Below are 110,109 nucleotides of genomic sequence, written 5' to 3'. Positions count from 1 at the left end.
CCAGACGAACGCCACTCCGTACGTGCTGCAGGCCAGCGCGCCGAACGCCGCCGGGATCACCGCGGCGGGGACCGGGACCGGGCGGCCGCCGAGGTACGGGATCCAGCGGGGCCAGACCTCGCCCCAGGGGCGTACCAGTCCGAGGGTGAGCCAGGCCAGGCTCTCTTGGGCCAGGGACATCAGGGGCAGGATCAGCAGGCCCCAGCCGGGCAGGAGCATCGCGTTGTACTCGGACGGTGCCAATCCGAGCGGAACGCCGAGCACCACAGCGAGGCGCCATAACGCCGATGGCAGGGACACCCAGACGGCCGCTGCCGCGGCGCGGTGTGCCCAGAGCGGGACGCGTAAGTGAGCGCCATGAACGGTGGAGACGGGAACAGTCGTGGGCATGCGGCACGCTCCTCGATCATCGATGTGTCATGCGATGTCGTTCGTCGTCGCTCGATGCCCTTGATGTTTCCGCGGGCGCCGCCACCCGGCGTCGGGCCAGGGAACTGAACGGCCTCAGCTCCCGGGCGTATCCCCGTATCACCGCATCAGCCCCCAGGCGTACGCGCGGTCGGATTGCCCGGGGTGACCGTCTCGCCGGCACGTCGCCTTCGCGCGTGGTTGCGGGCCTTCATTCGGTTGCCGCATGCGGCCATGGAGCACCAGCGTGCCGTACCGGGGCGGCTGTGGTCGACGAGGAACAGGTTGCATTCCTCGTTCGCGCAGGGCCGCAGTCGTCCCGGTAGTTCTTCGCAGGCCGTCGACCATGCGAGGACGACGCGGACGGCCAGCTCCTGATCACTCGCGGCTTCGAGCTGCCACTGAAGGCCCTCGCTCGTGGCTGTGGGACACAGGCGGGCATCCCGAAGGACGGCGTTGAGGGCATCCAGATCGGTGGAGTCCCCGCGGATCAGCCGGTGCAGAGCCTCGCGCACGCCCCGCACCGCTTCGCGCTCGGCTGTCGTTCCACACCCTCCCAGCGAGCGGAGCCAGCGCGACCCTTCCTCTGCCGGTTCCAGTGCGTCCGTGGGCTTGCCGTCGATCACCGGAGCACTGTTGAGCACCGCGAGCAGCAGCTCCTCACCCTCGACCATCCCCTGCTCCTCCTTGACAAGCGCATCCGGGGCACGCAGACTCACTCTAACCTAACCAGTTAAATCAATTTAAGGGGTTACCGTCATGGTTGCTGTTCATCACCGCACCGTCGAGGTCGACGGGCTGACGGTCTTCTACCGCGAGGCCGGCCCGGCGGACGCTCCCGTGCTGTTGCTGCTGCACGGGTACCCGACCAGCTCGCACATGTTTCGCCACCTCATCCCGGCCCTGGCCGGCCCGTACCGGGTGATCGCGCCCGACCACATCGGTTTCGGAAGGTCGTCGGCGCCGAGCGTCGACGAGTTCCCCTACACCTTCGACGCGCTCGCCGAGGTCACCCGCCACTTTCTGGCCGTGATCGACGTCGACCGGTACACGATCTACGTCCAGGACTACGGGGCGCCCGTCGGCTGGCGGCTCGCCCTGGCGGATCCGGATGCCGTGGTCGCCGTCGTCTCGCAGAACGGCAACGCCTACGAGGAGGGCTTCGTCCCTGACTTCTGGGCGCCGATCTGGGCCTACGGAGCCGATCGCAGCGCCGAGCACGAGGCGCAGCTGCGGCCCGCGCTCGGGCGCGAGGCCGTCGAGTGGCAGTACACCCACGGGGTGGCCGACCCCACCCTGGTCGACCCCGACGCCTGGGAGCACGACCTGGCCCTTCTGGCCCGTCCGGGAGTGGACCGCGCGCAGCTCGCCCTGTTCGGCGACTACGCCACCAACCGCGACCTGTACCCGGCCGTGCACGAGTGGCTACGCTCCCGCGGCGTTCCGGTTCTCGCGATCTGGGGCCGCAACGACGAGATCTTCGGGCCCGCAGGCGCGGAGGCCTTCCGCCGCGATGCGCCCGATGCCGAGATCCTTCTCCTCGACGGCGGGCATTTCCTCCTGGAAACGCATCTCGACGAGGTCGCACAGGCGATCCTCGCCTTCCACAAGCGGGTGTACGGCGAGCACGCGCCCCTCGGTTGAACCGGCGGCCCGGTACCCGGGTCCGTGGCGGATCCGACGGTTGGAGGAGAGCGGCACCATCTCCTACTCCGGCCCTCTTCCGAACCGCTCGGTGACGACGGTCGTGTCCCGGGTACGGTCCGGCGGATCCGGGGGCCGACCCGCCGGCGCTTCGCGCAGGGGCGCGATGGCCGCCGGGATCTCGGTGTCGCCGATGTTCCCGTAGCCGAGGACGAGCGCGCGCTCCGCCGCGTCCTCCACGCGGTAGTCGTCCAGATCCGCCACGCGCAGCCCGGCGGCCGCAGCGCGGACCGTGCCGACCGCCACGCCGATCGTCGGCGTCAGCACGGTGGAGCAGTTGGACGAGGCGGTCGCGGGGGTGTCGCTCGGGCTGACCGCCGAAGAGCGCGAACGCCTGGACTCTGCCGTGTGACCCATCCAGGTCAGCGCGTTGAGCCGGCAACTTTCCAGGCAGAGACGCTGAATTCTCCAACCGTTCACTTCCGTGGGTGAGTCTTTGGCACCCCGGCCAACCCCTTACCCACGGGAGCGTCATGACCGCGATCAATCGTCGAAACGTGTTGCTCAGCGCCGCTGGTGCCGCTGCTGCGGGCCTGGCCCTCACCGGCCCCGCTGAGGCCACAGTGAACGACGGCAAACGTGAGCCGCTCAACGCCGGCCCGGGCAAGAAGTGGGACCTCGACGGCAACGCCCAGCGCTTCCGTGGCAACACGGTCGTCTGTCCCGTACCTCAGGACTCAGCCTTCTTCAACGCGGAGAAGCAGGCCCAAGAGATCATGAAGCGGTCGTCGTTGGCCGACCAGTACGCCTGCCTGCCACACAGCAGCATGCACATGACCGTGTTCGACATGATCGCCCAGGACACCATCACCAACAAGCAGCTGCCGCCGTGGTTGGCGGACTGTCAGGACATGACAGAGATTTCGCAGCGAATTCTGGCGCGCTTGCAGGAGTCCCATCTGACGCCGCTCGGCCCGATCAACATGAAGGTCAAGGGCTTCCGCCCATTCGACGCAAACTTCACCATGGACCTCACCCCGGCTGACGACGCCACGTTCAACACCCTGTGGACGGCTCGTCGGGAACTGCGAGAACTGCTCGACATCCGTGCGGCGAACTTCGACACCTACCAGTTCCACTCGTCCATCGGTTACCGCTTGGTCAAGCCACTGCCGTCGGACGTGCCTCCGATGGAGAAAGTGGCCAGGGAAATGACCAAGCTTTTCACCGGCGCAGCCGCGACCGTGACCTTGGAGCCCGCGGCGTTCAACCTGTTCGACGACATGCTGGCCTTCCCGCAGTTGTGGCTCCTGCCGCGCGCCGACAAGTGAGCGGACCGCTGCTGGTCGCATGCGGCCGGAGCGTGGACGGCCCGCTCGGCTCAGCTCAGAGCGTGTCGCCCAGTGCGAGGCATTTCGACTTCTGCGGAATGCCGCGGACCGCCCGGTTCACGTCGACCAGCGCGGATCCGGCCTTGGGCCCATCACCCTCGACGGTCACCTCGACCGCGGGAGTGCGGCCGTACGTCGTCAGGACCTGCACCCCGTCCTTCTGCGCGCGCTTCTCGTCGAGCACCCAGTTGACGCCGTTGACGTCCACGCACAGGTCGGTCGTCGGCCGCAGCGGGGTGACGCCGCAGCGCAGAACGACCGAGCCATCTCCCCAGGAGGCGACTCCCTCTCCGGTGACGTCGTCGCGATGCTTCGACAGAACGGTCTCGGGGGCCCGGGAAATGACATCGGCGCACTTCGGATTGTCGGCGTAGGGGCCGGGCTCCACGGATTCTTTGGAAAAGAACAGGAAATACGAGGCGACAGCGGCCGCAATCCCCGCCACGACGCACACCCCGGAGATGAGGCGGGTCTTTTTACTCCATGACCTGAACCGCATCGAACCCACTTATTCCCTCGACACCTGGCTCGCACCCTATCCTTACGCCGCACTCCGCCCTGGAGCGGGGACCGCCTTCGAGGATCTTCTAGCCGCCGGGTCAGGCCGGTTCCACGGACTTCGCTCGGGACAGGGCCACGTCCAGGACGCCCAGCAGGGCATCGCGGACCGATCCCGTCTCGCGGGCGTCGAAGACGGTGAGGGGGACATGCTCGGAGACGTCCAGGGCCCACCGCACCTCGTCCAGGTCGTGCTGGACCTCGCCGTCGAAGGCGTTGACGGCGACGGCGAAGGGGATGTCCTTGTGCTCGAAGTAGTCGACGGCCGCGTAGCAGTCGTCCAGGCGGCGGGTGTCCACGATGACGAGGCCGCCGAGGGCACCTTCGACCACGTCGTCCCACATGAAGCCGAACCGGTCCTGGCCCGGGGTGCCGAACAGGTAGAGCTTGAGGGTCGGGTCGATGGTGATGACGCCGAAGTCCATGGCGACCGTGGTGGTGGTCTTGCCGGGGGTGTGGGTCAGGTCGTCCACGCCCGCCGCGACCTCCGTGATGGCGGCCTCCGTGGTCAGCGGGCGGATCTCGGAGATGGCGCCCACGGCCGTGGTCTTGCCCACTCCGAAGCCGCCCGCGATGACCAGCTTGACCGGCAGCGGCGGTTGTTCGGCTTCAGCTGCTGTCGCGGAGTGTGCCCCGTGAGTCGGGGACGGCACGGAGACCATCGATAACCCTTCGCAGTACGGAGATGTCCTGGACTGTCCTGGCGTCCGGCACGTGGACCACCAGGTGTCCGGCGGTGCACAGGTCCTCCGCCAGGACCCGCACCACGTTGAGGTGCAGCCGGAGCCGGGCGGACAGTTCCGCCACCGACTGCGGGCGTCGGCAGGCGGCGACGATGTCGTGGCGTTCGAAGGCGAGCGTGCGCAGGGCGGAGAGCCCGTCCGACGTCGTCACGACCTGGGCCTCGACCGGGAGCGGGGCCCCGGTGCCGCCGCCGCCCGCCACCCGGCCGGCGGTCAGCAGGAACGGACGGATCGCGGAGGCTCGGCCCGTCGGCTCCGGAGCATCCGGCGAGATCGACTCGTTGGCCACACCCGCCACACCGTCCAGGTCGGTCGCCGTCTCGTGCGGTCCTGGTTCACCGGTCACCATCACGCCCCCTTCCGAATGTGAACACGCGTCAGAGGATGGAGGCGCCGGCGCTCTTCTTCAGCTCCAGTACGAGCTGGGGCGTGAGCGCGGCCCCGGCCCGGTTGGCGAAGAGGGTCATCTCGTACGCGATGTTGCCCAGCTTCGCCTCCTTCGACGTCACCACGCCGAGCACGGCGCCGCAGCCGATGGCCGACACCAGTACATGGCCGCCCTCCAGGTCGATGATGACCTTGTTGAGGCCGCCGAGGCCGTAGTTGCCGGAGGCGCCCGCGGCGAGGCTCGTGATGCCGGAGACGATCGCGGCGAGCCGCTCGGAGTCGGCCTGTTCGCGCAGCTCGGACACGGCGATCAGCAGGCCGTCGGAGGACACGGCGATGGCGTCGACGACACCGGCGGTCTGGGTGGCGAACCGGTCGAGCAGCCAGGTGAAGTCGGCCGCGGCTGCTCGCAGGTCGGTGGGTTCCTGCCCAGCGGGACTGTTCTTACCTGTCGGCGTGGTCACTGCCCGACTCCTTTCGGGATTGCTGATGGGGCAATGGCGTGGGGGGTTCGGCCGGGGTGGTGGCACTGTCCTGCTGTGCCCTGCGTACGGCGGCCTCGAACTCGTCGAGTTCCGACCGGACCGCGTCGGCATCCGCGGCCTCGCGAACGGCCGCGATGCCCCGGTCGGCCGGTGGTGTCGTCTTGTCGAGCGTCGCGCCCCGCACCCGCCGTCGCAGGGGACGGGAGGTGGAGGTGGAGGTGGCCTCGGCGGGCGGCTTCTCCCCGGTGGGGGACGCCTTCGGCTCGGTGGGCGGTTCCTGCTCGGCGGAGGGTTCCGGGGAGGTTCTCTCCGCTCCCTGGCGGTTCGGGATGCGCCGCGGGAGGCCGCCGGGCTCCGCGGGTTCCGCCTGGCGCGACTCGGGCTTGGTGGCGGGTGTCCGTACGGGCAGCGGGGTGGCCCCAGCGGGTGACGGCTCGGATTCGGGCCGCGCCGCCGGCGGAGCCGCCGGGGTCCGGGCCAGCTCCGTGACCACCGGGACCGAGGACGACGCGGCGGCGTCCCTGGCGTTCACCGCCATCAGGAGCGCGTCGGGGATCCACACGGTGGCGGTCACTCCGCCGCCGGGCGTACGGCTCAGGGCGACCCTGATGCCCCAGCGTCGGGCGAGGCTTCCGACCACGAACAGGCCGAGCACCTTGGTGGGAACGAGGTCGAGCCGTTCGCGGCGGACGAGGCGGGCGTTCTCCTCGTCGAGGCGTTCCGCGCCCATGCCGAGGCCGTGGTCGATGACCTCGATCAGCGCGCCGCCGTCCGCGGTGACGTCGGTGCCGGGCCGGACGACGACCTCGACGGGGGTCTCGGACGGGGAGAACGCGACCGCGTTCTCCAGCAGTTCGGCGACCATCAGCGTCAGGTCGCCGATGATGTCGGGCGCGACCGTGACCTCGGATTCGGAGCGCAGGGCGACCCGCTGGAACCCCTCGATGCGGCCGAGGCTCGCCCGGATGACGTTGGCGAGGGCGGTCGGCCGGGCGTCCAGCTCGGCTTCCCGGATTCCGGCGAGCAGCATCAGGCTGTCGGCGTTGCGCTGGAGGCGTACGGCGATGTGGTCGATGCGGTAGAGCCGCTCCAGGACGTCGGGGGCGGTTTCCTCGCGTTCGACGGCGTCGATCAGCGTGAGCTGGCGGGTGGTGAGGTTGCTGACCCGGCGCCCGACGTTGCCGAACATCTCGCCGACGTTGCGGCGGCTGATCACCTGCCGTTCCAGCAGCGCCGCGGCGGTGACCTGGACCTGGTTGAACGCCTCGGCCAGGTCGCCGATCTCGTCGCGCACGGGGACGGGGATGGGCCGGGGCCGCAGTGGGGTGCTGTCGGGCGAATCGTCGTCCTCGATGCGGGCCAGTTCCTCGCCCGCCACCTCGACGACCTCGTGGGCGGCGCCGGTCAGGGCCGTCAGGGGGCGGACGACCGACCGCCGGACCAGGAAGGAGAAACCCAGCCAGGCGCCGAAGGCGAGGACGGCGAGGGCGAGCAGGGCCACCGCCTTCTCCACGGCGTCCTGGGAAGCCCTTTCGGCGCGGGCGGCGATCTGCCCGGTGAGCGTGCCAGTGACGTCGAGGCGGTAGGCGGCCTGCCGGGTGCCCGCGGCGATGGCCTTGCGCAGCGCTTGCGGTGACTGACCTTGGAGGGAGCTGGGGTCGATCTGCAGCTCCGCGAACTTGGCGTCGAAGCCGTTCTCCTCGGCGCTGCGCTCGATGCCCTCCAGGCGCAGCACCTGGTCCGGGTCGGCGATCCTGCCGAAACGTTTTGCCTGTTCCTCGTAGACCCGGTGGGCACCGGCCGCGCGCGTGTACTCGGTGAGGGCGTTGGCATCCCGGGTCTGGGCCGAGAACACGCCGCTCTCGAAGGCCGCGTGGGCGGCGTCGGCGCGCAGCACCGTGTCGAGCAGCTCGATCACCGAGGACGACGAGGAGTCGGAGAAGCGGTCGAGCCCGATGCCGTCGATCAGGTAGCCGACCGCGTTGGCGTACGCGGGGTCGATACCGGCGGCGGGCACCGAACCCCGCTCGACCTTGTCGCGCAGCACGCCGAGGTCGTGGATGTACTCGAGGGCCCGCCTCTCGTCCTTCGTCAGACCGGCGCCGAACGCCGAACGCACGGCGGTGACCTGCTCGTCGGTGGCCCGCTGCCTCGCGCGGTAGTCGACGGTCGACGGCAGGTCCGCCCCGGGCCGGGCCGACTCCTGCTGGACCGCCAGCAGCAGCGCCTGCCGGTGCTCGGCCTGGACGTCGTTGATCAGCTGGGTGACCTGCTCGCTGTCGCGCACCAGTTGCGCGGTCCGGTCGGCGTCCGTGGCCTGTTGCACCTGGCCGTACGCGCCGACGCCCAGCAGCACGCCGACGACCACGAGGGGGACGACCACCAGGACGTTGAGCTTCCGCCGGAACGGCCATCGGTCGAGGACGGCTTCCGCTCGCAGCAGGGCGTCCGCCCTTCGGGCGTCCGCTCCCCGGGCGTCTGCTTTCCGGCGGAACCGGGGCTCCCGCGGGGCACGCCCGGACGGGTCCGGTTCGCGCGGCGGGTCCTCTGTGTCCACAGACACCCGGGCCTCCTTCGATGTGCTCCTGAGCGGTGACCGAGGTGTCGTTGTTGCCGACCGCCGACGACCGGGGAGCGTGACGCCGGCGACGTTCGCGCCCATGCGAGCGACTAGTTTGCGCCACACGTCCAACCGGCCGTGAACACTACCGTGTGTGCGGGCGCACGCAAGACATCCACCGGCAACGGTTACCGAAGATCCACGCTTGTCAGGTTTAGGCCACTGCTCCGTTGCCTTCTGCTCGCTCCCGGGGGCTGCCCCGCGGGGCGCCGTCACACGTAACCTGTCTCCTCCCACCCTGGCTCGAATACACCCTGGCTCGAATATTTCCGTGCCCCGCGAGGAGACCCGTGCACGCCACCCGCAAGTCGGTCCTGACAGCCGCCGCGCTCCTGGCCGTGGCCACCACCGGCTGCGAACCCGGATCCGGCACCGCCGCCACGCACCCGCGCCCCGCCAAGCCCGGTTGCCCCGCCACCCTCGCCAAGGCCAAGCAGGCGGTCGCGAAGGCCGAGGACGTGGACACCCCGTGGAAGGGCCCCACGACCGGACCGAAGGCCCGTCACGGGAAGAGCATCGTCTTCATCCCCCACACCATCACCAACCCCGGGCCCGCCGGAGTCGCCCAGGGCGTCCAGGAGTCCGCCAAGCTCCTCGGCTGGAAGGCCCGCACCATCAACGGCCAGGGCACGCCGAGCGGCATCCGGTCCGCGTTCAAGGAGGCCCTCGCCCTCAAGCCGGACGGCATCGTCATGGGCGGCTTCGACCCCTCAACCGTCGCGGACGAGGCCGAGAAGGCCAGGGCCGCGGGCATTGAGCTGATCGGCTGGCACGCCGCCCCCGCCCCCGGCCCCAGTAAGAAGCCGGAACTCTTCACCAACATCAGCTCCAAGGTCGAGGACGTCGCGAAGATCAGCGCCGACTGGATGATCGCCCGGTCGGACGGCCACGCGGGAGTCGTCCTGTTCACCGACGCCACGGTGCCGTTCGCGAAGCGGAAGTCGGACCTGATCAAGAAGCAACTTGCCACCTGCTCCGACGTCAAGCTGCTGAGCTACCAGAACATCCCGATACCCGACGTCAACCGCCGCGCCATCGGGGCCGTTCGCTCACTGCTCTCCCGCTACGGCGACAAGTGGACCTACTCCGCCGCCATCAACGACCTGTACTTCCAGCACACCGCCCCCGCCCTGCGGGCCGCGCGCAAGGACGGGGGCGGCGCCCCGTACACCATCGGCGCCGGTGACGGCGACCCGTCGGCCTTCGAGCGCATCAACAGCAAGCAGTACCAGGCCGCGACCGTGCCCGAGCCGCTGTCCGAGCAGGGCTGGCAGATCGTCGACGAGTTCAACCGCGCCTTCGCGGGCGAGCCCGCCAGCGGATACGTCGCCCCCGTCCACATCACCACCGCGGCCAACAGCGGCGGCGCCCTGTCGTGGGATTCGGAGGGCTACCGGCAGGCGTACCGCCAGATCTGGGGCCGGTGAACGCGCCGCGCGACTCAGCCGTCCTCGCCGGGGAAGCGGGACCAGGTGCGGCCGCCGTCCTGTGTCGAGCACCTCCACCTCGATCTCGCTGAGGCCCTTCTTGAATTCGTCCAGCGGCAGCCGGTCCGAGTTCCGCAGCGTCCGCCAGCTCTTCCCGTCGTCCGTCGTCACGAAGAGGCCGGTGAACCGGGTGTCGTCCATCCCGATGGGCTTCTCCAGGGGCACGGCGGCGGTGCCGCCATGGGCGTCGATGTCCTCCCCCAGGAGCCGGTCCGGGAGGTCCCGGGACCGCTCGGGGCGGCCGTCCTCCCGGCGCACGACCCGGTACGGCTCGGAACCCTCGGGCTGCCGGACACCCCAGACGGTGCCCTGCTCGTCGAGGTCGGTGAAGGTGAGGTCTTTCATCGAGGGCACGCCCGCCGCGGGCGCCATGGTGTGGGTCGAGGTCCGCAACAGCGCGTCCCCGCCGTCGACCAGCACATCGCCGCGCCCGAAGGTGAGGGGCTTCTTCGACGACCGCACGGGGTGCCGCTTGCCGCGTACGTCGAGGAAGTAGCCGTCCTTGACGGAGGGCAGGAAGATGAAGCCGTCCGGCGCCGCGAAGAACGGGCCCGGGTCGTCCGCTGCGCCTTCCGCCGTCATGTGTTCGGCGTGCTCGGCGACGACATCGCCGTCCGGCCCTTACAGCCGCCAGGCGTTGGCGGCGGGGCCCTCGTCGTCCTCCACGTAGGTGGCGTTGTACCGCAACAGCGTGGCCCCGTCATCGCTGCGCAGGGCCTCGTACGGGGCTCCGGCGATGTCGATGACGTCCTGGGCGCGCGGCGTCTCGTCCTCGATGACCTTGTTGTATCTGGCCTTGCGGTCGGCGGCGTTCTCCACCCCACAGGAAACCAGCGCCGGGGTGAGGAGCGCGGCGAGAACGAGAATGGCCGCGGGGGCCGTTCGGCGGAGCATCAAGGAAAGACCGTTTCGCAGGACCGCTGTTGAATGGACGATCCTCACATGACATGCCGCCGCTGTCGTCGCTCCGTCATACGGTTCTTCGCATGGACTGGATCGAGCGCATCGGCAATCTGCGGCAGTGGACGAACAACGGGGTGCGCGCGCCGCACAAGCCGCTGCTGATGCTGTACGCCCTGGGACGGTTCCAGCAGGGGCCCGACCAGGCGCTCCGCTACTCGGACGTCGAGCAGGACCTGAAGGATCTGCTGCGGGATTACGGGCCTCCGCACGACACCACGCCCTCGTATCCCTTCCACCACCTGACCAATGACGGTGTATGGGAGGTGCGCACGGCCGACGGCGACTCCAGTCCGGGGGCGCGGGTCCGGGAGTTGCGGGCGAGCGGGGCGGAGGGGCGGCTGGTGCCGGGGCTGCGGTCCGCGCTGTCCTCGGAGCCGGAGCTGCTGGGGCGGCTGGCGCACGTTCTCCTGGACACCCACTTCCCGCCCTCCCTCCACACCGACATCGCCGCCGCGGTCGGGCTCGACCTGGAGTCGGCGGACGGTGCGGTGCGCACCACCGTTCGCGACCGGCGGCGGGCGGCCGAGCTGCGGCGGCAGGTGCTGGTCGCCTACGAATACCGGTGCGCGTTCTGCGGGTTCGACGGGGCGATCGGCCGGGTGCCGGTGGGGCTGGAGGCCGCGCATGTGCGGTGGTGGGCCTTCCGGGGCGCGGACGACCTCTCCAACGCGCTGTGTCTGTGCTCCCTGCACCACAAGCTGTTCGACCGAGGGGTGCTGGGTCTGGACGGCGGCCGGCGCATCATCGTCTCCCGGGAGTTCGTCGGCCGCGGTGGGGCGGCCCGGGCGCAGGTGCTCGACCTGGTGGACCGGTCGCTCATCGGGCCGCAGGGCGGCAGCGACCCGGTCGCGCCGGAGAACGTCGCCTGGCATACGGAGCAGGTGTTCCGGGGCAAGGCGCGGGTGGCGCAGCGGGCGTGATCCGGGCGCGATCCGGGCGCGCAGTGATCAGCCCGGCGTTTCGGCATTGGTCGGGCTTGAGAGAATCGTTCCCGTGCCCCACTCCCCCGCCGCGCGCACGCGGCCCGCTGTCGCCGCGTTGGCCCTCGCCGTTCTGACCGCCTGCTCCTCCACCACCACGGACACGGGCAGGGCCGACGTCAAGCTGCCGCCCGTGGGAGCCGCCTGGGACTACCAGATCGGCGGCGCCTACACGCCGCCCAAGGGTGTCGAGATCGTGAGCCGGGACCGTGCGGACGATCCGGCGCCCGGGCTCTACAACATCTGCTACGTCAACGCCTTTCAGACCCAGCCGGACGAGAAGTGGCCCTCCCGGCTGCTGTTGCACGACAAGAAGGGCGACGTCGTGGACGACCCCGAATGGGACGGGGAGTCGGTGATCGACATCACCACGGCCGCGAAGCGCGAGGCGGCGGCCGAGAAGGTCGGGGCGTGGATCGAGGAGTGCGCCGACAAAAGGTTCGACGCCGTCGAGCCCGACAACCTCGACACGTTCACCCGCTGGCCCGACCTGCTGACCGCCGATCAGGCCACGGCGTACGTGGCCCTGCTGGCGAAGCGGGCACACGATCTGGGGCTGGCCATCGGGCAGAAGAACACCGGGCCGCTCGCCACGCGCCGGGCGGCGACGGGGCTGGACTTCGCGGTCGTGGAGGAGTGCGGCCGGTACGAGGAGTGCGAGGCGTTCGCGAAGCCGTACCGGGACCGGGTGGTCGTCGTCGAGTACGAGGACAAGGGGATGGCGAAGGCGTGCGACGGCTTCGGCGACCGGCTGTCCGTCGTACGCCGCGACACGGACGTCTCCACCCCGGACGACGACGGGTACGTCCGCGACGTCTGCTGAACGTCTGCCGACCTCTGCTGACGGCGCATCTGCCGCGGGCAGAGAAACCTGCCCCGGCGGCGCCCACGGGCCGACAGTGAAGTGACCGCGGCGAGGGCCGCCGCGGGACACCACGGGAGGCCCGATGCCCGCACCCCTCACCGGCTGGGACCCAGCCCTCAGCCTCCGCGCCGACGAGGGCGATACGCCGCCCTCACGCTTCGACGACCACCTGGCCGCGCAACTCCTCACCCAGCGGATCGTCTTCCTCGGCACCCAGGTGGACGAGGTCTCCGCGAACCGGGTCTGCGCACAGCTGCTCCTGCTGTCGGCGGAGGACCCGCGGACCGACATCAGCCTCTACATCAACAGCCCCGGCGGCTCGGTGACGGCCGGGCTGGCGATCTACGACACGATGCGGCTGATCCCCAACGACGTCGCGACCCTCGTCATGGGCTTCGCGGCGAGCATGGGGCAGTTCCTGCTCACGGTCGGGACGGCGGGCAAGCGGTACGCGCTGCCCAACGCGCGGATCATGATGCACCAGCCGTCGGCCGGGATCGGCGGGACGACCGCCGACATCGCGATCCAGGCCGAGAACCTGGAGTTCACCAAGCAGGCCATCGAGCGCATCATCGCCGAGCACACCGGCCAGGACCGGGAGACGATCTCCCGCGACGGCGACCGGGACCGGTTCTTCACGCCGAAGCAGGCGAAGGAGTACGGGATGGTCGACCGCATCGTGGAGTCGCTGAGCGATGTGCGCCCGGGCGGTTCGCGGCGACGGATGGGGATCTGAGGACATGAGCCAGTACACGATTCCGACCGTCGTCGAGCGCACCACGCAGGGCGAGCGCGCGTACGACATCTACAGCCGGCTGCTGTCGGAACGGATCATCTTCCTGGGCACGGAGATCGACGACGGAGTCGCCAACGTCGTCATCGCGCAACTCCTCCACCTGGAGTCGGCCGGTCCTGAGCAGGAGATCGCGATCTACATCAACTCGCCCGGCGGCTCGTACACCTCGCTCATGGCGATCTACGACACGATGACCTTCGTGACCGCCCCGATCTCGACGTTCTGCGTCGGCCAGGCGGCATCGACCGCGGCGGTGCTGCTGGCCGGGGGCGACCCCGGGCGGCGCTTCGTCCTCGACCACTCCCGGGTCCTGCTGGGCCAGCCCGCGAGCGGCGGGGCGCGCGGCACGGTGTCCGACCTCAGCCTCCAAGCCAAGGAGATGCTGCGCGTCCGCGCCCAGGTCGAGGAGGTGCTGTCCCGTCACACCCCGCACGACGTGGCGACGCTGCGCGCGGACATGGACCGCGACAAGGTGTTCACGGCGCGGGAGGCGGTGGCGTACGGGCTGGCCGACGAGGTGCTGTCCCGGCGGCTGGTCCGCGCCGCGTGACGGACCGTCGTACCGGGCTCAGGCGGCGAGCCGCAGCCGGGCCTCGCCCTGATGGCCCTGATGCGAGGTCAGCCGCGCCCTCGCTCCCGCGGCCGTCAGCCGGATGATCTCACCTTGGGCCAGCGCGAGCAGGTCGGCCAGCCCCAGGCCGAGGGCGCGAGCGGCGGCCGCGAGGACTTCCGACGAAGCCTCCTTGCGGCCCCGCTCCAGCTCGGAGAGGTACGGCATCGAGATCCGCGCCGCGTCGGCGACGTCCTTGAGCGTGCGCCGCTGCGCCAGCCGCTCCCGCCGCAGCACGTCCCCGACGACGTCCCGCCACAGTGGTTCCTTGGCCGCGGGGACAGGGCGCAAGGGGATGACGCGGGCTGGTTTCGGCGCGTGGCTGCTCATCCCCTCAGCGTAGAAGCGGCCCGCCCGCCCGTCAGCCGGCTCCGCTCTGCCGGTAGCGAATCCGCCGGTGGCGAATCCTCCCGCGGCGAAACCCCCTTGACGACGCGACACCATGAGCGAGACGATACGTCTCGTTCAGTCCCCCAATCGTCCGTCGCGTCGAGAGGACCACGCCATGCAGCAGCACACCGCGTACGTCGAGGCCGCCCCCGGGGTGCGGTTGTGGACCGAGGCGCGCGGGGAAGCGGATGCCCCGGCGCTGCTGCTGGTCATGGGGGCGCAGGCCGCCGGCCTTGGGTGGCCCGAGCCGTTGGTGGACGCGCTGGCCGGGCATCACCGCGTCATCCGCTACGACCACCGCGACACCGGCCGCTCCACCTGGTCCTACGAGCAGGCCCCCTACCGCATCGCCGACTTGGCCGAGGACGTGGTCGCGGTGCTGGACGGGCTGGGCGTCGAGCGGGCGCACCTGGTCGGGATGTCGGTGGGTGGCATCCTCACCCAGGTCGTCCTCGCCGATCACCCGGAGCGGGTGCTGAGCGCCACGCTTCTGGGCACCAGCGCGTGCAGCACCACCCCGTACGTCGCGCCGGACGGGACCCGGGTCCCCGTCGAGGAGCTGCCCGGGGTGGATCCGCGGATCCTGGAGGAGTGGGCGCGGCCGGTGGAGGACCACGGCCTCGAGGCCGAGTTGGACCGGCGGGTCAGGCACTGGAAGCTGCTGGGTGGCGATCAGATCCCGTTCGACGCCGCCTGGTTCCGGGAGCTGGAGCGCGGGATCATCGAGCACACCGGGCGCTACGACTCCTCGGGCGCCCACGCCCGCGCCGATCAGTCCGGGCTGGTACGCACCGACGCCCTCGCCGCGACCGAGGTGCCCACGCTCGTCCTCGCGCCCACCGCCGAGCCGGTGTTCCCGCCGCCGCATCCGCAGCATCTGGCCCAGGTCATACGCGGCGCCCGGCTCGTGGAGATGCCCGGCATGGGCCACGCCCTGCCCCGTCAGGTGCTGGGCCCGCTCGCCGACGCGATCCTGGGGCACACCCGCGCCGTCTGATCAACGCCCCATGGACCGCTCCACGGGTCGTGCGCGATGCTGGGCCGCACCTCGGCCGCCACCCCCAGGGAGCTGCATGTTCACCACCCGGCCCACCCTCCAGGGCACGTACGGCATGGTGTCGTCCACGCACTGGCTGGCCTCACAGTCCGCCATGGCCGTCCTGGAGGACGGCGGCAACGCCTTCGACGCGGCCGTCGCCGCCGGGTTCGTCCTGCACGTCGTCGAGCCGCACCTGAACGGGCCCGCCGGTGAGGTGCCGGTCATCCTCGCCCCCGCGGGCTCCCCGCCCACCGTGCTGTGCGGGCAGGGCCCGGCGCCCGCCGGGGCCACCATCGGCCACTACACCGGGCTCGGCCTCGACCTGGTGCCCGGCACCGGCCCGCTGGCCGCGGCCGTCCCCGGCGCGTTCGACGCCTGGATGCTGCTGCTGCGCGACCACGGGACGCGGCGCCTCGCCGAGGTGCTGCGGTACGCGATCGGGTACGCCGAGCACGGCCACCCCGCGGTGGAGCGGGTCGGCGAGACGGTCGAGACCGTACGGGAGCTGTTCGAGACGGAGTGGACGACGTCCGCCGAGCTGTATCTGCCCGGCGGGCGGTCGCCCGTCCCCGGGCGGCTGCTCACCAACCCCGCGCTGGCCGCCACCTGGCGGCGGCTCATCGCCGAGGCGGAGGCGGCCGGGCCGGGACGGGAGGCGCAGATCGAGGCGGCCCGCCGGGTGTGGCGCGAGGGCTTCATCGCCGAGGAACTGGCCGCCGCGGCGGCCCGGCCGGCCATGGACTCCTCCGGGGAACGCCACGCGGGCACGCTCACCGGCGACGACCTCGCCGGATTCGAGGCCACGTACGAGGAGCCCGTCCGGTACGCGTGGGACGGCTGGACCGTGTGCAAGGCCGGGCCCTGGAGCCAGGGGCCGGTCCTCCTCCAGCAACTCGCCCTGCTGCCGGACGGCCTGGCCGCCGACGACCTGGGCACGCCCGGCCTGCTGCACACCCTCATCGAGGGCGGCAAGCTGGCCATGGCCGACCGGGAGGCGTGGTACGGGGACGCCGCCGACGTCCCCCTCGCGGACCTCCTCTCCCGCCCGTACAACGACGGGCGGCGGGCGCTGGTGGGCGAGCACGCCTCGTACGAGCTGCGCCCGGGGCACCCCGGCGGCCGCGAACCCCGGTTGAGCAGGCAGGCGCTGACCGCCGTCGCCCGCTCGGCGTCCGGCGGAACCGGCCCGTCCGCCGGGCCAGGGGGCGGGGAGCCGACCGTCGGCGGCGCGGCGACCACCGGCGGCGAACCGGCCGTCAGCGCGGACGGCGCCACCCGGGGCGACACCTGCCACCTCGACATCGTCGACCGCTGGGGCAACATGGTCGCCGCCACCCCCAGCGGCGGCTGGCTCCAGTCCAACCCCGTCATCCCCGCCCTCGGCTTCCCGCTCGGCACCCGGCTGCAGATGGCCTGGCTGGACCCCGGCCTGCCGAATTCCCTGACCCCCGGGCGCCGCCCGCGCACCACCCTCTCCCCCTCCCTCGCACTGCGCGGCGACACCCCGGTCCTCGCCTTCGGCACACCCGGCGGCGACCAGCAGGACCAGTGGAGCCTGCACTTCTTCCTCCACGTCGCGCTGCGCGGCGCGGCCGTACGCTCCGGACTCGACCTCCAGGGCGCCATCGACGCGCCCGACTGGCACCAGGAGAGCTTCCCCGGCTCCTTCCACCCGCGCGCGATGACGGCGGGTCGGGTCGTGATCGAGTCGCGGGCCGGTGAGGACACGATCCGGGAACTGCGGCGGCGCGGCCACGACGTGGCGGTGGGCGGGGCCTGGTCGGAGGGACGGCTGTGCGCGGTGGCGCGCGACCCGGAGACGGGGCTGCTGCTCGCCGGCGCCAACCCGCGCGGCGCCCAGGGCTACGCGGTGGGCCGCTGACCCGCCTCTAGTCCGCTCCGTACCCGGCGTCCGCCGCGCGCAGCTTGTCGGCGCGTTCGACCGGGTCGTAGTCCGGGCCGACGCCCTCCACCAGGATCACGTCCCCCTCGATGTGGTCCGTCCGCAGCGGCAGGATGTCCTGGTAGGCGGGCGACGCGTACCACTCCCGGGCCCGCTCCACGTCCGGGAACGCGATCAGGACCACGCTGCCCGGCCACTCCCCCTCCACCACCTCCCCCGGGCCGCCGTGGATGACGAAGCGGCCGTGGAAGGGGTCGAGGGTGGCCTGGATGCGGTCCAGGTACGCGATGATGTCCGGGTGCGGGCTGCGGCCCCGCAGATGGGCCAGGGCATAGGCGGTCATGGGTCCTCCCGGCGGATTCGGGCGGCGGTCGTGGGGCCGCCGCTGTGGGACCACCCTCGCGCGGCTCCCGGGGGAGCGTCGATTACCCCGGACGTAAGGCCGCACGGGAAACGGCGGCTCAGTCCGTGAGCCCCAAGTCCTCCCGCATGATGCGCCGCATGGCCGACAGCCGGGGCTCGGCGTCCTTCAGTTCGAGCAGCGCGACCGCGGCGGTCTCCCCCTCCCGCGGCAGCCCCCGGTCGATCCGCTTGGCCATGGCGTCGGCACCGGCCAGGACCGTGTTCAGGTCGCGGGACGCGGTGAGCACCCGTTCAGGGACGATCATCTGCGCCTCGGCGTACCGGGTCCCGGTAGTCGCGCCGGGCCTCCTCCGCGCGCTGACGCACCGTCAACCGCTGGTGCAGCAGGGGCGCGAAGAGCGCCCCGAGGACACCGACGACGGCGGTGATCATGGCGGCTATGACGGCGGACACGCGAGAGACCCCTAGACGGTGCCGAAAAGAGGTCTCACCAGCGCCGGACCGGAGGAACTAAGGTGCGGGGGCATGGCAGCCTCAACCTCCGACGCGCGAGCGGAACGCGCCGACGACGTGCTCGCCCTCGCCCGGCTCTCCGCCCGGCGCGGAGCGGTGCGGGCCATGCTCGACTGGCTCACCCGGCGCACCGGGGGCCCCGCCATGCTCATCGGGACGGACGGTTCCGTGCTGGCCACGGCGGACGACCCGCCGCCCGCCGCGTCGGTGCGGCGGCTCGCCGCCGCGGCGGCCGTCGCGCTGCACCGCCGCGGGGCGCCGTCCGGGGTGCTCGGCGGGGGCGAGGCGTGCCCCGTCCACCTGGTCTCGCTCGGGGCCGCGGAGTCGCGGAACCCGGCACCGTATCTGGCGGTCGTCGCGCCCGCCGCGCCGCGCTGCGGGCTGCTGCTCTCCGACGCGTCCCGCGTCCTCGCCCTGAGCTGGCGGGTCGAGGAGGCCGAACGGGCGCGCCGCCGCGTCGAGTCGGCCGAGGCGTACAGCCGGGAGGCGGTGCTGCATCTGCTCATGGTCGGCAGCGTGCCGGCGGCGCAGCGGATCGCCGCCGCGCTGAGCCCGGCGCTGCCCGCCGTGCTCCAGGTGTATGTGATCGAGTGCCCGGTCGACCGGCGGCGCGAGATCGCGGCGCGGATCCATGACTCGGTGCGCGGCCGGGCGTGGGTGGTGCCGTGTCCGGTGCGCCCCAACCACCTCATATCGCTGGTCCCGACCCAGGGGGAGCCGATCGCGCCGGACGGCGAGCCGCTGGACCGGCTGATCACTCGGCAGGAGAAGGAGTGCCGGGTCGGGATGAGCGCGGAGATCGCGCTGCGGGACACCCCGGTCGGCTACGAGCAGGCGTTCCACGCGCTGGCGGTGGCCCGTAACGCGCCGCAGCGGTCGGCCGGTTTCGGCGGACAGAGCGATGTGACGGTGCTGGCGAGCCCGGAGGGGCACGCCTGGGCCGGCGAACTGCTGGCGCCGTGCCTGGAGTACGCGCCGACCCGCCGCGCCGACCCCGGCCCGGCGGAGCTGCTCGGCACCCTCGGCTCCTGGCTCAGCTTCGGCACCGCCGCCAGCCGCCACCTCAAGATCCACCGCAATACGCTGGCCGCGCGGGTGCGCCACATCGACGGTCTGCTCGGCGTGGACGTCAGCCACAGCCTGGCCGCCCAGTCGGCCGCCTGGCTCGCGCTGCGGCTGCACCAGGCGCCCCGCGGCACGGCCCCGGCCGGGCACGCCGCCACCCTCGGCGGTGTGCTGTCCGCGCCCACCGCCGCGGTCTGGGCGCGGGCCCAGCTGCGGCCGCTGGAGCAGGCGAAGCTGCCGGCCGGTCCCGAGACGGTACGGGCCTGGCTGCGCGCCGACGCCCGGCTGCCCGCGGCCGCCTCCGCCCTGGGGATCTCGCTGCCCGGGACCCGTAAGCGGCTGGCCAAGGCGGAGGACGCACTCGGGCGGTCGCTGCTGAGCGCGCCGAGCGCGAAGTACGAACTGTGGCTGGCGATGCGGGCGTTGGGCGACCTGTGAACCACCCGCTCACGGGTCACCGTTCGAACGGCAACCGCGCGGCGCCATCACTGTGCAGTTCGTTCCTCGCCGCCCCGGCCGCCCGCGCCTAATGTCCTGAGTGAGCCCGGCGGGGCCGCTCCGCTCCCCAACCCACCCCGCCACTCTCTCCCTCACAGGGACCGTGCCCACGGATTTCCCTCCGTCGCACCGCGCCCTTCGGCCCGGTCCGCCGGGCCACCCATGCCGCGGCCTCCTCGGCCCCCTCGAACCGGGGACGGCCGCCGCGCGACCACGGGGGTGTCGCGTGGCGTCCGTCCCCGTCCACCTCGTCCGCGGTGCCTACCGCCGGCCGGTGGCCGCTCAGCCGATCGCCTCGATCGACGCTCCGGTCAGGGCCGCCACGGCGTCCTCCGCGCGGGCCGGGCTGATCTTCCCGCCGAGGAGCCGGCCGCGTACAGCATGGAAGGTCTCCACGACGAGATGGCCGGGCGCGGCCCAGTGCGGGTCCTGGGCGAGACGTGCGCGGGCCGCCTTCCCGGCGGCCCCGTCCCCCGTGAGCGCCTCGGTGAGCACGCTCGCGTCCACGCTGATCACGTGGCCGCCCCCGGATCATCCGGGTCGAGGCCGAGCCCGGCATCACGCGCGGCACGCCCGGCCTCCCGCTCGCGCACGGTGTCCGCCATGGCGCTCGCGGCACCGGCAAGCCGGTCCCCCGGGAACGTGCCCGTCAAGACCCCAGGATCGTCGTCAGGAACTCGCCCGTCCACGCCAGCAGTTCCCGCCCGACCAGCGGCTTTCCGCCGATGCGGGCCGTCGCCGGGCGCGGCACCAGGACCTGCTGGGTGGCGGGCTTGACGATCGCGCGCTGGTAGAGCCGCTTGAGGCGCAGCTCCTGGGACTCGCGCAGCTCCACCGGCCCGAAGCGGACGTTGGAGCCCTGGAGGGTGATGTCGCTGACGCCGCAGGCGCGGGCCAGCAGCCGCAGGCCCGCGACCAGGAGCAGGTTCTCCACCGGCTCGGGCAGCGGCCCGTAGCGGTCGGTCAGCTCCTCGCGGACGGCCCGGATGTCGTCCTCACTGGAGGCCGAGGCGATGGCGCGGTACGCTTGGAGGCGCAGCCGCTCGCCCGGCGCGTACTCGTGCGGGACGTGCGCGTCGACCGGAAGCTCGATCTTGACCTCCAGCGGCGCTTCCTCCTCCTCGGCGCCCTCGATGGCCGCCCGGTAGTCGGCGACGGCCTCGCCGACCATCCGTACGTACAGGTCGAAGCCGACGCCCGCGATGTGGCCGGACTGCTCGCCGCCGAGCAGATTGCCCGCACCGCGGATTTCCAGGTCCTTCATCGCCACGTACATGCCGGCGCCCATCTCGGTGTGCTGGGCGATGGTGGCCAGCCGCTCGTGGGCGGTCTCGGTGAGCGGCTTCTCCGGCGGGTAGAGGAAGTACGCGTATCCGCGCTCGCGGCCCCGCCCGACCCGGCCGCGCAGCTGGTGCAGCTGGGAGAGGCCGAAGTTGTCGCCGCGCTCGACGATGAGGGTGTTGGCGTTGGAGATGTCGATGCCGGACTCGACGATCGTCGTGGAGACCAGGACGTCGAACTTCTTCTCCCAGAAGTCGACCACCACCTGCTCCAGGGTGCTCTCCGACATCTGCCCGTGGGCGGTGGCGATGCGCGCCTCGGGGACGATCTCGCGCAGCCGGGCCGCGGCCCGGTCGATGGACTCGACCCGGTTGTGGATGTAGAAGACCTGGCCCTCGCGCAGCAGCTCACGGCGGATGGCCGCGCCGATCTGCTTCTGCTCGTACGGCCCGACGAAGGTCAGCACCGGGTGGCGCTCCTCCGGCGGGGTGGTGATCGTGGACATCTCGCGGATGCCGGTGACCGCCATCTCCAGGGTGCGCGGGATGGGGGTGGCGGACATCGTCAGCACGTCCACATTGGCCCGGAGCTTCTTCAGCTGCTCCTTGTGCTCCACGCCGAAGCGCTGCTCCTCGTCCACGATGACCAGGCCCAGGTTCTTGAACTTGGTCTCGGAGGAGAACAGCCGGTGGGTACCGATGACGACGTCCACCGAGCCCTCCCGCAGCCCCTCCAGGACGGCCTTGGCCTCGGTGTCCGTCTGGAACCGGGACAGCGCCTTCACCACGACCGGGAACTGCCCGTACCGCTCGCTGAAGGTGCCCATGTGCTGCTGGACGAGGAGCGTCGTCGGCACCAGGACCGCGACCTGCTTGCCGTCCTGGACCGCCTTGAAGGCGGCGCGCACCGCGATCTCGGTCTTGCCGTAGCCGACGTCGCCGCAGATCAGCCGGTCCATCGGGACCGACTTCTCCATGTCCTCCTTGACCTCGCCGATGGTGGTGAGCTGGTCGGGCGTCTCCGCGTACGGGAAGGCGTCCTCCAGCTCGCGCTGCCAGGGCGTGTCGGGGCCGAAGGCGTGGCCGGGGGCGGCCATCCGGGCCGAGTACAGCTTGATCAGGTCGGCCGCGATCTCCTTGACGGCCTTCTTGGCGCGCGCCTTGGTCTTCGTCCAGTCGGCGCCGCCGAGCCGGTGCAGCGTGGGGGCCTCGCCGCCCACGTACTTGGTGATCTGCTCCAGCTGGTCGGTCGGGATGTAGAGCCGGTCGCCGGGCTGGCCGCGCTTGGCCGGGGCGTACTCGACCACCAGATACTCGCGGGTCGCGCCCTGCACGGTGCGCTGCACCATCTCGATGTAGCGGCCCACGCCGTGCTGCTCGTGGACGATGAAGTCGCCCGCTTCGAGGGTGAGCGGGTCGATCGTCTTACGGCGGCGCGCGGGCATCCGCGCCCCGTCCTTGCCCGCCGCCTTCTGCCCGGACAGATCCGTCTCGGTGAGGACGGCCAGCTTGAGGCCCGGGTCGACGAAGCCGTAGTCGATGGAGCCGCACGCCACGTGCACCACGGACGGCTTGATCTCGCCGAGGTCCGCGTCGAGCCGCGCCGCGATCCCCTCACCGCTCAGCACCTCCACGGTCCGGGAGGCCGGGCCGTGGCCCTCGGTGACGTACACCGCGCGCCAGCCCTCGGCGAGCCAGCCCTTGGTGTCGGCCAGCGCGCGGGCGGTGTCGCCGCGGTAGGACTCGGGGGCGTGCATTCCCAGGGTGAGGGTGTCTTCGTCCAGCTCCGCGTCGGCCGCGAAGGGGCTCACCGACCACCACATCATGCCCAGCTCGCGGGCCCGGTCCCGGACGTCCGCAAGCCCCCACAGCGAGGCCGCGCCCACGTCGATCGGCGCCTCGCCCCCGCCTGCCGTGGCCGCCCACGACGCCTGGAGGAACTCCTGCGAGGTGGCCACGAGGTCCGCGGACCGGGTCCGCACCCGCTCCGGGTCGCAGACCATCGCCATGCTGCCCGCGGGCATGACGTCCAGCAGCAGCTCCATGTCGTCGACCAGCACCGGGGCCAGGGACTCCATGCCCTCGACCGCGATCCCCTCGGCGATCTTGCCCAGCAGCTCGCCCAGCTCCGGATGCTCCTCGGCGAGCGCCGCGGCCCGCCCCCGCACGTCCTCCGTCAGCAGCAGCTCACGGCAGGGCGGGGCCCACAGCCCGTGCTCGGCCACCTCCAGGGAACGCTGGTCCGCGACCTTGAAGTAACGGATCTCCTCGACGTCGTCGCCCCAGAACTCGACCCGCAGCGGATGCTCCTCCGTCGGCGGGAAGACATCGAGGATGCCGCCGCGCACGGCGAACTCGCCGCGCTTCTCGACCAGCTCCACCCGGGAGTACGCGGCGGCCGCGAGCCCGTCCACGACCTCCTCCAGATCGGCGCTCCGCCCGGCCCGCAGGCTCACCGGCTCCAGCTCGCCGAGCCCCTTGACCTGCGGCTGCAGCACGGAACGCACCGGCGCCACCACCACCGACACCGGCCCCGCCGCCGGATCGTCGGCGCTCGGGTGCGCGAGCCGGCGCAGCACGGCGAGCCGGCGGCCGACCGTGTCCGAACGCGGCGAGAGCCGCTCGTGCGGCAGCGTCTCCCACGACGGGTACTCCACCACCCCGTCCGGCGGCAGCAGCGAGCGCAGCGCGGCAGCCAGATCCTCGGCCTCCCGGCCGGTGGCGGTCACCGCGAGCACGGGCCGCCCGGCGGAGCGCGCCAGCGCGGCGACGGCGAAGGGCCGGGCGGCGGGCGGGCCGACCAGATCCACATGGGGGCGGTTTCCATCGGCGGCGCCGCGCACCGCCTCGGCGAGCGCGGGGTCCCGTACGACGGCGTCGAGCAGGCCGGTGAGGCTCATAAAGGGGTATTCCATCCCGGAGACGGACAACGCGAATCACCCGACACGTCACACGGGCCGGGGGTCTTCCAGAGTACGGCCCCGCGCCGACATCGTCCGCCGGGTGCGGTTTGTCCGGTCATACCGTGACGGTCGCCGACCCCGGCGGGTCACAGCGGCCAGGCGGTCACCTGGACGATGTACAAGCGTTCCTGCCTCACGACGGTCAGGTACTGGAACATCCCGCCGGGCAGAACCTCCTCCTGCACACCGGGCGACTGCCCCCTATAGGCGGAGCCGTCCAAGTAGAGAGCCGCCGCCGCACGGACCAGTTCGTCCGCGCGCGCTTCAACCTGAGCGATGAAGGCGAGGTTCGGCGATTCGCCGATGACATGGTGAGCGTCTGGGTTGTACTCCCAGCCCCAGTCACCCATGGCCGATCTGCGCACGCGCAGCCTGCATGATCTCCCGGATCTCATCCATGGCGGCCTGCCACTTCGGATCCTCCTTGTCGAGCGTCTGTGCGGCGTGCTCGGCGGCGTGCAGACGTCGGGCGACCTCGGGAAACCGCTCGACCTCGATCACCGTGGCCCACTTGAGCTGGAACATGGCGATCGGCCCGAAGCTGTTGGACTGCGTGGCCATGGTGAACACCGTGTCCCGTTCGGAGGTCATCTCCGCCAAGCGGGAGGGCGCGACCTGCGCCAGCGCGGCCCGCAGTGCCGGGAAGGTCTTATCGGGCCTGGGGATCAGCGCCCCGCCCTCGTGTACGGGCTGCGTGGTCATGTGTCCTCTGCCTCCAAGGTGCCGTGCTCACCGTACGACAAGCGAGAGTGCCGCAGGCCCCGGATGCGTGGGAACGACACCGCGCATCCGGCCCAGCTCAGCGCGCGGCCGAGCGCGCCCTGTGAACAGACTGATGCACATGGCAGAGCGAGAGCGGCGCACATCCGGCGCCGAGACCAGCCGCAGGACGCGGGAGCGGGAGCCCGGGTCCGGGTCCGGGTCCGGGCCCGAGCAGGCGGCCGGGCACGCCTGCGACCGGCTCGCCGCGCTGATCACCCACCCCACCGAGGGGGTCTCCGCGGTGCGCCGGACCGAGGACGGCTGGCGGGTGAGCGTGGACGTGCTGGAGGTCGCCCGCATCCCCGACACGACGAGCCTGCTGGCCACGTACGAGGTGGACCTCGACCAGCGGGGCGAGCTGCGCGAGTACCGGAGGATCCGCCGCTACCGGCGCGGTGCGGCCGACGACTGCTGAAAGGACCCGCCCGACCATGGCCCCCACCACCTACACCGAGGAAGTCGTCTGCGTTCCGCGGGCGGGCACCCTGTACGACGTCATGGAGCTGATCCTCGACCGCGGCATGGTGATCGACGTGTTCGTCAGGGTCTCCCTGGTCGGCATCGAGATCCTGAAGATCGACGCCCGGATCGTGGTCGCGAGCGTGGACACCTACCTCCGCTTCGCGGAAGCCTGCAACCGCGTGGACCTCGAACACGACCGCACCAGCCGCACCGTGCCCGAGCTGTTCGGCGGAGGCGGGGGCGGCGGCACCGGGGCCGGGGCGGTGGCCCAGGGCCTCGGCAAGCGGAAGGTCAAGAAGGCGGTCGGCGCCGTGGAGGAGAAGGTCAAGTCGGCCGTCGGCGGCGAGAGCGAGGACGAACCGGAAGAGGAGACCCGGCCGCGCCGCCGCACCAGCGGCACCACGGCACCCCGCACCCGCCGCCGCTCCGAGGAGGACTGACCGATGGCCGCGCCGCCCGTCTCGCCCGCACCCCCCAGCGTGTACGTCTACGGCGTCGTCCACGCCCGCCGCGTCCTGCCACCCGGCCGCACGGGCGTCGGCGAACACCCCGCCCCGCTGCGCACGCTGCGCGCCGGTGAGCTGGCCGCCGTCGTCAGCGACGCACCGGAGGGGCTGCGCGCCAAGCGGCGCGACCTCCTCGCCCACCAGGAGCTGGCGCTGGCGCTCGCGGCGGACGGGCCGGTGCTGCCCATGCGCTTCGGGATGGTCGCGCCCGACGAGGACATGGTGCGGCGCCACCTGGAGTCCTCGCACGACGACTGCCTCGCCGCCCTCAACAGGGTCGACGGCCGCGTCGAGATGAACCTCAAGGCGGTCCCCGCCCAGGGCGATCTGCGGTCGCTGGTGCGCGAGGACCCCGAGGTCGCCCGGCTGCGCGCGGCCGCCCACCGCACCCCGGGCTACGAGACCAGTCTGCGGCTCGGTGAGGCCGTGGCCCGGGGGCTGACCCGCCGGGCCACCGCCACCGCCGCCGCGGTGCTGGCCGCGCTGTCGGAGGTGGCGGACGAGCGGGTCGCCGGGCCCGAGGTGCCCGGCTGCGTCCTCAACGCCTCCTTCCTCCTCGCCCGGGACGAGATGCGTCGCTTCCGCACCGTGGTGGAGCGTCTGGCGGCCGAGCACGGCGGCCATGTCGAACTGCGGCTGACAGGACCGCTGCCCTGCTACAGCTTCGTGGAGCCCGCATGGGCGTGCTGAGCGAGATCGCGCTCCTCCCGCTGGCGCCCGTACGGGGTGTGGTGTGGGTCGCGGAGTGCCTGCGGGACGCCGCGGAACGTGAGACGTGCCACCCGTCCGTGATCCGCGCCCGGCTCGCCGCCCTCAACGAGGCGCTGGAGTCCGGAGCCATCACCCCCGACGAGTTCGACCGCGAAGAGGACCGCCTGCTCGACCTGCTGGAACAAGGAACGCGCCGTGACTGACCGCGACCTGCTCTGCGCGCCTCCCCCGACCACCGGCCCGCCCACGTCCGACCTCGCCGAGATCCTCGAACGGGTCCTGGACAAGGGCATCGTCATCGCGGGGGACATCAAGATCGACCTGCTGGACATCGAACTGCTCACCATCCGGCTACGGCTGTTCGTCGCGTCCGTGGACACCGCCCGCAAGGCCGGGATCGACTGGTGGGAGACCGACCCCGCGCTGTCCTCGCGCGCCAGGCGGGACGCGCTCGCGGAGGAGAACGAACGGCTGCGGGAGCGGCTGGACGCCTTCGAGTCCGGCGAACTGACCGCCGCCGCCCCGGCGGGAGGCGATGGCGCATGACCGTCACGCTCACCTACACGTACGACGGACCCACCGTCACGGAGGGGAACGCGAGGCTCAGGGAGCGGCTGGAGTCCTACGAGTCCGGTGAGCTGACCGCGACGAGTACGGGCGCGGGTGCCCGCACGGCAACCTCAGGCGCCACCGGCAACCGCCCCGCCGGGAGCAACGCATGACGACGCCCGTCCTCACCTACGCCTACGCGGTCTGCAGCCCGTACGACGGTCCCGCCCCCGCAGACCTGCCCGGCCTGAACCCGGGCACTCCCGTCCGCACCCTGACCGCGGGCCCGCTCACCGCCATCGTCCAGGACGTACCGGCCGCCGATTACTCCGAAGAGGCCCTGCGCCAGCGCCTGTCCGACCGCGCCGACCTGGAACGCTGCGCCCGCGCCCACCACGAGGTGATCACGGCGGTCTCGACCGTCACCGCGACCGTCCCCCTCCCCCTGGCCACCCTCTACCGCGGCAACGAACGGGTCCGGGCGGCCCTGCGCGAGCGGGAGGCGGCCTTCCTCAGCGCGCTCGACCGGCTGGCGGGCCGCACGGAATGGGGCGTAAAGGTCTACGCTCCCACAAGCCCTCCACCCGTCCGGGAATCCGCCGCGGTGGACACCGGCCGCGCGTACCTGGACCGCATCCGCAACCGCCACCAGGGCCGCGAACAACGCCAGAACGCCGCCCTCCAGGCCGCCGAGCGCGTGGACTCCGTCGTACGCGCCTTCGCCGTGGCCGCCCGCCGACTGCGCCCGCACGGCGTCGAGGTCACCGGCAAGGACCGCACCCATATCCTCAACGCGGCCTACCTCCTCGACGCCACCCGCACCCGCGAACTCCGCGCCGCGCTGGACTCCCTGCGCCGCGACGAGCCCGCGATCCAGATCGACCTGTCGGGCCCCTGGCCCCCGTACTCCTTCACCGACGCCTTCGCCGACACCGGGACCGCCCCATGACCACCGCCGCCTGGGGCACCACCCCCGCCGAGGCGCACGGCCCGATCGGCGTGCCGCTGGTCGACCTCCTGGACCGGGTGCTCGCCACCGGGGTCGTGGTCAGCGGCGACCTGGTCATCGCCATCGCCGAAGTCCCCCTCATCCGGCTCTCCCTGCACGCCCTGCTCTCGTCCGTCAACGAACGCGTCCCCGCCCCCTGGACCGACGGGGGTCCCCTGTGACCCCCTCCCGCGTCGACCTCGACCCCGACGCGATGGGCCGCGACCTGGTCGCCCTCGTCCTGACTGTGGTCGAACTCCTCCGCCAGCTGATGGAACGCCAGGCCCTGCGCCGCATCGACGCCGGCGGCCTCAGCGACGACCAGATCGACCGCATCGGCACCACCCTGATGCACCTGGACCGCCGGATGACGGAGTTGTGCGACCAACACGGCCTCACCCTCGAAGACCTCAACCTGGACCTGGGCCCCCTGGGCACCCTGCTCCCCCGCGACTAAGGGGTGTCTTGTCGATCAGCCACCTCGCCTGCGACGGACGCGGCCGGCCCTTGGCCTTCCTCCTCACCTCGGGCAACCGCAACCACTGCACCCAGGCCGGATCCGTCATCGACCGGATGTGCAGACACCGGCGCGGTCGACGCCTGTTCCACGCCGACCGCGTCGCCGCCGGCTCCACGGCCGGCGGCGACAAGTGGCCCGTCAAGGCGACCTTTCAGACAGGGACACGTACCTCGGCGGGTTCATCGTCCCTCGGCCGGGTTGCCGTGAGCTGTCGGGAGGCCCCGTGAAAGAGACGCTTGAAGTCGGGATCGTGCCCGAGAGGGGACAAGAGCAGGAGGAGGCCGGCCCACATCGCGATGGCAAAGCTCCACAGGCCCATGACGATCGCGATGAAGAGGTGGAAGAGGATGCCTGCGGGCAGCAGCATCCACCGCACCCGTTGGGGCATGAGCAGCGCAGCGGCCAGGGCGATCTCCAGAACGAGAGGGCCCCAGGTCATCGCGGCGACGCCCAGGGGTTGCTCGACGATGGCGCTGAGCGCCGGCCGTAGCCAGTGCGGTGCGCCGAAGTCGTAGTTGTTGACCCAGTAGTACAGGGCAGTGCCATCGGCCCATTCGGCGTGGGGCAGTTTGGCCACGCACGACTGGAAGTAGAGCACCGCCATCTGGATGCGTGCCGCGACGATCGCGCTGGTGCCCAGGAGTGCCCACAGGACGCGATGCTGGGATTCGGGCCGCTCGAGCGGTCGGCTGGGCTGCCAGTGCCAGCGGCGGGAGTCGCCGACGGCCACTACGGCGATCAGCAGGGTCAGGATCCAGCTGATCTGGTCGCCGCCGTCGGGGATGGAGATCCCGGTGAAGACGCTGAAAGCCACGTAGGCGTGCGGGATGGCGGTGAAACGGGGCCGCCATCCGCTGGCCGCGACCACCAGGACCAGGCAGCACAACCAGCGCATGGTGTCGTAGTGGTCAGCGGAGACCAGGCAGAAGGCCCCGCCCGCGTTGACGCCCTGGCACAGGGGATAGCGTCCGACGGAGGCGACTTCACGGAAAAGGGTCGCCGCGTCACTGAATGCCAAAGTGCCGAGAGTAGCGAGGGCGAGAAGCGTACGGGCAAGGCCGTACCCCGCGGCCCAGGGTATGGGAAAAGTACGCTGGCGCATCAGCAGGTCACCTCCAGCACCATGACCCGCTCGGGGCTGTGCGGCTCGGGCATGAGGTCCCGCCACGCCCATGGGGTGGGTTTCTCCTCCAGCAGGCCGATGGTTCCGCACAGGATGGGCTCCGGAGAGCGGTTATGGATTCGCCGTGCGGGTGCGCCGTAATTCGTCAGGCACTGCTGTCGGCTGTCGGCGCACTGATGCCAGTCGCCCTTTCGCGCCGCAGACAGCAGGAGCGCGATCTCCACTCCCTGGGCGCGTGATCTTCGGTTGAGACCGAAGGCATTGCGAGGCGAGGAGTGCGGAGTAAGCGAATTTCGCTTCCAGCTATCCCGAACTTTCTTGTACGGGACCAGTTCTGCCTCTCTTGGCGACTTGGTGAAGAAGGCCCACCCCTGGGGGGCCATATTGGTGACGGTGTGCCTGACGTTCCTTTGGCCGGGCAGGGAAATCACATTCTTCGGGAGGTGCTCCTGAGCCACATACGCGATGACTATCGCCCACACGGCACACACCACGACCACTGATTTCAGCGATACGGAAACAACTGTGCCTCCGGTCCGCGTAAAAGCGGCACGGAAGGCGTGGAATTCGGTTTTCATTTAGGTGTTTGGTTTCCTAAGGGCGCCGGAAGGACGAGCCGTGGGGCGGGAAGTCTGCAGCCTTCCCGCCCGTCGGACATCAGGCGGTCTTCAGTGCCTGCGTGACCTGGGCGATGGCCTCGTCCCGCGACAGCGGCGTGTCGTCACCAGCGGTGGGTTCTTCGCTAAAGACCCAGTTCTTGCCCTTGACGAAGTTGGCGCCCACGGCCAGCGTGACCGTGACGACGGCACCGGCCGCGGTGATCACGGCCGCGATGTGCACGACCGCCGCGCCCACCGCCACGGTGACACCACAGAGCTGCCCGTTCTCCACCGGAGCAGCGGACTTGCCCTTGTTGTCCTTCGCGACGGCCAGCAGCATGTTCTGCGCGTCGGTGACGGCCTTCTCGACCTGGTGCGGGTCACCGCTACGGGCCCTGCCGCTCAGGTCGGCGAAGAAGCCGGGCGACCGCTTGTTGATCAGCTCGATGACCGCGTCGGACGCGCGGACCTCGTCCGCCGAGTTGTTGTCGAGGTGTTTACGGGCCTCCGAGAACAACTCCAGCTTGGCGAGTTCCCGGCCCACCTTCCCCTGGCCGAAGAAAACGCCCCGGAAGACGTTCTCACCATCGGCCTTGGCCGACACCGTGGACGCCGTCGCCGCCTGTCTCGCGGACGCACCGCGCGCGTCGGCCATAGCCGACGGCGCGACGGAAACGCATAGAGCGGCCGCCGTTACACCAGCTATCGCCAATAATCCGCGCTGCTTGATGTTCAATTCGTTCCCCTCGAATCGACGAATACCCGGAGGGAAAATCGCGTGCGGTCAACACACTCCCCCCACTATGCGACCCAAAGCTTCACACGCTTCACACAGAAAAGTCGACTACTTGTGATGTACACCACATGTCGGGAAGTTGAGGCATTGATTCCGTAAAGAATTACATCTTCAACAGCTCATATTGAGTTGACCAGACGCAGACCTTCATTCGGCATGCCGAACACCCAAGGAGTTCAGGAGGGCGGCTCCGCGTTCGGCATCGTCCACACTCACAGCGAATTCCTTCCCGTTCTTGGAACGGATGACCAGGCACTGGCCGCTGCGCAGCATCACCGTGGTTCCCAGCCCGCTCAGCCGGTAGCCCCAGCCGCCGACCTGGGCAGGCGTACGGTCCTCAGCACGGGCCGCCGTGATGTCGTCGGCGGCCCAGCGCCGCATCGGCCAGCCGAAGGGCCCCAAGGCGACTTCCAGACCCTGTTCGCTGACCCGCGCCTGCACCGAGGAGCAGCCGAGCACCAGGACACAGGCGAGCGCGAACGGCCCCGCGGCCAGCACGAACGGAAGATCCGTCAGTCCTGCCGCCACAGTCACGACGGCGGCGATGGCGAGCAGTCCGGTCACCGCGGAAATCGCATGGAGCCAGGGGTTCGACGTGCGGGAAAGCCAAACGAGCCGCTGCCCGGCCGGAATGGCCATGGCCGGACCCTGCGCCGCCTTCCGGGGGCCGGCCGGCCCCCGGAAGGCGGCCAGCGCACAGATCGCACCGCCCATGACCGCCACGACGAGCGTGCCCACGACCCAGCCCGTCACCGAATCCGCCTCGTGCCAGTCCGCACGGTCCAGGTTCGCCCGCACGATCGACGCCTGTACACCGACCAGCATCACAGCGCCGAACCCGAGACCCGCGGCCGCCCATCCCGGTATCGCACTGCCCGCCCCAGCCCCCGCGCGTCGCATCGCCACCGCGACCACGACCACCAGCACCGCCCAGATCAGCGCCGGAAAGAGACCCGCGGCCCATAACGGCATGGAGCCGTCCGGTCTGCCGGAACCCGCGTCCCAGTGCGTCGCCAACCGGTCCGGCAGTCGGCCGCTCGCGGCAGGCGGCAGCGCCACCAGCAGAGCCAGGACGCCCAGGCCCCAGCCGGCGACGCCCCACACCGCCGCGCTCTTGCGTCCACGGTCGGTCACGGAATCTCCCTGATCATGTCGATGAGATCGCTCTTGCTGTAACCCCGGTGCGCGGCGTCGGCCACAAGATCACGGACGCGGTCCAGTAGTGCGGAACGCTGGTCCGCCCCGTCGGCCACCGTCACGCCCCGCCCCCGCCGGAACTCCAGCACCCCCTCGTCGCGAAGGGCCCGAAGTCCTCGCAGGACCGTGTTGGCGTTCACCCCCAGCGCCCGGGAGAGATCCCGCGCAGGAGGCAGCCGGTCGCCCGGCGCGCATTCCCCCTCCGCGATGGCGCGCCGGATCGCACCGGCCACCTGCTCATGCAGGGGGCGGTTGTCCGCAGTGTCCAGTCTCAGGAGCATGGTGCTAATGAAGATAGCACCATACGTTTGAAAAGTTGGCAGGGTTTTGAGCCGGAACGGCGGAGCACCCCGCCCCTGGCATCCGGAGGACCGGGCATTCCTGCAACCGGCCCGCATCAGCGACGGCCCGATTCTCCACGTTCTCCTCCGCAGGACTCCTCGGGCGACCAGCGCCGCCAGCAGCCCGGCGATGGCGAGCGTGACCGGCAGCGTGAATTCGAGCCCGTGCACCCCGGCAGCCAGGAGGAACTGGTCCACGACTCCCAGCGCGACCGCACCCGCCACGGGCCCGTCGATGCCCGCACAGCGCGGTCCCGAGAGACGCTCCGGACGCGCTGGCCAGGGCCGGTCCGTCCGATCATGCTCTGCCGCGGTGTCGTAGGCGGCGCGAGCCTCAGCGATGGCAGACCGGTGCCGCTCGGCCCAGCTCACCAGCCCGGTCAGCGAAGCGTGGAGCTCCCGGGCTATGGGCGTGAGGCCGTACTCGACCTTGGGCGGCACCGTTGGATACACGGTGCGAACGAGCAGCCCGTCCCGCTCCAGCCTGCGCAGGTCGAGGGTGAGCATCCGTCGGCTGATGCCGTTGATGGCGCGTTCCAGTTCGGTGAAGCGGACCAGCTCCCAGCGCGCTGAGGGCGTGGACGTATCCCTTCGAGGAGGTCGTCTCGTTCGGTTTAGTAGCCTGCCACGGAGCTGTCTGCCGGGCGGGGGGAAGTGACCGTGGAAAGCATCCTGCCCGTGGCCATCGGGGCTGGTATGGGCCTCATAGGGGCCGTGTTCGGGTCGTGGTTCACCGCGCGCCGGCAGGATCGCATGTGGCTGCGCGAACAGAAGCTGAAAGCCGGGGTCGGCTTCAACACCGCTGTGTCGCAACTCATCGACTACCTTCGGGAAACACAGCTGAGTGACGACGGCGCCGGGGGCAACGAACTGGCGGGCCGGATGCAGGAAGCCCGGTCAGCCCTCTACCTCCTGTGCGCCGACGACACCGTCGCTCTCGCCGATGCACTCGCGCGCCGGGTCTGGAGTTCCCGGCCCAGCGAGGGCAGGGACGAGCGCAGGGCCGAGTACAGGGAGACGCTGGATCTCCTTCGCCGCTTCACCCGCCAACTCCGGCAAGAGATCGCCAGGACGTAGATCGAATGCCTGGGCAACGGCGAGACTGTCCTCGTAGACATGGTGCCGGGCGACCAAGCCGTCCTCGAAGCTGAGAGGCATCGCGAATCGTGCGCGATACGCCCGCCCGGTGGATCGAGCAGTCTGGCGAATCTCGCCGAGCACGACCGCGTCGCTCCCATCGATGAGGATGCGCTCGACTTCAGTGGCCACCTGCTCCGGCACGTGGTGCTCGGCAAGTTCGCGATAGTGGGCGGCGGCGTCGGCCCGGGTGGACCGGTGACGGATCCAGGGCGTCGCCGTACGACCGTGCTCGGCTTCCGGCCAGTTGAGCTTCCAGTCGCACTGCTCGGCGTACAACTCGGCAATGCGCTCGGGGTTGCCCTCGCTGATCCTGCGCAGCAACTCCTCAACGGCGGCCGGTGTGTTCGTAGGTGTGGCTGTGGACATGACCGCAACCTAGTCCGCACCGGTCGGCCCCGGCGATTACCTCAGAGGTAGGGCCGAACCGCCTTAGGCAGCCTCGGCCGCATCGAACGTGGCGGCGCGAGACGGCGTGAGCCACACCAACCGCGCCGTCACGCCCTCCAACAGCGCGAAGTGCCGGATGGCACGGTCGGCCGAGGGCAAGCTGAACCGACGCCTCCCGTCGACGCTGGTGACGTCCGCGTGTCCGTCCTGGTACGCCATGCCCCACGCCGCGACCTCGGCGTCCCGCCAACCGTCATCCAGCACGTATTCCTGGACGACGGCGAAGAGGCGGGGCGCGGTGTCGAGCACGAGTTCGCGCACCTCCTGGTAGAAATCGAACGACTCAGAGGCGGGATTTTGTGGGGATACCGTGGCCATCGATGTCTCCTGTCGCAAGCGGGAGTTGAACAGAACAACGCCCTGACCTGGCATATGAGTTACACCATAGGTCGCCACTATGATGCGACCAACAGAATCGATGGGATACGCCATAACACCCCTCGTGTGGGTGACGGCGCAGCCATGTGAGCGAGGGGAAAGCGCGATGGCCCGGACCAAGCTTCCGCCGACCATCCGGCAACGACGACTCGGCGCCGAGCTGCGTCGGCTGCGCGAACGTGCCGACCTCAACGCCACGCAGGCGGGCGCGCTTCTCGGCTCGTCACAGTCACGCGTCAGCAGCATCGAGTCCGGCGCCTACGCGGTCAGCGCGGAGCGGGTGCGGGCGATGGCCCGCGCGTACGGCTGCACGGACGCGACGCTGATCGAAGCGCTCGCGGGAATGACCGGCGGACGGACCCGGGGCTGGTGGGACGAGTACCGCGACATCCTGCCGCCGAGCATGCTCGAGATGGCCGAGCTGGAGCACCACGCCCAGGCGATGCGGGTGGCGTCCGTCATCCACATGCCCGGCGTCCTCCAGACACGCGCCCATGCCCACGCGATCATCAGCGCGGTAGAACCACCGCTCGCTCCGCATGAGGTCGAGCACCGGGTATCGCACCGGATCAAGAGGCAGGCGGTCCTCTACGGGGAGCAGCCGACACCTCTGACCGCGACCCTGCACGAAGCCGCCCTGCGCATGGAATTCGGCGGCGCGAGCGTGGCCCGGGCACAGTTGGAGTACCTGCTCACCATGAGCGAGAAGGAGCACATCACCCTGCTGGTGATCCCCTTCGGGGCAGGTGCTTTCCCCAACTCCGGCCAGGGGCTCATCTACCTGTGCGGGGAAGTGGCGGCGCTGGACACTGTGCAACTCGATACCGATCACGGCTCCGAGTACCTGGACACCCCACCACAGCTGGCCCGCTACCGCAGCACATTGGACCGCATGGAAGCCCTCGCGCTGAAGCCGACGAAATCCCGCGACAGGATTCACCGCATCGCGCAGAGCCTCTGATTAAGGTACGTCCGTGCCCACTTACACCTGGCAGAAGTCCTCGTACAGCGGCAACGCAGGCAACTGCGTCTACGTACGCAACGACCGCGACGGCACCCTAAGGGTCCGCGAGAGCGACGCACCCGACACCACTCTCGCCGCCAGCCCCGCCACCTTCGGCGCCTTCATACGCGCCGCCAAGGCAGGCAGGTTCGACCACATCGCCGCCGTCGATCACAGCCAGCCGCTGAAGCGTGCAGACGATGAGGACACGCTGGCCTTGGCCGCGTACCGGGCGAGTCAGACGAGCGGCACGTTCGTCGGTGTCCCGCATGAAACGGCTCGTGGGCGGCTCAGGCTGGAACGTGGCTGAGCCACTGGATCACCTGGGCGGGAGTGCGGCTGCTCATCACTGCAAGCCCCACGGACCCGTGCGCCCGAGCCGTACTCCGGTGCTTGCTCGTCGCATACAGCACGGCAGCACCTTTACCGTGCCAGACGCGAGCGTCGGAGGCGCGGGCTTGCAGCCGGAAGCCGAAAGCCTGAGCTGGGAACAGCTGCGTGGTCTGCTGTACGGGCATCGTGCATGACCGGGAGCCGGTCCGCCCCCGTGTGCGGACCGGCTCCCGGCGGGGCGGGGCTCAGCCGTTCTCCACGACCATCAGCGTGTTGCCGTCCGCGTCGCGGAAGCTGAACATCGGCGGGACCGGGGCGCCCCAGCGCTGGACCTCCGGGTCGGTGTCGACGCCTCGGGAGCGCAGGGTCGCATGGTCGGCGTCGATGTCCTCGGAGGTGAGGATCAGGCCGGTCGCGCAGGCCGACGCCTGCTGGCCCTCGCGCGGGAGGCAGAGGGCGATGCCGGTCGGGGCGCCTTGCGGGGCCACCTCGATCCAGCGCATGCCGTCGCCGAAGGGGATGTCGGCGCGCTTCTCGAAGCCGAGGGTGTTGACGTAGAAGTCGAGCGCCCGGTCCTGGTCGGCGACGGTGACGGCGACCCGGCCGATCTCGGTGAGCCGGGTGCCCTTTGCGGTCTCGGTCATGGCGACCTCCCTGGTGAGAATGGGTTATGCCGTTATGACCGGGGCGCCGCGCGGAACTCATCGGTCGGCGTCGATTGACCTTCGAGCCGCTTGAAGGCCCAGCATGGCGGCCATGGACGACGACGAGCCCCTGATGGGCATCGGCGCCTTCGCGCGCCGGGTGGGGCTGGCGCCGAGCGCGCTGCGGTTCTACGACGACTGCGCCGTGCTGCGGCCCACGCGGGTGGACGCGGCCACCGGGTATCGGTACTACGCCCCGGAGCAGGCGCCCCGCGCCGACCTGCTGCGGCGGCTGCGGGAGGCCGAGCTGCCGTTGGCCGAGGCGACGACGGTGCTCGACGGGCCGCCCGAAGAGGCCCGCGCCGTGCTGCGGGACCATCTGCGGCGGACCCGGGAGTCGGCGGCGGCCGCCCGCGCGGCGATCGAGGACGTGCTGCGCGCCTTGCCGGGCGGGGCGCGTCGCACCCGGGCCCGCGTCGGGGGAGCCGAGCTGGCGGGGGCGGTGCGGCAGGTGGGCTCGGCGGTGGCGACGGGCGCGGTGCGGGAGGAGTTCCCCGTGCTGGGCCGGGTGCTGATCGAGCTGGCCGAGCAGGAGCTGCGGCTGGTGGCCACCGACCGGTACCGGCTCTCCGTACGGGCGCTGCGGCCACTCGCGATCGAGGGCGAGCCGTGCGGGCTGATTGTCGGCATCGAGGAGCTGCGGGACCTCGCGGGCTGGGCGCGCGGGCTGCCGGAGGTCGCGGTCGAGGTCGACGGGGCCGAGGTGCGCGTACAGGGCGGGGGTGAGGAGCGGGCGCTGTCTGCCGCGGAGGAGGTGTTCCCCGCATACGGCCTGGCGCTGGACGGGCTCGCCGCCGCCCGGCACCGGGTCATCGCCGACCGGGCGGCGCTCTGCGCGGCCGTGGCAGAGCGGGTCGGCGACGGACCGGTCGTGCTGCGGACGGGCGACGGCGTACTGACGGTCGAGGGCGGCCGCCCGCTGCCCGCCGTCCCGCACGGCGTCCGACCGGGCGCGGCAAGGGGCACCGCCGCAGGGTGTGCCCCGGGTGCCCCCGCACGGGACACCGCCGTACGGGACGCCGCCGCAGGGGGCATCCCGCTGGCCGCCGCCGTACTCGGCAACACACTGCCCGTCGCAAGGGGCACCGCCGTCGGCAGCAACCCACCGCCCTACGCAGGCGGCACCACCGCAGGGGACGCCCCGCTGTCCGCCGACGACGACCCTCTGCCCTCGACCGCACACGGCGCCACACCGCCAGTCACCGCAGGGGACCCGCTGGCCGACGCCGCCGACGGCGATCCGCTGCCCGCCCGCGCAGATGACACCCCGCCGCCCTCCGTCTCCGACGGCAATCCGCTGTCCGCCCTCTGCACCGGGTCACCACTCCGCATCGCCTTCGATCCGGCCGTCCTCGTGCCCGCGCTGGAGGCGAGCGTGGGGCCGGACGTGCTGCTGGAGATCGCTTCGGAGCGTGAGCCCGTCGTCGTCCGGTCCGCCGATCAAGGGAGTTTCACGACGCTCGTCATGCCCGTCCGGACCCCGTGAAGGAGAGCGCAATGGATCCCGACAACCCCGTGGTGCGGCTGTGCGTACAGGGCATGGCCGCCGAGGCGGAGGGGCGGGCCGACGACGCCCGTGCCCGCTTCCGGCAGGCGTGGGACGTCGCCACCGACGACTACGAGAAATGCGTGGCCGCGCACTACCTGGCGCGGCACCAGCCCACCCCCGAGGAGACCCTGCGCTGGAACCAGGAGTGCTGGGACCGCGCGGACGCGGTCGGCGACGACCGGGTCCGCGGCTTCTACGCCTCCCTGCACGTCAACATGGGCTCGGCGTACCGGGCACTCGGTGACCCCACCGCTGCCCACCGGCACTTCGTACGCGCCGCCGCGCACATCGGCGACGTGCCGCCGGGGGCTTACGCGGACTGGACCCGCTTCGGCATCGCCGACGGGCTGTGCACCACCCGCGGCGACGGGCCGCTCGCCGTGCTCCTGCACCGGCTGTGCGCACGCGGCGAGCTGCGGGCGCTCGGGGTGATCCTGCCGCCGTACCTGGGCGACCTCGGCACGGCGGAGGACCGGGAGCGGCTGGTCACCGCGCTGAGCATGGTGCACGCCGCCCGCTGGCTGGCGGATGACGAACAACAGGCGCTGGGCGCGGTGATCAGCGAGCTGATGGGGGTCAGCCGTTGACGAAGGTGAGGCTCTTCTCGTCGTAACGCGTCCCGGCCACCTGGTCGGACGGGGCCGCCGCGTCGATCGCGGCCAGTTCCTCGGCGGACAGCTCGATGGCGACCGCGGCGAGGTTCTCCTCCAGGTACTTCTCGCGGCGCGTGCCCGGGATCGGCACCACGTCGTCGCCCCGGTGCTGCACCCAGGCGAGGGCGAGCTGACCGGCGGTGACGCCCTTCTCGGCGGCCAGCTCGTCCAGCTTGTCGACGATGGCCAGGTTCTGTTCGAGGTTGCCGTCCGCGAACCGGGGCTGGGTGCGGCGCATGTCCGTCTCCGGCAGGTTCTCGACCGAGGTGTAGCGGCCGGTGAGGAAGCCGCGGCCGAGCGGGGAGAAGGGGACGAGGCCGATGCCGAGTTCCCGGCAGACCGGGGCGGTCTCCCGCTCCAGGTCGCGGGTCCACAGCGACCATTCGCTCTGCAGCGCCGCGATGGGGTGCACCGCGTGAGCTCGGCGGATCGTCACCGCGCTCGCCTCGGACAGCCCGAGGTGGCGCACCTTGCCCGCCCGGACCAGCTCGGCCACCGCGCCGACGGTCTCCTCGATCGGGACCTCGGGGTCGACGCGGTGCTGGTAGTAGAGGTCGATGTGGTCGATGCCGAGGCGGCGCAGCGACGCGTCGCAGGCCTGCCGTACGTACGCGGCGTCGCCCCGGATCGCGGTGGGCTCGCCCAGCCGGTTGGCGAAGCCGAACTTGGTGGCCACGACCGCCTGCTCGCGGCGCGCCCCGGCCAGGGCCCGGCCGAGCAGCTCCTCGTTGTGGCCGGAGCCGTAGAAGTCGGAGGTGTCCAGCAGGGTGACGCCGAGGTCGAGGGCGCGGTGGATGGTGGCGATCGACTGCGCGTCGTCCGAGTCGCCGTAGCCGTGGCTCATCCCCATGAGCCCCAGGCCCTGTGCGGCGACGGTGAGTTCGCCCAGGCGGCGGGTGGGCAGAGTGGACATGGGTGCCTCCTTGGTGGTCGTGACGATCACGCTAGAAGTTGGAGCGCACTCCAAGTCAACCGGGAAAAATCGCTGGCCAGGGGCGTGCCCCCGACTGCCAGAATCGCCCGCATGACGTACATGACGGACGAGGGTGAAGAGCCGATGGCGGTCGTCGCCGCCGCGATCGTGCAGCGGGGACGGCTGCTGGTCGTGAGCAAGAAGGCGGCGCCCGAGGTCTTCTATCTGCCCGGCGGAAAGCCGGATCCGGGCGAGAGCCGGTTGGAGACGCTGGCGCGGGAGCTGGACGAGGAGCTGGGTGTGGCCCCGCTGGAGCCGCGGCTGCTGGCCGAGGTCGAGGGGGTGGCCGTCCTGGAGAAGGTGCCGATGCGGCTGACGGTGTTCGAGGCGCGGATCGACGGGGTGCCCCGCCCGGCGGCCGAACTGGCGCATATGCGCTGGATAGGAGGCGGCGAGAGCGACATCCGGCTCGCGGGGGCCATCCGGAACCATGTGGTGCCCCTGCTCCGCACCGGGGGCGTACTCGCGGCGTGAGGCGGACTTCGGGCGCCCGGCCAAGAGGACGACGGCGGATCGTCGCCACTGAACCGGCCGTCCGCCCCAAGCGGCCGCCACGCCGCAGGCGGGCGCACCCCGGCGGGGGCGGTACCTCTGCCGCGCGCGGCAGGCGCGCCCGGGTGGCAACGCGTCACCGTCGGGAGACGCCTGCCGCCGCGTCGCCATGCCGCCGGGCGCGGGCCCGCGGGTCGCGGGCGCGGGTCGTAGGTCCGCCGGACGTGGGCCACAGGCCCACCGCAACGCTCGCGCGGCACGCACACGGCAAAAGAACCGGCCCGGTGCGCTCCCCCGTCGCGCATCGGGCCGGCCTCGTGCTGCCCCTCCCCCATAGAAGGGGCAGCCGTCTCTCCTCCCGGGTCAGTCCGTCGCGATGGCGTTCAGGATGTTCATCCGCGCCGCCCGGAAGGCCGGGATCAGGGCCGCGATCAGGCCCACCACGGCCGAGCCGATGAAGACCGTGATGATGGTCGACCAGGGGATCTCCAGGGTCTTCAGCCCCTCCAGCGCGAGCAGCTTCTGCGCTGTCGCGCCCCAGCCCATGCCCAGGCCCAGGCCGAGCAGCGCGCCGAAGAGGGCGATGACGACGGACTCCAGCCGGATCATGCGGCGCATCTGGCGGCGGGAGAGGCCGATGGCGCGCATCAGGCCGATTTCCCGGGTCCGTTCGACGACCGACAGGGCGAGGGTGTTCACGACGCCGAGGATGGCGACGATGATCGCGAGCGCCAGCAGACCGTAGACCAGGTTGAGCAGCTGGCCGATCTGGTCCTTCATCTCCTTCTTGTAGTCGGTCTGGTCGCGGACCTTGACCGACGGGTACTGGTGCAGCTCGGCCTTGAGGGACTTGTACGCCGCGGCCTCCTGGCCGTCCTTCGCCTGGGCCAGCATCATGACGTTCGCCGGGATCAGCTTGGCGGGGACGTAACGCTCGACGGTGGTGATGTTGAGGTAGAGCGCGCCCTTGTCCAGGCTGACGTCGTCCGAGGTGATCGCCGCGACCTTGAGCTTCGCGGTGCGGCCCTCCTTGAAGGCGACGGTCAGGGTGTCGCCCTGCTTCACCTTGTGGTCCTTGGCGAAGCCTTCCGGCACCGACATGGCGTCCTTGCCGTACGAGGCGGCCAGGTCGCCCGCGACGACCGGGGTCCGCACGTCGTCCGCGTACGTCGGGTCGGCAGCGGTCAGATCCTTGGTGGCCGTCCTGCCGTCCGGCAGGGTGATCTTCGCGCCGTCGATCACCTTGGCGTCGCTGATGTGGTCAAGGCCCTTGGCCCGGTGGGCCGCCTGCTCGATCTGCCGGGTGATCGGCTGGCCGCTGTCGGACTGGACGATGAAGTCCGCGCCGACCGACTTGTCCAGCTCGTCGGTGGCCGAGGCGACCATCGAGGAGCCCACCACCGACAGGCAGGCGACCAGCGCCAGGCCGATCATCAGGGCCGCGCCGGTGGCGCCGGTGCGCCGCGGGTTGCGCAGCGCGTTGCGCTCGGCCAGCCGGCCGACCGGGCCGAAGATCCGCAGGACGACGGTGGCCAGGGCCCGGACCACCAGACCGGCCAGCAGCGGGCCGATGACGATGAAGCCGATGAGGGTCAGCACCACGCCGAGGCCCAGGAACATCGAGCCGTCGACCGCCTTGTCGGCGTTGCCCGCGACGACCAGGGCCGCCGCGCCGCCCGCGGTGAGCAGGGTGCCGATCGCGCCCCTGATCCGTCCGGCCTTGGTGTCCGCCGGGGTGCCCGCGTCGCGCAGGGCCGCCATCGGGGAGATCGTCCCGGCCCGGCGGGCGGGGATGTAGGCGGCGATGACGGTGACGACGATGCCGATGGTGAGGCCGACGACGGGCGTGGTGGGCTTCACCGTCAGCTGGTCGGTGCTCAGGTGCAGACCCGCGCTGCCCATGATCTTGATCAGGCCGACCGCGAGCCCGACGCCGCCGAGGACGCCGAGGATCGAGCCGACGACGCCGAGCAGCAGCGCCTCGATCAGCACCGACCGGTTGATCTGCTTGCGGCTGGACCCGATGGCGCGCATCAGGCCGATCTCTCGGGTGCGCTGGGCGACCAGCATCGAGAAGGTGTTGACGATCAGGAAGATGCCGACCAGGACGGCGATCCCGGCGAAGCCGAGCATCGCGTACTTCATGACGTCCAGGAAGGAGCCGATGCCGTCCTCGGCCTCCTTGCTGGACTCGGCCTTCGTCTGCACCTTGAGGCCGGTGCCGAGGTCGGCGACGACGCTCTTCTTCAGCTGGTCGTTGCTGACGCCGGGCTGGGCGGTCAGCGCGTAGCTGGTGTACGCACCGGGCGCGCCGAGCAGCTTCCGCTGCGCGGTGGCGGTGTCCATGTAGACGATCGTGGCGCCCGGGTTGGTCACCTGGAACGTGGCGATGCCGACGATCTTCGCGCGGAACTCACCGGGCAGGGCGACGATCCGCAGCTCGTCACCGAGCTTCAGCTTCTTGGTGTCGGCGGTGTCGGCGTCGACCATCACCTCGGTGGGGCCGCGCGGCGCATGGCCGGAGGTGAGCTTGACCGAGCGGTGCTCGGTGCTGTCCCAGTTGGTGCCGATGGTCGGGGCGCCGGACTTGGGCCCGATGCTGTCGCCCTTCCGGTCGACGGCCGTGACCGACTCGCTGGTGGCGTCTCCGGCCACCGACTTGACGCCGTCGACCCGCTTCAGCTTCGCCAGGTCCGCGCCGGGCAGGGTACGGATCCGGCCCTGCCGGACGTCCTTGTCGCTGCCGCCCTTCGGGCCGACCGTGACGTCGGAGGCCGTGCTCGAGAAGAGTTTGTCGAACGTGGCGTTGGTCGTATCGGTGAAGACGAGGGTGCCGCAGACGAACGCCACGGACAGCAGGACGGCGATCGCGGACAGCGCCATCCGTCCCTTGTGTGCGAGGAAGTTGCGCAGTGAGGTCTTGAGGACGGTCATGACACCCGTCCACGGGCGTCGAAGTCCTCGGGGGTCCGGCCCGCGGCGACAGCCGCTGATGTCCCCGTGCCCCCCGGCGAAAAGTGCCGCATGCGCTCCAGGACCAGGTCGGCCGTGGGGTTGTGCATCTCGTCCACGATCCGGCCGTCGGCCAGGTACAGCACCCGGTCGGCGTAGGAGGCGGCCACGGGATCGTGGGTGACCATCACGATCGTCTGCCCCAGCTCGTCCACGGAGCGCTTGAGGAAGCCCAGCACCTCGGCACCGGCCCGGGAGTCCAGGTTTCCGGTCGGCTCGTCGCCGAAGATGATCTCGGGGCGGGCGGCCAGGGCGCGGGCCACCGCGACGCGCTGCTGCTGACCGCCGGACAGCTGGTTCGGACGGTGCTTCAGCCGGTCGGCGAGGCCGACGGTCTGCACCACCCGGTCCAGCCAGGGCCGGTCGGGCTTGCGGCCCGCGATGTCCATCGGCAGCGTGATGTTCTCGATCGCGTTGAGCGTCGGCAGCAGGTTGAACGCCTGGAAGATGAAGCCGATCCGGTCCCGGCGCAGCTGCGTGAGCTTCTTGTCCTTGAGCCCGGTGATCTCGGTCTCGTCGATGAAGATCTGGCCCGAGGAGACGGTGTCCAGACCCGCGAGGCAGTGCATCAGCGTCGACTTGCCGGAACCGGACGGGCCCATGATCGCCGTGAACTGGCTGCGGGCGATGTCCACGTCGACGTGGTCCAGCGCGACCACGCGGGTCTCGCCGGAGCCGTACGCCTTGACCACCTGGCGTGCCCGGGCAGCGACGGCCGTATGTCCTCCGCTGCCCCCGGTCTTGGGAATCGATACGGCGGTTGTCACGGTGTTCTCCTCATTTATCGTCTATATCGGATTTGGGGCGATCACACGAGTCCACGTGATCGCCCGAGTCAGCCTTCCGGAATCCGGCGGCCGGGACGATGAGGCCCGGCGCCGTCTTCGGGTGGGGCCAGCCCTACCCCCCTCGGTCCTGCTGGCCGTAACCACAGTAAGGAGCGGTATCGCCCCGGCTCGTCCTTCCCCGGGACGAACCCCGGGTAGGAGGAAAGGGGACGGATCCCCTAGGGGAGTAAGCCCTGGGGTGGAGCGCGTCTCGGGGTCGAGCCTGCCCCCTTACGTAACGGAAGGTGCAAGTCCGGCGCCTCAACAGCCCTGATGCGTTCTTCCCCCGCCCCGATGCGGCATGGAATGGTGGGTCGTACAAGAATTGGACACCAGAGCCGGCGCGGACCGGCGGAGGGAGCGCGCCACGGTGGGCGGCACCGCAGAAGGGCCTGACGCGGACTCCATATCCCCCCTCCCCGAGAACCCCCCTCCCGGCGAGAACCCCCCTCCCGGCGAGAACTCCCCTCCCGGCGAGAACCCCCCTCCCCGCGAAGCGGCCGCCGCATCGGGAGCCACACCGCGCGGCCGGCGCCCCGTCGCCGCCGCGCTGATGCTCTCCATGGCGCTGACCGCCCTCGACACCACCATCATCTCGACCGCCGTTCCGCAGATCGTCGGCGATCTGGGCGGCTTCTCCGTCTTCTCCTGGCTGTTCTCCGGCTATCTGCTCGCCGTCACCGTCACCCTGCCGGTCTACGGGAAGCTCTCCGACATCTTCGGCCGCAAGCCGATCCTGGTGTCGGGCACCATCGTCTTCCTCGTCGGATCGCTGCTGTGCGCCGGAGCCTGGAACATGGCCTCCCTCATCGCCTTCCGCATCGTGCAGGGGCTGGGCGGCGGGGCGCTCCAGGGCACCATCCAGGTGGTCGCCGCCGACCTCTATCCGCTGAAGGAACGCCCCAAGATCCAGGCCCGGCTGTCCTCCGTATGGGCGCTGTCCGCGGTGACGGGCCCCGCGCTCGGCGGCGTGCTCGCCGGATACGCCGACTGGCGCTGGATCTTCCTCATCAACCTGCCGATCGGGGCGCTCGCCCTCACCCTCATCGTCCGCCATCTGCACGAACCGGTACGGCGGCGGGCGGCCCGGCCCCGCATCGACTGGGCGGGCGCCCTCACCATCTTCGCCTGCGGCGGGCTGCTGCTGACGGCGCTCGTCCAGGGCGGAGTGGCCTGGGGCTGGCTCTCCGTACCGTCCCTCGCGCTGCTCGCGGCGAGCGCCGGATGCGCGACCCTGACCGTATGGATCGAACGGCGCGCCGCCGAGCCCATCATCCCCGGCTGGGTGTGGCGGCGGCGCACCATCTCGGCGGTCAACCTCGCGCTCGGCGCGCTCGGGCTCCTCATGATCGCCCCGACTGTCTTCCTGCCCACCTACGCCCAGTCGGTGCTGGGCCTCGGGCCGATACCCGCCGGGTTCGTGCTGTCCGTGATGACCCTGAGCTGGCCCATCTCGGCCGCGCTCAGCAGCCGCGTCTACAACCGCGTCGGCTTCCGGCACTGCGCCATGATCGGCATCGGCGCCGCCGCGCTCATCCTGGCTGCCTTCCCCCTGCTCCCCTACCCCGGCGCAGCCTGGCAGCCCGCGCTGATCATGCTGCTGCTCGGCGCCGCCCTCGGGCTCTTCCAACTACCGCTGATCGTCGGCGTGCAGTCCTCCGTGGGCTGGGCCGAGCGGGGCACCGCCACCGCCTCGATCCTCTTCTGCCGCCAGGTCGGCCAGTCCATCGGCGCGGCCCTCTTCGGCGCCGTCGCCAACGCGACCCTCGCCGCCCGGCTCGCCGCAGCCCCGCCCGGCATCCGCGACGGCCTCCCCGGCGACCTCGACTCGATCTCCCACGCCCTGGACCACCCCGGCGCCCTCAGCGCCCGGGCCGCCGGCTATCTGCGGCGCGCGGTGGACACCGCCGTCGACCACGTCTACCTGGGCGCCGCCTCCGCCGCGGTCCTCGCCCTGCTGGCCCTGCTGTTCCTCGCCCCGCGCCGCTTCCCGGTCCGCTCCGAAACGGGAAGCGGAACGGAAACCGGAACGGAAGCGGAGGCGGAAGCGGGGTCCGCCGCCGACCAGCTGACGGCGAACCCCGCCCGGGAGACCTGACCCCGCCCGGCCCGGACCGTCAGGTCTCGGGGTGCGGCTGCGGGTGCGGGAGCGGGCCGGGAGGGGCGTCCTCCACGACCGGCTTGCCCGTCAGGGCCGCGAGACTCCCGCGGACGTGCTCCAGATGCGCCTTCAGTTCCTCGCGCCGCTCCACATGTTCGCGCAGCGTCCGCTCCGTCTCCCGGGCAAGCCGCTCCTCCCGGGCCCGCGCCTGCGCGATGATCTCCGCCGCCTGCGCCTGCGCGTCCTCCTGCCGCAGCCGCGCCGCCTGATCCGCCATCGCGTACTCCCGCTTGGCGTCCGCCAGCCCGGCCTGGGCGTGCTCCTCCATCCGGGCCAGCCGCGCGGTCATCGCCGCTTCGCGCTCGACCACCTCATGACCGGCCGCCTCCCACCGGTCCGCATGCTCCCGCTCCTGCTCGGCGAGGAGCGCCGCGGTGCGCTCGCGCATCTCCTTCAGCGCCGCCAGCGCCTCGCTGCGCCACTCCTTGACGTCCCGGCGCGAGGCCGCGCGCAACTCCTCCACCTGCCCCTGGGCCGCCTCCAGGGTGCTGCGCGCCGACGCCTCGGCGGCCTCCCGCACCCGTTCGGCCTCATCGCGGGCGGCGTCCCGGACGACCCGGGCGGCGGCCTGCGCGGCCTCCCACTCCTCCTGCGCCGCGCCCTCGGCCGCGGCCCGCAGACAGCCCACCTCCTCCTCGGCGGCCATCAGGATCAGCTGCGCGCGATCACCCAGCGATTCGTACGTCTGGGGGGCCAGCTGGGCGATCACCTCGCGCAGCCGTTCGGCGTCGGCGGCCAGCTCGTTGGCGAGAACGGTGAGGCGTGCGGCGCGCTCCCACGCCGCGTCACGCGCCTCGGACAGCTCCGCCACATAGCGGTCGACCTGCGCGGGACGGTAACCACGGCCCCGTCCGCCGATGGTGAAGCCATGACGTGACACCGATGCGCCCATCCTTGGAACCCCTTAGTCCGGTAGGCAACGCGCTCCGGCGCACATCTTGATGGATGGGGTCTTATCGCCCATAACGCGACACTCCGCCCATCTCCCCGGCCGGGGCCCGCCCGGATACCACAACGACAAGGCGCCCGCCCCCGTCACGGGGGTCGGGCGCCTCGGTGGGGGCGCGCGCTCAGCGCGCTCCGGCGTTCATACGGGAGGGAATCAGAGCAGACCGTCCCACATCTGCTCCAGCAGCACCGCCCACCAGTTGTCGGGCGCGGACAGCGCGGCCGGGTCCAAGGCCGCCAGCTGCGCCTGGAAGTCGACCGTCCAACGGCCCGCCTGCTCCGGCGTCAGCCCGTACCGCAGCCGCCACATACGGCCCAGCAGCCCCATGCAGCGCACGAACTCCGGCAGACCGGTGTTGACGAACTGCGCCGGCACCGGCTGCGGCGCCGCCTCCAGCGGCACGGCCACGATGTGCGCCGTGCCGTACTGCACGCAGAGCTGACGGCCGAAGTCGTTGCCCATCACCAGGTACGACCCGGCGTCGGCCGCGGGCTGCACACCCCGCTCCGCCGCCAGCTCGGCGAGCGTCGGCACCGGGCGGCCCGCCTGCGCCTGGGCCCAGAAGAACGGCCCGAAGTCGGCAGGCAGCCCCGCCCACACCAGCGTGTGCGCCACCACGTCCGGTACGCCCTGCCGCGACACCGCGCGCTGGTCGAACCGGACGATGCCCTGCGGCCCGAACGCCTGGCCCAGCTCGTGCCCCAGCGCCTCCGGCGGCACCGGCGGAATCGGCTGCACCTGGCTGGGATGCGGCAACGGCACCCGGTTGGGCGCCGGGCGGGCCGGTCCGTCCGCCACCTGGTGCAGCTCGCCCTGGTGCTCGATCAGATGACGCACACCCTGCTGCCGGGTCGCGTGATCCCGCCCGTACGGGGCCGTATGGCTGATCCGCACCTGCGGCCACGACTCGCGGATCATCCGCGCGCAGTAACCGCCCGGCAGATCGCACGACTCCAGCTCGGTGTGCAGCTCCAGCACCTGCTGCGGCGGCACGTTCATCGCCCGCAGCTCATGCAGGATCTGCCACTCCGGATGCGGGGTGCCCGGCGCCGAACGACGGATCAGCTGCTGCTCGGAGCCGTCCTGCGCGCGGTAGCGGAGGACGGCCATGTAGCCGGGGCCGACCGTCGGCAGCCCGGCGGGCGGCGGCGGATACGCGTACCCGCCACCGGGCGCGGGCGGCATGCCGGGCTGCGGCATGCCCGGCTGCGGAACGCCGGGCGGCGGAGCCATCCCGGGCGCGGGCGGCCCGGAGGGCGGCGGCATGTGGGGGGCACCGGGTGCGCCGGGTGCGCCGGGCGGCGGGGCCTGGCCTCCGGCCAGCATCGTCGCCGCCGCGTGCACGCCACCACCGGGAGCGCCCGGGGCGCCGGGAGCGCCTGGAGCGCCCGGGAAGGGCGCGGGCGGGGGCGGCGGCGTGTGCGGACCACCCGCACCGGGGACACCGGGAGGGCCGGGCGGGGGCGGGCTGGATGGCCCACCCTGCCCCGGAGTACCGGGCGGGCCGGGCGGGGGCGGAACGCCGGGCGCGCCGGGGCCGGGCGGCGGGGTCTGGCCACCACCCGCCAGCATCGTCGCCGCCGCGTGCACGCCACCGCCCGGAGTGGAAGGAGGCGGCGGCGTCTGCCCACTGGGCGGGGTCTGGCCGGGCGTGCCGGGAGCACCGGGCGTGTTGGGCGCGCCCGGACCACCGGCCAGCATCGTCGCCGCCGCGTGCACCCCACCGCCGGGAGTGCCGGGGGCCGGAGGCGGCGGCGGAGTCGGCGGACCGTTCTGCGCACCGGGAGAACCGGGCGTGCCAGGCGCACCGGGAGCCCCCGGGGTGCCGCCGCCCATGCTGTCGGCGTCGAGCTGCGAGACCAGCTGCGTCGGTACGTACCCCCCGGCCGGAGCGCCCGGAGCACCAGGGCCGGACGGGCTCGGCGGCGGAGGCGTGTGCGCCCCCGCACCCGGCCGGGCACCGGGCGTACCCGGCGCGCCGGGCGGCGGCGGGGGCGTCGGGCCGCTCGGCGGGCCCGCCTTGTGGGTGGCGGCGTCCGCGATGTCGGCCGCGCCGGAGGACGCGTCGGATGTGCCCGCCCCCGGGAAGTCGAAGGGCGGAGAGACGGCGGTGGGCGGCAGCGCGCTGCCCGCCGACATCAGCTCGGTCTTGGCGTCCGGCCGCACCCCGGGGGCCGGGGAGTCCTCGTCGTCCGAACCCGCGAGCGGCGGGGCGAACACCGTGGCGGGCGGGGCGACCGAGCGATCGCCGTCGTCACTGGCGGAGTTGGTGTCGGCCCACGGCGTACCGCCGCCGGGCGTGGACGGGCCCGCCGGCGTCTCACCGGAAGCGGGCGACGCGGGCGCCGGGGCGGGCGGAGGCGGGGCCCACGGGCTGCCGCCCCCGGGCGCGGGGGTGGACGGGGGCGCGGACGCATCGGCGAGCGGCCGGGCCACTCCGTCCGACGGCCAGTCGTCCACGTCGCTGTTCCGCCGCGGCGGCGTCACGCCGTCGGACGGCCAGTCGTCCACCGGCTTCGGCCCGGGCACCGCATCCCGCGGCTCACCGCCACCGGGCGGCGGCGGAGGCGGACCGTTACGCCAGCCCTGATCGGCCGAACCGGAAGCCGAACCGGAGGCGGGCGCGGGCGCATCGGTGCGCGGCGCCGGGACGCCGTCCGACGGCCAGTCGTCCACCGGCCCGGACCCGGGCGCGGCATCTCGCGGCTCGCCGCCACCGGGCGGCGACGTCGGCGCACCCTTACGCCAGCCCCCATCGGCCGAACCGGAAGCGGGCGTCGACGACGAACCGGAGGCGGGCGCCTCGGCGCGCGGCGACGGCACGCCATCCGACGGCCAGTCGTCCACCGGCTTCGGCCCGGGCACCGCATCCCGCGGCTCACCGCCACCGGGCGCCTCGCCGCGCGGCGACGGGACACCGCCCGACGGCCAGTCGTCCGCCGCCTCGTCCGCCGCGGGGGCGCTCTCCGCGGCGGACCGCTGCGCGGGAACGTCCGGCGCGTCCCCGCCGCCGCTCATCGCGTCCGCCGCCTCCTGCAGCCACTCCGGCGGAGTCAGCAGGAAGGACGTCACATTGAGGTCGATGCGCTGCCCCCGGCCCCCGGTGGTCTCCTGGGCGCGGTCGTCGTTCGCCCCGTACTCCTCCTCGTACCGGCGGATCACCTCACCCACCGGCAGCCCGGGCCACAGCGTCGTATCCCCGCTGTCCCGCGCGATCACCAGCCGGGCGCCGTCCGCGGGCGCGCCCGAGACCGGTCCGTCCGGGCGGTCCTCGGCCCAGGCCACGAAGCCCAGGTCGAACTCCCGCACCCGCACCTCGCGCTGCCGGTAGGCGGGCACCTCACCGTTGATCCAGAGTTCGGCGCGCTCCTGCGCCTGTGCGAAGGTCACCATCGCGCTCACCCCTCCACGGGTACGGCGTACGCGAACCCGCCGTCCACCATCAGGTTCGCCACGGTCTCCAGCTCCGGCGGATTGCCCGCGAGCCGCAGCAGGAAGGCGTCGAAGTCCTCGCCGCACGGCAGCAGCAGCCGCTCCACCCGCTCCTTGACCGTCCAGCCGTCGCGGTCCCGCGCGTCGTCGTACGCGCAGAACCACACCGAGCCGATGGCGTCCCCCTTCACCTTCACCGCGATCACTCCGCCCTGGACGAAGCCCACGCCCAGATAGTCCTTGGTGAAGTGGTCGCGCAGACACTTGTTGACATAGACGAGGTCGTTGACCGCCGCCACGTCGCGCACCGTGAAGAACGGCTGGTCGACCAGAAGCCCCAGCTCCGGATCGAGCGCCGCGCCCACCGGCGCGCAACCGCCCGCCGCCTTCAGGAACGCGCGGTACGACTCCGGCAGCCGGTAGCCGAGGTCCTCCTCCACGCCGAGCACCTGCTCCTCGGTGACCGAGAGCCCCCGCACCGGCAGCCCGAAGTGGATCGGCCGGGTGTCCTGCAGCGGACGGGTGCCCCGCTTGTCCTGGTCCACCGGGGCCGTCGCGAGCCCGCCGTGATGCCGCAGCAGCGCCTTGACCTCGACCGGGATCAGCTCCATCCGGCGGCTGCCGGGGGCGTGGTGCCACGTCCAGCCGTGCGGAGTGGCCACCTGCGAGGTTTCGCTCCACAGCTCATGGCCGGAGGCATGCAGCGCGGCGTTCGCCGATACGAAGTCGGTCAGCCGCAGCTCGTCGACCCCGAACCCCTCCGGGGGCTCGGCGATTTCGGCGACCGCGCGGGCGTACGGCGAAAAGTCCGGAAAGCCGTTTTCATCGACCCGGACGCCCATGGGGTGTCGGGCGGCCCGAACCGGATCCGGGAAGTGCACGACCTGCCCGGCGTAGGCCGTGTTCGGTGGCGCGGCGTGCTGCCCGAGCCGACCTGTCGTCATGGCGGTTGCCCCCTGCTGATGCTGGCGTATGGGGCACAGCCTATTCGGTGGTGCCACAACCGGAACCGGTCGGCCACCACCCCGCCCGCCCACCTGGGCCGACGCACCCGGACTACCTTGTTTCCCGTCGCATTTGGCAGGCTGATCTTCCGCAACCGGGGGATTGCGGTGGATGCACAGGGAGGGACCCACCACATGCACATCACGCAGAGCTACGGGGGCGGCGACGGAGCCGCCCCCGCGGCCAGCGACCCCCGGCTGAGATGGAGCAGCGTCGACCCCGACGCCGGCCCGCCCCCGCTGCACCACCGCCGCGACACACTCCTGCCCGCCGTCGCAGCGGCGCTCTCCGTTCGCGGCGAGACGCTGACCTGCACCGGAGGCAAAGCCGACCAGGCTCCCGCCCTCCACCCCCTGGTGCAGGACTTCCTCGACGCCCTCACCAGCGGGCAGCGCGAACGTTTCACCGGCCGCTGCCCCGAAGCGGTCCTGCTCTCCCGTTATCTGACCGCCGTCGAGGCGGGCCGCTCCAAACGCGCATCCCGCAAACCGCTCACCCACGGTGAGGCCCGCCGCTCCCTGAAACAGTCGAAGCTGACGGCCCGCCGGATCCGTGAGGCGGGCGACCCGCAGCACGGCTCGTACGCCCCACCCTGCCTCTCCTGCACGGCGCTGCTGGGCCACTTCGGCGTACGGGTGGTGGGTGAGGAAGCGTGACGCCTCCCTTCGACCGAACCGACACCACCCGCTTCCCCGTCCCCGTCGACGCCGCCCTCCGCGAGGCGGGCTGGCAGCCGGGCCGCTGGGACATGGAGCGCGCCGAGCACTGGGCGGACACGCTGTCCTCCCACGCCTCCCCCGCCGGGCACCGGCACACCGTCTTCCCGGCCGCCGTCGAGGCCTGGGCCGAATTCGGCGGACTGCACGTCCAGCCGCCCGGCACCGGCCGCCAGATCGCCCCGACCCCGTTCCGCATCGACCCCCTCCACGGGCTCCACCTGGCCCGGACCCTCGGCGACTTGGGACGCGCCCTGGAGACCGAGGTCTGCCCGCTGGGCGAGGAGGCCGACGGGCAGGGGCTGCTGACCATCGACGCGGAGGGGCGGGTCTACAGCCTCGACCACACCGGCGACTGGTACCTGGGCGCCACGCTTGACGCTGCGCTGGGCGCGCTGATCACGGGCACGCTGCCGGCTCGGCTCTCCCGCGCGTAGGCGCTCCGCTGGGGTGCGGGTGGGTGCGCCGTCGGTTGACTGCGGCGCCGTCGTGGCCGATCGCGCAGTTCCCCGCGCCCCTCGCGCCCGCGGGCACCGGTCCGTCGCGGGCGTGCTCCACAGCACGCGGGGAGCCGTCGCAGGGAAACTCGGGTGGCCGCGGGGCGCTACGCGGTACGGGCTCGGTCGGGTTCGGGGGTGTCCAGGGGGCGGGTGCGGTCCGGGATTACCGCGGAGACGCGGAAGCCGCCGGTGTCCGTCGGGCCCGAGACGAAGCCGCCGCCCAGCGTGGAGACCCGTTCCTTCATGCCCACCAGCCCATTGCCCCCGCTCGGCAGCCCGGCGTCCGCCGCGCCCCGCTCCGAGGGGCCGTTCTCCACCAGCACCGCGATCTCCGCGCCGCGGTGCGCGAGACGGATCCGGGTGCTGGCGCCCGGGGCGTGCTTGTGCACGTTGGTCAGCGCCTCCTGCACCACCCGGTACGCGGTCTGCTCCACCCGCGCCGCGTACCGCCGCTCCTCACCCTCGACCGACAGCTCCACGGCCATCCCGGCCGCGCGCGACTGGCCGACCAGCGCCTCCATCTCCGCCAGCCGCGGCCCGCCCGCGTCCGCGTCCGCGACGGGTTCCGCGGCCGACGCCGTCGCCGCCTCGGCGGCTGCCGAGGCGGCTACCGCCACCGAGGCCAGCGGCACCGGCTTCGCCGCGGCCGGGGCGTCCGAGCGCAGGACGCCCAGCATCTGCCGCAGCTCGGTGAGGGCCTGCCGCCCCATGTCGCCCACCAGGGCCGCGTTCTTCGACGCCTTCTCCGGGTCCTTGAGCGCCACCGCCTGGAGCGCCGCCGCGTGCACCACCATCAGGCTCACCCGGTGCGCCACCACGTCGTGCATCTCGCGGGCGATCCGGGTGCGCTCCTCATTGCGCGCCCACTCGGCCCGTTCCTCGGCCCGGTCGGCGAGCAGCGACAGTTCGCGCTCCAGGCCGTCGGCGCGCTCCCGCAGGCTCTCCACCAGCCGCCGCCGGGCCCGGACGTACAGCCCGAGCAGCACGGGCGGCGCGGTGACCGCCAGGGTGATCGTCACCGAGAAGAGCGCGGCCTCCCAGACGGCCGAGCCCCAGTCGTCCTGGAGGTTGTTGTCCTGCTGGAAGCGGATCATCGTGACGAGGAAGGTCCCGGCGCCCGCCATCCCGGCCAGCACCGCCGAGATCCGGCGCGGCACCTCGGACGCGGCGAGGGTGTAGAGACCGACGACGCCGAGCAGCAGCCCCATCTCGGCGGGGGTGACGGCGATCGATATCAGCACCACGGCGATCGCCCAGCGCCGCCGCAGCACCAGGGTGGCCCCGACGATCAGCCCGAGCAGGACCCCGAAGGCGACCGGCATCCGGGCGTCGTGCGCGAATCCGACGCCCTCCGCGGCGCATTCGGCCGCCGACGCGACGCCGAGCATGACGTCCAGCACCATGCTGCGCCGCCGCGACCACCACAGAGGGCCGCCGGGCCCGCCGGGAGCACCGCGCGCACTCGTGTCCTGTGATGCCCCCGTCGCAGTCATAGCGACCAGACTACGGCCGCACGCCAGCCCTTTTCCGGGGGACACGGCCGCATGTGTCTCACTCGAACAGTCGGTATATCAACGGTTTTAACTCGAACAGTTGAATCGAGCATGTTTTCGACGTCTGTGACCATGCGCACACAGCGCCGCCGGGGCACGGCCGACGGGACACTGCCGCATACCGTCGCATCGGAGCCCGGCGGTACGGCATAGTGGTGGGGGCCAAGTCGACCGCCCGGCCGGGCGTCCGGCTTGGACCTCCTTGCTATCCCCTGTGGTGTAATTGGCAGCACAGTGGCTTTTGGTGCCATTAGTCCGGGTTCGAGTCCTGGCGGGGGAGCCCCCATTCCCGGGTCCCGTCCTTCATGGTCGGGACCCGCAGTCGTTTCCGGGGGGAAACCTCTCGGTATCCTGCGGGTGTCCACCCCCTACCCGAAGCCGAAGGGCACACCCGTGAGCGCCAACCGCCCGGCAGCCGTCGTCGTCCTCGCAGCGGGTGAGGGCACTCGCATGAAGTCGGCGACCCCCAAGGTTCTGCACGCCATCTGCGGCCGGTCCCTCGTCGGGCATGTCGTCGCCGCCTCCCGCGAGCTCTCGCCCGAGCATCTGGTGGTCGTGGTCGGCCACGCCCGGGAGCAGGTCTCCGCCCATCTGGCCGAGATCGACGCCGGCGCCCGCACCGCCGTCCAGCACGAGCAGAACGGCACCGGGCACGCGGTCCGGATGGGCCTGGAGGAGCTGTCCGACAGCGGTGTGGCCCTCGACGGCACCGTGATCGTCGTCTGCGGCGACACCCCGCTGCTGACCGGCGAGACCCTCAAGCAGCTCGCCGGGACCCACTCCGCCGACGGGAACGCGGTGACCGTGCTGTCCGCCGAGGTGCCCGACGCCACCGGCTACGGCCGCATCGTGCGGGACGAGGCGTCCGGCGCCGTCACCGCCATCGTCGAGCACAAGGACGCCACCGACGCCCAGCGCGCGATCCGCGAAATCAACTCCGGAGTCTTCGCCTTCGACGCCCAGCTGCTCACCGACGCGCTCGGCAAGGTGCGGACCGACAACAGCCAGGGTGAGGAATACCTCACCGATGTGCTCGGCATCCTGCGCGAGGCCGGGCACCGGGTCGGCGCGTCGGTCGCCGCCGACCACCGCGAGATCGTCGGCATCAACAACCGGGTGCAGCTGTCCGAGGCCCGCCGGCTGCTCAACGACCGGCTGCTGGAGCGCGCCATGCTCAGCGGCGTCACCGTGATGGACCCGGCCAGCACGTGGATCGACGTGACGGTCACCGTCGAGCAGGACAGCGTGATCCACCCCGGCACCCAACTGCTGGGCACCACGCACCTGGCCACGGGCGCCGAGGTCGGCCCGAACTCGCGGCTCACCGACACCACGCTCGGCGAGGGCGCGGTGGCGAGCTTCACCGTGGCGGTGGACTCGGTGATCGGCGCGGGCGCGTCGGCCGGACCGTACGCGTATCTGCGCCCGGGCACCCGGCTGGGCCCGAAGTCCAAGGCCGGTACGTACGTGGAGATGAAGAACTCCGAGATCGGCGAGGGCACCAAGGTGCCGCATCTGTCCTACGTGGGCGACGCCACGATCGGCGACTTCACCAACATCGGTGCCGCCAGCGTCTTCGTGAACTACGACGGCGAGAAGAAGCACCGTTCGCACGTCGGCAACCACTGCAAGACCGGTTCGGACAACATGTTTGTGGCTCCTGTCACAGTCGGGGACGGCGCTTACACCGCCGCCGGCTCGGTCATCACCAAGGATGTGCCCCCGGGATCGCTCGCCGTCGCACGCGGACAGCAGCGGAACATCGAGGGCTGGGTCGCCCGCAAGCGCCCCGGAAGCGCCGCGGCGCAGGCGGCGGAAGCCGCGGCAGCCGCGCGCCAGGAGGACGAAGGCGGGCAGTGACCTGCGAACCGGTGCGCCCATGCGGGGGCGTACCGTAAAAGCGCGCACCAAAGTGACATCCAAGGAGACGTGACGTGACCGGGATCAAGACGACCGGCGAGAAGAAGTTGATGCTCTTCTCCGGCCGCGCCCACCCCGTGCTGGCCGAGGAGGTCGCCCACGAGTTGGGCGTCAGCCTGGTCCCGACCAAGGCATTCGACTTCGCCAACGGCGAGATCTACGTCCGCTTCCAGGAGTCCGCGCGGGGCGCCGACTGCTTCCTGATCCAGAGCCACACGGCTCCGATCAACAAGTGGATCATGGAACAGCTCATCATGATCGATGCCCTGAAGCGGGCCTCCGCGCGCTCCATCACGGTGATCGTGCCGTTCTACGGCTATGCCCGTCAGGACAAGAAGCACCGTGGCCGGGAGCCGATTTCGGCGCGCCTGATCGCCGACATGCTCAAGACCGCGGGCGCCGACCGCATCCTCACGGTCGACCTGCACACCGACCAGATCCAGGGCTTCTTCGACGGCCCGGTGGACCACCTCTTCGCGCTGCCGATCCTCGCGGACTACGTGGGCGCCAAGGTGGACCGCTCGAAACTGACGGTGGTCTCGCCGGACGCGGGCCGGGTGCGGGTCGCCGACCGCTGGTGTGACCGGCTGGGCGCGCCGCTGGCGATCGTGCACAAGCGGCGTGATCCGGATGTGGCGAACCAGGTGACGGTCCACGAGGTCGTCGGTGACGTCCGGGGCCGGGTGTGTGTGCTGGTCGACGACATGATCGACACCGGTGGCACGATCTGCGCCGCGGCGGACGCGCTGTTCGCGAACGGCGCGGAGGACGTGATCGTGACGGCGACCCATGGCGTCCTGTCGGGCCCGGCCGCGGACCGGCTGAAGAACTCCAAGGTCAGCGAGTTCGTGTTCACCAACACCCTGCCGACGCCGGCCGAGGTCGATCTGGACAAGATCACCGTGCTGTCGATGGCGCCGACCGTCGCCCGTGCCGTGCAGGAGGTCTTCGAGGACGGCTCCGTGACCAGCCTCTTCGAGGAGCACGTCTGATGGGCTTAACCGCGGGCCGCACCGCGGATCGACCCGGCTGAGGCCATCCCGTGAGGGGTGGCCTCAGCCATGGGGCGACCGTTGGTAGACTCGTGGGGTTGCTCGGCGAGGGAGGCTGTGGTTCGCACAGCTCGTCCGTTATCGACGCGCTCTTCGTAGCAGGTCTGTCGTGGGCCGGGTGACGGCCACATGTACACGATCTACGAGGAGTGCCCCATGGCCGAGGTCAAGATTCCCGCCAAGCCCCGCACCGAGTTCGGCAAGGGCGCGGCCCGCCGCACCCGCCTGGCCGACCGCGTTCCCGGTGTCGTCTACGGCCACGGCGCCGACCCGGTGCACGTGACGCTTCCGGCCTACGACCTGCTGATGGCGCTCAAGACCCCGAACGTCCTGCTGCGCCTGGAGATCGAGGGCGGCAAGAGCGAGCTGGTCATCCCCAAGGCCGTGCAGCGCCACCCGATCAAGATCGGCGTCCTGGAGCACGTCGACCTGCTCCTGGTGAGCAAGGGCGAGAAGGTCACCGTCGAGGTGCCGATCAACATCGAGGGCGACCTGGCCCCGGGCGCCAACCTGGTCGAGCACGTGCTGAACGCGCTGCCGGTCGAGACCGAGGCCACCCACATCCCCGAGGGTGTCACCATCTCGATCGAGGGCCTGGACGCCGGCGACACCATCTACGCCAAGGACATCAAGCTGCCGAAGGGCACCGCCCTGGCCGTCGAGGACGACGCGCCGGTGGTGCACATCGTCGCCGCGCAGGCCGAGGCTCCGGCCGAGGAGGCCGCCGAGGGCGAGGGTGAGGGCGCCGAGGGCTGATCCCCCTCGTCCCGCATCGCTTGGCGACCGCCGCCCCGCTGCTGCCAGCGGGGCGGCGGTCGCGTAGCAAGAGACCGTTGCGCGATGAGGCCGCCGGAGCGCGGCGCCTCCCCTCACTCAGCCACTCCCCTCACTCAGTCACTCAGGAGAACGAGACGATGAGCGACGCAGACGCGAGCAGCCCGTGGCTCGTGGTGGGCCTGGGCAACCCCGGCCCGGAGTACGCGGCCAACCGCCACAATGTCGGCTTCATGGTGGCCGAGCTGCTGGCCGAGCGGATGGGCGGGCGCTTCAAGGCGCACAAGTCCCGTGCGCAGGTGGTGGAAGGACGCATCGGCCCGCCCGGTCCGGGCAGCCGCCGGGTGATCGTCGCGAAGCCGATGTCGTTCATGAATCTGTCAGGCGGACCGACGACCGCGCTGCGTGACTTCTACAAGGTGCCGGTGGGCCATGTCATCGCGATTCACGACGAATTGGACATCGACTACGGCGCGCTGAGGCTGAAGCTCGGCGGCGGTGACAATGGCCACAACGGGCTGAAGTCGATCACCAAATCGGGGGGCCCGGACTACTTCCGCATCCGTTTCGGCATCGGCCGGCCGCCCGGCCGGATGGATGTCGCGGCGTTCGTGCTGAAGGACTTCTCCGCCGCTGAGCGCAGGGAGTTGGACTACTTCGTGGACCGCGCGGCCGATGCCGTGGAGACGCTCATCGTGGACGGCCTGGAGCGCGCGCAGGGCACCTACAACTCCTGAACGGCTCTCGCGCGGTTGTTCGGCCGGAGGTTGACCCAGGGCCCGCCGGTGGCAAAGATCTACCGCCATGGCATCCACCGGCATCACCAAGCGCAGCCGCACGCGGCGAGCGGGCGAGAGCATGTACGGGCTGCTGTTGCTCGCGAAGAACGTGGCGATGACGCTCGTCGCGCTGCTGATCCTGGTGGCAGGGGTGTGGTCCTCCTGGGGCGACGCCAAGCCCTCCATGCTCACCAAGGGTCTGGAGCGTGGCACGTTCACGGTGTCCCGCTGTGACGACGACTGGTGCACCGGCCGCTTCACCCCCGCCTCCCGGGGCGGCGAGGCGCAGGCCCGGGCGAAGGTCGACGCGGCGGTCACGGACGGCACGGGTGAGCGGCTGCTGGTCGTCGTCAAGCCGGGCACGGACGAGGTGGTCCGCACGGGCGTGGCGGGCATCCTGCACGCCTGGGTCCCGTTCGGCGGCTCGCTGCTGCTGGCGTCGCTGCTCGTGGCGGGCGGGCTCCGCATGCGCCGTACGGCCTGGGGCCTGGGCCTCGCGGGCGCGGCGGTGCTGGTGGCGTCCTTCGCCACGCTGACGTTCTAGCGCCTTGCGCGGCACACAAGCGGCGGCCCGCTTCCCCCGAGGGAGCGGGCCGCCGCTTGTGTGCCGGGGTGGTCAGCCGGTGTTGCGCAGGCCGGCCGCCACGCCGTTGACGGTGAGGAGCAGGGCCCGGGACAGCACCGGGTCGGGCTCGTCGCCGCGCTCGCGCGCGGTGCGCTGCCGGTGGAGCAGGCTCACCTGGAGGTAGGAGATCGGGTCCAGGTAGGCGTCCCGGACGTGGAAGGTCTGCTTCAGGACGGGGTTGGAGTCCAGCAGCTCGGTCTCGCCGGTGATCCGCAGCACCTCCCGCACGGTCAGCTCGTGCTCCGCCCGGATGACGTCGAAGACGTGCTTCAGCTCGTCCGGCACCAGGGTGTCGACGTAGTGGCGGGCGATCCGCAGGTCCGTCTTGGCGAGGGTCATCTCGACGTTGGACAGGAAGTTGCGGAAGAAGTGCCAGTGCTGGTGCATCTCGTCCAGCACTCCGTCGAGCCCGGCCTCGCGGGCCGCCTTGAGGCCGGAGCCGACGCCGAACCAGCCGGGGACGATCTGCCGGGACTGGGTCCAGCCGAAGACCCACGGGATGGCCCGCAGTCCGTCCAGGCCCGCGCCGGAGTCGGGACGGCGGGACGGACGGGAGCCGAGGTGGAGTTCGGCGAGCTGGTCGACGGGGGTGGAGGCGAAGAAGTAGGCGGGCAGGTCGGGGTCGTCCACGAGGGCGCGGTAGGCGCCGTGGGCGGCGTCGGAGACCGTCTCCATCGCCGCGTCCCACCGGGCGAGCGCCTCGTCCGACTGGCGCGGGGCGGTGTGCAGGGCCGACGCCTGAAGGGTGGCGGCCACCGTCAGCTCCAGGTTCTCGCGGGCGAGCGAGGGGACGAGGTACTTGTCGGAGATGACCTCGCCCTGCTCGGTGACCTTGATCTCGCCTTCGAGGGTGCCCCACGGCTGGGCCAGGATCGCGTCGTGGGTGGGGCCGCCGCCGCGGCCGACGGTGCCGCCGCGGCCGTGGAAGAGGCGCAGCCGTACGCCGTGCCGGTGGGCGACGTCGCGCAGCAGCCGCTGGGCGCGGTGGATCTCCCACTGGGAGGTGGTGATGCCGCCGAACTTGGAGGAGTCGGAGTAGCCGAGCATGACCTCCTGGACGTCGCCGCGCAGCGAGACGAGGCGCCGGTAGGAGGGGTCGGAGAGCATCTCGTCGAGGAGCTGGTCGGCGATCTTCAGCTCGTCGGTGGTCTCCAGCAGCGGCACGATGCCGATCTTGGCCCAGCCGGCGTGCAGATCGATGAGACCGGCCTCGCGGGCGAGGACGGCGGCGGCGAAGACGTCGTCCGAGCCGGCGCACATGGAGATGATGTAGGACTCGACGATCTCGGGCCCGAACCGCTCGAACGACTCGCGGATGGTCTGGAAGACGCCGAGGGTCTTGGCCCCGGCGGCGTCCAGCGGCGCCGGGGAGGGCGCGAGCGGGCGGCGCGAGCGCAGCTCCTTGGCGAGCAGCTTGCGCCGGTAGTCGCGGGGCATGTCCGCGTACCGCCAGGTTTCCTCGCCGAGGCGGTCGAAGAGCTGACCGAGGGCGTGGTGGTGGGCGTCGGCGTGCTCGCGTACGTCCATGGTGGCGAGCTGGAGGCCGAAGGCGGCGAGGGTGCGGATGGCGCGTTCGAGGCGGCCGTCGGCGATCAGGGCGCCGCGGTGGGCGCGCAGCGAGTCCTGGATGAGCTTCAGGTCGGCCAGCATCTCGGCGGTGCCGAGGTAGTCGCGGCCGGGGACGTGCGGGGCGTCCTTGGCCAGGCGCTCGCGGGTGTTGACGAGCTTCTGCCGCATGCAGGTGGCCTTGAGCCGGTAGGGCTCCTCGGCGTTGAGCCGCTTGTAGCGCGGGCTGATCTCGGGCAGCAGCTCCAGGTCGCGCTGGAGGGAGGTGAGCAGTTCCTCGGAGGCGTCGGAGTTGCGGATCGAGCTGGAGAGGGCGGCCCGCAGGTCGTCGATGATCTCCAGGGCGTCGGTGATGCCGTGCTCGTGCTGGAGGATCAGCACCTCCCAGGTGACCTGGGGGGTGACATTGGGGTTGCCGTCGCGGTCGCCGCCGATCCAGGTGCCGAAGGTGAGCGGGCGGGTGGTGGCGGGCAGCTCGATGCCGACCCGCTCCAGCTCGGCGGTGAGGTCCTCCAGGACGTCGCCGACGGCGTGGGCGTGCAGCTCGTCGAGGTAGTAGATGGCGTTGCGGGCCTCGTCGGCGGGCTCGGGGCGGGCGACCCGCAGCTCGTCGGTCTGCCACAGCAGGTCGATGTTCTCGGCGAGCCGCAGGTCGGCGCGGCGGCTCTCGCCGCCGGCGGCGAGGGTGTCCAGCAGCTCGGCGATCCGGCGCAGCTTGTTGAGGACCGTGCGGCGGGCGGCCTCGGTGGGGTGGGCGGTGAAGACCGGGCGGACGCCCAGGTGCTCCACGGTCTGCCGCAGATGACCGGCGTCGGCGTCCTTGAGCTGGTCGACGGTGCGGGCGAGGATGCCGCCCTCGGCGGCGCGCCGGGTGCTCAGCTCGCGGCCGCGGTGGACCTGCTCGGTGACGTTGGCCAGGTGGAAGTAGGTGGAGAAGGCGCGCACCAGCTTGGCGGCGGTCGGCAGGTCGGTGGTGCCGAGCAGCTCGGCGGCGGCCTCGCCGTCACTCCGGGTGAGGGCGCGGACGCGCTCGACGAGGTCGAGGAGGTCGGGCCCCTCCTGTCGGACCAGGGTCTCGCCGAGAAGGTCGCCCAGACGGCGGATATCGGCACGCAGGGCGGCATTGGTGTGGTCGGCACTGCTCACAGGTGCGGGCTCCTTGCAGTGAACGGGGGTTCCTGGCGGGGGTGGAGCCCCGCGCCGCTGGCGCCGCAGGGCCCGCACCGGGTGCTTTCGGCGATGTGCGGACCGCGCTGTCCGACGCCCCCAGGATAGGCGGCGTTCCCTCGGGCGAAACCAGAGCCCTCTTGCCCCGGTTCTCGGCCCTGCCATACTTACGTCGCCGTAGGTTACGGACCCGTAGCCCAGCCCCCGAGCCCCACGAGGGATCCCATGACTGCAAGCCCCGACGTGGCCCACGACGCGCCGAAGGCCCAGGACACCCCGCTTCCCTCCGCCACGCTCGGCGGGGACAGCAAGCGTTCCGTCGAACAGATCACCCTTCTGCTGTTCATCACCGTTCCGTTCATCGCCCTGGTCGCCGCGATCCCCCTGGCCTGGGGCTGGGGGGTCAGCTGGCTGGACCTGGCGCTGATGGTGGTCATGTACTACATCGGCTGCCACGGCATCACGATCGGCTTCCACCGCTACTTCACCCATGGCTCCTTCAAGGCGAAGCGGCCGCTGCGGATCGCGCTGGCGATCGCGGGTTCGCTCGCGGTCGAGGGGCCGCTGGTGCGCTGGGTGGCCGATCACCGCAAGCACCACAAGTTCTCCGATGCGGAGGGCGACCCGCATTCGCCGTGGCGGTTCGGGGAGACCGTCCCGGCCCTGATGAAGGGGTTGTGGTGGGCACATATCGGGTGGATGTTCGATGAGGAGCAGACGCCGCAGCACAAGTACGCGCCGGACCTGATCAAGGACGACGCGGTCCGTAACGTCTCCCGCCAGTTCGTGGTGTGGACGGTCGTCTCGCTGCTGCTGCCCGCCGCCATCGGCGGCCTGGTGACCTGGTCGTGGCAGGGGGCCGCGACCGCGTTCTTCTGGGGGTCCCTCGTCCGGGTGGCGCTGCTCCACCATGTGACCTGGTCGATCAACTCGATCTGCCACGCGGTGGGCAAGCGGCCGTTCAAGTCGCGCGACCGCTCCGGGAACGTGTGGTGGCTCGCGGTGCTCTCGTGCGGCGAGTCCTGGCACAACCTGCACCACGCGGATCCGACGTGCGCCCGGCACGGGGTGATGAAGGGCCAACTGGACTCCAGCGCCCGGATCATCCGCTGGTTCGAGCAGCTGGGCTGGGCCTATGACGTCCGGTGGCCGAACGCGGAGCGTATCGACTCCCGCCGTAAAGAGGCCCCTGCCGAAGCGGCATGATAGAGCGCGTGGAATCCGACAGTAATACCAGCGGTAGCAAGGACCGGGCGGCCCGGGCCGCCCGGTCCTCCGGATCCGGTCCCCGGCGGCCCCGCAGGGTACGGATGACCGGCAAGGAGCGCCGGGAGCAGCTGCTGGACATCGGTCGGGCGCTCTTCGCCGAACGGGGCTTCGAGGGCACCTCGGTGGAGGAGATCGCGGCGAAGGCCGGGGTCTCCAAGCCGGTGGTGTACGAGCACTTCGGCGGCAAGGAAGGGCTGTACGCGGTCGTGGTCGACCGTGAGATGCGGCGGATGCTGGACATGGTGACCACGTCGCTGACCGCGGGCCATCCGCGGGAGCTGTGCGAGCAGGCCACGTTCGCCCTGCTGGACTACATCGAGGAGTACACGGACGGCTTCCGGATCCTGGTCCGTGACTCCCCCGTCGCCCAGTCGACGGGCACCTTCGCCTCGCTGATCAGCGATATCGCCACCCAGGTGGAGGACATCCTGGGCCTGGAGTTCAAGGCCCGCGGCTTCGACGCCAAGCTCGCCCCGCTGTACGCCCAGGCCCTGGTGGGGATGGTGGCGCTGACCGGCCAGTGGTGGCTGGACGTCCGCAAGCCGAAGAAGTCCGAGGTGGCGGCGCATCTGGTGAATCTGGCCTGGCACGGCCTGGACGGTCTGGAGCAGAAGCCGCGGCTGATAGGCCACCGCAAGGCGTGATGGCCCCGGGGGCCCTCACGCCTCCTTGGTCGCGACGGCGAAGATCCGGCGGAACGGGAAGGCCGTGCCGTACGGGGCCGGAGGGTACGCCTCGCGGAGCAGGGCGCCGTACTCGGCGAGGAAGCGGTCGCGGGCGGCCGGGTCGTCGGCGAGGGCGGTGAGGACGGGCCGCAGGGCGGTGCCCTTGGTCCAGTCGAGGACCGGGTCGGGGCCGCTGAGGACCTGGAGGTACGTGGTCTCCCAGGCGTCGACCTCGCAGCCCAGCGCGGTGAGCCGGTCGAGGTAGTCGAGGGGTTCCAGGGCGGCGGCGAGGCTGCGCGGGGCGTCGGCGAGGCGGTCGCGCCACTGCGGGGCGGCGCACAGGTCGCGCAGCAGGGCGTGGCTGGGGGCACCGAAGTTGCCGGGCAGCTGGAAGGCGAGGGTGCCGCCGGGGCGCAGGGCGACGAGCCAGGCGGGGAAGGCGTCGGCGTGGCCCGGCACCCACTGGAGCGCGGCGTTGGAGACGATGAGGTCGAAACGCTCGTCGGGCTCCCAGTGCAGGGCGTCGGCCGTACGGAAGTCGAGGCGGCCGCCGCCGGTGGTGGGGCCGGCGAGGGCCTGGGCCTGGTCGAGCATCTCGGCGGAGTTGTCGAGGCCGGTGATGTGGGCGTCGGGCCAGCGGTCGAAGAGCAGGGCCGTGACGTTGCCGGGGCCGCAGCCGATGTCGGCGATGCGGGGCGGGCGGCCGGATTCCGCGGGGAGCGCGGGGATCCTGGCCATGAGGTCGCGGAAGGGCCGGACCCGGTGGCCGGAGTGGCGGAGGTACTGGGCCGGGTCCCAGTCGGGTGACGTACGCATGGCGGAGTCCCTTGAGCGGGTACGGTCGGTACGAGCAGGCTTACGGTCCTCCAAGGTCTCTCTTGATGTCAAGAGACTTCATGTCGACAGACCTATTACACTGATCGCCATGGACGACGAGGTCGATCGACTGGTGGCGGCATGGCGCCGGGAGCGCCCCGACCTCGATGTGGAACCGCTCGAAGTGCTCAGCCGGGTCAGCCGGCTCGCGCGCCATCTCGACCGGGCGCGGCGGATCGCGTTCAGCGAGCATCAGCTGGAGTCCTGGGAGTTCGACGTGCTGACCTCGCTGCGGCGGGCCGGGACCCCCTACCAGCTCTCCCCCGGGCAGCTGCTGACCCAGACGCTGGTCACCTCGGGCACCATGACGAACCGCATCGACCGGCTGGCGAAGAAGGGCCTGGTAGAGCGGCTGCCCGATCCCAATGACCGGCGCGGGGTGCTGGTCCGGCTCACCGCGGAGGGGCGCGACCGCGCGGACCAGGCGCTGGCCGGGCTGCTGGATCACGAGCGGGCGATCCTGGCCGAGCTGTCCCAGGCCCAGCGCGCCGAACTGGCGGCGCTGCTACGCCAGCTGACCGCCCCGTTCGACAATTTCCCCGGCTAGGTCGACCGGGCCGACGCCCGCCCGCCGGGCCAGCGCCACGGCGGCCAGCGTGGAGTGCACGCCCAGCTTGCCCAGTACGTTCTGCATATGGGTGCGGACCGTGTGCGGGGACAGGAACAGCCGCTCGGCGACCGCCTTGCGGCCCAGCCCGGCCACCATGCAGCGCAGCACTTCCCGCTCACGCGGCGTCAGCGATTCGACCAGCCGCTCGCTCTCGGTGCGGTGCTTACGGGCCGCCGTCAGCTCCCGCAGCACGCCGGTGAGCAGCGCGGGCGGCAGATGCGTCTCGTCACGCAGCACCCCGCGGATCACGGCGAGCAGCCGGACCAGCGAACAGTCCTTGGCGACCCAGCCGGACGCCCCTGCCTGGAGGGCCGCGGCGGCCCGGCGCGGATCGTCGCGCTCGGCCAGCACCACGGTGCGCACGCCCGGCTGCGCGGTGCGCACGCCGCCGACCAGCGCTATGCCGTCCTGCGACCGCCCGTTGACCCGCCCCGGCGGGCCCGCCCCCAAAGCCCCGCCGTGGAGCGCCTCGGCCGGTACGGGCTGCGGCGCATGGACCGGCTCCCCGCTCAGGGAGCCCAAGTCGGCGTCGATCAGCAGAACGTCGAAGCGGCGCCCCTCGGCCACTCCGCGCTCCAGACAGCGCAGCGCCGCCGGGCCGCTTCCGGCCGCCGCCACGTCCACGTCCTGTTCCGCCGCGAGGGCGGCGGCCAGTGACTCGGCGAAAATGCGATGGTCGTCGACCACCAGAACCCGAATACGTGCCACGGAACCCCCCACGTCGCCGGATACTCCCGGAATACCCCGAGAACCAGTACGGGTACGGCGCCCGGGAAGGGATCACCGCAACCGCACGGCCGCCGCCGTGCTGAGATCGCTACCCCGCCCCGGGCGTCGTACCTGACTGTCTCGCCCCCTGATGCACGTCGGCCCCCACCGACGCTGTGCCCAGCGTACGACCGAGGCCCGTCATCCGGAGCGGATGAGCGAAACTGCCCGGCCTCGCCTATTTACGGTGGTCTTTGTGTTCGGTCTTGGGGAGTAAGGAGGCCAAGAAAGGCGAAAATTGATCGCTCAACGGCCGAAGGCAGCGAGCCCGGCCGAAGAGCGCCACGGGAGTCCCCCTCCCGGCTACATCCGCCGGGCGCCCGCGCTCGGGACCGCCGGGAAGATCCGCGGGGCCCGGTGTCCGGCGGCGGCGAATGCCTCGGTGACCGCCTTGGCCACCGCGTCCGCGTCCGCCACCTCGACCAGCACGATCGCCGAGCCGCCGAAGCCGCCGCCGGTCATCCGCGCGCCGAGCGCGCCCGCCGCGTTGGCCGACTCCACCACGAGGTCCAGCTCGGCGCAGGAGATCTCGAAGTCGTCGCGGCACGAGGCGTGCCCGGCGGTCAGGACCGGGCCGATGGACCGGGTGTCGCCCGCGTCCAGCCGCTCGATGACCTCCCGCACCCGCTGGTTCTCGGTCACCACATGGCGCACCCGGCGGCGCACGGTGTCGTCCTCGCCGAGACCGGCCAGGGTGGCGAGCGTCGCGTCCAGGGTCTCGAACTCCACCTCGCGCAGCGCGGACACACCGAGCGCCCGCGCGCCCGACTCGCACGCGGCGCGCCGGTTGGCGTACGCGCCGTCGCCCAGCTCGTGCTTCACCCGGGTGTCCACGACCAGCAGCCGCAGCCCCTCCGCCGCGAGGTCGAACGGCACCTGCCGCTGCGTGAGGTCGCGGGCGTCGAGGAAGAGCGCATGGCCCTCGGTGCAGCAGGCGGAGGCCATCTGGTCCATGATCCCGCAGGGGACGCCGACGAACTGGTTCTCCGCGCGCTGGCACAGCTGGGCGACGCGCTGCGGGGCGAGCCCCAGCCCGTACAGATCGCTGAGCGCGGTGGCCGTCACCACCTCCAGCGCGGCGGACGACGACAGCCCGGCGCCGGTGGGCACCGTGGACACGAAGTGCAGGTCCGCCCCGCCGGCCGAGGCGCCGGAGAGCAGCCCCTCCTCGCGCAGCGCCCACACCACGCCCGCCGGGTAGGCCGCCCAGCCGCCGCGGTCGCCACCGGCGCCGCCCGCGGCGACCGGGGTCAGCTCCTCGACGCGCAGCTCGACGACCCCGCCCGGGGCGTCCCCGGAGTGGACGCGCAGCACCCCGTCGGTGCGCGGCGAGGCGGCCGCCAGGCAGGTGTGCGGCAGGGCGAGCGGCATCACGAAGCCGTCGTTGTAGTCGGTGTGCTCACCGATCAGGTTGACCCTGCCCGGCGCCGCCCACACGCCCTCCGGATCGGCCCCGTAGACCTCACGGAACCCCGCCGATACGTCGCTCACTCGCTGACCCCTGTCCTGTGTCTTCATGTCGCCGTCGTCCCGCGGCCGGACGGCCGCGCGTCCCCGCCGTCACTTACGTGCGCTGCGCGAACTCCCAGGCGTCCGCGACGATGCCCTTCAGGTCCGCCCGGCTCGGCTTCCAGCCGAGGCGCGCCTTGGCGCGCTCGGCCGAGGCCACCAGCACGGCCGGGTCGCCGCCCCGGCGGTCGGCGACGACCTCGGGGATCGGGTGGCCGGTGACCTGGCGCACGGTCTCGATGACCTCGCGGACGGAGAAGCCGTTGCCGTTGCCGAGGTTGCAGATCAGGTGCTGGCCCTCGGTCGCGGCGCCCAGCGCCAGCAGATGGGCGTCGGCCAGGTCGGCGACGTGGATGTAGTCGCGGACGCAGGTCCCGTCGGGGGTCGGGTAGTCGTCGCCGAAGACGGAGATCGCCTCGCGGCGGCCCTGCGCGACCTGGAGCACCAGCGGGATCAGGTGCGACTCGGGGTCATGGCGCTCGCCGTACGCCCCGTAGGCGCCCGCGACGTTGAAGTACCGCAGGGAGACCGCGGCCAGGCCGTGCGCGGCGCACTCCCCGCTGATCATGTGGTCGACGGCCAGCTTGGTGGCGCCGTACGGATTGGTCGGCGCGGTCGCGGCGTCCTCGGTGATCGGGACCTCGTCCGGCTCGCCGTAGGTGGCGGCGGTGGAGGAGAAGACGAGGGTGCGGACCCCGGCGACCCGCATCGCGGCGAGCAGCGCGGTGGTCCCGCCGACGTTGTTGACCCAGTACTTCTCCGGGTCGACGACGGACTCGCCGACCTGCGAGGACGCCGCGAAGTGCAGCACACCGTCGTACGAGGAGTCGAGCCACTCGGCGGCGTCCTGGATGCGGCCCTCGATGAACTCCGCGCCCGCCGGAACGCCCTCGCGGTGCCCGGTGGACAGGTCGTCCAGGACCGTCACCCGGTGCCCGGCCTCCAGCAGATGCGCGGCGACCACGCTGCCGACATAACCGGCACCGCCTGTGACCAGGTACTTCTTCTGCTGCGCATTGCTCACTTGCTCGCTACCTCTCGCAGTCGCTCAGCCGCGGCCTCCGGCGGCACATCATTGATGAACACATTCATGCCGGATTCGGAACCCGCGAGAAACTTCAGCTTGCCGGAAGTGCGGCGGATGGTGAAAAGCTCGAGGTGGAGCGCGAAATCGTCGCGGTCGTCCGCCGTGAACGGCGCCTGGTGCCAGGCGGCGATGTACGGCGTCGGCGGCTCCCCTTCCCCGAAAATCCGGTCGAAGCGCTTCAAGAGTTCCAGATACATCTGTGGAAACTCTGTGCGGGCGGCATCGTCCAGCGCCATCAGGTCCGGGACCCGGCGCTTGGGGTAGAGGTGCACCTCGTACGGCCAGTGCGCGGCGTACGGGACGAAGGCGGTCCAGTGCTCGCCGTCGAGGACGATGCGCCGTCCGTCGGACCGCTCATCGGCGACCACATCATCGAACAGATTCCGACCGGTCCGCTCACGGTGCTCGGCGAGGGAGCGGAGCATCAGCCGGGTACGCGGCGTCGGAAAGGGATACCCGTAGATCTGGCCGTGCGGATGGCCGAGGGTGACGCCGATCTCCCTGCCGCGGTTCTCGAAGCAGAAGACCTGCTCGACGGAGGGGAGTTGGGCCAGCTCGGCGGTCCTGTCGGTCCAGGCGTCGAGCACCAGGGCGGCCTGCTCGACGGTGAGATCGGCGAAGGAGGCGTCGTGGTCGGAGGTGAAGCAGACGACCTCGCACCGCCCCGCGTCACCGGCGAGCGAGGGGAAGCGGTTCTCGAAGACGGCGACGTCGTAGTCGGAGGCGGGGATCTCGCTGTGCCGTCCGTCGCGCGAGGGGCACAGCGGGCATTCGTCCGCCGGCGGGTGGTACGTGCGCCCCTGGCGGTGGGAGGCGACGGCCACGTCGTCGCCGAGGAGGCGGTCGTGCCGGATCTCGGAGCGGGTGGATATCGGGTCGAGCGGCCGCTGGTCGACGGCGTCGCGCACTGCGTCGTCGCGCGCGTCGTAGTAGATCAGCTCGCGTCCGTCCGCGAGCCGCGTCGCCGTCTTCTTCACGTCCGCCAGCTCCTGTTCGCTGCACCCAACACAACTAAACATAATGAACCACAAGCCAACAGCGACGTCAATGCGCGAGGAAGGCGTCCGAATAGAGCAGGATGGTGATTTATGCACCTTCTGGCAGCGGGTCTCCGACTTCCCACCAATGCCCTCGACTACACCATCCTGATCCTCTATTTCGCCGTCGTGCTCGGCGTCGGATTCGCCGCCAGACGGAGCGTGAAGACGAGCCTGGACTTCTTTCTCTCCGGCCGGTCGCTGCCCGCGTGGGTCACCGGCCTCGCCTTCGTCGCCGCCAATCTGGGCGCCCTGGAGATCCTGGGGATGGCGGCCAACGGTGCCCAGTACGGCGTCTACACGGTGCACTGGTACTGGGTCGGCGCCATTCCGGCCATGGTCTTCCTCGGCCTGGTCATGATGCCGTTCTACTACGGCTCCAAGGTCAGGTCGGTGCCCGAATTCCTGCTGCACCGCTACGGGCCGTCCTCGCACCTGCTCAGCTCGATCATCTTCTCCGTGGCGTCCGTGCTGATCGCGGGCGTCAACCTCTACGCGATGGCCATCGTCGTCGAGGCGCTGCTCGGCTGGCCGCAGTGGGTGGCCATCGTCGTCGCCGGGCTGTTCGTGCTCGCGTACATCACCCTGGGCGGGCTCTCCTCGGCGATCTACAACGAGGTGCTGCAGTTCTTCGTCATCCTCGCCGCGCTCATCCCGCTCACCGTCGTCGGCCTCAAGCGGGTCGGCGGCTTCGGCGGGCTCAAGGACTCCCTGGAGGCGTCCCACGGCCCGAACTTCACCTCCGCGTGGGGCGGCACCGGCATCGGCTCGGACAACCCGCTGGGCGCCAACTGGCTGACCATCGTGCTCGGCCTCGGCTTCTGCCTGAGCTTCGGCTACTGGACGACCAACTTCGCCGAGGTGCAGCGCGCGCTGTCCGCCAAAAACCTCTCGGCCGCCCAGCGCACCCCGCTGATCGCCGCCTTCCCCAAGATGTTCATCCCGCTGATCGTGGTGGTCCCGGGGCTGATCGCCCTGGTGATCGCGCCGAAGATCGGCTCCACGAAGAGCGGGCTCCAGTACAACGACGCGATCCCGCTGCTGATGAGCGAGCTGCTGCCCAACGGCGTGCTGGGCATGGCGGTGACCGGGCTGCTCGCCGCCTTCATGGCGGGCATGGCGGCCAACGTCTCGTCCTTCAACACCGTCTTCACCAACGACATCTGGCGGGCGTACATCAGGAAGGACCGCGCGGACGAGTACTACCTGCTGACGGGGCGGGTGGTGACCGCCATCGGCGTCCTGGCCGGCATGGGGACGGCGTTCATCGCGTCCTCGTTCAGCAACATCATGAACTACCTGCAGACCCTGTTCTCGTTCTTCAACGTGCCGCTGTTCTGTGTCTTCATCATCGGCATGTTCTGGAAGCGGGCCACCGCCCCGGCCGGTTTCTGGGGGCTGCTCAGCGGCACGGTCGCCGCGATGATCAACTACTTCTGGTTCTACAAGGCGGGCGTCATCTCCATCCCCAGCGACCAGGGCGCCAACTTCGTCTCCGCCATCGTGGCGTTCGTGGTCGGCGGCGTGGTGATGGTCGCGATCACCCCGTTCACCAACCCCAAGCCGGAGCAGTCGCTGGCCGGGCTGGTCTACGGAACCACCGCCCCGGGCGTCGCCGAACCCGCGGCGCCGGGCGACGAGGCCTGGTACCGGCGCCCGGCCCTGCTCGGCTGGAGCGCGATCGTCCTCGCGGCCCTGTGCTACATCCCGTTCTCCCTGTGACCGAAGTGACCCTCCTGCGGATAAGGAACCCGCGCCATGAGTGACGACTACGAGTACCAGCACGAGGTCGAGGAGCTGGAGGGGAAGTCGGCGACCGCGGCCCGGCTCTTCGACGTACGGCGCATCATCGGCGGCCTGTTCGTGATCTACGGGATCATCGTCACGATCGCCGGCATCACCGTCTCCGACGCGAATCTGAAGAAGGCCGAGAACATCAACATCAACCTGTGGACGGGCGTGTGCATGCTCGTCCTCGGCCTGCTCTTCCTGCTCTGGATGAAGCTGAGGCCGTTGCCCGCGCCGCACCCCGCCCCCGAGCCCGGGGACGGTAATGGACCCACGGAGGGCTGATCAGCCGGGCTGGGTGGCGGCGCCGCGGCGCGTCGCCGCCCGGTCCAGCAGGCCGGTGCGCGCCGCCAGGGCCGCCGCCTCCAGCCGGGACCCGACCCCGAGCTTCATCAGCACCCGCTGCACATGGGTGCGCGCCGTGCTGGGCGCGATCCCCATGCCCGCGGCGATCAGCCGGGTGTCCTCGCCCTCCGCGACCCGCATGAGCACCTCCACCTCGCGCGGGGTCAGGATGCGCAGCAGCCGGGCCCCCTCGTCGTCCGGCTGGGCCGCGGGGTTGAGCAGCTCCGCGAACGCCCCCTGCAACAGCTGCGGGGCCACCGCCGCCTCGCCCGCGCGCGCCTTCATCATGGCGCGCTCGACGCCCTCGATCCGCTCGTCGTGCCGGACGTAGCCGGAGGCGCCCGCGGCGAACGCGGCGGCGATGCCGCGCGGGTTCGGCACCGGGCCGAGCACCACCACCGCGACCTGTGGTCGCTCCTTCTTGATCCGCACAACCGGTTCGAACACGCCCGGTTCGGCGGGTGTCGCCGTACCCAGCAGACACACCTCCGGTGCCCGGCTCACCACCAGATCCGCCGCTCCCGCGCTCGGCGCGGCCGCGGCGAGCACCCGGTGCCCGCGCAGCTTCAACGCCGAGGCGAGGGCCTCCGCGAGCAGGCGGTGGTCATCGACCACCATGAGTCGCACGCCCATGAGCTCCCCCCTTTGCCCCGGGAAGCTACACGCTTGTTCGACGTTGCGCGCCCCTTACCCGGAAGAAGCCCCCCGGAATGCCGAAATCCCGCTCATCTACGCCTACTTGACATCTGAATCACGTCCGAAACAGATCGTTGTGGCCTGCCCCGGGGGCGGATTCGATCATGAGGAAAAACGGCGGCGGCCCCGCCCGTACGGTGGGTACGGGCGGGGCCGCCGAGGCGTTGGGCCGGGTGCTGTCAGCTGCCGCCGAAGATGAGGGCCAGCGGGTCGTCCTTGTCGTACGAGCCCGAGGGCTTGTCGGCGTAGACGGTGCTCATGTAGAGCCGCTGGTCGGAGTAGATGATCTCCGAGTAGGTGGGGCTGAACTTCGCCTCCATCTCCCCGCTCTCGGCCGGGTTCTGGAGCAGCTTCTTCTTCTCGTACGACTTGGGGTCGATGCGCCAGACCGCGCCGCCCTCGTCGTAGGAGCTCTCCTGGTAGGCCAGCACGAAGCCGTCCTTGTCGAGGCCGAGCGGGGTCATCGCGGCGCGCTTGACGCCGTCCGTCTTGCCGACCGGCTTGCCGGTCGCCAGGCTGAACGCCACGATCTCGTTGGCGGTGGTCGAGCTGTCGTAGCTGTTGCGGTCCTCCGACCCCAGGAAGAGGGCGTCGGCCGACTTGCTGACGGCGATCTGGCGGCAGCCCTCGACGCTCGTCGAGGGGCATTTGGCCTGGTACTTGCCGTTCTCGGTGCTGATCTTCGCGCGCACCGTACCGACCTTGGCGCTGTCGTCGATGGACAGGTAGTCCGAGACCCCGGAGCCGGTCGAGTCACCCGCGTCGAGCCCGATCACCAGCGGATCGGTGGACGCGATGTGCACGTACTCCATGCCCTGCGACACCTTGTACTCGGACTTCACCGCGCCCGTCTTCGGGTTCAGCGTCTGGATACGGATCTGCGGGCTGTCGTAACTGCCGCACTGGCGCACCGCGACCAGCTTGGTGTCACTGCCGCCATAGCCGCGGTCCTCGCAGTCGCCGGTGGACTGCGGCTTCCACAGCTGCTTGCCCGACGTCGACCAGGCCGCGCCGCCACCGGTGCCGCCCGCGGCGACCGTGCCGCCGCCGATGGTCACCTCGTCGAAGGAGACCTTCTCGTCCCCCTCACCGACGTCCCGGTGCCACCGCATCTTGCCGTTCTTCAGGTCCAGCAGCGCGACCTGGTTGCAGCTCGGGTACTTGTCCTCCTTGGAGGGCTTGGCCTCCTGGTAGAGGACCGCGGTCAGACCGTCCTTGGAGACGTGGTCCGAGGACCAGCAGACCGCGCCGGCCAGCGGGATCGACCACTTCGCCGATCCGCCGTCCAGCGGATAGCCGTCGATCTTGTTGACCCCGGCCTTCACGAAGGTGTCGTCGACGGTCCACATGCCCTCGACCGTGACCTGGTCGTCGACCTTCGGCATGGGGAGCTTGTTGATCAGCTGGGCGTTGACCGTCTTCGGGGCGGGCTTGTTCTCGGTGCCGCCGGTGCCGCCCTGGCTGGTCTGCTTGTCCTTGCCGTTGGCCTGGTCATCGGTGTCGTCGCCGCTGGTGGCGAACCATATGCCGCCGCCGATGATCAGCGCGACCGCGACCACCGCGCTGACGACGACCGCCATGCGCTGCCTGGACCGACCGGGGCCGCCGGGGCCGCCGCCCTGGCCCGGAGCGCCGGGGTACTGCGGCTGGGGCGGGTAGCCGTAGCTCTGCTGACCATAGGGCTGCTGGCCGAATTGCTGCTGTCCGTACTGCTGCTGGTACGGGCTCGGGGTGCCCACCTGGGTGGGCTGCGCGTGGACCGACTGCCCCGGGTAGCCGTAGCCGCCCGCGCCCTGCGGGGGCGTCTGCGGCGGCGGGCCGGGGGGCGGCGGGGGCGGGACGGGCGGCTGCTGCGGATAGCCGTAACTCGGCTCCTGCGGCGCGCCGAAGCCGCCCTGCGGCGGCTGATTCGGCGGCGGAGGCGGCTGTGACATGGGTGTTCCTCTGTGCGCGAGCCCATGGACCGACTCGGCCTCCCCCGCTATCCCGGGGGCGTTGTTACCAAAGCCCGCCAGGATGGAGTGAATCGGACATGCGGCCCGCCGGTGAGCAGCAGGGCAAGGCGGGAGTTTCTTTTTATCACCCAGTCATGACAACCCACGGACCGGCCGCCAACTCATCGAGCAGCTGAGACCGGCCCGTGACGCGACTGTTGCTCACGCGTCGTCGGCGAGTTCCAGCCAGCGCGTCTCCAGCTCGTCCCGCTCCCCCGTCAGCTCCCGCAGCTTGGCGTCCAGCTCGGCGACCCGGGCGAAGTCCGTGGCGTCCTCGGCGATCTGGGCGTGCAGCGTGGACTCCTGCTCGCTGAGCCGGTCCAACCGCCGCTCGATCTTCTGGAGTTCCTTCTTCACGACGCGCTGCTCGGCCGCCGACCGCTGCCCGCCGGACGGCGCCTCCGCGGCCTTCTGCTTGCCGGAGGCGGCCGGGCCCGGCACCGCCGCGGCCAGCACCCGCTGCCGCCGCTCCAGGTACTCGTCCACCCCGCGCGGCAGCATGCGCAGCGTGGCGTCGCCCAGCAGGGCGAACACCCGGTCGGTGGTGCGCTCCAGGAAGTAGCGGTCGTGGCTGATGACCACGAGCGAGCCCGGCCAGCTGTCGAGGACGTCCTCCAGCTGGGTCAGGGTCTCGATGTCCAGGTCGTTGGTCGGCTCGTCCAGGAACAGCACATTGGGCTCGTCCATCAGCAGCCGCAGGATCTGGAGCCGGCGCCGCTCACCGCCGGACAGATCGCCGACCGGCGTCCACTGCTTCTCCTTGGTGAAGCCGAACTTCTCGCACAGCTGCGAGGCGGTCATCTCCTTGCCCTTGCCCAGGTCGACGCGCTGCCGCACCTGCTCGACGGCCTCCAGGACGCGCAGGTTCCGGTCGAGTTCGGTGACCTCCTGCGAGAGGTAGGCGAGCTTCACCGTCTTGCCGACGACGATCCGGCCGCCCGCGGGCTGCTGTTCGCCCTCGCTGCGCGCGGCCTCGGCGAGGGCGCGCAGCAGCGACGTCTTGCCCGCACCGTTCACGCCCACCAGGCCGATCCGGTCGCCGGGCCCCAGCTGCCAGGTCAGATGCTTGAGCAGCATCTTCGGCCCGGCGGTGACGGTCACGTCCTCCAGCTCGAAGACGGTCTTGCCGAGGCGGGAGTTGGCGAACTTCATCAGCTCCGCGCTGTCGCGCGGCGGCGGGACATCCGCGATCAGGGCGTTCGCCGCCTCGATGCGGAAGCGCGGCTTGCTGGTGCGGGCCGGGGCGCCGCGGCGCAGCCAGGCCAGCTCCTTGCGCATCAGGTTCTGCCGCTTGGCCTCCTCGCTCGCGGCGATGCGCTCGCGCTCGGCCCGGGCGAAGACGTAGTCGCTGTAGCCGCCCTCGTACTCGTGCACCGCGCCGCGCTGCACGTCCCACATGCGGGTGCAGACCTGGTCGAGGAACCAGCGGTCGTGGGTGACGACCACCAGCCCCGAGCGGCGCGCCCGCAGATGGCCGGCCAGCCAGGAGATGCCCTCGACATCGAGGTGGTTGGTCGGCTCGTCGAGGACGATCAGGTCCTGCTCGGCGATCAGCAGCTGGGCGAGCGCGATACGGCGGCGCTCGCCGCCGGACAGCGGGCCGATGACGGTGTCCAGGCCCTGCGGGAAGGCGGGGAGGTCGAGCCCGCCGAAGAGCCCGGTGAGGATGTCCCGGATCTTGGCGTCGCCCGCCCACTCGTGGTCGGCGAGGTCACCGATCACCTCGTGCCGGACGGTGGCGGCGGGGTCGAGCGAATCGTGCTGGGTCAGCACCCCGAGACGCAGGCCCCCGGCGTGGGTGACGCGGCCGTCGTCGGGTGATTCGAGCTTGGCGAGGATCCGGATGAGCGTGGTCTTCCCGTCCCCGTTCCGGCCGACGACGCCGATCCTGTCCCCCTCGTTGACCCCGAGGGACACGCCGTCCAGCAGCGCACGGGTGCCGTACACCTTGCCGACGGCTTCGACGTTGACCAAGTTGGTGGCCATCACACTCCTGTACGCGGATCGATCGACGTCCCAGGGTAGTCGCGGTCAGGGAGTGGTGACCGTCGCCCCGGGGGCCGGGCCGACTGCCGTCCGTACGGTGCGGCAGGTGCGGGAGGCCGCGAGGGCGGTGGCCACGTCCTGGGCCGCCTCGGCGTCCTTCGCCAGGAACGCGCAGGTCGGGCCGGAGCCGGAGACCAGCGAGGCGAGCGCGCCGGCGTCCGCGCCCGCGCGCAGCGTATCGGCGAGCGCCGGGCGCAGCGAGAGTGCGGCGGGCTGCAGATCGTTGGTCACGGCGGCGGCCAGCGCGGTCGGGTCCCCGGTGCGCAGCGCCGCGAACAGCGCCTCCGACGGCTCGGGGTCGGGGATGGTCGCGATGGTCGCGCCCTTCCCCGTCTCCTCCCGGAGGCGGTCGCACTCCCGGTAGACGGCCGGGGTGGACAGCCCGCCGTCCGCGACCGCGAACACCCAGTGGAAGGTGCCGCCCGTCTCCAGCGGCGTCAGCAGCTCCCCCCGGCCGCGGCCGAGGGCCGCCCCGCCGACCAGGCTGAACGGGACGTCACTGCCCAGATCCGCGCAGAGCGCGAGGAGTTCGGTGCGGGTGGTGTTCGTTCCCCACAGCGTGTCGCACGCCAGCAGCGCGCCGGCGGCGTCCGCGCTGCCGCCCGCCATGCCGCCCGCGACGGGGATGTCCTTGGTGATGTGCAGGTGGACGTCCGGGGCGAGGCCGTGGCGCCCGGCGAGCGCGATCGCCGCGCGGGCGGCGAGGTTGGTGTGGTCGGTGGGGACGTGTGCCGCGTCGGTGCCCTCGACGGTGATGCGGAGGGTTTCGGCGGGGGTGGCCGTGACCTCGTCGTGGAGCCCTACGGCGAGGAAGACGTTGGCCAGATCGTGGAAGCCGTCGGGGCGTAGGCCGCCGACCGCGAGCTGAACGTTGACCTTCGCGGGCACGCGGGCGGTGACGGGGCGGGTCACGGGGCTCCTCTGGGCGGTGGGGGTGTCCGGTGCGGCCCATTGTCGCGCCTACGGCGCCCTGGCCCCACCGGGGCCCCGCCCCGGGCGCCTGCGGCGGGCTTGCCCCGCCCGGAGCCCCGCCCCTCGGCCCCCGGCGCCTGCGGCGGGCTTGTCCCCACCCCGCCCCTTCCCGAACCGGGGGCAAGCCCCCGGCCCCCGGGTGGGGGCTCCGCCCCCACACCCCCGCTCCTCAAACGCCGGAGGGGCTGAGTGGTGGGGCATCCGCCCCCGGCCCCACGCAGGCTGCGGTCGGCCCCGGTGTGGCGCTGCGCTTGGGCCCCATGTGGGGCGGAGGGTGCCCCACCACTCAGCCCCTCCAGGGGGCACCTCCCAGCGGTAGCTGGGGGAGTTTGAGGAGCGGGGTCCGGGGCAGCGCCCCGGTTTCGGGAAGGGGCGGGGTGGGGGCAAGGTCGCCGCCGGCGCCCCGGGTCAGGCGGTGGCGGGGGCGTTCTCGGCGATCGCGGCGAAGTCCTCCACCGTCAGGGACTCGCCGCGAGCCTGGGGCGAGACGCCCGCCGCGATCAGGGCCGCCTCGGCGGCGGCCGCCGACCCCGCCCAGCCGGACAGCGCGGCACGGAGCGTCTTGCGGCGCTGGGCGAAGGCCGCGTCGACGACGCGGAAGACCTCGTCGCGGGAGGCGGTCGTCGGAAGGGGTTCGGCCCGGCGGACGAGGGAGACGAGGCCGGAGTCGACGTTCGGGGCGGGCCAGAAGACGTTGCGCCCGATCGCCCCCGCGCGCTTGACGTGCGCGTACCAGGCGGCCTTCACGGAGGGCACGCCGTAGACCTTGGAGCCGGGCGGGGCGGCCAGCCGGTCGGCGACCTCCGACTGCACCATCACCAGGGTGCGCTCGATGGTGGGAAAGCGCGCGAGCATGTGGAGCAGGACGGGGACGGCCACGTTGTACGGGAGGTTCGCGACCAGGGCGGTCGGGGCGGGCCCCGGGAGATCGGTGAGGTGCAGCGCGTCGGAGTGGACGAGCGCGAAGCGGTCGGCGCGCCCGGGGAGCCGGGCGGCGACCGTGCCCGGGAGGGCATCGGCCAGTACGGCGTCGATCTCGACCGCGGTGACCCGGTCGGCTGCCTCCAGCAGGGCCAGGGTCAGGGAGCCGAGACCGGGGCCGACCTCGACGACGACGTCGTCGGGCCGCACCTCGGCGGTGCGCACGATGCGGCGCACCGTGTTGGCGTCGATGACGAAGTTCTGGCCGCGCTGCTTGGTGGGGCGTACGCCGAGGCGGGCCGCGAGGTCGCGGATGTCGGCGGGGCCCAGCAGGGCGTCGGTGGTGCCGGGGTCGGTGGAGCTCACCGGGAAAGTTTACGGCCCGGCCGCCACCCCGTTCACTGCCGCAGCTTCTGGCCGCAGTGCGGCCAGGGCGCGGAGCCGCGCTGGACGTACAGCTTCTTGGCCCGGTACGTCTGCTCGGCGGGGGGCGCCTCCTGGGGGCTGCCGTGGCCGCCGAGGGCGTGCCAGGTCTGGCGGTCGAGCTGGTAGAGGCCGCCGTAACGGCCGGAGCTGTCGACGGCGCCCGGGCGGCCGCCGGATTCGCAGTGGGCCATGGCCTGCCAGTTGAGCCGGTCGGCGCCGGCGACGGCGGTGGGCGGGGTCATGGTGCCGACCCGGACGATCCGCGCAACCGGCGCACGGACGACCTCGGAGCGCAGCTTTCGCGGCCGCCGCCGCTCGCCGTTGACGGTGCGCACCCGGTAGAGGGTGCGCCGGGCGCCGGGATGGCCTTCCCTGGCGACGAGTTGAGTGCCCTTGAAGAGGGTGGGGTCGGCGCGCTGGATGGTGAGGAAGGGGACCGGCGTCACGCGGGTCTCCGTCCTGCCGGTGATGCGCACGACGTCCACCGTCTGGCCGTCGCGCGGAAAGCTGTCCAGCGGGACGGACGTGGTGTCGTGGCCGCGCAGGGTGAGCCTGGCCTCGGTGAGCGCTTCGCCCACGGTGGCGGCGTTGGTGCGGACGGGGTGGGTGTGACCGTCGGCGCGGAAGGTGACGGTGCGCTCGGTGCGGACGTCGAGGTCCAGGCCCCGCCGGGTGATGGCGGCGGAGCGGGAGGCCGACAGGTAGGCGCCGTCGGCGCGTACGCCGATTTGGCGCAGCGCGGCGTCGACGGTCTCGGCGGTGGTCCACACCCGTCGGCGTTCGCCGTCGACGGTGAGGGTGACGGGGCGGCCGTACCGGACGGCGATCTCGGTGCCGGTGGTGAGGGGTTGGCCGGGGGCGGGGGCGACGATGTCGTGCGGGTTGACGTCGACGTCCTCGTCGGCGAGCAGTTCGGCCACGTCGTCGGCGTAGGTGTGCAGGACGCGCGTGTGGCCGTCGACGCTGAGCCGTACCGCCTTGTCCTGGGCGACGAAGGCGGAGGTGCCGCCGGCCAGGGCGGCGACCACGAGTGCCTGGGGCAGCAGCCGCCGCACCGGGTCGGTGCGGGCCGGGAGGCGTCCGCGCCGGGCGGCTCGGCGGGCGGCGGCACGGCCGCCCGGGACGCGGTGGCTGCCCTGCGTACGGCTCACGACAACACTCCGGTAACACTCCACGGGTCCACGGTCAGGGCGAGGGCGTGTCCGCTCAGTCGCGTCGGTCAGCACGCGGCGTCTGGTGCGTGCGATCGCAAGGCGGAGGGTCGTCCTCGTAGTGGGTCTACTCGGACGAGCCCGACAACGCAGCGAGCGTGCGTACCAGGCGTCGCAGGCCCGGCGGGACTGCGCGGACACGCCCTGGGTGCCGCGGACTGTAGCGGAGTGTCCGGTTACTCTCCAAAGCGAGTTGACTACTTCGGGTAGTCGAAGACGCGCGCCGTGTTGGCCGCCACGGCGGTCGCCAGGGTGTCTTCGGGGACGCCCTTGACGTCGGCCATGGCCCGCAGGGTGAACGGAATCAGGTACGGGGCGTTAGGCCGTCCGCGGTAGGGCACGGGGGTGAGGAAGGGCGCGTCGGTCTCCACGAGGAGGAGGTCGAGGGGGGCGACGGCGAGGGCGTCGCGCAGCGGCTGGGCGTTCTTGAAGGTGACGTTGCCCGCGAAGGACATGTAATAGCCGTGCTCCGCGCACACCTTGGCCATGGCGGCGTCGCCGGAAAAGCAGTGGAAGACGACGGCGTCGGGGGCGCCCTCCTCGGCGAGCACCCGCAGGACGTCGTCGTGGGCCTCCCGGTCGTGGATGACCAGGGCCTTGCCGTGCCGCTTGGCGATGTCGATGTGGCGGCGGAAGGAAAGCTCCTGCGCGGCCACACCCTCGGGCCCGGTACGGAAGTAGTCGAGGCCCGTTTCACCGACGCCGCGCACCTGGGGCAGGGCGGCGAGGGTGTCGATCTCGGCGAGGGCCGCGTCGAGGGCCCGGTCGCCCCCGGGTTCCCTGGCGCCCCGCCGGGACGAGCCGTCGCGGGGGGTCTGGGGGGCCTGCCCCCCAGAAGGAGGTGTGCCGAGGACGATGCGGGGTGCCTCGTTGGGGTGGAGGGCGACGGTGGCCCAGACGCCGTCGTGGGCGGCGGCGGTGTCGGCCGCCCACCGCGAGCCGGCGAGGTCGCAGCCCACCTGGACAACGGTCGTCACACCGACCGAGGCCGCCTTGGCGAGCGCGTCCTCGACGGTTCCCGTCTGCATGTCCAGGTGGGTATGCGAGTCGGCGACCGGTACCCGCAGGGGGTCCGGGAGCGGGGGCGGAGCGTCCTTTCCCTTTTGCCTGCCGATTTGTCCGCCGTTGTTCTTCCCGCTTCCCGTTCCGCCGCTGCCGCCGTGGGTCGATGCTGATTGCGCCATGAGCGTGATTCTATAAATGCCGATGAATGTCGGGTGAATCACACCTGGCCGCTCAACTGACCCCGGCCGGGCTCATTTGCGCTGGCGTGAAAAGGGGTGCAGGAGATCCGAGAGGTGCCAGTGGTGTCCGCCCCGCCGCTCGCCGTCCGTCGGCGCCTCCGGGGGCGCGGACCGCGGCGGGGTGCGGCGGGCGCTCTCCAGGACCGACGAGACCTGGCCCGAGCGCATGATGCGCACCAGATGCGCACCGCAGTTGACGCAGTCGGGGCTCGTCAGCGGGGACGGGACGCGCGTGCCGTCGGTGAAGTACACGACGAAGGACCGGCCCTCGCCGTCCACGTGGTGCTCGATGTCGTACGACCGTTCCCATCCGTGTCCGCACTTCATGCAGGCGAACGCGTAGGCCTCGTGGGCCACCTCACCGCCCTCCGGGCCCTCGGTGGGACGGGTTATCGGGTGGACGCCGTTCGAGGCTCCCGCTATATCGCTCATGGCAGCTCCTCTTGTCCGCAGGACAAGTCTTCCGGGATTTGGTGAATCCCCTTCGCTTCTCCTCCAGTGGACGCCTTCTCCGGCGGGATCGCAGCAGCTCTTCCCTCTATTTGGCGGAGATTTAGCTGTGCACTATCGAAACCGCCCGAACGGCAGGGCTGCCCTTTGCCTTTCAGTGGTGAGCTTTACCTTCGCGTGGCCCGCCCGCGGCCGCGTTCTTTGCCGCCACGACGGCATCGAAGACCACCCTTTTGGGTACCCCAGCGGCCTGCGCGACGGCCGCGATGGCCTCCTTGCGGCGCTCCCCGGCCTCCTCGCGCACCGCGACCCGGCGGGCCAGCTCGGCGGGACCGGCCTCGTCGGGGCCCGGTTCGGCGGCGCCCTCGACGACGATGGTGATCTCGCCCCGTACGCCCTCGGCGGCCCAGGCGGCCAGCTCGCCCAGCGGGCCACGCTTGACCTCTTCGTACGTCTTGGTCAGCTCCCGGCACACCGCGGCCCGCCGATCCGCGCCGAACACCTCCGCCATGGCGGCCAGGGTGTCGGCCAGCCGGTGCGGGGCCTCGAAGTAGACCAGGGTGCGGCGCTCGGCCGCGGCCTCGCGCAGCCGCCCCAGCCGCTCCCCCGCCTTGCGCGGCGGGAAGCCCTCGAAGCAGAAGCGGTCCACCGGCAGCCCGGAGACGGCCAGCGCGGTGAGCACGGCGGACGGTCCCGGCACCGCGGTGACCGCGATCCCGCGCTCGACGGCGGCCGCGACCAGCCGGTAGCCGGGGTCGGAGACCGAGGGCATGCCCGCGTCGGTGACCAGCAGCACCCGGGCGCCCCCCGCCAGCGCCTCGACCAGCTCGGGGGTGCGCGCCGACTCGTTGCCCTCGAAGTAGGACACCACCCGGCCGCCCGGCTGGACCTCCAGCGCCTGGGTGAGCCGGCGCAGCCGCCGGGTGTCCTCGGCGGCGATCACATCGGCCGCCGCCAGCTCGGCGGCCAGCCGCGGGGGCGCGTCCGCGGTGTCGCCGATGGGGGTCCCTGCGAGTACAAGCGTTCCAGTCACCGGGCCATCCTCGCAGTCCGCTGTTTCCGCCGCGTCGGCCGCCGCGTCCGCGAGACACCACCCGATCCACGCCACACGCACAGACCGCTTCCCTACGATGGCCCGGTGAGCAGTGACACCGCGACCCACGCCCAGCCGGGCCGAGCCGCCGGCCAGCCCCCGCCGGCCTGGCAGCGTCGGCTGCGCCGTTTCGGATACGCGGGCCACGCGCGGCCCGGCGTACGGGAACGGCTGGTCCCGCCGTACCAGGAGCCGGGCACCCGGCTGTGGGAGACGCTCGGGGCTCCCCCCGCGGTGGCGGCCAGAATCGCCCGCTGGAGCGGCTGGGGCGGGCCGCTGCTGGTCGCGCTCGTCGCCGGGCTGACCCGTTTCTGGCGCCTCGGCAGCCCGCAGAACGTCATATTCGACGAGACCTACTACGCCAAGGACGCCTGGTCGGTCTGGCGGTTCGGCTACGAGGGCACCTGGCCGAAAACCGCCAACGACAAGCTCCTCGACACGCCCCAGCACATCCCGCTGAGCGACGCCGCGTCCTATGTGGTCCATCCGCCGGTCGGCAAGTGGGTCATCGGGCTCGGCGAGCAGCTCTTCGGGCTGCACCCCTTCGGCTGGCGGTTCATGGTCGCCGTGCTCGGCACCCTGTCGGTGCTGATGCTGTGCCGGATCGGACGGCGGCTCTTCCGCTCGACGTTCCTCGGCTGTCTGGCGGGCGCGCTGATGGCCGTGGACGGCCTGCACTTTGTGATGAGCCGCACAGCGCTGCTCGACCTGGTGCTGATGTTCTTCGTCCTGGCCGCCTTCGGCGCCCTGCTCATCGACCGGGACAAGGCCCGTGCCCGGCTCGCGGCGGCGCTTCCGGCGGGCCCGGACGGCCCGGACGGCCCGGACGGCTCCGCTCGGCCCGACGCGACGGTCGCCGGGAGCCTCAAGCTGGGCGCGCGGCCGTGGCGGATCGCGGCCGGGGTACTGCTCGGCGTCGCCATCGGCACCAAGTGGAACGGGCTGTACGTCCTGGCCTTCTTCGGTCTCATGACCGTCCTGTGGGACGTCGGCGCGCGCCGCACCGCGGGCGCCGCGCGCCCCTACCGGACGGTGCTGCGCCGCGATCTGCCGTGGGCGTTCCTGTCGACGGTGCCTGTGGCGATCGTCACCTACGTCGCCTCCTGGTCGGGCTGGTTCGCCGCGAGCGGCACCTTCAGCCGGGCGCGCGGCTGGCAGCACAGCGGCTACTTCCGCCACTGGGCCGAATCGGCGAAGCCGGACGGCGGCGGCTACGGCACCGGCGGCGCCTTCGACCGGCTGCTCAACCCGCTGCGCAGCCTGTGGCACTACGAGACCGAGGTCTACAAGTTCCATGTGGGCCTGGACTCGCCGCACGTCTACCAGTCCAACCCGTGGAGCTGGCTGGTCCAGTCCCGGCCGGTCTCGTACTTCTACGAGTCGCCGCGGGCCGGCCAGGAGGGCTGCCCCAAGGACGCCGCCGAGAAGTGCGCGCGCGAGGTGCTGGCCCTGGGCACCCCGCTGTTGTGGTGGGCGGCCTGCTTCGCGGTGCTCTACCTGCTCTTCCGGTGGGCGCTGCGGCGCGACTGGCGGGCGGGCGCGATCCTGGGCGGGATCGCGGCCGGGTATCTGCCGTGGTTCCTCTACCAGGAACGCACGATCTTCTCCTTCTACGCCGTCGTGTTCGTGCCGTTCCTGTGTCTGGCGGTGGCCATGATGATCGGCGCCCTGCTGGGGCCGCCGAGGGCCACCGAGACCCGGCGGGTGGTGGGCGCGGTCGGCGCGGGCGCGCTCGTCCTGCTCATCATCTGGAACTTCATCTACTTCTTCCCGCTGTACACGGGCCAGACGATGCCGATGGACGCCTGGCGGGCCCGCATGTGGCTCGACACCTGGATCTGACCCCGGCTCCGGTCACCGTCCGGTCACCCTCCGGTCGCCCGGAGGGAGCGGTTCCGGTGCGGGCGCGGCGGGTTCACGGGATGCCGGTAGAGTGCTCGGACCGCGGCCCCCATCGCACCGGTGGGGGGACTCGAAGAACACAGTGGGGGTTCTGCATGCGGAGTGGCGCGAGAGCCGCGATCGTCAGTGCGGTGTTCGCCGCCATGGTCGTCAGTGTTGCCGGCTGCGGCAGCGGCCAGGATGAGTCGTCGGGTTCCAAGAACGGCGCGAACGCGTCGGGCGACGAGAAGAACGCCGCGAAGAAGGTGAAGACCGGCCCGCCCAGCGCGGCCGAGGTCAAGACCACCGCCCGTACGTTCCTGGCGGCCTGGTCGGCGGGCGAGACGGCGAAGGCCGCCGCCCTGACGGACGACAGCGACGCGGCCACCGCGGCGCTGAGCGGTTACCGCAAGAAGGCCCATATCGACAAGGTGGAGCTGAATCCGGGGCAGGCCAGCGGCGCCAAGGTGCCGTTCTCGGTCAACGCCCGGATCGCGTACAGCGGAGAGAGCAGCGTCCCCTGGACGTATGAATCCTCGCTGGCCGTGACCCGCGACACCAAGACGGGGAAGCCGGTCGTCGACTGGCAGCCCTCGGTCGTCCACCCCAAGCTGGGCAAGGGCGACACCCTGGAGACCGGCGAGGCCGGGGCACCGCCGATCAAGGCGGTCGACCGGGACGGCACGGAGCTGTCCGCCACCGACCACCCGACCCTCAAGGGCGTGCTGGCCTCGCTGCGCGAGCGGTACGGCAAGAAGGCCGGCGGCAAGGCGGGCGTGGAGACGTTCATCTCCCGCGCCAAGGGCTCCAAGTCCCCCGACGAGACGCTGAAGGTGCTCTCCAAGGGCACCCCGGGCACGCTGAAGACGACGATCGACCCGAAGCTTCAGGCCACCGCCGAACAGCAGGTGAGCAAGAAGAGCAAGGCGTCGGTCGTGGCCGTCAAGCCGAGCACCGGTGAGATCCTCGCGGTGGCCAACTCCCCCGCGAGCGGCTTCAACCCGGCGCTCCAGGGCTCGTACGCGCCGGGCTCGACCATGAAGGTCATCACCTCGGCGACGCTGATCGACAAGGGGCTGGCCGCGTACGGCAAGGCGCACCCGTGCCCGAAGTACTTCAGTTACGGCGGCTGGAAGTTCCAGAACGACAAGAAGTTCGAGATCAAGAACGGCAGGTTCGAGCAGAGCTTCGCCCGTTCCTGCAACACCGCCTTCATCAGCCAGGCGCCGAAGCTGAAGGACGACGATCTGACCAAGGAGGCCCGTGACGTCTTCGGCATCGGCCTCAACTGGCAGACCGGCGTGCCCACCTTCGACGGCGCCGTGCCGACGCAGTCCGCGGCCTCCAAGGCCGCCTCGCTGATCGGCCAGGGCGGGGTGCGGATGAACCCGCTCAACATGGCGTCGGTGTCGGCCACGGCCTCCACCGGCACCTTCCGCCAGCCGTACCTGGTCGCGCCGTCCGTGGACAACCGGACGCTGGCCAAGGCGAGCAAGACGATGAAGTCGAGCACCAAGGACCAGCTGCGCAAGCTGATGCGCCTGACGGCCACTTCGGGCACCGCCGCCGAGGCGATGTCCGGGATGAGCGGTGACTTCGGCGCCAAGACCGGTTCGGCGGAGGTCGACAACCAGAAGAAGCCGAACGGCTGGTTCACCGCCTACAAGGGTGACCTCGCGGCGGCCGGTATCGTCCCCGAGGGCGGCCACGGCGGCGACACGGCGGGCCCCGTCGTGGCGGCGCTGCTGCGCGCGGGCGGCTGACGCCCTTTGGCTACGGCCGCACACGGCTGAGGAGCCGGGCGGGCGCGGTGATTCCGCGTCCGCCCGGCTCTTTTCCGTTCAGTTGAGGGCGTGGCCGGTGGTGCTGTCCACGTGGTCCGGGATCTCGCCCTCGTGGCGGTCCCCGGTCGACGCGGTGCCGGAGGGCTCGAACATCAGGATCGAGCCGCCCGAGGACGACGGCTTGTGCTCGGTGCCCCCGGGGACGACGAAGGTGTCGCCCTTGGCCAGTTCGACGGTCGTCTCCTTTCCGTCGGCATCCCGGAGGGCGATGTCGAAGCGGCCGTCCAGCACGAGGAAGAACTCGTCGGTGTCCTCGTGCACGTGCCAGATGTGGTCGCCCAGAGTGTGGGCGATCCGGACGTCGTAGTCGTTCATCCGGGCGACGATGCGGGGGCTGTAGACCTCGTCGAAGGAGGCCAGGGCTTCGGTCAGGTTGACGGGCGTCGAGTGCGTGGTCATGGTCCGATTGTCGGCGGGCGGACCGGGCCGGGGCTTGAACGCCGGTGCGCCTCTCAGCGGTCCGGCAGCCCCGAAATGTCCTCGCGCGGGCCCGGCGTGCGCCGATAGCGTCGGCGCCATGGCCTCCGACACCTCCGGCACCGCCGCCGCCCACGCCGAGGGGACCGTGGCGGACGTGCGCGACACCACCGCATGACACCGCTCGTCGCGGCCGCGGTCCTCCTCGCGGCCCTCACCCACGCGAGCTGGAACGCCATCGCGCATGGCATCCGCGATCAGCTGCTCTCCTTCACCCTGGTGGGCGGCGGCGGGGCGCTGTGCGGGGTGGGGCTGGCCGTCTTCAGCCCCCTGCCCGCGGCGGGCGCCTGGCCGTATCTGATCGGCTCCGTGGTGATTCACCTCGTTTACTACGTCCTGCTCATGCGCTCCTTCCACCTGGGCGACTTCGGCCAGATGTACCCGATCGCCCGGGGCACCGCGCCGCTGGTGGTGACCGTGCTCGCCGCGGTCTTCGCCGCCGAGACCCCGGACGCCTGGCAGGCGGCGGGCATCGCGGTGGCCTCGTCGGGGCTGCTGGGCGTGGCGCTGTGGGGCGCGCGGGGCGCCCGTACGGCGGAGGGCGCTCCTACGGCGGACAGTGCCCATGCGGCGGGGAGCGGCGGCCCGCACGGGCTCGCCCTGGCCGCCGCCGTGGCCACCGGGCTGTCCATCGCCGCGTACACCGTGGTGGACGGCCTCGGCGTACGCGCCTCCGGCACCCCGCTCGGCTACATCGCCTGGCTGATGATCCTTCAGGGGTTCGTCATCCCCGCCTACGCCCTCGCCACCCGCCGCCGCGCCCTCGCCGCCCAGCTCCGCCCGGTTGCCCTGCGCGGTCTGCTCGGCGGGTTCCTCTCGGTGTGTGCGTACGGCCTCGTTCTGTGGGCCCAGACCCGCGCCGCCCTCGCCCCCGTCGCCGCCCTCCGCGAGTCCTCCATCATCGTGGGCGCGGCCATCGGCACGCTCTTCTTCAAGGAGCGCTTCGGCGCCCCGCGCATCGCGGCGGCGGGCCTGATGGTGGCGGGCATCGGCCTGATGTGGCACCCGGGCTGAGCCGTCATCCGTCCAGGATGACGCTGCGCAGTGCCCCATCCGTCATGGTGATGCCACCGTCCACCGGGAGGGTGACGCCGGTGATCCAGGCGGCGTCGGGGGAGGCCAGGAACGTGATGGCGGCGGCGATGTCGGACGGTTCGCCGACCCGGCGGAGGGGGTAGGCGCCGGCGGCGCGGCGCAGCGCTTCCTCCCGGCCGTCCCAGCCGGGGGTGCGGATGGTGCCGGGGGCGACGAGGTTGACGCGGACGCCGCGGGCGGCGGCGTGGCCCGCGAGGGTGCGGGTGAGGCTCCCCAGGCCCGCCTTGGCGGCGCTGTAGGCGTGGTTGCCGAAGTCCTGGAGGCCGTTGACGGAGCCGACGTTGACGATCGCGCCGCGGCCGTCGGCGGCGGCCAGATGGGGCAGCGCGGCGCGGGCGCAGCGGAAGGCGCCGCCGAGGGTGACGTCGAGGTCCCGGTGCCATTCGTCGTCCGGCTGGTCCTCGAACAGCGGGGTGTCGTCGTGGCAGGAGTAGGCGTTGTTGACGAGGACGTCGAGCCGGCCGAAGCGGTGCACGGCGCGGGCGACGGCCGCCTCCGCGTCGGCCCGCTCGCCGACGTCGCAGGCCAGCGCGTCGGCCTCGCCGCCGTCGGCGCGTAGGGACGCGGCGACGCGGGCGGCCCGTTCACCGTCGAGGTCGGTGACCAGGACGCGGCCGCCCTCGGCCGCGAAGCGGCGCGCGGTCGCCTCCCCGATGCCGCGTCCCGCGCCGGTGACAACGACCGCATACCCCTCGAATCTGCGCACCTGATGCTCCTTCTCGCCGCGTTCCGGACCGGGTCCGCCGGGCCGCGGGCCCGCCGGAGTCACTGCCCGGCCCGGGAGGCGCCCAGTCGTACGGGGGGGGGCTCGGCCGCGGCGCGTACGTGCGGAGAGAGCGTGCGGAGGCAGAAAGGGGCGCGCGGACCGGGCGCAGAACCGCGCCTACGCCTCCTGGGCCGTCAGGGCCGTCCGTACGGCGCGCACCAGGGCCTGCGCCCGTGGGTCCGCCGTGACGCCCCGCTGCATTCCGTTGGTGACGTACGCGAAGCCGATCCGCGTCTCGGGGTCGGCGAAGGCGAGCGAGCCGCCCCGTCCGGGGTGGCCGAAGGAGCCCGGGCCCAGCAGCGGGCAGGCCGGGCCGTGCAGCATGTAGCCGAGCCCGAAGCGGGTCCCGACCACCAGCACCCGGTCCGGCCCGGCGGACTCCTCCGTACGGGCCAGGGTCAGCGTCGCCGGGGCGAAGAGGCGGCCGCCCGCGCGGGTGGTGCGCGCCGACGGCAGCGGGCCGATCAGCGCGGCGTAGAAGCGGGCCAGCGCGTCGGCGGTGGCGACGCCGCCGGAGGCGGGCAGCCCGGCGGCGAGATAGGCGGCGTCGTTCTCGTCGGGCACCGGGCTGATCGCGCCGAACGCGCGCCGGGTCAGCGACTCCGGGTCGGCGTACGCCTCGGCCACCGACCGCTTGGGCCGCAGCCGCAGCCCCTGCGCGGCGGGCGCGGCCGGTGCCTCCACCGGCTCGATCCGGCCGATCCGGTGCAACTGCTCCTCGGGCAGCCCGAGCCACAGGTCCAGGGCGAGCGGCCGGGCGATCTCCTCCGCGATCCAGCGGCCAATGGTGCGCCCGGTGACCCGGCGCACCAGCTCGCTCAGCAGCCAGCTGTACGTCTGGGCGTGGTAGCCGTGGGCCGTGCCGGGCTCCCAGTCGGGGCGCTGGGCGGCGACGGCCCGCGGCCCGGATATGCCGTCGATGGCCTCGGCCGGGGTCAGCGGGGTGTCGAGCGCGGGGATCCCGGCGCGGTGGGCGAGCAGATGCCGCACCAGCACCCGTTCCTTGCCGCTCTCCTTGAACTCGGGCCAGTAGGTGCCGACCCGGCCGTCCAGATCGAGCTGGCCGCGCTGATGGAGCAGCAGCGGCACGGCGGAGGCGACGCCCTTGGTGACCGAACGGACGACCTGCGCGGTGTCCTGGGCCCACGGCGCCTCGTCCTCTGCCTGAGCCGGGTCCTTCGTACCGCCCCACAGGTCGACGGCCTTCTCCCCGTCCCGGTAGAGGACGATGGCCGCGCCGCGCTCACCGCGCTTCGCGAAGTTCTCCGCGAAGGCGTCCCGGACCGGTTCGAATCCGTCGGCCACCGTGCCCTGGACGTCCACCACTGATCCGACTCCCACCCTGCCGATCCGACCGTGCTGCCGTCCTTATGGTGCAACGAGCCCGGCCACGGTCTCAGACCGGGGCCGTCACCGAGCGGGGGTCGAAGCCGAAGGGCAGCTCCAGGCGGTGCTCCCGCATCAGCTCCTGGTCGCACAACAGGTCCTGTGTACCCCCGTCAGCGGCGATCACTCCCCCGCTGAGCACCACGGACCGCGGGCACAGCTCCAGCGCGTACGGCAGGTCGTGGGTGACCATCAGCACGGTGACGTCCAGGGAGCGCAGGATGTCGGCGAGTTCGCGGCGCGAGGCCGGGTCGAGGTTGGAGGAGGGCTCGTCCAGGACGAGGATCTCCGGCTCCATGGCCAGCACGGTCGCGACCGCCACCCGCCGGCGCTGCCCGAACGACAGATGGTGCGGCGGCCGGTCAGCGAACTGCGCCATCCCCACCCGGTCCAGGGCCCGGTGGACCCGCTCCGCCAGCTCCGCGCCGCGCATCCCGGCCGCGGCCGGGCCGAACGCCACGTCCTCGCGCACGGTCGGCATGAACAGCTGGTCGTCCGGGTCCTGGAAGACGATGCCCACCCGGCGGCGGATCTCGGCCAGGTGGGGCTTGGCCACGGGCAGCCCGGCGACCGTGACCGACCCGGCACCCGCCTCCAGGATGCCGTTCAGATGCAGTACGAGGGTGGTCTTGCCCGCCCCGTTGGGGCCGAGCAGCGCCACCCGCTCACCGCGGGCCACGGTCAGCTCGACGCCGAAGAGCGCCTGGTGGCCGTCGGGATAGGCGTAGGCGAGGCCGGACACCTGGAGGGACGGCGGGGCGGAGGTCATACGAGTATCCATCCGGTCAGGCAGACCGCCAGCGCGGTCAGCGGAAGTGCGGCGGCGTAACTCCACTGTGCACGGGACGCGGTCACCTCGTCGATCACCGGCATCGTGCCCGTGTAGCCACGGCTCAGCATCGCCAGATGGACCCGTTCGCCCCGCTCGTAGGAGCGGATGAACAGCGCTCCGGCCGACTTCGCGAGCACGCCCCACTGCCGCACCCCGCGCGCCTCGAAGCCGCGCGAGCGGCGGGCGATCCGCATCCGGCGCATCTCGTCGGTGATGACGTCCCCGTAGCGGATCATGAACGACGCGATCTGCACCAGCAGCGGCGGCATCCGCAGCCGCTGGAGCCCCAGCAGCAGGGCGCGCAGCTCGGTCGTCGAGGCCAGGATGACGGACGCGGCGACCCCGAGCGTGCCCTTGGCCAGGATGTTCCAGGCGCCCCACAGCCCGGACTCGCTGAGCGACAGCCCGAGTACGTCCACCCGCGCGCCCTCCGCGACGAACGGCATCAGCACGGCGAAGGCCACGAACGGGATCTCGATCAGCAGGCGCTTCAGCAGAAACCCGGCCGGGATGCGGGCGGTCGCCGCCACGGCGGCCAGCAGCACGGCGTACAGGCCGAACGCCCAGAGCGCCTCGCGGGGCGTCGCGACGACGACGAGGACGAAGCAGAAGACGGCGGCGATCTTGCAGTGCGGGGGGAGGGTGTGGACCGGCGAGCGGCCCGCGCGGTAGAGCGTGTGCGCGTGTCCCGCGCCCATCTCAGCGCGCCTCGGCGTGGTCGGCGTTGGCGGTGTGGTCGGCGTGGTCGGCGTCGGCCCGGCGCCGCCGTACGACGACGAAGACCCCCGTGCCCACGGCAAGCGTCGCACCGACCCCGATCACCCCGGCGAGGCCGCCGGAGAGCCGGGCGTCGGAGATGTCCTTCACGCCGTAGTCGGCGAGCGGGGAGTCCTTGGCGGCATGGTCCTCGGTCTTCCGGTCGATGCCCTTGTCCTGGGCGACCTTCTCCAGCCCGTCGGGGCTGGCGGAGGCGTAGAAGCTGACGACGCCCGCGCACAGCAGCGCGGCCCCCAGCCCCACCGCCCACACCCGGCGCGCCGAGCGCCGCGGTGCGCCGGGGGCGGGGTCGGCGTCGTCCTTGGCGGCGGGCGCTGCCGTGACCGTACGGGCGGTGGCGGGCGCGGAGGGTGCGGCGGACCCGGCGTTCTCGGTGGACGCCGCCGGGGCCGGGGTGCGCACCGGGGCACCGGTGCGCAGTTCCAGGCGGCGCGCGGTCACTCCGCGCGCGCCGTGGACGAGATCCGGCCGTACGGCCATCACGGCGCCGACCGTCAGGGCCGTGATCGCCGCCTCGCCGATGCCGATCAGTATGTGCACGCCGACCATCGCGGTGAAGACTTTGCCGATCGCGACGTCCGTCGTGCCGCCCAGCGCGTAGATCCCGGTGAAGGCGATGGCGGCGGCCGGGACGGAGAGCAGGGCGGCGGTGAAGGACGCGACGGTGACCGTGCGGCGCCGGTTCGGGGCGAGCTTGAGGACGGCGCGGAAAACTCCGTAGGCCACGACCGTCGTGACGACCGCCATGTCCGTGATGTTGACGCCGAGCGCGGTGAGGCCGCCGTCCGCGAAGAGGACGCCCTGCATGAGCAGCACCACCGAGACGCACAGCACGCCCGTATATGGACCGACGAGGATCGCGGCCAGCGCCCCGCCGAGCAGATGCCCGCTGGTGCCCGCTGCGACGGGGAAGTTCAGCATCTGGACGGCGAAGATGAACGCGGCGACCAGCCCGGCCAACGGCGCCGCCTGCTCGTCGAGTTCGCGCCGCGCGCCGCGCAGGCTGACGGCGACCGCGGCGGCGGCGACGGCACCGGTCGCCACCGACACCGGGGCGTCGATGAATCCATCGGGGACATGCATGGCGGGGCTCGCCTCCTGAGCTGCGGGTATCCGCTCGATGGTGACCTACCTGCACATCGTTCGCAAGAGCGCCCTCCCCGCGAAAGCGCCGACGGCGGCCCTCCCGTCAGGGAAGAGCCGCCGCCGGGGCGCGTGTGGGGCGATCACACGCCCGATGACACCCGGTTCCGCTTCCGGTCCTTGTCGGACTCGTCGGCGTTCTCGGCGTGCCGCGCGGGGGTGTCCGTCGCGAGCTGCTTGCGCAGCCCCTCCCCCTCGACGTCCACGTTCGGCAGCGCCTTGTCGAGCCATCGCGGCAGCCACCACGCCGACGTGCCGAGCAGGCCCAGCACCGCCGGGACGATGGTCATGCGGACCACGAAGGCGTCGAAGAGGACCGCGGTGGCCAGCCCGAAGCCGATCATCTTCACCATCGCCTCGGACGAGCCGATGAACCCCGCGAAGACGCTGATCATGATGACGGCGGCCGCGGTGACCACCCGGGCGCCGTGGCGGAAGCCGGTGACGACGGCCTGCCCCGGGGGCTCGCCGTGGATGTGCGCCTCCCGCATCCGGGTCACCAGGAAGACCTCGTAGTCCATGGCCAGCCCGAACACCACACCGATCATGAAGATCGGCATCATGCTCATGATCGGGCCGGTCTCCTGGACGCCGAACAGGTCCGCCGCCCAGCCCCACTGGAAGACCGCGACCACCGCGCCGAGCGCCGCGACGACGGACAGCAGGAAGCCGAGCGCCGCCTTGAGCGGAACCAGAATCGACCGGAAGACGATCATCAGCAGCAGGAAGGCCAGCCCGACGACCAGCGCCAGATACGGCATCAGCGCGTCGTTCAGCTTCTGCGAGACGTCGATGTTCATCGCCGTCTGACCGGTCACCAGCACCTCGGCACCGGTGTCGGACGCGAACGAGCCCGCCTCGTCCCGGATGTCGGAGACGACCTTCTCGGTGTCGACGCTGCTCGGCTTGTACTTCGGCACGACGGTGAGCGTCGCGGCGTCGCCGGACTTGTTGAACGTCGCCGGGGTGACCGCCACGACGCCGTCCAGACCGGCGATCTTCTTGGTGATCTTGTTCACCGCGGCCTTGGGATCGTCGCTGCCCTTGGTGTCGGCGACCACCATCAGCGGACTGTTGAAGCCCGGGCCGAACCCGTCGGAGATCATGTCGTACGCCTGCCGCTTCTGGCTGCTGACCGGCTGTGAACCGTCGTCCGGCAGCCCCAGCTCCAGCTTGAGCGCGGGCACCGCGGCGGCGCCGAGGCCGAGCACGCCGAGCAGCAGCACCGCCACCGGGCGGCGCAGCACGAACCGGGACCAGCGGGTGCCCATGTTGGGCTTCTCCTCCACCCGCTCGCCCTCCGCGGCGGCGGCAGCCGCCTCCGCCATCCGCTTGCGCGCCTTGCGCCCGTACACCCGCTTGCCCGCGAAGCCCAGCAGCGCGGGGATCAGGCTGATCGCGATGAGGACGGCGATGACCACCGTGCCGGCCGCCGCGAAGCCCATCTTGGACAGCATCGGGATGTTGACGACCGCCAGGCCGGCCAGCGCGATGACGACGGTGAGACCGGCGAAGACGACCGCGGAGCCCGCGGTGCCCACGGCCCGCCCCGTGGCCTCCTCGCGTTCCCGGCCCTCGGCCAGTTCGGCGCGGTAACGGGAGACGATGAAGAGCGCGTAGTCGATGCCGACCGCGAGGCCGATCATCATCGCCAGCGTCGAGGTCGTGCCGGACAGCCCGAAGGTGGTGGCGAGCGTGGTGATCCCGGAGATGCCGATGCCGACGCCGATGAGCGCGGTCAGCAGCGGCAGTCCGGCGGCCACCAGCGAGCCGAAGGTGATGGTGAGGACGATCGCGGAGATCACGATGCCGATGACCTCGGTGGAGCCGGTCTCGGGGCTCTCCTGGAGGGCGTCACCGCCGATCGCCACCGTGAGATCCGACTTCTGCGCCTTCTCCCCGGCTTCCTTCAGGCTGTCCTTCGCGGTGTCCTCCAGCTTCGTGGCGTCCACCTTGTAGCTGGTCAGGATGTACGCGGTGGAGCCGTCCTTGGACACGGCCCGGGACTTGTACGGGTCGGCGACCGAGGCGACCTGCGGCGAGCCGGCCTTGAGGGCGGCGACGGTCTTCGTGACCACGGCCTTGTTGGCCGGGTCGGTCATCTTCTCGCCCTCGGGCGCGCGGAAGACCACGCGGGCGCTGGCGCCGTCGGCGTTACCACCGGGGAAGCGCTTCTCCAGGAGGTCGAAGGCCTTCTGGGCCTCGGTGCCCGGGACGGAGAAGCTGTCGTTGGCGGGGGGCGAGGCGGTCGCGGCACCGACTCCGGCGACGGCCAGGAGCGCCACCCATATCAGGGCGACGAAGCCGCGTCGCCGGAAGGCGAATCGACCGAGTTTATAGAGGAACGTGGCCACGAGGAGGGGTGCTCCCGTCGAATCGGTGTCACTGCTGTCAGGTGTGGCGTGACCCGGCCGGCGACGAGAGCGGCGCGCCGGCTGGGTTCGTATGGGGTGATAGGGGTCGGGGAGACTCAGACGTCGCCGAGGGCGGGGAGGACCACGGCGTCGATGTATTCGGCGAGGAAGGCGACGTCCGGCTCTTCGCCGTCGATCAGCGACCGGGCGATGACGGCGCCGCACATCATGTGCACGACGTAATGCAGGGCGGGTCTGTCCGGGGCCACTTCCCCCCGTTCGACGGCACGCCGCAGCAGCACGTCGAGGGCGGCCACCTCGGGATAGATCAGCAGCTCCCGGAGGGCCTGATGGAGGTCCGGATGGGTGTGGATGGCCTGGGCCAGCCCCCTCATCAGGGCCGCGTCACGCTCCCGGGCACTGTCGGTGCACCGCACGATCTCGTGCAGATCACCGCGCAGCGATCCGGTGTCGACGTCCTCGAGCGACACGGGCTTGGTGTGCCGCAGCGCGGAGGCCACCAGCTGTGGCTTGCCCTTCCACTGGCGGTAGAGCGTGGCCTTGCTGGAGTGCGTGCGCGCGGCAACGGCGTCCATGGTCAGGGCGTCGTAACCGACCTCCCCGAGAAGCTCGACCACGGCCTCGTACAGCTCACCCTCCCGCTCGGGGGACAGCCTGCTGCGGCGCACCCGGACCGTGGGCCGTTCGTCGTCGACCGGCTGGTCGGCTGACTGGACCGTCGGCATGGCATACCCCCTTTCGAACGAAACGGTTTCGTACTCGTTCAGTTCACCATACGACCACCCGGACCCACCCCGATAGCGAAACCATGTCGTTTCGATCGTGGCGTGCATCACAGAACCGAGTTGCTTTGCCGGACCGGGCCCGAAACCATGGATGAGGTGAGGGAAACCAGCGACACCGACCGCGCGTATCTGCGATTTCCGCATCTGCACGGCGACTTGCTGTGCTTCGTCGCCGAGGACGATCTCTGGGTCGCCCCCCTGACCGGCCGGGGCGAACCCCCCGGGCGGGCGTGGCGGCTGACCGTGGACCGGACCCGGGTGGGCCACCCCCGCTTCTCGCCCGACGGCTCCCATATCGCGTACACGAACTGGCGCAGCCTCGACCCCGAGATCCACCTGGCCCCCGTGGACGGCGGCCCGGCCCGGCGGCTGACCTACTGGGGCAGCGAGGACGCCCGGGTCTGCGGCTGGACGCCGCCCGACCGGGACGGCACCTCCCACATCCTCGCCGTGTCCTCGCATGGCCAGCCGTTCTCGCACTTCTCCTGGGCCTACAGCCTGCCCACCGACGGCAGCCCCGGCAGCCGGCTGCCCTGGGGGCCGGTGGCCGACATCGCCGTCGCCGATCAGATCGCCGTCGCCGATCAGGAGGATGAGCGGCGCACCCTGCTGCTCACCGGCAAGCCGCCGCACGAGCCCGCCAGCTGGAAGCGCTACCGGGGCGGCGCCACCGGGCGGCTGTGGCTGGACGGCACCCGGCTGCTCCCCGAACTGGACGGCCATCTGGACTCGGTCATGGTGGTCGGCGAGCGGATCGCCTTCCTCTCCGACCACGAGGGCGTCGGCAACCTCTACTCCTGTCTGCCCGACGGCTCCGGCCTGCGCCGCCACACCGACCACGACGCCTTCTACGCCCGCCACGCCTCGACCGACGGCAGCCGCGTCGTCTACCAGTGCGCCGGGGAGCTGTGGCTGGTGGACGACCTCGGCCCGGACGCCGAACCCCGCCCGCTGCGGGTGCGGCTCGGCGGGCCGCGCGCCGGGCGGCGGCCCTACCAGGTGCCGGCCGCCTCCCATGTCGACTCGCTGTCCGTGGACGCCACCGGCCGGGCCAGCGCGGTGTGCGTACGCGGCAGCCTGTACTGGCTCACCCACCGCGACGGCCCCGCCCGCACCCTCGCCGACACCCCGGGCGTCCGGGTGCGGCTGCCCGAGATCCTGGGCTCCAGCGGGCGGGTCGCCTATGTGACGGACGCGGAGGGCGAGGACGCGATCGAGATCGCGTACCTGCCGCGGGCGAGCGAGACGGGCGAGCCCCGGCGGCTGGCCGCGGGGCGGCTCGGCCGGGTGCACGAGCTGGAGCCCTCGCCCGACGGCGACCGGCTCGCCGTTGCCGCGAACGACGGCCGGCTGCTGCTCGTGGACACCTCCGCGGACGGGGACGGCGAGGTCACCGAGCTGGTCCGGTCGCTCAACGGCCCGGTCGCCGACCTCGCCTTCTCCCCCGACTCGGCCTGGCTGGCCTGGTCCCATCCGGGCATCGGGCGCAGCCTGCGCTCCATCAAGATCGCGCGGCTGGCGGACCGGACCATAGTGGACGTGACCAACGGGCGGTTCGAGGACGAGGAACCGGTCTTCACCAGCGACGGCCGCTATCTCGCCTTTCTGTCCTGGCGCGGCTTCGACCCCGTCTACGACGTGCACACCGGCGACCTTTCCTTCCCGCTCGGCTGCCGCCCCTACCTCGTACCGCTGTCCTCCGCCACGCCCTCACCCTTCGCGCTCTCCCCGGAGGGCCGCCTGGCGGCGGGCGGACTCGATCCGGACGACGACGCCGGGGGCGGGGAGGGCGACGGCACGGTGACCGTCGAGGTGGAGGGGCTGCCCAGCCGGGTCACCGTCTTCCCGGTGGCCGCCTCCAAGTACTCCTCGCTGTGGCCGGTCAGCGGCGGCGGCCTGGTGTGGCTGCGCTGGCCGATCTCCGGTGCGCTCGGCGAGACGTTCGCCAACCCGGCCGACACCTCCGACCGCCCCACCCTCGAACACTTCGACCTGGCCAAGGCCAAGCGCACCGAACTCACCAGCGAGCTGGACTGGTTCCGGGTCAGCGGCGACGGCACCCGGCTCGTCGTCATCGACGACGGCGATCTGCGGGCGGTGCCCGCCACCGAGTCCGGCGACGGCGACTCCACGGTCCAGATCGACATGCGGCGCATCCAGCACACCGTGGACCCGGCGGCCGAGTGGCGGCAGGCGTACGAGGAGGCGGGCCGCATCACCCGCGCCTACTTCTGGGAGCCGGGCATGTGCGGCGTCGACTGGGACGGGGTGCTCGACCAGTACCGACCGCTTGTCGAACGGGTCGCCTCCCCCGACGAGTTCGCCGATCTGCTGCGCGAGGTCCTGGGCGAGCTGGGCACCTCGCACGCGTACGTGAGCGCCGCGCGCCGCAACGAGGGCCCGGCCCACTACCAGCGCCCCATCGGGCTGCTCGGCGCCGACTTCACGCGCACCGAGGACGGCGAGTGGCGGGTCTCCCGCATCCTGCCCGGCGAGTCCTCCGACTCCCGGGCGCGCTCGCCGCTCGCGGGCTCCGGCATCCGCGAAGGCGCCCGGCTCACCCATGTCGACGGCCGCCCGGTGGATCCGACGGCCGGTCCGCACCCGCTGCTGACCGCCGCGGGCGGCACCACGGTCGAGCTGTCCTTCGCCTCCCCGGACGGCGAGGGCCCGCCGCGCCGGGTCGCCGTCGTCCCGCTGATCGACGAACGGCCGCTGCGCTACCAGGACTGGGTGGCCAGGCGGCGGGCGGTGGTACGGGAGTTGAGCGACGGGCGGTGCGGCTATCTACACATCCCGGACATGGGCGGCTCCGGCTGGGCGCAGTTCAACCGGGATCTGCGCCGGGAGGTGTCGTTCCCCGCGCTGATCGTGGACGTCCGGGGGAACGCGGGCGGCAACATCAGCGAGCTGGTGGTCGAGAAGCTGACCCGCACCGTGATGGGCTGGGACCTCTCGCGCAACGCCCAGCCGGTGTCGTACACCAGCCACGCGCCGCGCGGGCCGATCGTCGCGGTCGCGGACGAGGCGACCTCCTCCGACGGCGACATGATCACCGCGGCCTTCAAGATCCAGGGCATCGGCCCGGTGGTGGGGCTGCGGACCTGGGGCGGCGTGGTCGGCATGACCGGCCGCCACCCGCTCGGCGACGGTACGGCGATCACGGTGCCGATGAACGCCGCGTGGTTCGACGCCTATGGGTGGGGGGTCGAGAACCATGGCGTGGAGCCGGACATCCCGGCGCCCCGTTCACCGCTGGACTGGGCGGAGGGCCGCCATCCGCAACTGGGGGTCGCCGTGCGTACGGCGCTGGAGCTGCTGGAGCGGCATCCGGCCGCGGCCCCGCCGGGCTATGGCCAGGTGCCGGACCGTCGGCGCCCGAAACTCCCCCCGCGGGGCGACGGTTGAGCTGATCCTCTGCTGTACGGCCGGCATACGCCCCCGTGTGTGCCGGGGGCGCATCCCCTGACGGATGCGCCCCCTCGCGCACACTCTTCACGGGCCCGCCAATACGAGCCCGTCAATACGAGCCCATCGACGAGACGACTCACATCTCCTCGAACGGCTCCTGGTCCCGCATCTCGTCGCCCATGCCCTGCTGACGGCGCTCCCGGCTCGTGCGCTCGGCCTGCTCACGACTTTCGGGCCGGTCCTGGTCGCGGCGCGGCTCCTGGCCCCGCTGGCCTCGCTGGGCCTGCTGCGCCTGCTGGCCGCGCTGACCCTGCTGACCCCGCTGGGTCTGCTGGCCCTGCGACTTGCGCTTGGCCTGCTGGGCCTTCTCGCTGAACTCGTCCTTCCCCATCTGCGTCACTCCTCATCGGGTGAAAGGGATCGGGCCCGACCAGAGTTACACGCAGGGACATACTCCGCATTTCGATCGACCCCGCTCATCAAATCCCCAGGTCAGCGTGGTTGACACAGGGTTACCGGTCACGCTGCGTACGGGCGGTGCGCGCCCGCTCGTCCGCCGCGCCGCCCTCGCCCACGAGATGGCCGCGCTGCCCACGGGTGGCCGCCAGCCGGGGTTCGGCCCGGCGCATCTCACGGCGCCCCACCGCCCCGATCAGCGCGGGCAGAGCGCCCCGCACCGGCTGCATCCCGCGCAGCCACCACTGCGCGTACACATGGGTCGAACGGCGCTCTATCCCGGTGACGAGCCGGTCCACGGCCGGGCCCAGCGGATACGTACGCCCCGCGGGCCATGGCATCCGCGACCGCAACTCCCGCATCACCTCGTCCCGGTCGGCGCCGCGCACCATGTCCGTATCGGTCCAGCTGAGATAGCCGACGCCGACCCGTACGCCCCGGTGGCCCACCTCGGCGCGCAGACAGTGCGCGAACGCCTCGACCCCCGCCTTGGACGCGCAGTACGCGGTCATCATCGGCGCGGGCGCGATCGCGGCGAGCGAGGCGATCTGCAGCAGATAGCCGCGGCTGGCGATCAGCGCGGGCAGAAAGGCGCGGGCCGTGGTCGCGCTGCCCATCAGATTGACCTCGACCACCCGCCGCCAGGCCGCTTCGCCGGTGTCGAGGAACGGACCGCCGGTGGCCACCCCGGCGTTGGCGCAGACGATGTCCACCGCGCCGAAGCGCGCCACCACTTCCTCCGCGACCCGGGCCATCGCCTCCGGGTCGGTGACATCGGCGTGCCAGTGGCCGGAGTCGGTGGACAGCCGCCCCGACACCCGCATCAGCTCCTCCGGCTCCAGGCCCACCAGCGCCACCCGGGCGCCGCGCGCGGACAGCTTGCGGGCCAGCAGCTCGCCGACCCCCCGTGCCGCGCCGGTCACCACCGCGACCCGGCCCTCCAGACTGCTGCGCCCGCTCATGTCGTCCGCTCCTCGGCTGTGGGGGAGGCGTCATCGATCTTGGCATCCGCGTGCTCCGCGGCGAGGCGCCGTATCACGCCGCTCACCGCCCCGGGGTCCTCCACGGGGGTCATATGGCCGAGGCCGGGCAGCTCGGTGAGGCCGGTGCACCGCGGCAGCGCCGCCGCTATGGCGTGGGCGTGCTCGGGCGGGGTCAGCCGGTCGGCGGTGCCGACGATGACGGCGGCGGGCATGGTCAGCAGGCCGACGCGGGCGTCCACATCGAGGTCGCCCATGACATGCGCCCAGCCGGCGCGCACGGCGCGGGGACAGGCGTGGACGATCCGCGCGCACGCCTCCACCATGGCGGGCGCGGCGCCCGGCCCCATCGTCCCGTACCGCAGCAGCCACTTGCTGACGGGCGTGACCGGCCCCATGGAGACCCGCGCGCCGAGGATCGCGCGATGAACCCGCGCCCGTAGCCGCTCGGAGCGCAGCGGCACCACGCGCGCCCGCTCGATCAGCCGGGAGGCGCCGGTACTGCACAGCAGCACAGCGGCCGCGCGCTCACGCAGCGCCGGGCGGCCCGCGGCGGCCATCACCGTCATCCCGCCCATGGAGTGCCCCACGACCACGGCCCGGCGGCCCGGCTCAAGGGTCTGCTCCAGCACCGCCTCCAGGTCGTCGGCGAGCGCCTCGGTGCTGTACCCCTCGGGACCGGGGGCGGCGCTGCGGCCATGGCCGCGCTGGTCGTACACCACCACCCGGTGGTCGGCGGCCAGTTCGCGCACGACCGGCGCCCAGAAGGCGGTCGAGCAGGTCCAGCCGTGCACCAGGACGACGGCCGGAGCGGCGGGGTCGGCGGGCCCGTGCAGCTCCGCGTGCAGCCGGGCCCCGTCCGCCGAGGTGACGGTCAGCTCGTGCGCGCCGGCCGGCGGGGCGTACGGCCCGGAGGTGACGTGGGGGACGCGCCTCACCGCGATCCCCTCCCCGCGGCGGGCTCCGCGCCCTGACCGGCGCCGGTCCGCTGCCGCAGCACCTGGTACTCCGCGAGATGCACGCGCTGGGTGACCCGTTTGAACTCCGCGGTCGAGCCCGGCCACAGGGTCGTGTTGCGGCCGTTGTCCAGATACCAGCTGTCGCAGCCGCCCGAGTTCCACACTGTGCGCTTCATCCTCTCCTGGATCAGGTCGTTGTAGGCGCGGACCGCCGACGGCCGGGCGTCCAGGGCGACCTTGCCGCCGAGGGCGTCCAACTGCCGCAGATAGTCCGTCAGGTAGGTGAGCTGGGCCTCGATGATGAGGATCATCGAGCTGTTGCCGAGCCCGGTGTTGGGCCCGATGATCGTCAGGAAGTTGGGGAAGCCCGCCACGGTGGACCCGCGCAGCGCCTCCATGCCGCCCTTCCACTCCTCCGCGAGCGTGGTGCCCGCCGCCCCGGTCACGCGCTCGGCGATGGGCATGTCGGTGACGTGGAAGCCGGTCCCGAAGATGATCGCGTCGGCCTCGGTCTCGGTGCCGCCGGAGCCGACCAGGGTGGTGCCGCGGATCTCCTGGAGCCCGCCGACCACGTCCACATGGGGCTGGGCGAGCGCCGGATAGTAGTCGTTGGACAGCAGGATGCGCTTGCAGCCGATGCGATAGCGCGGGGTCAGCCTGGCCTCCAGCACGGGGTCCTTGATGGCCCGCCGCATATGCGCCCCGGCCAGCCGCTCCACGAACCCCAGCTGGGCCGGGCGCTTGGTGAACGCCCCGACCTGCAACTCCCGCAGCCCCCACAGCAGCCCGCGGCGCAGCACCCCGGACACCGGCAGCCTGCTGTGCAGCCAGCGCTCGGCACCGGTGATCCGGCGGTCCATGCGCGGCAGCACCCAGGGCGGGGTGCGCTGGAAGAGGGTGAGCCTGCGCACCTCCTTCTGGATCTCGGGCACGATCTGGATGGCCGAGGCGCCGGTGCCGACCATCGCGACCCGCTTGCCGCGCAGGTCGTAGCCGTGATCCCAGCGCGCGGAGTGGAAGACCTTGCCGGGGAAGCCGTCGAGCCCCGGGATGTCCGGGATCTTCGGATCGGAGAGCGGGCCGGTCGCGCTCACCACGACATCGGCGGTCAGCGGCCCGCGCGCGGTCTCGATCTCCCAGTGCAGCGCCGCGCCGTCCCAGCGCAGGGCGAGCACCTCGGCGTCGAAGCGCAGATGCGGCCGCAGCCCGAAGGTGTCGGCGACCCGCTCCAGATAGGCGCGGATGTGCCGCCGGCCGGAGAAGGCACGGGGCCAGTCGGGGTTGGGGGCGAAGGAGAAGGAGTAGAGGTGGGACGGGATGTCGCAGGCGCAGCCCGGATAGCTGTTGTCCCGCCAGGTCCCGCCGACCGCACCGGCCCGCTCCAGGACCACGAAGTCGGTGATGCCCGTGCGGCGCAATCTCACCGCCGCGCCCAGCCCACCGAATCCGGACCCGATCACCGCCACCCGCACGTGCTCACGCGTCAGCCCAGCCGCCATGCCGCCGCCTCCCGCCGCTCGAACGTCAACTGCCTGAACTCAAGTGCCTGAACTCAACTGCCTGAACCGCCTGGAACCGTGCCAGCGTTCACTGGCACGATGGGAGCGTAGGACAGGGATCCGTCGAGCGGTAGGGGCTGTGGATAACTCAGTTACCGGCGGTCACACACCACCGCCGTCGGCATAGGCTGCTGCTGTGGCGATGAGCGAAGCGGACCGGGCACGCGAGTACCGGGTCACGGAACTGGCCGAGCGGGCCGGGATCACCGTGCGGACCCTGCGCTTCTACCGGGAGCGCAAGCTGATCCCGCCACCCCGCCGGGAGGGCCGTATCGCCTGGTACAACGACCACCACCTGGCCCGGCTGCGGACCATCACCGCCCTGCTGGAGCGCGGTCACACCCTGGGCGGGATCGCCGAGTTGATGGCCGCGTTCGAGAGCGGGCGGCGGGACGTCGGCGAGCTGCTGGGGCTGGACGGCGGCCTGCCGTCCTGGTCCGAGGAGACCCCGATCCGGCTCACCCCACAAGCGCTCGCCGACTACTTCGACGACGAGGCCACCGCCGAGAACCTCACCGTCTCACTCGACATCGGCTATCTCGCGGTCGACGGCGACGACATCGTGCACATCAGCCGCCGGCTGCTGGACACCTCGCGCGCCCTGGTCGGCCAGGGCATCCCGCTGTCCGCCGTCCTCGCGGCCGGGCGCGAGGTCCGGGAACACGTGGACGCCATCGCCGAGACCTTCGCCACACTGCTGATCAACCATGTGCTGGCGGACGCCCGCGAGCGCGGCGAGGAGATCGGCGAGACCCTGGAGCGGCTGCGGCCGCTCGCGAAGAGCGTCGTGGACGCCGAGCTGTCGATGGCGATGGACCGCCGGCTGCGGACCGGTCTGGCGGAACGGGCGGGCGAGCGCACGGACGATGCCGGGCGCCCGCCACCGGATCAGTGAGCGGCGCCGTACGTGACCGTCACCGGGGCGTGGTCGCTCCACCGCTGGTCATACGCCGGGGCCCGCTCCACGACCGCCTTCAGCGCCCGCCCGGCGAGCCCGGGAGTAGCGACCTGGTAGTCGATGCGCCACCCGGCGTCGTTGTCGAAGGCCCTTCCGCGGTACGACCACCAGGAGTACGGGCCGTCGACGTCCGGGTGCAGCGCGCGCACCACGTCCACGTAGCCCGCCTCCTCGAAGACGCGCGACAGCCAGGCACGCTCCTCCGGCAGGAACCCGGACTTCTTCTGGTTGGCCTTCCAGTTCTTCAGGTCGGCCTCCCGGTGGGCGATGTTCCAGTCGCCGCACACCAGCGCCTCGCGCCCGCCGGCCGCCGCCCGCTCGCGCAGCTCCTTGAGGTACGGAAGGAACTCCGCCATGAAGCGTTCCTTCTCGTCCTGCCGCTCGGTGCCGACCTCACCGGAGGGCAAATACAGGCTGCCGACCGTCACCCCCGGCAGATCGACCTCCACATAGCGGCCGCTGCCGTCGAACTCGGAGGAGCCGAAGCCGACCCGTACGCCCTCCAGCTCGCGCCGCGCGTACACCGACACCCCCGCCCGGCCCTTGGCCGCCGCCGGGGCGTGCACCACGTGCCAGCCGTCCGGCTCGCGCACGGCCTCGGGCAGTTCGCGCGGCTCGGCGCGCACCTCCTGGAGGCACACCACATCGGCCGCGGTACCGTCCAGCCAGGGCACAAAGCCCTTCTTGGCGGCGGCACGCAGCCCGTTCACATTCACAGACGTCACGGAGAGCACTCCGGCACGATACGACATGGAAATTCCCATGCCGCCCATCTCGCATAGAAGTACGATCCCCCGCATGAATATCCGAACGGTTCGCTTCGACCACCCCGACGCCGTGCGGCTCAACGACGAGGTGCAGGCGGAGTACGCCGAGCGCTACGACGACGAGGGGGACATGACGCCCCTGGACGCCACCCATTTCGACCCGCCCCACGGCCTCTACCTCATCGCTTACGACGAGACCGGCCGCCCGGTGGCGACCGGCGGCTGGCGCAGCCAGGAGCGGAACGACGAGGGGTACGAGGACGGGGACGCCGAGCTGAAGCGGATGTACGTCATTCACGAGGCGCGCGGACGCGGCCTGGCCCGCCTGATCCTCGCGGCGCTGGAGGACAGCGCCCGGGCGGCGGGGCGCACCCGTATGGTGCTGGAGACCGGCGTCAAGCAGCCCGAGGCGATCGCGCTGTACACGTCATCGGGCTACGTGCCGGTGAAGAAGTTCGGGCTGTACCGCTTCGACGAGCTGAGCCGCTGCTTCGGCAAGCCGCTGGCCCTCCCGGACGACGTCGCCGTTCACCAGAAGAACCAGCCGGGCGTCGCGACGTAGATCTGCGCCGCCTCCTCACATCCCCCGACGCTGTCCGCTTGGGCGGCGATCGCGGCCGCTTCGCGCTCCCCGTAGGCGTCGATCCCGTCCGCCGTCACGATGAGGGCGGCGATCACGGCGAGGAAGACCCAGGGGACCGCGCGGTGCCGCGGTGCCTTCTCCTGCACCATCCAGGCGCCCACCACGGCCATCGCCGCGGCCGCCAGTACCAGGCAGAGAGCCACCGTGGTGAGGCGGTCGAGGAGGGGCGACTCGTCGCACAGGACGTAGCGGCGCCGGCCGCTCATCCGCTCGTACAGCGCGGCGCCGCTCAGCGTGAAGCCGAACGCGGCGATGTGATGCGGCTGCACGGTCCATACGGCGGAACCCGCCCCGTCACCGGAGCGGGTTCCCTCATCCGTCAGCCGCTTCATCCCTTGCCGGCGAACTTCTTGCTCATCGCGTTGAACACGCCCTTCGCCTCGGCCCCCAGATGCGGACCGGCGAGCCAGGTGTGCTCGTTCGAACTGATCGAGCTGTTGGACACCAGCATCGTCTTGCCCCCGCGGTTGACGAGCCAGCCGCCGCCGGAGGTGCCGCCGGTCATCGAGCAGCCGATGCGGTACATGGTCGGCGTGGTGGGCGCGAACGACAACCGGTTCGGCCTGCTGGTGCAGTTGAACATCTTCGCGCCGTCGTAGGGCGGTGCGGCCGGGTAGCCGTACGCCCCGATCGAGCTGACCTTGTTCGCCGACGGCGCCCCGAACCACACCGGCACGGCGGCTCCCACCGTCTCCTCCAGCGACTTGCCGCCGCCGTTCTCCGGCTTCACGTGCAACACCGCGAAGTCGTACGCGGAGCCCACGTTGCCGGTCTTGCCGCCCGTGTCGATCCACTGCGACGAGGTCTGCGACCAGTCCGCCCACCACACGCCGTACGGGGTGACCTCACGCTGGGCCGCGGTCTCCGCCTTGTCGGCGGGCAGCCCGTCGTCGTTGTAGGACGGCACGAACACGATGTTGCGCATCCAGCCGCCCTTCTTGCCGGAGTGCACACAGTGGCCCGCGGTCCACACCAGGTTCGACTTCCCCGGGTGCGCCGGGTCCTGGACGACCGTGCCCGAGCAGACCATCGGCCCCTCGGGGCTGTCGAAGAACACCTTCCCGACCGGCGCCATGTTCTGGTGGTACGGCCGCGAGACCTGCTTGGCCGGTACGGCCGGCGGCTCCGGATCGGTCGCGGCCTGACCCTCGCCCGCGCTCTGCGTGGAGAGCGTGTTGGGCGAGTCCTTCGCCTTGGACATCCGGGACGGCTGCCAGAAGTTCTTGATGACGGGATTGGCGAAATCTGACGCATCGCGCGCCCACTTGTCCCAGTTCTTCCAGCCGCCCTCCTTCCACTTCTTCAGGTCGTCCAGACTCGTCGGAACGCCCTCCGGAAGCTTGAGCCCGTTGTCGCCCTGCTGACCGGACGCGGCCGGCGACTTCGACTCGGAAGCGGCCTTGTCATGGCTCGACCCGCAGGCCGACGCGGTGACCATGAGCAGTGCGCTCACCGCGGCGACCGCCGCGGTGGAACGGCGTATGAGTGGCATGGCGCCTTATCCCCCTGTGGTGCTGTTGTTCTGCTGCGCGGAGTTCATGCGGCGGCGCTTTCGCGCCATACCCTGCATGACGCACCCACTATGCCCGGGCCCCTCGCCGGCGCCATCACCTGTCTCACGGCCCGCACACAACAGGAACGGTGTCAGCACGATTCCCTGACATCGGACGCCCCGTCAGGGGCACCAAGGACGGCCGCGTCACGCCGTCTTGCGTCCGCCCTCCGCGAGCAGATTCGCCGCGAAGCCGAAGAACGCCACCCCGCTCACCTGCTCCATCCGGCGCCGGAACGCCGGCCGCCGGATCCGCTCGCTCAGCGCCGATGCGGCACCGGAGACCACCCAGTACCAGAGCGCCAGCTCGACGATGTCGATCGCGGTGAACACCAGGGTCGAGGTGAACACCGAGGCGCCGTCCGGGGCCGGGGGCTGCTGCCGATTGACCGTACTTAGGCGTGTTCTGGTGCGTACGCGTGAGTATCAGTGACCGGGTGAGGGGCTGTGGCGGGGAACGGGGGTTCTTGCATCGAATGCGTGACCTTTATGGGAGGTGCTCGTTGGGTGCAGTGGCGGGATCTTCGGCATCGGATGGGGGCGGGGATGGGCGGGCTGCGCGAGGTGGCGGCGCCGTTCGTGGCGCCCGGCCCGAACGGAGTGGCCATCCGCACCAGCCTCAAGGGCCTGACCGGACAGGACAAGAAGGTCCTGCGTCTGGTCGGTGATCTGCTGGGCTCCCTGGCCTCCCGGGACCTGAAGGCCCGCTGCGCGGCCGGGCTGGATCACGACAGTGACCGGTGGGCGCAGCGTAAGCGGGCCCTGACCGGCCAGTGTTCCTCGCGGTGGGCGGGGAGTATCACCAAGGCCACGCATGACCAGTGGACGCTGGCCCGACGCGGTCAGCTCGCGCATATCCAGTCCCTTGAGGCCGGTGTGCGTACGATCACTCGTCGGCTGTCGCTGCCGGTCGGGGCAAAGGGGGCCCGGGGCTTGCCGGGTGGTTACCGCTCACAGCAGGAGTGGTTCGCCAAGTCTCGGCGCCTGCACCTGCTTCAAGACCGGCTGGAGCGGGAGCGGGCCGACCGGGCGAGCGGACGTGTGCGAGTGGTGCGGGGCGGAAGGAAGCTGCTGCGCAACCGGCACCACCTGCAAGCCGCCCGGTTGACCGAGGCGCAGTGGCGGGTGCGGTGGGAGGCTGAGCGCTGGTTCCTGCAGGCCGACGGCGAGTCAGGCAAGCGGTATGGGAACGAGACGATCCGGGTCAGTCCCGGCGGCGAGGTGAGCATCAAGCTTCCCGCACCGCTGACAGGGCTGGCGAACGCGCCGCACGGCCGGTACGTACTGGCGTGCCGGGTCGGCTTCCGGCACCGGGGCCAGCAGTGGGCCGACCGCATCACGGCCGACCGTGCTGTGGCCTACCGCATCCACCACGACGTAGAGCGAGGCCGCTGGTACCTGACCGCCTCATGGCAACTCCCGCCAGTCAGGACAGTACCGCTGGAGGCGGTCCGGTCCGGTGGGCTGATCGGCGTGGACACCAACGCCGATCACCTGGCCGCCTGGCGCCTCGACGCCCACGGCAACCCAGTCGGTGAACCGCGCAGGTTCGATTACGACCTGTCCGGCAATGCATCGCACCGGGACGCGCAGGTGCGGCACGCCCTCATCCGCCTCCTGCACTGGGCCAACCGCCACAGGCTGGCGATCGCGATCGAGGACCTGGACTTCGCAGCGGAGAAGACCCGCGAGAAGCACGGACGGCGGAAGCGATTCCGCAAGCTGATCTACGGCATGCCCACCGCCAAGCTCCGGGCACGACTCGTATCGATGGCCGTCGAACTCGGCATCACCGTCGTCGCCGTCGACCCGGCCTACACCAGCCGCTGGGGCGCCCAGCACTGGCAAAAACCCCTCACCAGCAAGAGAAGAGAGATCACTCGCCACCATGCGGCAGCGGTGGCCATCGGCAGGCGCGCCCTGGGGCACCCGATCCGGCGACGGACGGCACCGCCCCCGCACGACCAGAGCGATCGTGCGGGGCATCGGACCGTCCAGGCCACATCAGGTGTCCCGGCGCGTGAGGAAACCCGCCCGCGCATCCCCGGACCACGGACACGATCCGTCGGCGCCGGATGTGGAGCGAAAGCGGGAGACCAGGGTGCCCACAACCGTTCGGGACACCCGGCTGAGCACGAGCCCTTACACCAGGACTCACAGTGATGATTGCGGTGGCACCGCCTGGAGACCTGACTCGAGGACTCACTGGCGCTTCGGCTGTCTTTCGGGAGAACCGTCGGT

At 71.8% G+C, this 110,109-nt stretch carries 108 protein-coding genes, 1 tRNA gene and 2 pseudogenes (1 of these 111 only partly in view); 46 read left to right on the top strand and 65 right to left on the bottom strand.

Features of this window, described 5'->3' with window-relative positions; translation table 11 throughout:
- Positions 1-390, bottom strand: partial view of a hypothetical protein gene (locus ACH4SI_RS08710; protein ID WP_398294191.1) — the 5' portion only. 165 nt of this gene lie to the left of the window's left edge; the window shows 390 of its 555 coding nt (coding positions 1-390); the start codon lies at positions 388-390; the stop codon falls past the left edge of the window.
- 146 nt (positions 391-536) lie between these two features.
- The gene (locus tag ACH4SI_RS08705) at positions 537-1,082 is read right to left on the bottom strand and encodes a CGNR zinc finger domain-containing protein (protein WP_398294189.1); all 546 of its coding nucleotides are present in this window, start codon (positions 1,080-1,082) and stop codon (positions 537-539) included.
- Positions 1,083-1,167: 85 nt separating this feature from the next.
- Between ACH4SI_RS08705 and ACH4SI_RS08700 the strand changes: the two genes are divergently transcribed.
- Positions 1,168-2,052: an alpha/beta fold hydrolase gene (locus ACH4SI_RS08700; protein ID WP_398294187.1), complete on the top strand. Its 885-nt coding sequence runs from the start codon at positions 1,168-1,170 to the stop codon at positions 2,050-2,052.
- Between the two features lie 63 nt (positions 2,053-2,115).
- Here ACH4SI_RS08700 and ACH4SI_RS08695 read toward each other — a convergent pair whose 3' ends face one another.
- The gene (locus tag ACH4SI_RS08695) at positions 2,116-2,469 is read right to left on the bottom strand and encodes a hypothetical protein (protein WP_398294185.1); all 354 of its coding nucleotides are present in this window, start codon (positions 2,467-2,469) and stop codon (positions 2,116-2,118) included.
- A gap of 116 nt (positions 2,470-2,585) precedes the next feature.
- Here ACH4SI_RS08695 and ACH4SI_RS08690 point away from each other — a divergent pair, with 116 nt between their 5' ends.
- Complete coding sequence (locus tag ACH4SI_RS08690; protein ID WP_398294183.1) at positions 2,586-3,383, top strand: DUF1868 domain-containing protein; 798 nt, start codon at positions 2,586-2,588, stop codon at positions 3,381-3,383.
- A gap of 55 nt (positions 3,384-3,438) precedes the next feature.
- Here ACH4SI_RS08690 and ACH4SI_RS08685 read toward each other — a convergent pair whose 3' ends face one another.
- From ACH4SI_RS08685 to ACH4SI_RS08665, 5 genes are all read right to left on the bottom strand, one after another.
- Positions 3,439-3,888 carry a DUF3515 family protein gene (locus ACH4SI_RS08685; RefSeq protein WP_398294181.1) on the bottom strand — a complete coding sequence of 150 codons (450 nt, stop codon included), beginning with the start codon at positions 3,886-3,888 and terminating at the stop codon, positions 3,439-3,441.
- A gap of 154 nt (positions 3,889-4,042) precedes the next feature.
- On the bottom strand, positions 4,043-4,663 hold the full coding sequence (locus ACH4SI_RS08680; RefSeq protein WP_398294179.1) for a GTP-binding protein: 621 nt from the start codon (positions 4,661-4,663) through the stop codon (positions 4,043-4,045).
- A complete protein-coding gene (locus tag ACH4SI_RS08675) occupies positions 4,611-5,093 on the bottom strand; it encodes a DUF742 domain-containing protein (protein ID WP_398294177.1) in 483 nt (160 codons plus the stop codon). Before ACH4SI_RS08675 ends, ACH4SI_RS08680 begins: the two co-directional genes overlap by 53 nt.
- Positions 5,094-5,121: 28 nt before the next feature.
- Entirely contained in the window at positions 5,122-5,595 is a 474-nt protein-coding gene (locus ACH4SI_RS08670; protein ID WP_398294175.1) for a roadblock/LC7 domain-containing protein, read from the bottom strand.
- Positions 5,576-8,179, bottom strand: coding sequence for an ATP-binding protein (locus tag ACH4SI_RS08665; RefSeq protein WP_398294173.1), 2,604 nt, complete (start codon positions 8,177-8,179; stop codon positions 5,576-5,578). Before ACH4SI_RS08665 ends, ACH4SI_RS08670 begins: the two co-directional genes overlap by 20 nt.
- 347 nt (positions 8,180-8,526) lie before the next feature.
- Between ACH4SI_RS08665 and ACH4SI_RS08660 the strand changes: the two genes are divergently transcribed.
- A complete protein-coding gene (locus ACH4SI_RS08660) occupies positions 8,527-9,663 on the top strand; it encodes a substrate-binding domain-containing protein (protein WP_398294171.1) in 1,137 nt (378 codons plus the stop codon).
- 681 nt (positions 9,664-10,344) lie between these two features.
- Here ACH4SI_RS08660 and ACH4SI_RS08655 read toward each other — a convergent pair.
- A complete protein-coding gene (locus ACH4SI_RS08655; protein ID WP_398294169.1) occupies positions 10,345-10,617 on the bottom strand; it encodes a hypothetical protein in 273 nt (90 codons plus the stop codon).
- A 92-nt stretch (positions 10,618-10,709) separates the two neighbouring features.
- Here ACH4SI_RS08655 and ACH4SI_RS08650 point away from each other — a divergent pair, with 92 nt between their 5' ends.
- The 4 genes from ACH4SI_RS08650 (at position 10,710) to ACH4SI_RS08635 (ending at position 13,877) form a co-directional block, all read left to right on the top strand.
- Entirely contained in the window at positions 10,710-11,606 is an 897-nt protein-coding gene (locus ACH4SI_RS08650; protein ID WP_398294167.1) for a phosphorothioated DNA-binding restriction endonuclease, read from the top strand.
- A gap of 73 nt (positions 11,607-11,679) precedes the next feature.
- Positions 11,680-12,489, top strand: a complete 810-nt coding sequence (locus ACH4SI_RS08645; protein WP_398294165.1) for an endo alpha-1,4 polygalactosaminidase — start codon at positions 11,680-11,682, stop codon at positions 12,487-12,489.
- A gap of 124 nt (positions 12,490-12,613) precedes the next feature.
- Positions 12,614-13,267 (top strand): ClpP family protease, encoded by a 654-nt coding sequence (locus ACH4SI_RS08640; protein WP_398294163.1) that lies wholly within the window; start codon positions 12,614-12,616, stop codon positions 13,265-13,267.
- Between the two features lie 4 nt (positions 13,268-13,271).
- On the top strand, positions 13,272-13,877 hold the full coding sequence (locus ACH4SI_RS08635; RefSeq protein WP_398294161.1) for a ClpP family protease: 606 nt from the start codon (positions 13,272-13,274) through the stop codon (positions 13,875-13,877).
- Positions 13,878-13,895: 18 nt separating this feature from the next.
- On the opposite strand, the gene ACH4SI_RS08630 is transcribed toward ACH4SI_RS08635, so the two are convergent.
- A complete protein-coding gene (locus ACH4SI_RS08630) occupies positions 13,896-14,267 on the bottom strand; it encodes a helix-turn-helix domain-containing protein (protein WP_398294159.1) in 372 nt (123 codons plus the stop codon).
- A gap of 175 nt (positions 14,268-14,442) precedes the next feature.
- On the opposite strand from ACH4SI_RS08630, the gene ACH4SI_RS08625 reads away from it, so the two are divergent.
- Both ACH4SI_RS08625 and ACH4SI_RS08620 read left to right on the top strand, forming a co-directional pair.
- A complete protein-coding gene (locus ACH4SI_RS08625) occupies positions 14,443-15,324 on the top strand; it encodes an alpha/beta fold hydrolase (protein ID WP_398294157.1) in 882 nt (293 codons plus the stop codon).
- Between the two features lie 76 nt (positions 15,325-15,400).
- The gene (locus tag ACH4SI_RS08620) at positions 15,401-17,248 is read left to right on the top strand and encodes a gamma-glutamyltransferase family protein (protein ID WP_398294155.1); all 1,848 of its coding nucleotides are present in this window, start codon (positions 15,401-15,403) and stop codon (positions 17,246-17,248) included.
- A gap of 7 nt (positions 17,249-17,255) precedes the next feature.
- On the opposite strand, the gene ACH4SI_RS08615 is transcribed toward ACH4SI_RS08620, so the two are convergent.
- The 3 genes from ACH4SI_RS08615 to ACH4SI_RS08605 form a co-directional block, all read right to left on the bottom strand.
- Complete coding sequence (locus ACH4SI_RS08615) at positions 17,256-17,612, bottom strand: DUF1330 domain-containing protein (RefSeq protein WP_398294153.1); 357 nt, start codon at positions 17,610-17,612, stop codon at positions 17,256-17,258.
- 118 nt (positions 17,613-17,730) lie between these two features.
- Entirely contained in the window at positions 17,731-17,937 is a 207-nt protein-coding gene (locus tag ACH4SI_RS08610) for a hypothetical protein (RefSeq protein WP_398294151.1), read from the bottom strand.
- On the bottom strand, positions 17,924-18,085 hold the full coding sequence (locus ACH4SI_RS08605) for a hypothetical protein (RefSeq protein WP_398294149.1): 162 nt from the start codon (positions 18,083-18,085) through the stop codon (positions 17,924-17,926). The genes ACH4SI_RS08610 and ACH4SI_RS08605 overlap by 14 nt, the downstream gene beginning before the upstream one ends.
- Before the next feature lie 72 nt (positions 18,086-18,157).
- On the opposite strand from ACH4SI_RS08605, the gene ACH4SI_RS08600 reads away from it, so the two are divergent.
- Positions 18,158-19,648, top strand: a complete 1,491-nt coding sequence (locus ACH4SI_RS08600) for a helix-turn-helix domain-containing protein (RefSeq protein WP_398294147.1) — start codon at positions 18,158-18,160, stop codon at positions 19,646-19,648.
- A gap of 342 nt (positions 19,649-19,990) precedes the next feature.
- On the opposite strand, the gene ACH4SI_RS08595 is transcribed toward ACH4SI_RS08600, so the two are convergent.
- The 5 genes from ACH4SI_RS08595 to ACH4SI_RS08575 form a co-directional block, all read right to left on the bottom strand.
- Positions 19,991-20,224 (bottom strand): hypothetical protein, encoded by a 234-nt coding sequence (locus ACH4SI_RS08595; protein ID WP_398294145.1) that lies wholly within the window; start codon positions 20,222-20,224, stop codon positions 19,991-19,993.
- A complete protein-coding gene (locus tag ACH4SI_RS08590) occupies positions 20,221-20,361 on the bottom strand; it encodes a hypothetical protein (protein WP_398294143.1) in 141 nt (46 codons plus the stop codon). The genes ACH4SI_RS08595 and ACH4SI_RS08590 overlap by 4 nt, the downstream gene beginning before the upstream one ends.
- Positions 20,358-23,888, bottom strand: a complete 3,531-nt coding sequence (gene mfd / locus ACH4SI_RS08585; protein WP_398294141.1) for a transcription-repair coupling factor — start codon at positions 23,886-23,888, stop codon at positions 20,358-20,360. The genes ACH4SI_RS08590 and mfd overlap by 4 nt, the downstream gene beginning before the upstream one ends.
- 149 nt (positions 23,889-24,037) lie before the next feature.
- The gene (locus ACH4SI_RS08580; protein ID WP_398294138.1) at positions 24,038-24,301 is read right to left on the bottom strand and encodes a hypothetical protein; all 264 of its coding nucleotides are present in this window, start codon (positions 24,299-24,301) and stop codon (positions 24,038-24,040) included.
- Positions 24,294-24,653, bottom strand: coding sequence for a hypothetical protein (locus tag ACH4SI_RS08575; protein WP_398294136.1), 360 nt, complete (start codon positions 24,651-24,653; stop codon positions 24,294-24,296). Before ACH4SI_RS08575 ends, ACH4SI_RS08580 begins: the two co-directional genes overlap by 8 nt.
- Positions 24,654-24,792: 139 nt before the next feature.
- Here ACH4SI_RS08575 and gvpO point away from each other — a divergent pair, with 139 nt between their 5' ends.
- The 9 genes from gvpO to ACH4SI_RS08530 are packed head-to-tail and all read left to right on the top strand — an operon-like array spanning position 24,793 to position 28,386.
- A complete protein-coding gene (gene gvpO / locus ACH4SI_RS08570) occupies positions 24,793-25,128 on the top strand; it encodes a gas vesicle protein GvpO (RefSeq protein ID WP_398294134.1) in 336 nt (111 codons plus the stop codon).
- Between the two features lie 16 nt (positions 25,129-25,144).
- The gene (gene gvpJ, locus ACH4SI_RS08565; protein WP_398294132.1) at positions 25,145-25,615 is read left to right on the top strand and encodes a gas vesicle protein GvpJ; all 471 of its coding nucleotides are present in this window, start codon (positions 25,145-25,147) and stop codon (positions 25,613-25,615) included.
- Between the two features lie 3 nt (positions 25,616-25,618).
- The gene (locus ACH4SI_RS08560) at positions 25,619-26,371 is read left to right on the top strand and encodes a GvpL/GvpF family gas vesicle protein (RefSeq protein ID WP_398294130.1); all 753 of its coding nucleotides are present in this window, start codon (positions 25,619-25,621) and stop codon (positions 26,369-26,371) included.
- Positions 26,359-26,595 carry a gas vesicle protein GvpG gene (locus tag ACH4SI_RS08555; RefSeq protein ID WP_398294128.1) on the top strand — a complete coding sequence of 79 codons (237 nt, stop codon included), beginning with the start codon at positions 26,359-26,361 and terminating at the stop codon, positions 26,593-26,595. Before ACH4SI_RS08560 ends, ACH4SI_RS08555 begins: the two co-directional genes overlap by 13 nt.
- A complete protein-coding gene (locus ACH4SI_RS08550; RefSeq protein WP_398294126.1) occupies positions 26,588-26,938 on the top strand; it encodes a gas vesicle protein in 351 nt (116 codons plus the stop codon). The genes ACH4SI_RS08555 and ACH4SI_RS08550 overlap by 8 nt, the downstream gene beginning before the upstream one ends.
- Positions 26,935-27,114, top strand: coding sequence for a hypothetical protein (locus ACH4SI_RS08545; protein WP_398294124.1), 180 nt, complete (start codon positions 26,935-26,937; stop codon positions 27,112-27,114). The genes ACH4SI_RS08550 and ACH4SI_RS08545 overlap by 4 nt, the downstream gene beginning before the upstream one ends.
- Positions 27,111-27,890 (top strand): GvpL/GvpF family gas vesicle protein, encoded by a 780-nt coding sequence (locus ACH4SI_RS08540; protein ID WP_398294122.1) that lies wholly within the window; start codon positions 27,111-27,113, stop codon positions 27,888-27,890. The genes ACH4SI_RS08545 and ACH4SI_RS08540 overlap by 4 nt, the downstream gene beginning before the upstream one ends.
- Complete coding sequence (locus tag ACH4SI_RS08535; RefSeq protein WP_398294120.1) at positions 27,887-28,111, top strand: gas vesicle protein; 225 nt, start codon at positions 27,887-27,889, stop codon at positions 28,109-28,111. The genes ACH4SI_RS08540 and ACH4SI_RS08535 overlap by 4 nt, the downstream gene beginning before the upstream one ends.
- On the top strand, positions 28,108-28,386 hold the full coding sequence (locus ACH4SI_RS08530; RefSeq protein ID WP_398294118.1) for a gas vesicle protein K: 279 nt from the start codon (positions 28,108-28,110) through the stop codon (positions 28,384-28,386). The genes ACH4SI_RS08535 and ACH4SI_RS08530 overlap by 4 nt, the downstream gene beginning before the upstream one ends.
- A 214-nt stretch (positions 28,387-28,600) precedes the next feature.
- On the opposite strand, the gene ACH4SI_RS08525 is transcribed toward ACH4SI_RS08530, so the two are convergent.
- From ACH4SI_RS08525 to ACH4SI_RS08500, 6 genes and pseudogenes are all read right to left on the bottom strand, one after another.
- Complete coding sequence (locus ACH4SI_RS08525; RefSeq protein ID WP_398294116.1) at positions 28,601-29,551, bottom strand: sporulation-delaying protein SdpB family protein; 951 nt, start codon at positions 29,549-29,551, stop codon at positions 28,601-28,603.
- Complete coding sequence (locus ACH4SI_RS08520; RefSeq protein ID WP_398294114.1) at positions 29,551-30,150, bottom strand: SdpA family antimicrobial peptide system protein; 600 nt, start codon at positions 30,148-30,150, stop codon at positions 29,551-29,553. Before ACH4SI_RS08520 ends, ACH4SI_RS08525 begins: the two co-directional genes overlap by 1 nt.
- Positions 30,151-30,229: 79 nt before the next feature.
- The gene (locus tag ACH4SI_RS08515) at positions 30,230-30,826 is read right to left on the bottom strand and encodes a sporulation delaying protein family toxin (protein ID WP_398294112.1); all 597 of its coding nucleotides are present in this window, start codon (positions 30,824-30,826) and stop codon (positions 30,230-30,232) included.
- Positions 30,827-31,114: 288 nt separating this feature from the next.
- Positions 31,115-32,101, bottom strand: a complete 987-nt coding sequence (locus ACH4SI_RS08510) for a DUF1648 domain-containing protein (protein WP_398294110.1) — start codon at positions 32,099-32,101, stop codon at positions 31,115-31,117.
- A complete protein-coding gene (locus tag ACH4SI_RS08505; protein WP_398295188.1) occupies positions 32,098-32,445 on the bottom strand; it encodes a GntR family transcriptional regulator in 348 nt (115 codons plus the stop codon). The genes ACH4SI_RS08510 and ACH4SI_RS08505 overlap by 4 nt, the downstream gene beginning before the upstream one ends.
- A gap of 375 nt (positions 32,446-32,820) precedes the next feature.
- Positions 32,821-33,060, bottom strand: a pseudogene (locus ACH4SI_RS08500) (winged helix-turn-helix transcriptional regulator); the annotation flags it as partial.
- Positions 33,061-33,165: 105 nt separating this feature from the next.
- Here ACH4SI_RS08500 and ACH4SI_RS08495 point away from each other — a divergent pair.
- Positions 33,166-33,582 carry a hypothetical protein gene (locus tag ACH4SI_RS08495; protein ID WP_398294108.1) on the top strand — a complete coding sequence of 139 codons (417 nt, stop codon included), beginning with the start codon at positions 33,166-33,168 and terminating at the stop codon, positions 33,580-33,582.
- Here the strand turns inward: ACH4SI_RS08495 and ACH4SI_RS08490 are convergent.
- Positions 33,583-34,011, bottom strand: a pseudogene (locus ACH4SI_RS08490) (nuclear transport factor 2 family protein); the annotation flags it as partial.
- A 63-nt stretch (positions 34,012-34,074) separates the two neighbouring features.
- Positions 34,075-34,410, bottom strand: a complete 336-nt coding sequence (locus ACH4SI_RS08485; RefSeq protein WP_398294106.1) for a hypothetical protein — start codon at positions 34,408-34,410, stop codon at positions 34,075-34,077.
- 166 nt (positions 34,411-34,576) lie between these two features.
- Here ACH4SI_RS08485 and ACH4SI_RS08480 point away from each other — a divergent pair, with 166 nt between their 5' ends.
- Positions 34,577-35,431, top strand: a complete 855-nt coding sequence (locus ACH4SI_RS08480) for a helix-turn-helix domain-containing protein (protein ID WP_398294104.1) — start codon at positions 34,577-34,579, stop codon at positions 35,429-35,431.
- A gap of 13 nt (positions 35,432-35,444) precedes the next feature.
- Positions 35,445-35,783, top strand: a complete 339-nt coding sequence (locus tag ACH4SI_RS08475; RefSeq protein WP_398294102.1) for a DUF397 domain-containing protein — start codon at positions 35,445-35,447, stop codon at positions 35,781-35,783.
- A gap of 268 nt (positions 35,784-36,051) precedes the next feature.
- Here the strand turns inward: ACH4SI_RS08475 and ACH4SI_RS08470 are convergent, their stop codons facing one another.
- Positions 36,052-36,450 carry a VOC family protein gene (locus tag ACH4SI_RS08470; RefSeq protein ID WP_398294100.1) on the bottom strand — a complete coding sequence of 133 codons (399 nt, stop codon included), beginning with the start codon at positions 36,448-36,450 and terminating at the stop codon, positions 36,052-36,054.
- 112 nt (positions 36,451-36,562) lie between these two features.
- Here ACH4SI_RS08470 and ACH4SI_RS08465 point away from each other — a divergent pair, with 112 nt between their 5' ends.
- A complete protein-coding gene (locus ACH4SI_RS08465) occupies positions 36,563-37,996 on the top strand; it encodes a MerR family transcriptional regulator (RefSeq protein WP_398294098.1) in 1,434 nt (477 codons plus the stop codon).
- 11 nt (positions 37,997-38,007) lie between these two features.
- On the top strand, positions 38,008-38,646 hold the full coding sequence (locus ACH4SI_RS08460; protein WP_398294096.1) for a hypothetical protein: 639 nt from the start codon (positions 38,008-38,010) through the stop codon (positions 38,644-38,646).
- Here ACH4SI_RS08460 and ACH4SI_RS08455 read toward each other — a convergent pair.
- Complete coding sequence (locus ACH4SI_RS08455) at positions 38,636-39,625, bottom strand: aldo/keto reductase (RefSeq protein ID WP_398294094.1); 990 nt, start codon at positions 39,623-39,625, stop codon at positions 38,636-38,638. The genes ACH4SI_RS08460 and ACH4SI_RS08455 overlap by 11 nt on opposite strands.
- A gap of 111 nt (positions 39,626-39,736) precedes the next feature.
- Between ACH4SI_RS08455 and ACH4SI_RS08450 the strand changes: the two genes are divergently transcribed.
- A complete protein-coding gene (locus ACH4SI_RS08450) occupies positions 39,737-40,159 on the top strand; it encodes an NUDIX domain-containing protein (RefSeq protein ID WP_398294092.1) in 423 nt (140 codons plus the stop codon).
- A 381-nt stretch (positions 40,160-40,540) separates the two neighbouring features.
- On the opposite strand, the gene ACH4SI_RS08445 is transcribed toward ACH4SI_RS08450, so the two are convergent.
- Both ACH4SI_RS08445 and ACH4SI_RS08440 read right to left on the bottom strand, forming a co-directional pair.
- Positions 40,541-43,111, bottom strand: a complete 2,571-nt coding sequence (locus tag ACH4SI_RS08445) for an ABC transporter permease (protein ID WP_398294090.1) — start codon at positions 43,109-43,111, stop codon at positions 40,541-40,543.
- Positions 43,108-43,956 (bottom strand): ABC transporter ATP-binding protein, encoded by an 849-nt coding sequence (locus ACH4SI_RS08440; protein ID WP_398294088.1) that lies wholly within the window; start codon positions 43,954-43,956, stop codon positions 43,108-43,110. Before ACH4SI_RS08440 ends, ACH4SI_RS08445 begins: the two co-directional genes overlap by 4 nt.
- A 613-nt stretch (positions 43,957-44,569) precedes the next feature.
- On the opposite strand from ACH4SI_RS08440, the gene ACH4SI_RS08435 reads away from it, so the two are divergent.
- Positions 44,570-46,114, top strand: a complete 1,545-nt coding sequence (locus ACH4SI_RS08435) for an MFS transporter (protein WP_398295186.1) — start codon at positions 44,570-44,572, stop codon at positions 46,112-46,114.
- 19 nt (positions 46,115-46,133) lie between these two features.
- On the opposite strand, the gene ACH4SI_RS08430 is transcribed toward ACH4SI_RS08435, so the two are convergent.
- The 3 genes from ACH4SI_RS08430 to ACH4SI_RS08420 form a co-directional block, all read right to left on the bottom strand.
- Positions 46,134-47,069 (bottom strand): cellulose-binding protein, encoded by a 936-nt coding sequence (locus ACH4SI_RS08430; RefSeq protein WP_398294086.1) that lies wholly within the window; start codon positions 47,067-47,069, stop codon positions 46,134-46,136.
- 210 nt (positions 47,070-47,279) lie between these two features.
- The gene (locus tag ACH4SI_RS08425; protein WP_398294084.1) at positions 47,280-50,519 is read right to left on the bottom strand and encodes an SUKH-4 family immunity protein; all 3,240 of its coding nucleotides are present in this window, start codon (positions 50,517-50,519) and stop codon (positions 47,280-47,282) included.
- A gap of 5 nt (positions 50,520-50,524) precedes the next feature.
- Positions 50,525-51,502 carry an SMI1/KNR4 family protein gene (locus tag ACH4SI_RS08420; RefSeq protein WP_398294082.1) on the bottom strand — a complete coding sequence of 326 codons (978 nt, stop codon included), beginning with the start codon at positions 51,500-51,502 and terminating at the stop codon, positions 50,525-50,527.
- A 195-nt stretch (positions 51,503-51,697) separates the two neighbouring features.
- Between ACH4SI_RS08420 and ACH4SI_RS08415 the strand changes: the two genes are divergently transcribed.
- Complete coding sequence (locus ACH4SI_RS08415) at positions 51,698-52,219, top strand: YwqJ-related putative deaminase (protein ID WP_398294080.1); 522 nt, start codon at positions 51,698-51,700, stop codon at positions 52,217-52,219.
- Positions 52,216-52,716: an SUKH-3 domain-containing protein gene (locus ACH4SI_RS08410; RefSeq protein WP_398294078.1), complete on the top strand. Its 501-nt coding sequence runs from the start codon at positions 52,216-52,218 to the stop codon at positions 52,714-52,716. Before ACH4SI_RS08415 ends, ACH4SI_RS08410 begins: the two co-directional genes overlap by 4 nt.
- A gap of 167 nt (positions 52,717-52,883) precedes the next feature.
- Here the strand turns inward: ACH4SI_RS08410 and ACH4SI_RS08405 are convergent, their stop codons facing one another.
- Positions 52,884-54,272 (bottom strand): histidine kinase, encoded by a 1,389-nt coding sequence (locus ACH4SI_RS08405; RefSeq protein WP_398294076.1) that lies wholly within the window; start codon positions 54,270-54,272, stop codon positions 52,884-52,886.
- A 268-nt stretch (positions 54,273-54,540) separates the two neighbouring features.
- Here ACH4SI_RS08405 and ACH4SI_RS08400 point away from each other — a divergent pair.
- The 6 genes from ACH4SI_RS08400 to ACH4SI_RS08375 all read left to right on the top strand — a co-directional run bounded on the left by ACH4SI_RS08400 (position 54,541) and on the right by ACH4SI_RS08375 (position 59,401).
- Positions 54,541-54,612: transfer RNA gene (locus ACH4SI_RS08400), tRNA-Gln, on the top strand.
- A 113-nt stretch (positions 54,613-54,725) separates the two neighbouring features.
- A complete protein-coding gene (gene glmU / locus ACH4SI_RS08395) occupies positions 54,726-56,192 on the top strand; it encodes a bifunctional UDP-N-acetylglucosamine diphosphorylase/glucosamine-1-phosphate N-acetyltransferase GlmU (RefSeq protein WP_398294074.1) in 1,467 nt (488 codons plus the stop codon).
- Positions 56,193-56,266: 74 nt separating this feature from the next.
- Entirely contained in the window at positions 56,267-57,244 is a 978-nt protein-coding gene (locus tag ACH4SI_RS08390) for a ribose-phosphate diphosphokinase (RefSeq protein ID WP_398294072.1), read from the top strand.
- Between the two features lie 216 nt (positions 57,245-57,460).
- The gene (locus ACH4SI_RS08385) at positions 57,461-58,060 is read left to right on the top strand and encodes a 50S ribosomal protein L25/general stress protein Ctc (RefSeq protein ID WP_398294070.1); all 600 of its coding nucleotides are present in this window, start codon (positions 57,461-57,463) and stop codon (positions 58,058-58,060) included.
- Positions 58,061-58,218: 158 nt separating this feature from the next.
- A complete protein-coding gene (pth, locus tag ACH4SI_RS08380) occupies positions 58,219-58,815 on the top strand; it encodes an aminoacyl-tRNA hydrolase (RefSeq protein WP_179936424.1) in 597 nt (198 codons plus the stop codon).
- Between the two features lie 67 nt (positions 58,816-58,882).
- Positions 58,883-59,401 carry a hypothetical protein gene (locus tag ACH4SI_RS08375; RefSeq protein WP_398294068.1) on the top strand — a complete coding sequence of 173 codons (519 nt, stop codon included), beginning with the start codon at positions 58,883-58,885 and terminating at the stop codon, positions 59,399-59,401.
- Between the two features lie 72 nt (positions 59,402-59,473).
- Here the strand turns inward: ACH4SI_RS08375 and ppc are convergent, their stop codons facing one another.
- Positions 59,474-62,194 carry a phosphoenolpyruvate carboxylase gene (ppc, locus tag ACH4SI_RS08370; protein WP_398294066.1) on the bottom strand — a complete coding sequence of 907 codons (2,721 nt, stop codon included), beginning with the start codon at positions 62,192-62,194 and terminating at the stop codon, positions 59,474-59,476.
- A 246-nt stretch (positions 62,195-62,440) separates the two neighbouring features.
- Between ppc and ACH4SI_RS08365 the strand changes: the two genes are divergently transcribed.
- Together ACH4SI_RS08365 and ACH4SI_RS08360 are read left to right on the top strand one after the other, a co-directional pair.
- Positions 62,441-63,421 (top strand): acyl-CoA desaturase, encoded by a 981-nt coding sequence (locus ACH4SI_RS08365; protein ID WP_398294064.1) that lies wholly within the window; start codon positions 62,441-62,443, stop codon positions 63,419-63,421.
- Positions 63,418-64,128, top strand: a complete 711-nt coding sequence (locus tag ACH4SI_RS08360; RefSeq protein WP_398294062.1) for a TetR/AcrR family transcriptional regulator — start codon at positions 63,418-63,420, stop codon at positions 64,126-64,128. Before ACH4SI_RS08365 ends, ACH4SI_RS08360 begins: the two co-directional genes overlap by 4 nt.
- Positions 64,129-64,143: 15 nt before the next feature.
- Here the strand turns inward: ACH4SI_RS08360 and ACH4SI_RS08355 are convergent, their stop codons facing one another.
- A complete protein-coding gene (locus ACH4SI_RS08355) occupies positions 64,144-64,965 on the bottom strand; it encodes a trans-aconitate 2-methyltransferase (protein WP_398294060.1) in 822 nt (273 codons plus the stop codon).
- A gap of 109 nt (positions 64,966-65,074) precedes the next feature.
- Here ACH4SI_RS08355 and ACH4SI_RS08350 point away from each other — a divergent pair, with 109 nt between their 5' ends.
- Entirely contained in the window at positions 65,075-65,572 is a 498-nt protein-coding gene (locus tag ACH4SI_RS08350) for a MarR family winged helix-turn-helix transcriptional regulator (RefSeq protein WP_398294058.1), read from the top strand.
- Here ACH4SI_RS08350 and ACH4SI_RS08345 read toward each other — a convergent pair.
- From ACH4SI_RS08345 to galT, 4 genes are all read right to left on the bottom strand, one after another.
- A complete protein-coding gene (locus ACH4SI_RS08345; RefSeq protein ID WP_398294056.1) occupies positions 65,531-66,343 on the bottom strand; it encodes a LuxR C-terminal-related transcriptional regulator in 813 nt (270 codons plus the stop codon). The genes ACH4SI_RS08350 and ACH4SI_RS08345 overlap by 42 nt on opposite strands.
- A gap of 363 nt (positions 66,344-66,706) precedes the next feature.
- On the bottom strand, positions 66,707-67,921 hold the full coding sequence (galK, locus tag ACH4SI_RS08340; RefSeq protein ID WP_398294054.1) for a galactokinase: 1,215 nt from the start codon (positions 67,919-67,921) through the stop codon (positions 66,707-66,709).
- A gap of 46 nt (positions 67,922-67,967) precedes the next feature.
- The gene (galE, locus tag ACH4SI_RS08335) at positions 67,968-68,936 is read right to left on the bottom strand and encodes a UDP-glucose 4-epimerase GalE (protein ID WP_398294052.1); all 969 of its coding nucleotides are present in this window, start codon (positions 68,934-68,936) and stop codon (positions 67,968-67,970) included.
- Positions 68,933-69,976 (bottom strand): galactose-1-phosphate uridylyltransferase, encoded by a 1,044-nt coding sequence (gene galT / locus ACH4SI_RS08330; RefSeq protein ID WP_398294050.1) that lies wholly within the window; start codon positions 69,974-69,976, stop codon positions 68,933-68,935. Before galT ends, galE begins: the two co-directional genes overlap by 4 nt.
- Positions 69,977-70,087: 111 nt before the next feature.
- Here galT and ACH4SI_RS08325 point away from each other — a divergent pair, with 111 nt between their 5' ends.
- Both ACH4SI_RS08325 and ACH4SI_RS08320 read left to right on the top strand, forming a co-directional pair.
- The gene (locus tag ACH4SI_RS08325; RefSeq protein WP_398294048.1) at positions 70,088-71,758 is read left to right on the top strand and encodes a sodium:solute symporter family protein; all 1,671 of its coding nucleotides are present in this window, start codon (positions 70,088-70,090) and stop codon (positions 71,756-71,758) included.
- A 36-nt stretch (positions 71,759-71,794) separates the two neighbouring features.
- Positions 71,795-72,109 carry a hypothetical protein gene (locus tag ACH4SI_RS08320; protein WP_398294046.1) on the top strand — a complete coding sequence of 105 codons (315 nt, stop codon included), beginning with the start codon at positions 71,795-71,797 and terminating at the stop codon, positions 72,107-72,109.
- Here the strand turns inward: ACH4SI_RS08320 and ACH4SI_RS08315 are convergent, their stop codons facing one another.
- The 9 genes from ACH4SI_RS08315 to rsmI form a co-directional block, all read right to left on the bottom strand.
- Positions 72,110-72,802, bottom strand: a complete 693-nt coding sequence (locus tag ACH4SI_RS08315) for a response regulator transcription factor (RefSeq protein WP_398294044.1) — start codon at positions 72,800-72,802, stop codon at positions 72,110-72,112. It lies immediately after the preceding gene.
- A gap of 242 nt (positions 72,803-73,044) precedes the next feature.
- A complete protein-coding gene (locus tag ACH4SI_RS08310; RefSeq protein ID WP_398294042.1) occupies positions 73,045-74,799 on the bottom strand; it encodes a hypothetical protein in 1,755 nt (584 codons plus the stop codon).
- A 222-nt stretch (positions 74,800-75,021) separates the two neighbouring features.
- Complete coding sequence (locus ACH4SI_RS08305; RefSeq protein ID WP_398294040.1) at positions 75,022-76,845, bottom strand: ABC-F family ATP-binding cassette domain-containing protein; 1,824 nt, start codon at positions 76,843-76,845, stop codon at positions 75,022-75,024.
- A 45-nt stretch (positions 76,846-76,890) separates the two neighbouring features.
- A complete protein-coding gene (locus ACH4SI_RS08300) occupies positions 76,891-77,817 on the bottom strand; it encodes a 4-(cytidine 5'-diphospho)-2-C-methyl-D-erythritol kinase (RefSeq protein ID WP_398294038.1) in 927 nt (308 codons plus the stop codon).
- A gap of 468 nt (positions 77,818-78,285) precedes the next feature.
- Complete coding sequence (rsmA, locus tag ACH4SI_RS08295; protein ID WP_398294036.1) at positions 78,286-79,164, bottom strand: 16S rRNA (adenine(1518)-N(6)/adenine(1519)-N(6))-dimethyltransferase RsmA; 879 nt, start codon at positions 79,162-79,164, stop codon at positions 78,286-78,288.
- Between the two features lie 32 nt (positions 79,165-79,196).
- Entirely contained in the window at positions 79,197-80,399 is a 1,203-nt protein-coding gene (locus ACH4SI_RS08290) for a ubiquitin-like domain-containing protein (protein WP_398294034.1), read from the bottom strand.
- Positions 80,400-80,632: 233 nt separating this feature from the next.
- Positions 80,633-81,619, bottom strand: a complete 987-nt coding sequence (locus ACH4SI_RS08285) for a TatD family hydrolase (RefSeq protein WP_398294032.1) — start codon at positions 81,617-81,619, stop codon at positions 80,633-80,635.
- Between the two features lie 72 nt (positions 81,620-81,691).
- Positions 81,692-82,111, bottom strand: coding sequence for a hypothetical protein (locus ACH4SI_RS08280; RefSeq protein WP_398294030.1), 420 nt, complete (start codon positions 82,109-82,111; stop codon positions 81,692-81,694).
- A 172-nt stretch (positions 82,112-82,283) separates the two neighbouring features.
- Positions 82,284-83,162 (bottom strand): 16S rRNA (cytidine(1402)-2'-O)-methyltransferase, encoded by an 879-nt coding sequence (gene rsmI / locus ACH4SI_RS08275; protein ID WP_398294028.1) that lies wholly within the window; start codon positions 83,160-83,162, stop codon positions 82,284-82,286.
- Between the two features lie 105 nt (positions 83,163-83,267).
- Between rsmI and ACH4SI_RS08270 the strand changes: the two genes are divergently transcribed.
- Together ACH4SI_RS08270 and ACH4SI_RS08265 are read left to right on the top strand one after the other, a co-directional pair.
- The gene (locus ACH4SI_RS08270) at positions 83,268-85,064 is read left to right on the top strand and encodes a dolichyl-phosphate-mannose--protein mannosyltransferase (protein WP_398294026.1); all 1,797 of its coding nucleotides are present in this window, start codon (positions 83,268-83,270) and stop codon (positions 85,062-85,064) included.
- Positions 85,065-85,219: 155 nt separating this feature from the next.
- Positions 85,220-86,866, top strand: a complete 1,647-nt coding sequence (locus ACH4SI_RS08265) for a penicillin-binding transpeptidase domain-containing protein (protein ID WP_398294024.1) — start codon at positions 85,220-85,222, stop codon at positions 86,864-86,866.
- Positions 86,867-86,944: 78 nt separating this feature from the next.
- On the opposite strand, the gene ACH4SI_RS08260 is transcribed toward ACH4SI_RS08265, so the two are convergent.
- Entirely contained in the window at positions 86,945-87,346 is a 402-nt protein-coding gene (locus tag ACH4SI_RS08260) for a cupin domain-containing protein (protein WP_398294022.1), read from the bottom strand.
- A gap of 192 nt (positions 87,347-87,538) precedes the next feature.
- On the opposite strand from ACH4SI_RS08260, the gene ACH4SI_RS08255 reads away from it, so the two are divergent.
- Entirely contained in the window at positions 87,539-88,438 is a 900-nt protein-coding gene (locus ACH4SI_RS08255; protein WP_398294020.1) for an EamA family transporter, read from the top strand.
- A 4-nt stretch (positions 88,439-88,442) separates the two neighbouring features.
- Here the strand turns inward: ACH4SI_RS08255 and ACH4SI_RS08250 are convergent, their stop codons facing one another.
- From ACH4SI_RS08250 to ACH4SI_RS08220, 7 genes are all read right to left on the bottom strand, one after another.
- Positions 88,443-89,225: an SDR family NAD(P)-dependent oxidoreductase gene (locus ACH4SI_RS08250; RefSeq protein ID WP_398294017.1), complete on the bottom strand. Its 783-nt coding sequence runs from the start codon at positions 89,223-89,225 to the stop codon at positions 88,443-88,445.
- Positions 89,226-89,402: 177 nt separating this feature from the next.
- Positions 89,403-90,611 (bottom strand): serine hydrolase domain-containing protein, encoded by a 1,209-nt coding sequence (locus ACH4SI_RS08245; RefSeq protein WP_398295184.1) that lies wholly within the window; start codon positions 90,609-90,611, stop codon positions 89,403-89,405.
- Between the two features lie 70 nt (positions 90,612-90,681).
- Positions 90,682-91,440, bottom strand: coding sequence for an energy-coupling factor ABC transporter ATP-binding protein (locus ACH4SI_RS08240; RefSeq protein ID WP_398294015.1), 759 nt, complete (start codon positions 91,438-91,440; stop codon positions 90,682-90,684).
- Positions 91,437-92,201: a cobalt ECF transporter T component CbiQ gene (gene cbiQ, locus ACH4SI_RS08235; protein WP_398294013.1), complete on the bottom strand. Its 765-nt coding sequence runs from the start codon at positions 92,199-92,201 to the stop codon at positions 91,437-91,439. The genes ACH4SI_RS08240 and cbiQ overlap by 4 nt, the downstream gene beginning before the upstream one ends.
- 1 nt (position 92,202) lies before the next feature.
- Positions 92,203-93,363, bottom strand: coding sequence for an energy-coupling factor ABC transporter permease (locus ACH4SI_RS08230; protein ID WP_398294011.1), 1,161 nt, complete (start codon positions 93,361-93,363; stop codon positions 92,203-92,205).
- A gap of 143 nt (positions 93,364-93,506) precedes the next feature.
- On the bottom strand, positions 93,507-95,777 hold the full coding sequence (locus ACH4SI_RS08225; RefSeq protein ID WP_398294009.1) for an MMPL family transporter: 2,271 nt from the start codon (positions 95,775-95,777) through the stop codon (positions 93,507-93,509).
- Positions 95,778-95,893: 116 nt separating this feature from the next.
- A complete protein-coding gene (locus tag ACH4SI_RS08220) occupies positions 95,894-96,466 on the bottom strand; it encodes a TetR/AcrR family transcriptional regulator (RefSeq protein WP_398295182.1) in 573 nt (190 codons plus the stop codon).
- A gap of 204 nt (positions 96,467-96,670) precedes the next feature.
- Here ACH4SI_RS08220 and ACH4SI_RS08215 point away from each other — a divergent pair, with 204 nt between their 5' ends.
- A complete protein-coding gene (locus ACH4SI_RS08215) occupies positions 96,671-99,991 on the top strand; it encodes a S41 family peptidase (protein ID WP_398294007.1) in 3,321 nt (1,106 codons plus the stop codon).
- 139 nt (positions 99,992-100,130) lie between these two features.
- Here ACH4SI_RS08215 and ACH4SI_RS08210 read toward each other — a convergent pair whose 3' ends face one another.
- The 4 genes from ACH4SI_RS08210 to ACH4SI_RS08195 all read right to left on the bottom strand — a co-directional run bounded on the left by ACH4SI_RS08210 (position 100,131) and on the right by ACH4SI_RS08195 (position 103,888).
- Entirely contained in the window at positions 100,131-100,385 is a 255-nt protein-coding gene (locus ACH4SI_RS08210; protein ID WP_398294005.1) for a hypothetical protein, read from the bottom strand.
- A 121-nt stretch (positions 100,386-100,506) separates the two neighbouring features.
- Positions 100,507-101,412, bottom strand: a complete 906-nt coding sequence (locus ACH4SI_RS08205; RefSeq protein ID WP_398294003.1) for an SDR family oxidoreductase — start codon at positions 101,410-101,412, stop codon at positions 100,507-100,509.
- Complete coding sequence (locus ACH4SI_RS08200) at positions 101,409-102,368, bottom strand: alpha/beta fold hydrolase (RefSeq protein ID WP_398294001.1); 960 nt, start codon at positions 102,366-102,368, stop codon at positions 101,409-101,411. The genes ACH4SI_RS08205 and ACH4SI_RS08200 overlap by 4 nt, the downstream gene beginning before the upstream one ends.
- Positions 102,365-103,888 (bottom strand): flavin-containing monooxygenase, encoded by a 1,524-nt coding sequence (locus ACH4SI_RS08195; protein WP_398293999.1) that lies wholly within the window; start codon positions 103,886-103,888, stop codon positions 102,365-102,367. Before ACH4SI_RS08195 ends, ACH4SI_RS08200 begins: the two co-directional genes overlap by 4 nt.
- 202 nt (positions 103,889-104,090) lie before the next feature.
- Here ACH4SI_RS08195 and ACH4SI_RS08190 point away from each other — a divergent pair, with 202 nt between their 5' ends.
- Positions 104,091-104,843 (top strand): MerR family transcriptional regulator, encoded by a 753-nt coding sequence (locus tag ACH4SI_RS08190; RefSeq protein WP_398295180.1) that lies wholly within the window; start codon positions 104,091-104,093, stop codon positions 104,841-104,843.
- Here ACH4SI_RS08190 and ACH4SI_RS08185 read toward each other — a convergent pair.
- Positions 104,837-105,640, bottom strand: a complete 804-nt coding sequence (locus ACH4SI_RS08185; RefSeq protein ID WP_398295178.1) for an exodeoxyribonuclease III — start codon at positions 105,638-105,640, stop codon at positions 104,837-104,839. The genes ACH4SI_RS08190 and ACH4SI_RS08185 overlap by 7 nt on opposite strands.
- A gap of 64 nt (positions 105,641-105,704) precedes the next feature.
- Here ACH4SI_RS08185 and ACH4SI_RS08180 point away from each other — a divergent pair, with 64 nt between their 5' ends.
- On the top strand, positions 105,705-106,235 hold the full coding sequence (locus tag ACH4SI_RS08180) for a GNAT family N-acetyltransferase (RefSeq protein ID WP_398293997.1): 531 nt from the start codon (positions 105,705-105,707) through the stop codon (positions 106,233-106,235).
- Here ACH4SI_RS08180 and ACH4SI_RS08175 read toward each other — a convergent pair.
- The 3 genes from ACH4SI_RS08175 to ACH4SI_RS08165 all read right to left on the bottom strand — a co-directional run bounded on the left by ACH4SI_RS08175 (position 106,202) and on the right by ACH4SI_RS08165 (position 108,219).
- Positions 106,202-106,648 (bottom strand): hypothetical protein, encoded by a 447-nt coding sequence (locus tag ACH4SI_RS08175; RefSeq protein ID WP_398293995.1) that lies wholly within the window; start codon positions 106,646-106,648, stop codon positions 106,202-106,204. The genes ACH4SI_RS08180 and ACH4SI_RS08175 overlap by 34 nt on opposite strands.
- The gene (locus tag ACH4SI_RS08170; protein ID WP_398293993.1) at positions 106,645-107,808 is read right to left on the bottom strand and encodes a trypsin-like serine peptidase; all 1,164 of its coding nucleotides are present in this window, start codon (positions 107,806-107,808) and stop codon (positions 106,645-106,647) included. The genes ACH4SI_RS08175 and ACH4SI_RS08170 overlap by 4 nt, the downstream gene beginning before the upstream one ends.
- 207 nt (positions 107,809-108,015) lie before the next feature.
- On the bottom strand, positions 108,016-108,219 hold the full coding sequence (locus tag ACH4SI_RS08165; RefSeq protein WP_398293991.1) for a LysE family transporter: 204 nt from the start codon (positions 108,217-108,219) through the stop codon (positions 108,016-108,018).
- 195 nt (positions 108,220-108,414) lie between these two features.
- On the opposite strand from ACH4SI_RS08165, the gene ACH4SI_RS08160 reads away from it, so the two are divergent.
- Positions 108,415-110,031 carry an IS200/IS605 family accessory protein TnpB-related protein gene (locus ACH4SI_RS08160; protein WP_398293989.1) on the top strand — a complete coding sequence of 539 codons (1,617 nt, stop codon included), beginning with the start codon at positions 108,415-108,417 and terminating at the stop codon, positions 110,029-110,031.
- Positions 110,032-110,109: the final 78 nt, after the last annotated feature.

It is taken from the genome of Streptomyces sp. NPDC021212, assembly GCF_044332925.1.
Lineage (GTDB): Bacteria > Actinomycetota > Actinomycetes > Streptomycetales > Streptomycetaceae > Streptomyces.
The sequence above is the reverse complement of the archived record's forward strand: the minus strand, read 5'-3'. Positions and strand labels throughout refer to the sequence as shown.

Excerpts from the sequence above, each read along its gene's own strand:
- ACH4SI_RS08455 (WP_398294094.1), bottom strand. The coding sequence starts at position 39,625 with ATGTCCACTCTGCCCACCCGCCGCCTGGGCGAACTCACCGTCGCCGCA.
- ACH4SI_RS08205 (WP_398294003.1), bottom strand. The coding sequence starts at position 101,412 with ATGAGCGGGCGCAGCAGTCTGGAGGGCCGGGTCGCGGTGGTGACCGGC.
- ACH4SI_RS08445 (WP_398294090.1), bottom strand. The coding sequence starts at position 43,111 with ATGACCGTCCTCAAGACCTCACTGCGCAACTTCCTCGCACACAAGGGA.
- ACH4SI_RS08315 (WP_398294044.1), bottom strand. The coding sequence starts at position 72,802 with ATGGGCGTGCGACTCATGGTGGTCGATGACCACCGCCTGCTCGCGGAG.
- ACH4SI_RS08265 (WP_398294024.1), top strand. The coding sequence starts at position 85,220 with ATGCGGAGTGGCGCGAGAGCCGCGATCGTCAGTGCGGTGTTCGCCGCC.
- ACH4SI_RS08280 (WP_398294030.1), bottom strand. The coding sequence starts at position 82,111 with ATGAGCGATATAGCGGGAGCCTCGAACGGCGTCCACCCGATAACCCGT.
- galK (WP_398294054.1), bottom strand. The coding sequence starts at position 67,921 with ATGAAGACACAGGACAGGGGTCAGCGAGTGAGCGACGTATCGGCGGGG.
- ACH4SI_RS08190 (WP_398295180.1), top strand. The coding sequence starts at position 104,091 with ATGAGCGAAGCGGACCGGGCACGCGAGTACCGGGTCACGGAACTGGCC.
- ACH4SI_RS08210 (WP_398294005.1), bottom strand. The coding sequence starts at position 100,385 with ATGGGGAAGGACGAGTTCAGCGAGAAGGCCCAGCAGGCCAAGCGCAAG.
- ACH4SI_RS08515 (WP_398294112.1), bottom strand. The coding sequence starts at position 30,826 with ATGGCCGACGCGCGCGGTGCGTCCGCGAGACAGGCGGCGACGGCGTCC.
- ACH4SI_RS08430 (WP_398294086.1), bottom strand. The coding sequence starts at position 47,069 with ATGGGCGCATCGGTGTCACGTCATGGCTTCACCATCGGCGGACGGGGC.
- ACH4SI_RS08310 (WP_398294042.1), bottom strand. The coding sequence starts at position 74,799 with ATGTCACAGCCGCCTCCGCCGCCGAATCAGCCGCCGCAGGGCGGCTTC.
- ACH4SI_RS08615 (WP_398294153.1), bottom strand. The coding sequence starts at position 17,612 with ATGACCGCCTATGCCCTGGCCCATCTGCGGGGCCGCAGCCCGCACCCG.
- ACH4SI_RS08485 (WP_398294106.1), bottom strand. The coding sequence starts at position 34,410 with ATGGCCACGGTATCCCCACAAAATCCCGCCTCTGAGTCGTTCGATTTC.
- ACH4SI_RS08610 (WP_398294151.1), bottom strand. The coding sequence starts at position 17,937 with ATGATCGTCCCTGAACGGGTGCTCACCGCGTCCCGCGACCTGAACACG.
- ACH4SI_RS08405 (WP_398294076.1), bottom strand. The coding sequence starts at position 54,272 with ATGACTGCGACGGGGGCATCACAGGACACGAGTGCGCGCGGTGCTCCC.
- ACH4SI_RS08560 (WP_398294130.1), top strand. The coding sequence starts at position 25,619 with ATGGCCGCGCCGCCCGTCTCGCCCGCACCCCCCAGCGTGTACGTCTAC.
- ACH4SI_RS08285 (WP_398294032.1), bottom strand. The coding sequence starts at position 81,619 with ATGGCGCAATCAGCATCGACCCACGGCGGCAGCGGCGGAACGGGAAGC.
- gvpO (WP_398294134.1), top strand. The coding sequence starts at position 24,793 with ATGGCAGAGCGAGAGCGGCGCACATCCGGCGCCGAGACCAGCCGCAGG.
- ACH4SI_RS08555 (WP_398294128.1), top strand. The coding sequence starts at position 26,359 with ATGGGCGTGCTGAGCGAGATCGCGCTCCTCCCGCTGGCGCCCGTACGG.
- ACH4SI_RS08630 (WP_398294159.1), bottom strand. The coding sequence starts at position 14,267 with ATGAGCAGCCACGCGCCGAAACCAGCCCGCGTCATCCCCTTGCGCCCT.
- ACH4SI_RS08365 (WP_398294064.1), top strand. The coding sequence starts at position 62,441 with ATGACTGCAAGCCCCGACGTGGCCCACGACGCGCCGAAGGCCCAGGAC.
- ACH4SI_RS08700 (WP_398294187.1), top strand. The coding sequence starts at position 1,168 with ATGGTTGCTGTTCATCACCGCACCGTCGAGGTCGACGGGCTGACGGTC.
- ACH4SI_RS08255 (WP_398294020.1), top strand. The coding sequence starts at position 87,539 with ATGACACCGCTCGTCGCGGCCGCGGTCCTCCTCGCGGCCCTCACCCAC.
- ACH4SI_RS08470 (WP_398294100.1), bottom strand. The coding sequence starts at position 36,450 with ATGACCGAGACCGCAAAGGGCACCCGGCTCACCGAGATCGGCCGGGTC.
- ACH4SI_RS08435 (WP_398295186.1), top strand. The coding sequence starts at position 44,570 with ATGCTCTCCATGGCGCTGACCGCCCTCGACACCACCATCATCTCGACC.
- ACH4SI_RS08240 (WP_398294015.1), bottom strand. The coding sequence starts at position 91,440 with ATGACCTCCGCCCCGCCGTCCCTCCAGGTGTCCGGCCTCGCCTACGCC.
- ACH4SI_RS08690 (WP_398294183.1), top strand. The coding sequence starts at position 2,586 with ATGACCGCGATCAATCGTCGAAACGTGTTGCTCAGCGCCGCTGGTGCC.
- ACH4SI_RS08480 (WP_398294104.1), top strand. The coding sequence starts at position 34,577 with ATGGCCCGGACCAAGCTTCCGCCGACCATCCGGCAACGACGACTCGGC.
- ACH4SI_RS08635 (WP_398294161.1), top strand. The coding sequence starts at position 13,272 with ATGAGCCAGTACACGATTCCGACCGTCGTCGAGCGCACCACGCAGGGC.
- ACH4SI_RS08350 (WP_398294058.1), top strand. The coding sequence starts at position 65,075 with ATGGACGACGAGGTCGATCGACTGGTGGCGGCATGGCGCCGGGAGCGC.
- ACH4SI_RS08415 (WP_398294080.1), top strand. The coding sequence starts at position 51,698 with ATGCACATCACGCAGAGCTACGGGGGCGGCGACGGAGCCGCCCCCGCG.
- ACH4SI_RS08540 (WP_398294122.1), top strand. The coding sequence starts at position 27,111 with ATGACGACGCCCGTCCTCACCTACGCCTACGCGGTCTGCAGCCCGTAC.
- ACH4SI_RS08680 (WP_398294179.1), bottom strand. The coding sequence starts at position 4,663 with ATGGTCTCCGTGCCGTCCCCGACTCACGGGGCACACTCCGCGACAGCA.
- ACH4SI_RS08625 (WP_398294157.1), top strand. The coding sequence starts at position 14,443 with ATGCAGCAGCACACCGCGTACGTCGAGGCCGCCCCCGGGGTGCGGTTG.
- ACH4SI_RS08170 (WP_398293993.1), bottom strand. The coding sequence starts at position 107,808 with ATGCCACTCATACGCCGTTCCACCGCGGCGGTCGCCGCGGTGAGCGCA.
- gvpJ (WP_398294132.1), top strand. The coding sequence starts at position 25,145 with ATGGCCCCCACCACCTACACCGAGGAAGTCGTCTGCGTTCCGCGGGCG.
- ACH4SI_RS08320 (WP_398294046.1), top strand. The coding sequence starts at position 71,795 with ATGAGTGACGACTACGAGTACCAGCACGAGGTCGAGGAGCTGGAGGGG.
- mfd (WP_398294141.1), bottom strand. The coding sequence starts at position 23,888 with ATGAGCCTCACCGGCCTGCTCGACGCCGTCGTACGGGACCCCGCGCTC.
- ACH4SI_RS08600 (WP_398294147.1), top strand. The coding sequence starts at position 18,158 with ATGGCAGCCTCAACCTCCGACGCGCGAGCGGAACGCGCCGACGACGTG.
- ACH4SI_RS08325 (WP_398294048.1), top strand. The coding sequence starts at position 70,088 with ATGCACCTTCTGGCAGCGGGTCTCCGACTTCCCACCAATGCCCTCGAC.
- cbiQ (WP_398294013.1), bottom strand. The coding sequence starts at position 92,201 with ATGGGCGCGGGACACGCGCACACGCTCTACCGCGCGGGCCGCTCGCCG.
- ACH4SI_RS08360 (WP_398294062.1), top strand. The coding sequence starts at position 63,418 with ATGATAGAGCGCGTGGAATCCGACAGTAATACCAGCGGTAGCAAGGAC.
- ACH4SI_RS08575 (WP_398294136.1), bottom strand. The coding sequence starts at position 24,653 with ATGACCACGCAGCCCGTACACGAGGGCGGGGCGCTGATCCCCAGGCCC.
- ACH4SI_RS08420 (WP_398294082.1), bottom strand. The coding sequence starts at position 51,502 with ATGACGACAGGTCGGCTCGGGCAGCACGCCGCGCCACCGAACACGGCC.
- ACH4SI_RS08180 (WP_398293997.1), top strand. The coding sequence starts at position 105,705 with ATGAATATCCGAACGGTTCGCTTCGACCACCCCGACGCCGTGCGGCTC.
- ACH4SI_RS08705 (WP_398294189.1), bottom strand. The coding sequence starts at position 1,082 with ATGGTCGAGGGTGAGGAGCTGCTGCTCGCGGTGCTCAACAGTGCTCCG.
- ACH4SI_RS08650 (WP_398294167.1), top strand. The coding sequence starts at position 10,710 with ATGGACTGGATCGAGCGCATCGGCAATCTGCGGCAGTGGACGAACAAC.
- ACH4SI_RS08195 (WP_398293999.1), bottom strand. The coding sequence starts at position 103,888 with ATGGCGGCTGGGCTGACGCGTGAGCACGTGCGGGTGGCGGTGATCGGG.
- ACH4SI_RS08305 (WP_398294040.1), bottom strand. The coding sequence starts at position 76,845 with ATGGCCACCAACTTGGTCAACGTCGAAGCCGTCGGCAAGGTGTACGGC.
- ACH4SI_RS08535 (WP_398294120.1), top strand. The coding sequence starts at position 27,887 with ATGACCACCGCCGCCTGGGGCACCACCCCCGCCGAGGCGCACGGCCCG.
- ACH4SI_RS08655 (WP_398294169.1), bottom strand. The coding sequence starts at position 10,617 with ATGCTCCGCCGAACGGCCCCCGCGGCCATTCTCGTTCTCGCCGCGCTC.
- ACH4SI_RS08230 (WP_398294011.1), bottom strand. The coding sequence starts at position 93,363 with ATGCATGTCCCCGATGGATTCATCGACGCCCCGGTGTCGGTGGCGACC.
- ACH4SI_RS08640 (WP_398294163.1), top strand. The coding sequence starts at position 12,614 with ATGCCCGCACCCCTCACCGGCTGGGACCCAGCCCTCAGCCTCCGCGCC.
- ACH4SI_RS08675 (WP_398294177.1), bottom strand. The coding sequence starts at position 5,093 with ATGGTGACCGGTGAACCAGGACCGCACGAGACGGCGACCGACCTGGAC.
- ACH4SI_RS08215 (WP_398294007.1), top strand. The coding sequence starts at position 96,671 with ATGGATGAGGTGAGGGAAACCAGCGACACCGACCGCGCGTATCTGCGA.
- ACH4SI_RS08545 (WP_398294124.1), top strand. The coding sequence starts at position 26,935 with ATGACCGTCACGCTCACCTACACGTACGACGGACCCACCGTCACGGAG.
- ACH4SI_RS08375 (WP_398294068.1), top strand. The coding sequence starts at position 58,883 with ATGGCATCCACCGGCATCACCAAGCGCAGCCGCACGCGGCGAGCGGGC.
- ACH4SI_RS08505 (WP_398295188.1), bottom strand. The coding sequence starts at position 32,445 with ATGCTCCTGAGACTGGACACTGCGGACAACCGCCCCCTGCATGAGCAG.
- ACH4SI_RS08465 (WP_398294098.1), top strand. The coding sequence starts at position 36,563 with ATGGACGACGACGAGCCCCTGATGGGCATCGGCGCCTTCGCGCGCCGG.
- pth (WP_179936424.1), top strand. The coding sequence starts at position 58,219 with ATGAGCGACGCAGACGCGAGCAGCCCGTGGCTCGTGGTGGGCCTGGGC.
- ACH4SI_RS08695 (WP_398294185.1), bottom strand. The coding sequence starts at position 2,469 with ATGGGTCACACGGCAGAGTCCAGGCGTTCGCGCTCTTCGGCGGTCAGC.
- ACH4SI_RS08525 (WP_398294116.1), bottom strand. The coding sequence starts at position 29,551 with ATGCGCCAGCGTACTTTTCCCATACCCTGGGCCGCGGGGTACGGCCTT.
- ACH4SI_RS08450 (WP_398294092.1), top strand. The coding sequence starts at position 39,737 with ATGACGTACATGACGGACGAGGGTGAAGAGCCGATGGCGGTCGTCGCC.
- ACH4SI_RS08355 (WP_398294060.1), bottom strand. The coding sequence starts at position 64,965 with ATGCGTACGTCACCCGACTGGGACCCGGCCCAGTACCTCCGCCACTCC.
- ACH4SI_RS08160 (WP_398293989.1), top strand. The coding sequence starts at position 108,415 with ATGGGCGGGCTGCGCGAGGTGGCGGCGCCGTTCGTGGCGCCCGGCCCG.
- ACH4SI_RS08385 (WP_398294070.1), top strand. The coding sequence starts at position 57,461 with ATGGCCGAGGTCAAGATTCCCGCCAAGCCCCGCACCGAGTTCGGCAAG.
- ACH4SI_RS08580 (WP_398294138.1), bottom strand. The coding sequence starts at position 24,301 with ATGGGTGACTGGGGCTGGGAGTACAACCCAGACGCTCACCATGTCATC.
- ACH4SI_RS08175 (WP_398293995.1), bottom strand. The coding sequence starts at position 106,648 with ATGAAGCGGCTGACGGATGAGGGAACCCGCTCCGGTGACGGGGCGGGT.
- ACH4SI_RS08425 (WP_398294084.1), bottom strand. The coding sequence starts at position 50,519 with ATGGTGACCTTCGCACAGGCGCAGGAGCGCGCCGAACTCTGGATCAAC.
- ACH4SI_RS08260 (WP_398294022.1), bottom strand. The coding sequence starts at position 87,346 with ATGACCACGCACTCGACGCCCGTCAACCTGACCGAAGCCCTGGCCTCC.
- ACH4SI_RS08620 (WP_398294155.1), top strand. The coding sequence starts at position 15,401 with ATGTTCACCACCCGGCCCACCCTCCAGGGCACGTACGGCATGGTGTCG.
- ACH4SI_RS08520 (WP_398294114.1), bottom strand. The coding sequence starts at position 30,150 with ATGAAAACCGAATTCCACGCCTTCCGTGCCGCTTTTACGCGGACCGGA.
- ACH4SI_RS08460 (WP_398294096.1), top strand. The coding sequence starts at position 38,008 with ATGGATCCCGACAACCCCGTGGTGCGGCTGTGCGTACAGGGCATGGCC.